Here is a 115343-nt window from a genome sequence, read left to right as displayed (position 1 = left end):
AGACCATCGCATCTTTAATTTGTGAAAACGCTGCGGTTGCCCGCTGGGTAATCGCTTCAACCTTGTTTTTTTCGCCTGGACGATCGGCCCAGTCTTTCAACGACACGAATGCAATACCGGTATTCTGACCGCGCCCTGCAAAACCGAAGCCGTTGACGGCGAATACCGATTCAACGTTGGCTTTCTCTTTGTTCAGATAGTAATCCGTGACCTCATCCAGCACTTTTTGCGTGCGCTCTTGCGTCGCGCCGGCGGGGAGCTGGACCATTGTCAGGAATACGCCCTGGTCTTCATCCGGCAAGAAAGAGCTTGGCAGACGAACGAACAGATAAGCCATACCGACGACAATAATGAGATAGAGCAGCAGGTAACGCCCGGTGCTGCGCAGAATATTGCCTACGCTATCGGTGTAGTGATGCGTGCTCTTATCAAACAGGCGGTTAAACCAGCCGAAAAAGCCTTTTTTCCCTTCGCCATGATCGCCTTTGGCGACGGGTTTGAGCATCGTCGCGCACAGCGCAGGCGTCAGGATCAGCGCGACCAGCACCGACAGCGCCATCGCCGATACGATGGTGATAGAGAACTGACGATAAATTGCCCCGGTTGAGCCGCCAAAGAAGGCCATCGGAATAAATACCGCCGACAGTACCATCGCGATACCCACCAATGCGCCCTGAATCTGGCCCATGGATTTGCGCGTCGCTTCCTTCGGCGGAAGGCCTTCTTCCGTCATAACACGTTCGACGTTCTCGACCACCACGATGGCGTCATCCACCAGCAAGCCGATGGCGAGCACCATCCCGAACATCGTCAGCGTGTTTATCGAGAAACCGAATGCCGCAAGCACGGCAAAGGTTCCCAACAACACCACCGGAACCGCAATAGTCGGAATCAACGTCGCGCGGAAGTTCTGCAGGAACAGGTACATCACCAGGAACACGAGGATAATCGCTTCGACCAGCGTTTTTACCACTTCATGAATAGAGATCTTCACGAACGGCGTGGTGTCATACGGGTAGACGATTTTCATCCCTGGCGGGAAGAACGGTTCCATTTTTTTCAGTTCGGCGCGAATAGCGGTAGCGGTATCCAGCGCGTTGGCGCCGGTAGCCAGTTTGATGCCAAGACCTGACGCTGGCTGACCGTTAAATTTCGCGATGACGTCGTAGTTTTCGCCGCCAAGCTCAATTTTCGCTACATCCCGCAGACGAACCTGAGAGCCATCCTGATTCACCTTCAGCAGGATTTTGCCAAACTCATCCGTTGAGGTCAGACGCGTTTGGGCAATAATCGATGCGTTAAGCTGCTGGCCTTTTACCGGCGGCGTACCACCGAGCTGACCTGCAGCGACCTGGGCGTTCTGTGCTTTGATCGCGTTAATCACGTCGACCGGCGTCAGTTGGTATTTGGTCAGCTCTGTCGGATTCATCCAGATACGCATCGCATACTGCGAACCAAACAGCTGGACGTCGCCCACCCCAGAGGTACGGCTGATCGGATCTTTCATATTGGCGGCAACGTAATCCGAAATATCCTCCTGGGTCATGGTGCCGTCGGTGTTAATGACGCCCACTACCATCAGGAAGCTACTTGAGGACTTCTCAACGCTCACGCCCTGTTGCTGTACTTCCTGGGGAAGTAACGGCATTGCCAATTGCAACTTGTTCTGAACCTGAACCTGCGCGATATCCGCATCGGTGCCGGATTCAAAGGTCAGCGTGATCTGCACGGTCCCCGTGGAGTCACTGTTGGAGGACATATACATCAGGTTATCGATACCGTTCATATTCTGTTCGATAACCTGCGTGACGGTATCCTGTACCGTTTTCGCATCAGCGCCAGGGTAGGTTGCGGAGATCGTCACTGCTGGTGGCGCAATCGTCGGATATTGCGCTACCGGCAATTTGAGGATCGCGAGCCCCCCTGCCAACATGATGATGATGGCGATCACCCACGCAAATATAGGGCGATCGATAAAGAAATTAGGCATGTCTTAACGGCTCCTGTTTAAGTTAAGACCTGGGCTGAGCAGGTTGATCACCGCTTGCGGCTTGCTGTTTGTTATCCGCGGTAATTTCCTGCACTTTAACCTGTGCGCCAGGACGTACTTTTTGCAGCCCGCTGACGACTACGCGGTCGCCCGCTTTCAATCCGTCAGTCACCAGCCACTTATCGCCGATCGCCTGGCTTGCGACGATTTGGCGGGTTTCCACTTTGTTATCAGCGCCAACCACCAGCACCGTGGCATCGCCGCGTGGAGTACGGGTAACGCCCTGTTGTGGAACCAGTAATGCCGTCGGTTTTGTCCCTTCCTGCAGACGTGCGCGAACGAACATTCCTGGCAATAAGGTGTGATCCGGGTTAGGGAAGATGGCGCGCAAAGTAATAGACCCGGTGCTTTGGTCAACGGTAACGTCGGAGAATTCAAGCGTACCGGATTGCGGGAATTTGATACCGTCGCTGGTCACCAGATCGACCTTCGCTTTGCCGTTTTCCTGCTTCAGCGAACCATTTGCCAGCTCCTGCTTCAGGCGCAGGAAATCATTGCTGGACTGGGTCACATCGACATAAATAGGGTCCAGCTGCTGCACTGTCGCCAGCGCCGACGCCTGACCGTTCTGTACCAGCGCGCCTTCCGTTACGGACGACTTACCAATACGACCGCTAATCGGTGAGGTGACTTTGGTATACGCCAGGTTGATACGTGCGGTTTCAACGGCGGCTTTTGCTGCGACAACGGCGGCAGTCGCTTGTTGCGCGTCAGCCAGCGCCTGATCGTATTCCTGCTTACTGATGTACTGCGTACCCAGCAGCTTTTGATAACGCTTCACCGTCAGTTCAGCGATATTCGCGGCGGCCTGCGCTTTTGCCAGATCGCCCTTAGCGCTGTCGTAAGTCGCCTGGTAGGTCGCAGGATCAATCTGATAGAGAGAGACTCCCGCTTCGATATCACTTCCCTCAACGAAATTACGCTTCAGGATAATGCCGCTTACCTGCGGGCGAACTTCGGCGATACGGTAAGCAACGGTACGACCCGGAAGTTCAGTTGTGATTTGCAGTGGTTCCGTTTTTAGTGTGACAACTCCAACTTCTGGCATCTGCTGGCCGCCTTGCTGGTCCTGTTTGTCGTCACATCCTGTTAGCGCTAAGCTGCCTGAGAGCATCAGAACGACCGCCAGAGGCGTTAACCCTCTGTTTTTGTTCATATGTAAACCTCGAGTGTCCGATTTCAAATTGGTCAATGGTCAAAGGTCCTTAAACCCATTGCTGCGTTTATATTATCGTCGTGCTATGGTACATACATCCATAAATGTATGTAAATCTAACGCCTGTAAATTCACCGACATATGGCACGAAAAACCAAACAACAAGCGCTGGAGACACGACAACACATCCTGGATGTGGCCCTGCGTTTGTTCTCGCAGCAAGGCGTATCAGCAACCTCGCTGGCGGAGATTGCGAACGCTGCTGGCGTGACGCGCGGCGCAATCTATTGGCATTTCAAAAATAAGTCGGATTTATTCAGTGAGATCTGGGAGCTATCAGAATCCAATATTGGTGAGCTTGAGATTGAGTATCAGGCAAAATTCCCCGACGATCCACTATCTGTATTAAGAGAAATTTTAGTTCATATTCTTGAAGCTACTGTAACAGAAGAACGACGCCGCTTATTGATGGAGATTATATTCCATAAATGTGAGTTTGTCGGAGAAATGGTTGTGGTTCAACAGGCGCAACGTAGCCTTTGTCTGGAAAGTTACGATCGGATTGAACAAACGTTAAAACATTGTATTAATGCTAAAATGCTGCCTGAAAATCTGCTGACTCGTCGTGCGGCGATACTGATGCGCAGCTTTATTTCAGGGCTCATGGAAAACTGGTTATTTGCTCCGCAATCGTTTGATTTAAAAAAAGAAGCTCGCGCCTACGTCACGATCCTGCTGGAGATGTATCAATTGTGTCCGACGCTGCGCGCGTCGACGGTCAACGGCTCCCCCTGATAATATTCCAGGAAAACTCCTGGACATTTTCTGTGTCGCTATTCTGTTTGTTACAGGCGTGATATTCTTGCGACTCAATTATTTCCGGTCTGCTTGCCGGTTCAGACACTTCATTCTCATGACTATGTTGCAGCTTTATAAACGTTCACAGCATTTTGTTTTTATTACAATTAGCGTCCTTATTATCCTGCTGTCCTGTCAGTCTCTGGCATTTGCCCGGGGGCAAACGAATGGCGACCTGCCGTCAAAAGCGGATGTACAAAACCAGCTGGATACGCTGAATAAGCAAAAAGATCTCTCCGCCCAGGATAAGCTCGTCCAGCAGGACCTTATTGATACGTTAGCTACGCTGGATAAAATCGAGCGGATGAAAGAGGAGACCGTACAGCTACGGCAGAAGGTGGCGCAGGCGCCTGAAAAAATGCGTCAGGCGACGGCTGCGTTGAATGCGCTGAGCGACGTCGATAATGATGATGAAATGCGAAAAACGCTGAGTGCGCTTTCGCTACGTCAGCTTGAGCTGCGCGTGGCGCAGGTACTGGATGATTTGCAAAATTCGCAAAACGATCTTGCCGCTTATAACAGCCAGCTTGTTTCGCTACAGACCCAGCCTGAGCGCGTGCAAAACGCCATGTATACCGCCTCACAGCAAATACAGCAAATCCGTAACCGTCTGGACGGCAATAACGTCGGCGAAGCCGCGCTTCGCCCCAGCCAACAGGTGTTATTACAGGCACAACAGGCGCTGCTTAATGCGCAGATCGACCAGCAACGTAAGAGTCTTGAAGGGAATACCGTTTTGCAGGACACCCTGCAAAAACAGCGGGATTACGTGACGGCCAACAGTAATCGCCTTGAACATCAGCTTCAACTTTTACAGGAGGCGGTCAACAGTAAACGACTTACGCTAACGGAAAAAACGGCCCAAGAGGCCATTTCGCCGGACGAAACGGCGCGTATCCAGGCGAACCCGCTGGTAAAACAGGAACTGGATATTAACCATCAACTCAGCCAGCGTCTGATTGTCGCGACCGAAAACGGCAATATGTTGATGCAGCAAAACATTAAAGTGAAAAACTGGCTCGATCGCGCGCTGCAGTCGGAAAGAAATATCAAAGAACAGATTGCCGTCTTAAAAGGCAGCCTGTTGCTGTCGCGTATTCTTTATCAACAGCAGCAAACCCTGCCCTCCGCCGACGAACTCGAAGATATGACCAACCGCATTGCGGATTTGCGTCTGGAGCAGTTTGAAATCAACCAGCAGCGTGATGCCTTATTCCAAAGCGATGCCTTTGTCGACAAGCTGGAGGAGGGGCATACCAGCGAGGTGAATGATGAAGTTCATGATGCGTTGCTTCAGGTGGTGGAGATGCGCCGTGAGCTATTGGATCAGCTAAATAAACAGTTGGGTAACCAGCTGATGATGGCGATTAACCTGCAAGTTAACCAGCAGCAGTTGATGAGCGTCTCGAAAAATCTGAAAGCCATTCTGACGCAGCAGATTTTTTGGGTGAACAGTAACCGCCCTATGGACTGGGACTGGCTTAAAGCGTTCCCCCAAACGTTAAAAGAGCAATTCAGCGCCATGAAAATCACGGTGAACTGGCAAAAAGCCTGGCCCGCGGTATTTATTGCTTTTTTGGCCGGGTTGCCGCTCTTGCTCATCGCCGGTTTAATCCGCTGGCGTCTGAAATGGTTAAAAGCGTATCAACAGAAGCTGGCCGCCGCCGTGGGATCGTTGCGTAACGATAGTCAACTCAATACGCCAAAAGCTATTCTGATCGATCTGATCCGCGCGCTGCCGGTGTGCCTGATTATCCTCGCGCTTGGACTGATCCTGCTGACCATGCAGCTAAATATCAGCGATCTGCTCTGGGCCTTTAGTAAAAAGCTCGCGATGTTCTGGCTGGTCTTTGGGCTGTGCTGGAAGGTGCTGGAAAAAGAGGGCGTGGCGATACGCCATTTTGGTATGCCGGCGCAGTTGACCAGCCACTGGCGTCGCCAGATTGTACGCATTAGCCTCGCATTGCTGCCGCTGCACTTTTGGTCTGTGGTGGCGGAGTTGTCGCCGCTGAATCTGATGGATGACGTGCTGGGGCAGGCGGTTATTTTCCTCAATCTGCTGGTCATAACATTGCTGGTGTGGCCACTGTGCCGGGAAAGCTGGCGCGATAAAGAATCTCACGGCATTCGACTGGTGACCGTGACGATTCTTTCCATTATTCCGGTGGCGTTAATGGTATTAACGGCGACCGGCTATTTCTATACCACCCTGCGCCTGGCGGGGCGCTGGATTGAAACCGTCTATCTGGTCATTATCTGGAACCTGCTTTATCAAACGGTGCTGCGCGGGTTAAGCGTAGCGGCGCGCCGGATTGCCTGGCGACGCGCGCTGGCTCGTCGTCAGAACCTGGTAAAAGAGGGAGCGGAAGGCGCGGAGCCACAGGAAGAACCCACCATCGCGCTGGAGCAGATTAACCAGCAAACATTACGTATCACGATGCTGCTAATGCTTGCCCTGTTCGGCGTTATGTTCTGGGCGATTTGGTCCGATTTGATCACCGTATTCAGCTATCTTGATAGCATCACGCTGTGGCACTACAACGGCTCCGAAGCTGGCGCTGCGGTGGTGAAAAGCGTGACGATGGGCAGCTTGCTATTCGCCATTATTGCCGCGATGGTGGCCTGGGCGCTCATCCGCAACTTACCCGGCCTGCTGGAAGTGCTGGTGCTTTCACGCCTGAATATGCGCCAGGGGGCTTCGTATGCGATCACCACGATCCTTAACTACGTCATTATCGCTGTTGGCGCGATGACAGTATTCGGATCGCTCGGCGTCTCGTGGGATAAACTCCAGTGGCTGGCGGCGGCGTTGTCGGTGGGTCTCGGTTTTGGGCTACAGGAGATCTTCGGTAACTTTGTCTCGGGTTTAATCATCCTCTTCGAACGTCCGGTACGCATTGGCGATACGGTAACGATCGGCACCTATTCCGGCACGGTCAGTAAGATTCGTATTCGCGCCACCACTATTACCGATTTTGATCGTAAGGAAGTGATCATTCCGAACAAAGCGTTCGTAACGGAGCGGCTGATTAACTGGTCCCTCTCCGATACCACGACACGTCTGGTTATCCGGCTTGGCGTGGCTTATGGCTCGGATCTGGAGAAAGTGAAAAGAGTCCTGCTACAGGCGGCGATGGAGCATCCGAAGGTGATGCACGATCCGGAACCTGCCGTATTCTTCACCACCTTTGGCGCCAGCACTCTGGATCATGAACTGCGTCTGTATGTGCGTGAATTGCGCGATCGTAGCCATACGGTGGATGAACTGAACCGCGCGATCGATCGACTGTGCCGTGAAAATGATATCAATATCGCCTTTAACCAGCTTGAGGTGCATCTGCATAACGCGAAGGGTGACGAAGTCACTGAAGTGAAGCGCGATCTCAACGGCGGCGATCTGGCGCCTACGGCAAGCTAAAAGGCGGTGGGCCGCGCGCTTTATGAGTGCGCGCGGCGCCGCTAATGCGACAGCGTAGAAAGCTCTTCCGGCGTAATGCCGGTGACGCTGGCGATGAGCCCGGGTTCCAGCCCGTTGGCAAGCATTTTGCGGGCAATAGCGCGCGCTTCGGCCTCTCGGCCTTGTGCTAACCCTTGCTCAAGGCCTTTTTGCAACCCTTCCGTTCGGCCTTTTTCTTCCAGCCATTCCGCTATTGTCATCAGTTGTTCCTTATACTGCGGCGCGCCCTGCGCCAGTTGACGAATCAGCGCTCCGGGTTCTGCGGCGTTTCCTGCTTTCAACATATAGTTGATTAGTACACTGAGCTGCGTGTCCGTCAAATGATCCTGCGTTAAAAGCGTGATAAGGGGGTCGAGCAGTTCGCTTAAATCGCGTTGACGAATATGTTTTTGCAGGAGCTCTAACATCGCTATCCGCCGATGCTGCAAAAGCTGATTATCCGGCATTGTCGTCAGGTCGACCAGCGCAAATTCATGACTGTATAAGGCCTTCGCCATATCCGGTTTCACAAACATATTATGCCAGTTAAGGCTATAGGGCCACGGGCTTTCCGGACCGTGATAAAAAAGGATTGGCACCACCAGCGGCAAGGTATCATGACCGGCATCCAGATGACGCTGCATGGCGGCAATGGCGTACCGCATCAGGCGAAAAGCCATCAGCCGGTCTGATTTGCTCTGATGTTCAATGAGCGCGTAAACATACCCGGGGCCGTGTTGGGTATGCAGAGAGTAGAGAATATCTGAATAGCGGCTGCGTAAATTGTCTTCAACAAAACTCCCTGACTCCAGCTTCAGTGAATCCAGATCGCAGATTGCAAGAAAGTCTTCTGGCATGTGGAGAGCCAGAAAGTCGCGGGCGACCTCTTTTTGCATCAGCATTTGTCGAAATACCGCATCGTGCGGCGTGGTGGGTAGACGTTCCATGACCCGTCCCTTGTTGCCTGACTGTGGCGACCACTTTGTCAGCGACAACGAGGACAAACCAGGGGGCAATTACTCTGTTTGCGAGTCGTCTTCCGTACTTTTTAACTTGTTTTCATAATCACGCATAACTATTTCCAGCGCGCGTAGCACCGTTCGTGCCGGTAAGCGATTCTCTTCAAGCAGCACAATTAAATCCACGGCCAGTTTGACTTCATCAGGGGCATTTTCAAGCGACATACTTTCTCCAGGGTTAACGGGTTAAACGCGCCAGTACGTTTTCTATTTTCTCCAGCGCATGTCGGCAGCGCGCCAGCCGTCCTTCATAGATCTCGACTTCCTTTTGCAGTGTTTGTTGTTCGACAAGGCCGGTCGCCTGCGCCAGACGAATTTTGCGCTCCTGTGTCATCGCCAGTAGTCGACGTTCAAACTCCTGATGCTGTATTCGTCTGCGCTGCCAACGGCCAAGCCCTGGCGCGGCGGCGTCCCACTGGCGCAGCGACCAGGCGGCGGTTTCACGCGATATAGCCTCCAGTTGCGAAGCCAGATGTTCCGCCAGCCAGGCGACTTGCGGCAGTTGCTCATGTTTTACCGCCTGACGCAACGCGGCGAGATTGGCGTCAGCCTCTTCCAGATATCCCTGCAACAGAGTACTGCGGGTACGGAAAAGGTGTCGGTCAAAGCGCGCGCTTAACGTCGCATGTTGCGCCAGCGGCGCGCAGCGTTGGCGTAGCGTCGCCAGCCTCTCTTCCAGCGTCTGTAACAGCATAGCGGTTTTCAATTCAACACCCCGATGAAAATAAGACAGGCTGTGCTACAGTAGCCTTCTGTTTGATAACGATTCGCATTATGCAACGTACTATTTTAATCATCATTGGCTGGCTGGCGGTAGTATTAGGGACACTGGGCGTGGTTTTGCCCCTGTTGCCGACTACGCCGTTCATTTTACTGGCGGCCTGGTGTTTCGCCCGCTCGTCGCCTCGTTTCCATGCCTGGTTGTTATACCGCTCATGGTTTGGCGGTTATCTGCGCCACTGGCAGCGCTATCGGGCCATGCCGCCGGGAGCGAAACCGCGAGCGATCGCGTTGATATTGCTGACCTTTGGTATATCGCTGTGGCTGGTGAATATGATGTGGGTGCGGGTGCTGCTGTTGGTTATTTTGGCCTGTCTGCTGATTTTTATGTGGCGGATACCGGTGATTGATGAAAAGCAACAAAAGCGCTGAAGCACACGAATCGCTGTTGCAATTGTCGTTCACAGCCAGTAAATTCGACCGTTTTCGAGCACAGGCGCAGGCGGTCAAAGAGTAACCGAGCGTTACCCCTGACCGAAAAGTATTGCGCCGTGAGTAACACCGTACTTAGCAGGCATATATCCATGACCGCGACTGCACAGCAGCTTGAGTTTCTCAAAAACAGCATCAAAAGCATTCAGGATTACCCGAAACCGGGCATTCTTTTCCGTGATGTCACCAGCTTACTGGAAGACCCGAAAGCCTACGCGCTCAGTATTGAACTGTTGGTTGAGCGTTATAAAAATGCGGGTATCACCAAAGTGGTCGGCACCGAAGCGCGTGGCTTCCTGTTTGGCGCGCCGGTTGCGCTTGGGCTGGGCGTTGGTTTTGTTCCGGTACGTAAACCGCGCAAATTACCGCGTGAAACTATTGCCGAGACCTATGAATTAGAGTACGGCACCGATCAGCTGGAAATCCATGTTGACGCGATTAAACCTGGCGACAACGTGCTGGTCGTGGACGATCTGCTGGCGACTGGCGGCACCATTGAGGCGACCGTGAAGCTGATCCGTCGTCTGGGCGGGAAAGTCACCGATGCGGCGTTCATCATTAATTTGTTCGATCTGGGCGGCGAGCAGCGTCTGGAAAAGCAGGGGATTACCTGTTATAGCCTGGTGCCGTTTCCTGGGCATTGATTCAGGCTATCCGCACTGCTATTTTAGCCAGAGAGACAACCTCGCTGTATCGGCGAGGTTGTGTTAGCATTACCCTTCTATGAATCCACCTTCCAGCGTTTCAGAGCCTGCCAATGAGTTATCAGGTCTTAGCCAGAAAATGGCGCCCACAAACCTTTGCTGACGTCGTCGGCCAGGAACATGTGCTGACCGCACTGGCGAACGGCTTGTCGTTAGGGCGCATTCATCACGCATATCTTTTTTCCGGCACGCGCGGCGTCGGTAAAACCTCTATCGCCCGACTGCTGGCGAAGGGGCTGAACTGCGAAACCGGTATTACCGCGACGCCGTGCGGCGTTTGCGATAACTGTCGGGAAATTGAGCAGGGGCGTTTTGTCGATCTCATTGAGATTGACGCCGCATCGCGTACCAAAGTCGAAGACACCCGCGACCTGCTGGATAACGTCCAGTACGCGCCTGCGCGCGGTCGCTTTAAAGTCTATCTGATCGATGAAGTCCACATGCTGTCGCGGCACAGCTTTAATGCGTTACTTAAAACGCTTGAAGAGCCGCCAGCGCATGTGAAATTTTTACTGGCGACCACCGATCCGCAGAAGCTGCCGGTGACCATTTTGTCGCGCTGCCTACAGTTTCATCTCAAAGCGCTGGATGTTGAACAGATTCGCCATCAGCTTGAGCATATTCTTAATGAGGAACATATCGCTCACGAACCCCGCGCGTTGCAGTTGTTATCACGTGCGGCTGACGGCAGCCTGCGCGATGCATTAAGTCTGACTGACCAGGCGATCGCCAGCGGCGACGGGCAGGTTTCGACGCAGGCGGTAAGCGCCATGCTCGGTACGCTGGACGATGACCAGGCTTTGTCATTAGTCGAGGCGGTGGTTGACGCTAACGGCGAACGCGTCATGTCGCTTATCAACGAGGCGGCGGCGCGCGGTATTGAATGGGAAGCGCTGCTGGTCGAAATGCTTAGCCTGCTGCACCGTATTGCGATGGTGCAACTTTCGCCTGCCGCGTTAGGCAGCGATATGGCGGCTATCGAGCAACGGATGCGCGAACTTGCCCGGACGGTGCCTCCCGGCGATCTTCAGCTCTATTATCAGACGTTGTTGATTGGTCGCAAAGAATTGCCCTGGGCGCCGGACCGGCGGATGGGCGTTGAAATGACGTTACTGCGTGCGCTGGCGTTTCACCCGCGTATGCCCTTGCCGGAGCTTGAAACGCCGCGGCAGTCTTTTGCGCCCGTGGCCCCAACGGCGGTAATGACGCCGCCGCAGGTGCAGCAGCCGTCGGCGCCAGCGCCGCAGACATCGCCAGCGCCGCTGCCGGCATCTACCAGTCAGGTGCTGGCGGCGCGCAATCAGCTACAGCGCGCGCAGGGAGTAACCAAAACAAAAAAGAGTGAACCGGCAGCCGCATCCCGCGCGCGGCCGGTGAATAACTCTGCGCTGGAGCGGCTGGCCTCGGTTTCGGAGCGCGTACAGGCGCGCCCGGCGCCGTCTGCGCTGGAAACGGCGCCAGTAAAGAAAGAGGCTTATCGCTGGAAGGCCACCACGCCGGTAGTGCAAACCAAAGAAGTGGTGGCTACGCCAAAAGCGCTTAAGAAAGCTCTGGAGCATGAAAAAACGCCGGAGCTGGCGGCTAAACTGGCGGCGGAGGCGATTGAGCGCGATCCGTGGGCGGCGCAGGTAAGCCAGCTTTCTTTGCCTAAGCTGGTGGAGCAGGTGGCGCTCAATGCCTGGAAGGAGCAGAACGGCAACGCGGTTTGTCTGCATCTGCGCTCGACGCAGCGGCACCTCAATTCCAGTGGCGCGCAGCAAAAGCTGGCGCAAGCGCTCAGCGATCTGACGGGAACGACGGTTGAACTGACCATCGTTGAAGATGATAATCCCGCGGTGCGTACGCCGCTGGAATGGCGTCAGGCCATTTATGAAGAGAAACTCGCGCAAGCGCGTGAGTCAATTATTGCGGATAATAACATTCAGACGCTGCGTCGATTCTTCGACGCCGAGCTGGATGAAGAGAGTATCCGCCCCATTTGATCGTAAGCCCGGCTTGCGATTGTGAACCATCAAGAGAGAGAGCTTATGTTTGGAAAAGGCGGTCTGGGCAATCTGATGAAACAGGCCCAGCAGATGCAGGAAAAAATGCAGAAAATGCAGGAAGAGATTGCGCAGCTGGAAGTGACCGGCGAATCCGGCGCGGGTCTGGTGAAGGTTACCATCAACGGCGCGCATAACTGCCGCCGCGTGGAAATTGACCCAAGCCTGCTGGAAGATGACAAAGAGATGCTGGAAGATCTGGTCGCTGCGGCCTTCAACGATGCGGCGCGCCGCATTGAAGAGACGCAAAAAGAGAAGATGGCTTCCGTCTCTTCCGGTATGCAACTGCCGCCAGGCTTTAAGATGCCATTCTGATGCAAACCAGTCCGCTGTTAACTCAGCTTATGGAAGCGTTGCGCTGCCTTCCGGGCGTCGGCCCTAAGTCGGCGCAGCGGATGGCGTTTACCCTGTTGCAGCGCGATCGCAGCGGCGGAATGCGCCTGGCGCAGGCGCTGACCCGGGCGATGTCGGAAATCGGCCACTGCGCCGACTGCCGCACCTTTACCGAGCAGGATGTTTGTAATATCTGTTCGAACCCGCGGCGTCAGGAAAACGGCCAGATTTGCGTGGTGGAGAGTCCTGCGGATATCTACGCCATTGAGCAGACCGGGCAATTTTCCGGGCGGTATTTCGTGCTGATGGGCCACCTGTCGCCGCTGGACGGCATCGGGCCGGATGATATCGGTCTCGATCGTCTGGAACAGCGGCTGGCGTCAGAAAAAATCAGTGAGCTGATCCTCGCGACCAACCCGACGGTTGAAGGAGAGGCTACCGCGAACTATATTGCCGAGCTGTGCGCGGAGGCCGGCGTCGAAGCCAGTCGTATCGCCCACGGCGTGCCGGTTGGCGGCGAACTGGAGATGGTCGACGGTACGACGCTGTCCCACTCGCTGGCGGGACGCCATAAGATTATTTTCTGAACAAACGGAGGCGGCATTCGCGGCCTCCGCTTGAAATCACACCCGCTTGTCCCCATCTCACCCTCAACGTATTTTTACCATTAAAAATGGCATTGTTGAGGTCTATCCACATGAAAGGACAAGAAACGCGTGGTTTTCAGTCAGAAGTTAAACAACTTCTGCACCTGATGATCCATTCTCTTTATTCCAATAAAGAAATCTTCCTGCGTGAACTCATCTCTAACGCCTCAGATGCGGCGGACAAGTTGCGTTTCCGCGCTCTGTCAAACCCGGACCTGTATGAAGGAGATGGCGAGCTGCGTGTGCGCGTCTCTTTCGATAAAGATAAGCGTACGTTGACCATTGCCGATAACGGCGTGGGGATGAATCGTGATGAGGTGATTGACCACTTAGGCACCATTGCCAAGTCCGGCACCAAATCTTTCCTCGAATCAATGGGGTCCGATCAGGCGAAAGATAGCCAGCTCATTGGTCAGTTTGGCGTAGGCTTCTACTCCGCGTTTATTGTGGCCGATAAAGTGACCGTACGTACCCGTGCAGCAGGCGACAAGCCGGAAAATGGCGTGTTCTGGGAATCGGCAGGCGAAGGCGAATACACCGTTGCCGATATCACCAAAAATGACCGTGGTACGGAAATCACCTTACACCTGCGTGAAGGCGAAGATGAATTCCTCGATGACTGGCGCGTACGCTCGATTATCAGTAAATATTCCGATCACATCGCATTGCCGGTAGAGATTGAAAAACGGGAAGAAAAAGACGGCGAAACCGTGATCTCCTGGGAGAAAATCAACAAGGCTCAGGCGTTGTGGACCCGCAACAAGTCGGAAATTAAAGACGACGAGTACAACGAGTTTTACAAGCACATCGCGCATGATTTCACCGATCCGCTGACCTGGAGCCACAACCGCGTGGAAGGTAAGCAGGAGTACACCAGCCTGCTGTATATCCCGTCGCAGGCGCCGTGGGATCTGTGGAACCGCGATCACAAACATGGTCTGAAGCTGTACGTACAGCGCGTGTTCATTATGGACGATGCCGAGCAGTTCATGCCGAACTATCTGCGTTTCGTGCGCGGCCTGATTGATTCTAATGACCTGCCGTTGAACGTCTCCCGTGAAATCCTGCAGGACAGCACGGTAACGCGTAATCTGCGCAGCGCCCTAACCAAACGCGTTCTGCAAATGCTGGAAAAACTGGCGAAAGACGACGCGGAAAAATACCAAACCTTCTGGAAACAGTTCGGTCTGGTGCTGAAAGAAGGCCCGGCGGAAGATCACGCCAACCAGGAAGCGATCGCTAAACTGTTGCGCTTTGCCTCCACCCATACCGACTCTTCCGCCCAGACCGTGTCGCTGGAAGATTACGTCTCCCGGATGAAAGAAGGGCAAGAAAAAATCTACTACATCACCGCAGACAGCTATGCGGCGGCGAAAAACAGCCCGCACCTGGAACTGCTGCGTAAGAAAGGCATCGAAGTGCTGCTGCTCTCCGATCGCATCGACGAGTGGATGATGAACTACCTGACCGAGTTTGACGGTAAAGCATTCCAGTCGGTCGCTAAAGCCGATGAGTCCATCGAAAAACTGGCGGATGAAGTCGACGAAAACGCGAAAGAAGCGGAAAAGGCGCTTGAGCCGTTCGTGGAGCGTGTCAAAACCCTGCTGGGCGATCGCGTGAAAGAGGTGCGTCTGACGCACCGTTTAACCGACACGCCGGCGATTGTCACCACCGATGCGGATGAAATGAGCACCCAGATGGCGAAACTGTTCGCCGCGGCCGGTCAGTCCGTGCCGGAAGTGAAATACATCTTTGAGCTCAACCCGGATCATGTGCTGGTCAAACGCACTGCCGATACCGAGGATGAAGCGCAGTTTAAAGAGTGGGTCGAGCTGCTGCTGGATCAGGCGCTGTTCGCTGAACGCGGTACGCTGGAAGATCCGAACCAGTTTATCCGCCGTATGAACCAGTTGCTGGTGTCCTGATAACGCTCATCTGATTGCCGGATAGCGACGCGAAGCATCTTATCCGGCCTACGAGCGAGTACTGTTTGTAGGCCGGATAAGCGCCAGCGCCATCCGGCATTTTTTATAATACCTTCTCTTTTCTGGATTTCTCTTCGTTAACCGTTTCAGCATCAGGCGGCTTCCTTGAGCGAAATGCGTGATGGTGGTATCGTTTAGCGCTTTTTAAAAAATATCGACAACCTTTGAGGGGATTTTCGTAATGCGTATTATTCTGCTTGGCGCTCCGGGCGCGGGTAAAGGAACTCAGGCTCAGTTCATCATGGAGAAATATGGTATTCCGCAAATCTCCACTGGCGATATGCTGCGCGCCGCAGTGAAATCAGGCTCCGAGTTGGGCAAACAGGCGAAAGATATCATGGACGCCGGTAAACTGGTGACCGATGAACTGGTGATTGCGCTGGTTAAAGAGCGTATCGCCCAGGAAGACTGCCGTAACGGTTTTCTGCTGGACGGTTTCCCGCGCACGATCCCGCAGGCTGACGCGATGAAAGAAGCGGGTATTGTGGTGGATTACGTGCTGGAATTCGACGTACCGGACGAACTGATCGTTGACCGTATTGTGGGTCGTCGCGTACACGCCGCCTCTGGCCGCGTTTACCACGTTAAGTTTAATCCGCCGAAAGTGGAAGGCAAAGATGACGTCACCGGCGAAGATCTGACCACCCGTAAAGACGATCAGGAAGAGACCGTTCGCAAACGTCTGGTGGAATATCATCAGATGACCGCGCCGCTGATTGGCTACTACCAGAAAGAAGCGGAAGCGGGCAACACCAAATACGCTAAAGTTGACGGTACGCAGGCCGTTGCCGACGTGCGCGCAGCGCTGGAAAAAATCCTCGGTTAATTTTTTCGCGTAGTGAACCGCTTATCAGGCCTGCCATTATCCCGCAAGCCTGATAAGCGTAGCGCCATCAGGCAATCGGTGCCGGATGGCGGCCTGAACGCCTTATCCGGCCTGCTGGTATCGTTAGCGCCATTCGGCAAATTCTCGTCTTACCTCTCGCAGCAATTAGTTCTTCTTTATCGCTTTTCCGCTACAATTATCAACAATTTGAATAGATAAGAGGCGGCAATGCGTCAGACGAAAACCGGTATCCTGCTGGCTAACCTTGGCACGCCAGATGCCCCAACTCCCGAAGCGGTAAAGCGCTACCTGAAACAATTTTTAAGCGACAGACGCGTGGTGGATACTCCTCGTCTGCTGTGGTGGCCGCTGCTGCGTGGCGTTATTTTACCGCTGCGTTCGCCGCGCGTCGCGAAACTCTATCAATCTATCTGGATGGATGGCGGTTCGCCGCTCATGGTATATAGCCGCGAACAGCAACAGGCGCTGGCCGCGCGGTTGCCAGACACGCCCGTCGCGCTGGGGATGAGCTACGGCTCGCCCTCGCTGGAAAGCGCTGTCGATGAACTGTTAGCAAGCGACGTCGACCATATCGTCGTGCTGCCGTTGTACCCGCAATACTCTTGCTCAACGGTGGGCGCAGTCTGGGACGAACTGGGGCGGATACTGGCGCGTAAACGCCGTATTCCCGGTATCTCATTTATTCGCGATTACGCGGATGACGGCGCTTATATCGATGCACTGGCGAAAAGCGCGCGTGAGTCGTTCGCCAGACACGGCGAGCCGGATGTGCTTCTGCTCTCTTATCACGGCATTCCACAACGTTATGCGGATGAAGGCGATGACTACCCGCAGCGCTGTCGCGATACCACGCGTGAACTGGTTTCCGCATTGGGACTGCCGCCGGAAAAGGTAATGATGACGTTCCAGTCGCGCTTTGGCCGTGAACCGTGGCTGACGCCGTACACCGATGAAACGCTAAAAATGTTGGGTGAAAAGGGGACTGGCCATATTCAGGTCATGTGTCCGGGATTTGCCGCGGATTGTCTGGAGACGCTGGAAGAGATAGCGGAACAGAACCGCGAGATTTTCCTTGAAGCGGGCGGTAAAAAGTATGCGTACATTCCGGCGCTGAACGCGACGCCGGAACATATTGATATGATGCTGAAACTCACGGCGCCGTACCGTTAACGCGGCGTCTTCATCCTCGCCATAAAGAATCGCGCGCCGTCCTGCAAGGCATCGTCGGCGATTGTCATCATTCGCGAATAGTGCAGAAAGGCGTGCAGCGTGCCGGGATACATTTTGTATTCGCAGGGCTGCTGGTGCGCCTGTAATGTCTGGTGCAGCAAGCGGCTGTCATCAATGAGCGGATCAAACTCCGCGCTGGCAATAAAGCAGGGCGGCACATCGCGCGTGAGATCGTTATTAAACAGACAATACCAGGGCGATTCCCGATCTTCTTCGTTACGCAGATAGGCCTTTTCGTACATGTCCAGATCTTCACGCGTCAGGCCGTCCCACGCGCCGCCGAACAGACGGCGGCTTACCGAGTCCTGCAACCCATACAGCCCATACCACAACAGAATCGCGATAACGTTACCGCAGCGAATGTGCTTATCACGTAGCCAGAGCGCGCTGGCAAGCGCCAGCATGGCGCCTGCGGAATCCCCGGCGAAACCGATTTTCTCCACGTTGAGCGAGTATTCATCGGCATGTTGAGAGAAGTAGCTGCATACCGCGACGGTTTCTTCGATGGCCTGCGGATAACGCGCTTGCGGCGACAGCGAATAATCAATACCGATCACGGTGCAGCCGGTATAACGCGCCAGCAGACGCATTATCCGGTCATGCGTATCCAGATTACCGAGGATAAATCCGCCGCCGTGCAGATAGTATAAGGTGGCCTGGCTGGTCGGCTGCGGCGAGTAGAGCCGGGTTGTTACATCGCCATAAGGCGTAGGGACGACGCAGGTGCGGGTGGTCATGGACGGCGCGTCGGCATTCCAGAAACGGCGCTCAAGAAGATAATACTGACGCTGGGTCTCAATATCGCCATCGGCAGGCCAGGGAGGAAGGTCTGGTTGCTGGAAGTTTACGACGGCTGTCATTTCGTCTGACAGTCGGGTGAGTACGGGAATTTTATTTTCCGGCTTCATAAAACGCTCCTTGTGAAAGTGAACCATTGTAAAAAACGCGGCCGGAGAAACTGCGATCTCGTCGTCCGATATTGAAACGCCATCGTCCGTCGCGCGCAGCGGGGGGAATGTGCTACCATGCAGCGCTCCGTTATTCATCCGTAAGCACAATCATGAAATTTCCCGGTAAACGTAAATCCAAACACTATTTTCCCGTCAATGCGCGTGACCCGTTGTTGCAACAAATTCAGCCAGAACAGGAAACCAACGCCTCCTGGGTCGTCGGTATCGACCAGACGTTGGTGGATATTGAGGCGAAAGTGGATGACGATTTTATTACACGCTATGGATTAAGCGCCGGGCATTCTCTGGTGATAGAAGACGAGGTGGCGGAGAAGCTGTATCAGGAACTGACGCGGGAAAATCTGATCACCCATCAGTTTGCTGGCGGCACCATAGGCAATACGATGCATAATTACTCGGTACTGGCGGATGACCGTTCGGTGTTACTGGGCGTGATGTGCAGCAACATTGAGATTGGCAGCTACGCTTATCGTTACCTGTGTAATACTTCCAGCCGTACCGACCTGAATTATCTGCAAGCGGTAGATGGCCCGATTGGCCGCTGTTTCACGCTAATTGGCGAATCCGGCGAGCGTACCTTCGCTATCAGCCCCGGCCATATGAATCAGCTACGGGCGGAAAGTATTCCGGAAGCGGTGATCGCTGGCGCTTCCGCGCTGGTGTTGACTTCATATCTGGTGCGCTGTAAGCCTGGCGAACCGATGCCTGACGCGACGATGAAAGCGATCGAATACGCGAAAAAGCATAACGTGCCGGTTGTCATGACGCTGGGCACCAAATTTGTGATCGCCGATAATCCGCAGTGGTGGCAGGCGTTTCTCAAAGAGAATGTCTCGATTCTGGCAATGAATGAAGAAGAAGCGGAAGCGCTGACCGGCGAAAACGACCCGCTGCTGGCGGCGGATAAGGCGCTGGACTGGGTCGACCTGGTGTTATGCACCGCCGGACCGATAGGGTTATATATGGCAGGCTTCACCGAAGAGGAAGCAAAACGTAAAACCCAGCATCCGCTGCTGCCGGGGGCTATTGCTGAATTTAACCAGTATGAATTTAGCCGGGCAATGCGCCATAAAGATTGTATTAATCCGCTGCGCGTTTATTCGCATATTGCGCCGTATATGGGCGGGCCGGAAAAAATCATGAACACCAACGGCGCGGGCGATGGCGCGCTGGCGGCGCTGCTGCACGATATTACGGCGAACAGTTACCATCGTAGCAACGTACCGAACTCCAGTAAGCACAAATTCACCTGGCTGACCTATTCGTCGCTGGCGCAGGTGTGTAAATATGCTAACCGTGTCAGTTATCAGGTACTGAACCAGCATTCTCCGCGTCTGACACGCGGGCTGCCGGAGCGTGAGGACAGCCTGGAAGAGTCGTACTGGGATCGCTAATCTGGCTTGCCCGATAGCGCTGCGCGCATCGGGCCGTCCGGCAAACCCTTAACTGGCGACGACTTCACCCGCGGGCGGCGTTTCAAGCAGTTCCAACATCGCCCGGGCAATTTCTCGCTCGCCCATCACTACCTGATTGGCTCCCCGCTCGGTAATATATTTCACTTCATCATCATAGTGCGCGCGGGCGATTATCTCGATATCAGGACTTTTTTCCCGCGCTGAGGCGACAATCTCACCGGCTTCGTAACCGTTGGGGATGGTCAATAACAGCCAGCGGGCGCAGTCCAGATGCGCCAGATTCATGATTTCTTCGTTAGCGGCGTTGCCCAGCACGGCGCGAATCCCGCGTTCGCGCAGTTCATCCACGCGGGTACGGGACGTTTCGATAACCACCAGCGGAATCCCCGCCGCCAGTAATTTTTCTCCCAGCAGACTGCCTACGCGGCCAAAACCCACCAGCAGGGCATGATTACAGATATCCACCGGAATTTGCTTCTCTTCTTCGATAGCCTCTTCCAGCGTTTGCTCTTCCAGCGTTTCGGTTTTCGCCAGATACTTCTCCAGCAGGGTAAACAGTACGGGATTAAGCATAATCGACAAAATAGCGCCTGCCAGCACCAGGTTCTGTCCCGCTTGCGGCAGCAGGTTGAGCGCCATGCCGAGTCCGGCGAGAATAAAGGCGAACTCGCCGATTTGCGCCAGGCTGGCGGCAATGGTCAGCGCGGTTCGCGGCGAGTGGCCGAACATACGCACCAGGAAAAACGCAGCGATCGATTTACCAAAGACGATAATGGCAAGCGTCGCCAACACCGCCAGCGGCTGTTGGATCAAGACTAACGGATCGAACAACATGCCGACGGAAACAAAAAACAGGACGGCAAAGGCGTCGCGCAGCGGCAACGTATCGTGCGCCGCCCGGTGACTCAGCTCCGACTCATTAAGCACCATTCCAGCGAAGAACGCGCCCAGCGCAAAAGAGACGTCAAACAGTTCTACCGCGCCAAACGCAATGCCTAACGCCAGCGCCAGTACGGAAAGGGTAAATAATTCGCGCGAGCCAGTGGCGGCGCTGCGGGCCATAATCCACGGCACCAGGCGGCGTCCGACCAGCATCATGATGGCGATAAACGCTACCACTTTACCAATGGTTATCCCCATATCGACCGTCAGCGAGGCTATGCCGACATCGCCTTTTTCCACCATGCCGGCAACGGCGGGCAGCAAGACCAGCGTCAGCACCATCACCAGATCTTCGACAATCAGCCAGCCGATGGCGATTTGTCCGCGCTGGCTATCAAGGAGTTGTCGCTCCTCAAGCGCGCGCAGCAGGACGACGGTACTGGCGGTAGACAGACAAAGCCCAAAAACGATGCCGGTCATTAATGACCATCCCAGCACGGCGGAAAGCGCCATACCCAGCAATGTCGCCACCGCTATCTGAGCGACAGCGCCGGGAATGGCGATAGACTTTACCGCCATCAAATCCTTCAGCGAAAAATGCAGCCCGACGCCGAACATCAATAGAATCACGCCGAGCTCCGCCAGCTCCGGCGCCAGTTTGGTATCCGCAACAAAACCCGGGGTAAAAGGTCCCGCCAGAACGCCCGCTAACAGATATCCCACCAGTGGAGAAATACGCAATTTGTTGGCAATCATGCCGAGAATAAAAGCGAGCACAAGGCCGCCGACAATGGTGGTGATAAGCGGGGTAGCGTGATGCATTCCGTCTCCTTTGGTTGCTGGACTCCAAAACTCCGGGTAATAGTTTATGACAATTTCAATCAGGATGTTTATAAAAAATGGTTGTGTTTTATAAAAAGATACGATCTGAAGGCAAAAAGAGCACGGAACGTAAAAGTGATAAGTATGGGATGGACAAAGCAAGATGGCATCAGGATGTACAGGCGGTTAAAGCGTACCTTTAACCGCCATAAAATCATGCTTTATGTCGATTATCAGGTAAGAATATGGTCAGTATCCCCAGAAGCGGCAGGAAAGCACAGATTTTATAAACTAAATAGATACTGGTATGGTCGGCAATCAGCCCCAGCACCGCTGCGCCCAGGCCTCCCATCCCGAAGGCAAACCCGAAAAACAGGCCGGAAACCATACCGATGCGTCCTGGCAGCAGCTCCTGAGCATACACCAGAATGGCGGAAAACGCCGACGCGAGAATAAAGCCGATAATCACCGTTAAAATCCCCGTCCAGTACAGCGTGGCGTAGGGTAAAACAAGGGTAAACGGCGCGACGCCGAGAATAGAGCCCCAAATCACATATTTTCTGCCGATTTTATCGCCCACAGGCCCGCCGATTACCGTCCCGGCAGCCACCGCAAACAGGAAGGCAAACAGATGGAGCTGCGCGTTTTGTATTGATAATCCGAATTTTTGCATCAGATAAAAGGTGTAATAGCTACTGATGCTCGCCATATAGAAATATTTCGAGAAAATGAGTAGCAATAATACGCTGACCGCCAGCACGACTTTATTGCGCGGCAGCGGGTTAGCGATTATCGCTTTTGGCTTGCCTTTCGCTATCCGGTGCTGGGCTGCATACCAGCGGCTGATCTGCGCCAGCACCACGATCGCCAGCAGCGCGGCCAGCACAAACCAGGCGACATTCCCTTTGCCATAGGGCGCGATAATCACGGCGGCCAGCAGCGGGCCCAATGAACTGCCGAAGTTACCGCCGACCTGGAAGATAGACTGCGCCAGACCATGACGTCCGCCGGAGGCCATGCGCGCCACGCGGGACGATTCCGGGTGAAAAACGGACGAGCCGGTACCCACCAGCGCCGCAGCGAGCAATACGCCGCCAAAATTTCCCGCCATTGCCAGCAGTACCAGCCCGCTCAGGGTAAAACACATGCCGACAGGCAGCGACCACGGCATGGGATATTTATCCGTCCAGTAGCCGACGACCGGTTGCAGTAGCGATGAGGCGAGCTGGAACGTCAGGGTGATCAAACCTATCTGGACGAAAGTCAGCGAAAACTCCGCCTGCAACAGGGGATAAATGGCTAAGATTAGCGACTGGATCATATCGTTCAGCAGATGGGAAAGACTGATCGCGCCCAAAATACCAAACGAAGTACGTGCTTTAGCGGCCGCTGCGGGCGCGCCGGCTAACGGCTGGGTTGGTTCACTCATGGCCATAGAAAGTCACTTAAATTTTATGCGATGTTGGAGATAGTAGGATGTGTAATTATTACTTGCCTAACATACCTGTGAAATGTGTTTGAAGGAAGTCTCAATTCTGAAAACATATTTGTCTATTATTGCAAGGAAAGGTAATTTCTGCGGTTGATATTGAGTCAGGGAGAGAAAGATGAAATTTTTGAAACGGGGTGTGGCGCTGGCGTTACTGGCGGCGTTCGCGCTGACGACTCAGCCTGCACAGGCTTACGAAAAAGATAAAACCTATAAAATTACTATCCTGCATACCAACGATCACCACGGTCACTTCTGGCGCAGCGAATATGGCGAATATGGTCTGGCGGCGCAAAAAACGCTGGTGGACAGTATCCGTAAAGAGGTGGCGCAAGAGGGGGGAAGCGTCCTGTTGTTATCCGGCGGCGACATTAATACCGGGGTGCCGGAATCCGATCTCCAGGATGCGGAGCCCGATTTCCGCGGGATGAATCTGATTGGCTACGACGCTATGGCCGTCGGTAATCATGAATTTGATAATCCGCTCACCGTATTGCGCCAGCAGGAAAAGTGGGCGAAGTTTCCCTTTCTTTCCGCCAATATTTATCAAAAAAGTACCGGCGAGCGTCTGTTTAAGCCGTGGGCTATTTTTACACGCCAGGATATAAAAATCGCGGTAATCGGCTTAACCACCGATGACACGGCGAAAATAGGCAACCCGGAATATTTCACCGATATTGAGTTTCGTAAACCTGCTGAAGAAGCAAAGGTGGTGATTCAGGAACTTAATATGAATGAAAAACCGGACGTGATTATCGCGACCACGCATATGGGACATTATGACAACGGCGATCACGGTTCGAACGCGCCGGGCGACGTTGAGATGGCGCGTAGCCTGCCTGCCGGTTCGCTGGAGATGATTGTGGGCGGTCATTCACAAGACCCGGTATGCATGGCGTCGGAAAATAAAAAACAGGTGAATTACGTACCGGGAACGCCCTGCGCGCCGGATAAGCAAAATGGCATCTGGATCGTGCAGGCGCATGAGTGGGGTAAATATGTGGGCCGCGCGGATTTCGAATTCCGTAACGGCGAGATGAAAATGGTTAACTACCAGCTTATTCCGGTAAATCTCAAGAAAAAAGTGACCTGGGATAACGGGAAAAGCGAGCGTGTACTTTACACGCCGGAAATCGCCGAAAATCCGCAAATGCTCTCGTTATTAACGCCGTTCCAGAATAAAGGTAAAGCGCAACTGGAGGTGAAAATTGGTAGCGTGAATGGCCTTCTTGAAGGCGATCGCAGTAAGGTCAGATTTGTCCAGACCAATATGGGACGGGTGATTCTGGCTGCGCAGATCGCGCGCACCGGCGCCGATTTTGGCGTGATGAGCGGCGGCGGTATTCGCGACTCGATTGAGGCGGGAGATATTACCTATAAAAGCGTGCTCAAGGTACAGCCGTTCGGCAACATTGTGGTGTATGCCGATATGAGCGGCAAAGAGGTAGTTGATTATCTCACCGCCGTAGCACAGATGAAACCGGACTCCGGCGCCTATCCACAGTTCGCCAATGTGAGCTTTGTCGCCAAAGAGGGCAAGCTCACCGATCTGAAAATCAAAGGCGAGCCTGTTGATCCGGCCAAAACCTACCGCATGGCGACGCTGAGTTTCAACGCCACGGGCGGCGATGGTTATCCGCGCATCGATAACAAACCGGGCTACGTGAATACCGGGTTTATTGATGCGGAAGTGCTGAAAGAGTTTATTCAGCAGAATTCACCGCTGGATGCGGCGGCGTTTACGCCAAATGGCGAGGTGAGCTGGCTGTAGCGGTACGGATAGCCATCACTGCCTGATGGCGCGCAGCCTTAAGGCCTACGGATTATGTCTGCTGTAGGCCGGATAAGGCGTTTGCGCCGCTATCCGGCAATGTATTTTACGCAGGCTTAATCCCGACGCGCGATATCAGCGAATTTAGCACCCAGGATGGCGGCCAAATCGTCAGCCGCCAGTTCAATATCCAGCCCGCGTTTACCACCGGAAACATAAATAGTGGCAAACGTGCGGGCTGGCGCGTCAATCAGCGTGGGCAGCCGTTTCTTCTGTCCCAGCGGACTGATCCCGCCGACCAGATATCCCGTGGTGCGTTGCGCCACCATCGGGTCGGCCATATCGACCTTTTTCGCGCCCAGAGCTTTGGCGACTTTTTTCAAATCCAGCTGTCCGGCTACAGGCGTCACGGCGACGGCCAGTTGCTTCATATCGCCATTCACGGCGACCAAAAGCGTTTTATACACCTGATCGGCGTTTAGCCCGAGCTTACGCACCACTTCATCGCCAAAGTTAGTTTCATTCGGATCGTGATCGTAGGTGTGAATGTTAAACGGAATCTTGTTTTTTTCGAGTAACTTAACTGCGGGTGTCATAACGTTCCTTCTTACTACAGACGTGATTTGCCATCAGCATACGCCCGAAAGCGGACTAAAAAATAGTATAATCTTGTGCATTAGGTCTTGGCAGTTGCGGCAACTTTGAGCGACAATCTGAAGATCCGAAGCGAAAGCGTCGGGATAATAATAACGATGAAATTCCTCTTTGACGGGCCAATAGCGATATTGGCCATTTTTTTATTTCAATATTTGCGGTAGGTTGCCTTCGCCGTACAGATGTAGCGCCCCTACGGCTACCACGTAGCGTCCCGGCGGCAGTGCCAGCAGCGCGTCGCGCCAGGCTTCATTGCGTTTCACCATCAGTACATCATACAGCGGCTGGCTAAACGTTCTGGGGAGCGAAGCGCCGACGCTGGTCGGCGGCTGCTCAAGCCACCAGCCGATCATCACCTGCAAAAGCCGTGCGTTGGTGTGCCAGTGCGTCAGCGTGTCGTCGAGCAGCGCCATCCCGCCATCGGGCAGATCGCAGAGTAGTTCGAGCTGGTGTTTCGCCCCTTCCAGCTCTTGCACCGGCAGCGACATTTCGCGGGCAGCCTGTAATAGCTGATAATCAATGCCATAGTCCGGGCGCAATCCCAGCCGTTGCGCCTGCGTGGCCTGTAGCACCATAGCTATCTGCCATAAAGGTTGATTATCAAAATGGATCAGCGGCATACCCAACTCACTGACCCGTTTTTCCAGTGCGCTTAGCTGCCCGGCGCTTAGACGTTCGACCAACGGCGGGCATTTGGGGAGATTGCTGAATGGCGTTTCGTTACCAGAAATATCCGCTTCAACGACCAGCGCGTCGGCCTGGCGTAGCTTTTTCACCAGCTTTGCTGGAAGAGGAGCCATATCGCGCGTCCCCATATGAATACTGCCAACCAGATGCAGATGACGACCGCCGGGCAGGGAGAGATCGATAGCAGGCCAACTATTTGGGGTACCACGCAGCGCGCGCCATAAACGTTTAAGTTGATTTAATAGCTCCATACGCGCTCCCTTTGAAAAAGCTCATGCTAGCGCGTTGGAGAAAAGGGCGCAATGCGCCCTGACGGGACGTCAACGATCGGTCGGGTTATTCGCTGCCGTCGAGATAGGCCGTTCTGGCGATGGTCATTTCAAGCTGGCATTTATAAATACTGATGCGCTTTTCAGCGGGTATGGCCTCGGATTTGGCATCGCTAAGTTTGCCGCACTGCTGCTCTTTTTTGGTCACCCAGACTCGCTGCTCTTGTTTTAATGCCGTTCGGGCAGAGGCGGGTAGCGATTTCCAGACCTGATTAAGCTCGCGATCTCTACTCTCAAATTTCTTTGCTGCGATTTCAATCAGTGAGTTATTTTTTTCTTTATAATGCTATCACCAGATACCGTCATTCTTGCCATTACATAAATAGATCGCGCCAATTTATCGGTTTTTTGCACAGAGGTGACAACAATATCTTTGTTGTTGTCTGCTAGCTGAATATTGTAGTTAATCTGTTTCCAGGTCACCGTATTGTTTATTACCTGTCCATCCCCTTGTGAAATATAGAATAGAGTATTTGGTAAGTCTTTCATTAATTTAAATAATGGCTGAGGAATACCCATGGCGACGGTAGCCGAGCAAGTTCGTAGGTTGGCATTTTCTGCTTGAGGGTTCTGCGTTATTACATCACTGAATTGAACAGGAATAGCCCGGAGTTGTTGCTCGTATTGAGTCTGGGGGATATCGAAGAAAAGCGTGGAGGGCTCTTTAATATAGTCTTGCTGTAAACGACCTAATGCTTCATTGTAAATCCATTCTTTTGCCGCCGTGACTGCATTATCGTTGCCACATTTTAACTCTGGAGTGGAATCAAATAACCCTGCATAACTGACGGCGGGAGAAAGCAGGAAAAGAAGCGTAACTGCTTTTCTAAACATAAATAACACATCCTTATGATTCAAAAAAACATTATAAAATGTTGTTTTTTATTTTTCTACAGGATGTGCGGTTAAATTTTTATATATTGATACGGTAAATTACTGATGGCTTAATAATATATCAGGCAGCTAATGCTGCCTGATAGGACTTTTTACGCTTTCGGTTTAAAGCGCAATAGCCGGTTGGCATTGCTCACGACGGTAATGGAAGACAGCGCCATTGCCGCGCCCGCTACTACCGGGTTTAACAAGGTACCGGTAAACGGCCACAGAATACCGGCGGCCACCGGGATACCAATGCTGTTGTAGATAAATGCGCCAAGCAGGTTTTGCTTCATATTGCGCAACGTCGCGCGCGAAATGGCCAGCGCATCCGCCACGCCCATCAGACTATGGCGCATCAGCGTAATCGCCGCGGTTTCAATCGCCACATCGCTGCCGCCGCCCATCGCGATACCGACGTCCGCCTGCGCCAGCGCGGGCGCATCGTTGATACCATCGCCGACCATCGCAACCTGACGACCCTGGCTTTGCAGGCGTTTAATCGCATCGGCTTTGCCATCCGGCAGAACGCCCGCAATGACTTCGTCAATACCCGCTTCTTTGGCAATCGCGTTAGCCGTCGTTGGGTTATCCCCGGTGAGCATTACCAGACGGTATCCGGCGTTGTGCAGGCGTTCAAGCGCGGCAATACTATCGCTGCGCAATGGATCGCGTACCGCCAGTAACGCCGCCGCTTTACCGTCAATCGCCAGCAGGACCGGAGTCGAGCCTTGCGAGGCCTGCGCGGTGATTTCCGCCGTCATATCATCCGTGGCGACGTGCTGTTCGTTCAGCAACGCCTGGTTCCCCAGAAGCAGTTGATGGCCTTCCGCTTCACCGCTGACGCCCAGTCCGCGCAGCGTTCTGAAACCGTTCACCTGCGGCAGTTTATCGTCGCCGGCTTTTTCCAGAATCGCATGGGCCAGCGGGTGGCTGGAGCCTTGTTCGAGCGCGGCTGCCAGACGTAATGCCTGAGCTTCATCAACGCCGTTAAAGGTTTTTACCGCCACCACTTGCGGCTTGCCTTCCGTCAGCGTCCCGGTTTTATCAAAAACGAGGGTATCCAACGTACTGGCGCGTTGCAGGGCATCGGCGTCGCGTACCAGCACGCCGAATTCGGCAGCGCGGCCTACGCCGGAAATAATCGACATTGGCGTCGCCAGGCCTAATGCGCAAGGGCAGGCGATAATCAGTACGGTGGTGGCGATGACCAGCGTATAAACAATTTGCGGCGCCGGTCCGAAGAAATACCAGATAGCGGCGCTGAACAGCGCAATGGCCACGACGACGGGAACGAATACCGCGGAGATTTTATCGGCCAGTTGGCCAATTTCCGGTTTACTGCTCTGCGCCTGGCGTACCATGCGAATAATGCGTGACAGCGTGGTATGACTGCCCACCGCGCTGGCGCGGAACAGGACGCTGCCGTCCTGGACGACGGTGCCGGCATGAACGCTGTCGCCTTCGCCTTTTTGCTGCGGAATGGGTTCGCCGGTCAGCATGGCTTCATCAAGCCACGCTTCGCCCTGGGTAATTTCGCCATCCACCGGCACGCGATCGCCGGTAGTGAGCCGCAGCAGCATCCCAGGCTGAACGTCCGCCAGCGGGACGCTTTTTTCGCCGTCTTCTGTCACGACGCGTGCGGTGGGCGGGGTGAGATCGAGTAATTTTTCCAGCGCTTTTGAGGAACGCTGACGGGCGCGCGCTTCCAGCATGTGTCCGAGATTAATCAGACCGATAATCATCGCGCTGGCTTCGTAATAGAGGTGCCGCGCTTCCATCGGGAACCACTGCGGCCACAGGTTGACGCTCATGGAGTAGAGCCAGGCGACCCCGGTGCCGAGCGCCACCAGCGTATCCATCGTCGCCGTGCCGTTCAGCAGGCTTTTCCACGCGTTACGGTAAAAGTGACCACCCGCAAAGACCATCACCGCAAGCGTGATCAGGCCAATAGCCAGCCACAGGCTGCGGTTGTCGCCGGTCACCATCATGTTATCGCCGATCATCCCCCAGACCATGACCGGTATACCGACCGCCAGGGCGACGATGGCCTGCCAGCGAAAACGTTTCATGGTGGCGATGGCGGTTTCCTGCTGGCGCTCGCGGCGTTTGATGTCATCTTCAATCGCTTCTGCGCCGTAGCCGGCTTTTTCCACCGCCTGCACTAAATCAGCGGCGGACGCGCTGCCCATCACCAGCGCAGTGCGTTCCGCCAGGTTTACCCGTGCCTGCGTGACGCCCGGTACGCTTTGTAGCGCATGTTGTACGCGGGTGACACAGCTGGCGCAGCTCATGCCGCTTAACAGCAACTGTTGGCTTTCTTCATCGGCCGTCGCTACCGGAAGCTCATGAGGAACCGCTGCCAGTGCTTCCGACGGGATTGATGACTCTGTCAGCGGTTTAGCCTTTGGGTGGCTTAACGTCGCGCCATACCCGGCTTGTTTGATGGTTTCAATTAACGCGTCCGCACTGGCGGTACCGGTAACGTGCGCTTCGGTTACGGTGACGTCCGCCAGCTCAACATCCGGACGTTGTTCAAGACTTTCTTTCACGCGTTTAACGCAATGACCGCAGGACAAACCGTCCAGGGTCAGGTCGATAGTTTGAGACATAGTAAAAACTCCTTTATGATTGGTCATCAATTCATTGACCTTAGTAATCGTAGTGACTCACTGTGATAAAGGTTAAACCTTCCAGCAAGGTTAAGGTCAAGGGGGAAATATGAATATTAGCGATGTGGCGAAAAAAACCGGTTTAACCAGCAAAGCCATTCGGTTTTATGAAGAGAAAGGGCTGGTGACGCCGCCATTACGTAGCGAAAATGGTTATCGCACCTACACGCAGAAGCATTTAAACGAGCTGACGTTGCTGCGACAGGCGAGGCAGGTGGGGTTTAATCTGGAAGAGTGTGGCGAACTGGTCAATCTGTTTAACGATCCGCGACGCCATAGCGCAGATGTGAAAAAGCGGACGCTGGAAAAGGTCGCGGAGATCGAGCGCCATATCAGCGAGCTGCAATCAATGCGCGATCAACTGCTGGCGCTGGCGGAGAGTTGTCCCGGCGATGACAGCGCCGACTGCCCGATTATTGATAATCTTTCCGGCTGCTGTCATCACAAGGCGCAAAAGCCACGTTGATTAAACGGCGCGAATGCGTAGGGTGATGCCTTCCACGGCGATCACTTCGACATGCGTACCTGCGCGCAGGTCTTCGTCAGCGCATACCGGCCACGAGCTGTCGCCGACACGCATATGACCCCGTCCGTTAACTAACGCGGCATCAAGCATAAACCGGCGGCCTACCAGTTGTTGTCCGCGTTGGTTAAGGCGGCTGTCGGTCGGCTTCTGCTCCCGCACGCGACGCGCCAGCCAGCGCCACCAAAGCCAGGCCGCCAGCAACGTTAAGGCCGCAAACAGCACGCCCTGCCATTCCCAGCCGAGCGGTAAGAGCCAGACGGTTAAGCCGGTAATCACTGCCGCCACGCCGCTCCACAGCAAATAGCCGTTACCGCCGAGCATTTCCGCAGCCAACAACAGGCCGCCGAGGCTAAGCCAGAAGATATGCGGATGTACCAGAATCATCGCTATCATGCTTTTTTCCGTTCGCTGGCGCTGTCCTTAACCAGCTCGCTGATCCCGGCGATAGCGCCCATCAGACTGCTGGCATCCAACGGCATCATGACCACTTTGCTGTTATTCGCCGAGCCGATTTGCTGTAACGCTTCGGTGTATTTCTGCGCCACGAAGTAGTTTATCGCCTGAATATCCCCGGCGGCGATGGCTTCAGATACCATCTGCGTAGCGCGGGCTTCCGCTTCGGCGGAACGTTCGCGCGCTTCCGCCTGCAGGAAAGCGGACTGACGTTCGCCTTCGGCTTTCAGAATCTGCGACTGTTTTTCCCCCTCGGCTTTGAGGATTTCCGCCTGACGTACCCCTTCGGCCTCAAGGATATAGGCGCGTTTGGTACGTTCCGCTTTCATCTGGGCGTTCATAGAGGAGATCAATTCCGCGGGCGGGCGGACATCGCGAATTTCGATACGGGTAACTTTAATTCCCCACGGATTGGTGGCTTCATCGACAATATGCAGCAGCCGCGTGTTGATGCTGTCGCGCTGGGAGAGCATTTCATCCAGCTCCATCGAACCGAGCACCGTACGGATATTGGTCATGGTCAGGTTAATGATCGCCAGTTCCAGGTTACTGACTTCATAGGCGGCGCGCGGCGCATCGATAACCTGAATAAAACAGACCGCATCGATAGTGACGTTGGCGTTATCTTTTGAGATCACCTCCTGCGACGGAATATCCAGCACCTGCTCCATCATATTGATCTTGCGGCCAATTCTGTCCATAAACGGTACAACAAGGCTTAATCCCGGCTGCAGGGTTTTGGTGTAACGTCCAAAGCGCTCCACCGTCCACTGGTATCCCTGCGGAACGATTTTGACGCCCGCGCCGACGATCACCAGCGCGACGAAAATGAGAATAGGGATAAGAATGAGCATAGCTAAACCTCCTGTTGCGTTGTCCATAAACCGATTTTGCTGACGAATTAAGCGAATTATACCTGATTCAGTAAAGCATGTTCCCCCCTTATTAATTACAGGGATACACTATCGCTATAAAAATATGAACAACGGATGCGCAATAAATGACAGAACGTAGCATGTTGCTTGAGTTAAAGCAGGTCGGTTACCGGACTGCGACGACAAAAATAGTGAATAACATCAGTTTTACGCTGCAACGCGGCGAATTTAAGTTAATTACCGGTCCTTCTGGCTGCGGAAAAAGTACGTTGTTGAAAATGGTGGCCTCGTTAATAAGCCCTGATATCGGCGTGATTCTTTTTGAGGGGCAGGATATTACTACTCTGAGTCCGGAAGCCTATCGCCAGCAGGTTTCTTATTGCGCTCAGACGCCAGCGCTATTTGGCGATACGGTTTACGATAACCTGATTTTTCCCTGGCAAATTCGCCATCAGCGCCCGCAGCCGACAGCCTTCGCAGACGATCTGGCGCGTTTTGAACTGCCGGAGACGATTCTGCAAAAACCGATTGCCGCGCTTTCCGGCGGGGAAAAACAGCGTATTGCTCTAATTCGTAATCTACAGTTTCTGCCGAAAATACTGTTACTCGACGAAATAACCAGCGCGCTGGATGAACATAACAAACGGAATGTGAATGATATTATTCATCGCTATGTTCGCGATAAGCAGGTCGCTGTCTTGTGGGTAACGCATGATAAAGATGAAATTCAACACGCGGATAAGGTGATAACGTTAACGCCATCTGCCGGAGAGATGCAGGAGGCGCGTTATGAACGAGCATAATATTACCAATACCTCGCTGGCGTTATCGATGCTGCTGGTGGTGGTCGCGATGCTCATCAGTCACAAGGAAAAGCTGGCGCTGGAAAAAGATATTCTGTGGAGCGTATGCCGGGCGGTGATACAGCTCATTATTGTCGGCTATGTACTGAAATACATCTTTGGCGTTAATCATGCCGCCCTGACGCTGCTGATGGTGCTGTTCATCTGTTTTAACGCCGCCTGGAACGCGCAAAAGCGCAGTAAATATATCGATAAGGCATTTCTCTCCTCGTTTATCGCCATCACCGTCGGCGCCGGACTAACGCTGACGGTACTGGTGCTTACCGGTTCGATTGAATTTGCGCCGATGCAGGTGATTCCCATCGCTGGCATGGTCGCCGGTAATGCGATGGTAGCGGTAGGGCTGTGCTACAACCAACTGGGGCTACGTTTTCATAGCGAGCAGCAGCAAATCCAGGAAAAGTTAAGTTTGGGCGCAACGCCGAAAATGGCCTCCGCCGGGCTTATCCGCGATAGTATCCGCGCATCGCTTATCCCGACGATCGACTCGGCAAAGACCGTTGGGCTGGTGAGCCTGCCGGGGATGATGTCCGGGCTGATTTTTGCCGGGATCGATCCGGTAAAAGCGATTAAATATCAAATTATGGTAACGTTTATGCTGTTGTCGACAGCCAGCCTGTCTACCATCATTGCCTGCTATTTAACCTACCGGAAGTTCTATAATTCGCGTCATCAGTTGGTAGTAATGCCGCTCAAGAAATCATGATAGTTGCCGGATGATGGCGCAAGCGCCTTATCCGGCCTGAGGACGACAGGTAGGCCAGATAAGCGCGCCATCAGGCAAGAGAGGATTAATACAGTAGCGCGTACAACTGGCGGCGGTATTTCGACGCCAGCGCGTCGCCGGTGCCGAGTGCGGCAAGGATCTCCTGGAAGGTTTTGCGCGTCTGTCCCTCGGCGGCGGTAAGATCTTTTCTCAGATGGCTGAACAGCAATTCCAGCGCTTCTTCATTACGTCCGACCTGGTGCAACTGCAACGCCAGTTGCGTTGCCAAAGCCGCATCCTGCGGATTCTCCGCGACTTGCTGCTGAAGTTGCTGAATTTCCGGCGTATCCGCCGCCTGTTTAAGCAGTTCGATCTGCGCGACCAGCCCCTGATAACGGGTATCCTGATCCTGTAGCGGGATAGTTTTTAACACCGCTTCGGCCTCTTCAGAGCGGTTCAGCGCAATTTGCGCTTCCGCCAGTAACAGGCCAATCTCACCGTTCTGCGAAGAGAGCTGCCAGGCGTCTTTGAGCAACGGCAGCGCGTCAATGTAGTTGCCCTCCTGCATTAACTGCATCGCTTGTTGCGCTTTTAGCTCTTCTTCACGCGGCAGTACTTTATCCAGCAGAGCGCGGATCGCCTCTTCCGGCTGCGGCCCCTGGAAACCATCGACCGGTTGGCCATTCTGGAACAGATAGACAGTCGGGATGGCGCGCAGACCAAACTGAGCGGCGATCATCTGTTCGGCGTCGCAGTCCAGCTTTGCCAGAATAAACTGACCGTGGTACTGGGCAGCCAGACTTTCCAGCACTGGCGTTAATTGCAGACAGTGTTGGCTGCGTTCAGACCAGAAATAGAACAGTACCGGCGTGGTCATGGACTGCTCTAAGGTCTGCTGCAGGTTGGATTCATTAATATTGACAATGTTCTGTACGGACATGGCGTCGCTCTCTTTTGTCTGTGTCACGTTTACATGGGGGCTGACTGGCGCGCTTCAACTCAGCTTTGTAAAATTTTATCCAGCATCCGGCCCGGCAATAGGCGTTTCAGCGCCATCACCGCCCAGGTGACCAGTGTAACGGGATAGCGCAGCCTGGGTTTATCGCTTGCAAAAGCATGACGCACTTTCGCTACTACCGCGTCAGGATCGCGGGTGAAACGTGCGGCGATGCCGGGATTTTCTACCGGTTTATCACGCTGCGTCTGGTTAACGTTATCCGTAAAACGGGTACGAATCGGCCCCGGTTCTATCAGGCTCACTTTAATGCCTGTGTGCCGTAGCTCCATACGTAGCGCGTCAGACCAGGCTTCGAGCGCATATTTGCTGGCGGCGTAAGCGCCGCGCCCTGGGGTGGAAATCAGCCCCATCACCGATGAGGTCATCACAATGCGTCCTTCGCCATGCGGCAACATGGCGGGAAGTAAGCGCATGGTAAGCTGATGCGCGCCGAAAAAATTACTGGAAAACTGTTGCTCCATCTGCTCACGGCTGATGGTAGAAAGGGGGCCATACACGCCGTAGCCGGCATTGTTAAAGATCCCATACAGACGATTATCGGTCAGGGCGATCACTTCATCGGCGGCACGATCCACGCTTTCAGGGGAGTCGAGATCGATCAACACGCCGGTAAATCCCATACTGTTCATCCGGGCGACATCATCAGGTTTGCGGCAGCCCGCCAGGATTTGAAAGCCCTGGCGTTTAAGCTCAAGCGCGCTGTCCAGACCGATTCCGCTGGAACATCCTGTTATTAAGACCGATTTTTGCATAACTTTACCTGTCAGGATCTCCGTTGATTTAAGAGTCGTGGTTAACTATATCCGTCATACTTCAAGTTGCCTGTGCGTTCGTTTACTCCAGTCACATAGGTATCTATGCTCCTGGAAATTCTCTTACGTGCCGCCTTCATGCAACTCGAATTATTCAGGAGAGAAAAGGGGTCAACTGCTTCGCCATCCAGTCGGCAATAAACGGCTGGGCGTCGCGGTTGGGATGAATGCCGTCATCCTGCATCCACTGCGGTTTCAGATATACCTCTTCCATAAAAAACGGTAACAGAGGAATATCGAACTCTTTGGCGAGCTTAGGATAAATGGCGCTAAAGGATTCATTATAACGGCGACCGTAGTTAGCGGGCAGATGAATTTGCATCAGTAACGGTCGGGCATCGGCGGCTTTCACCGTCTGAATGATTTTACGTAGCGTCTGTTCGGTTTGCGCAGGCGCAAAACCGCGTAGGCCATCGTTGCCGCCAAGTTCCACCACTACCCAGCGCGGGTGATGCTGTTGCAACAGCGCCGGCAAACGCGCCAGTCCCTGCTGCGAGGTATCTCCGCTTATACTGGCATTAACGACCGACGTTTTGTTTTGCCATTTATCATTAAGGAGCGACGGCCATGCCGCGCTGGCGGCCATACGGTAACCGGCGCTGAGGCTATCGCCCAGAATTAATAAGGTGTCTGCGGCGGCGGCACGGAAAGTTAACAGGATCAAAAACAGGAAGGGCAAATGCCAGCGGAAAACAGTGTTGAAGTTCATCGTCTCAGGAAGTCCGTCGGTCAGGGTGAGCATGAGCTTTCCATCCTTACCGGAGTTGAACTGGTTGTCAAACGCGGCGAAACCATTGCGCTGATTGGCGAATCAGGATCGGGAAAATCTACGCTGCTGGCGATTCTCGCCGGACTGGATGACGGCAGTAGCGGAGAGGTTAGTCTGGTGGGGAAACCGCTTCACCAGATGGACGAAGAGGCGCGGGCGCAGCTTCGCGCTCAGCATGTCGGTTTTGTTTTTCAATCCTTCATGCTTATTCCTACGCTTAACGCGCTGGAAAACGTTGAGCTACCGGCCCTGCTACGCGGTGAAAACAGCGGTCAGAGTAAGGCGGGGGCGAAAGCGCTGCTCGAACAACTGGGACTGGGAAAACGGCTTGACCACCTTCCGGCACAGCTTTCCGGCGGCGAACAGCAGCGCGTAGCGCTGGCGCGCGCGTTTAACGGGCGTCCTGATGTGCTGTTTGCCGATGAGCCGACGGGCAACCTTGACCGTCAGACCGGAGATAAAATCGCCGACCTGCTATTTTCGCTTAACCGCGAGCACGGCACCACGCTGATTCTGGTGACGCACGACCCGGCGCTGGCGGCGCGCTGCGACCGGCGGCTGCGGTTGGTCAACGGTCAGTTACAGGAGGAGGCATGATAGCTCGCTGGTTCTGGCGCGAATGGCGCTCGCCGTCGTTGATTATTGTCTGGCTGGCGTTGAGTCTGGCGGTGGCCTGCGTACTGGCGCTCGGCAGTATCAGCGACCGGATGGAAAAAGGGTTAAGTCAGCAAAGCCGCGAGTTTATGGCAGGCGATCGGACGCTGCAAAGTTCGCGGGAGGTACCGAAAGCCTGGCTTGAAGAGGCGCGTAAACGCGGTCTTAACGTGGGCGAGCAGTTAACCTTTGCGACCATGACGTTTGCCGGCGATACGCCGCAACTGGCCAGCGTGAAGGCGGTAGATAGCGTTTATCCGATGTACGGCGAATTGCAAACCCGTCCTGACGGAGTGAAACCGCAGCCGGGTAGCGTACTGCTGGCGCCGCGTCTGATGGCGCTGCTTAATTTGAAAACGGGCGATACCATTGATGTCGGCGACGTGACCTTGCGTATTGCCGGTGAAGTGGTGCAGGAGCCGGATTCCGGATTTAACCCTTTTCAGATGGCGCCGCGTCTGATGATGAATATGGCCGATGTGGCAAAAACCGGTGCGATACAGCCGGGGAGCCGCGTGATGTGGCGGTATAAATTCGGCGGAACGCCGCAACAGCTTGCTGGCTATGAAAGCTGGCTGTTACCGCAGCTTAAACCGGAACATCGCTGGTACGGACTGGAGCAGGATGACGGGGCATTGGGGAAATCGCTCGAACGTTCGCAGCAGTTTTTGCTGCTTTCGGCGTTATTAACGCTACTGCTGGCGGTAGCTGCCGTCGCGGTGGCGATGAGCCATTACTGCCGTAGCCGCTACGATCTGGTGGCGATTTTAAAAACGTTGGGCGCGGGCCGGGCCCAGTTGCGTAAACTTATCATCGGACAGTGGTTGATGGTGCTGGGGCTTTCCGCCGTCACGGGAGGCGCGATTGGGTTACTGTTTGAAAACATATTGCTGGTGCTGCTAAAACCGGTACTGCCCGCCGATTTGCCGCCCGCCAGCCTGTGGCCCTGGCTGTGGGCGCTGGGCGCGATGACGGTCATCTCTCTGCTGGTCGGTTTACGGCCTTATCGATTGTTGCTGGCGACCCAGCCGCTACGGGTGCTGCGCCGCGACGTTGTCGCTCGCGTCTGGCCGTTAAAAATTTATTTGCCTGTCGCCTGCGCCGTCGTGGTGGCGCTGCTCGCCGGATTGATGGGCGGAAGTATGCTGTTGTGGGCGGTTCTGGCGGGCGCCGTGATACTGGCGCTGCTGTGCGGTCTGGTGGGCTGGATGCTGCTTAACGTGCTGCGCGGCATGACGTTGACATCACTACCGCTGCGTCTGGCCGTCAGCCGACTTCTGCGTCAGCCGTGGTCAACGTTGAGTCAGCTTTCGGCGTTTTCGCTTTCGTTTATGCTGCTGGCGCTCTTGCTGGTGCTGCGCGGCGACCTCCTTGATCGCTGGCAACAGCAGCTCCCGCCGGAAAGCCCGAACTATTTCCTTATCAATATTGCTTCAGAACAGGTTGCGCCGCTGAAAGCCTTTTTGGCGGAACATCAGGTGATCCCGCAGACGTTTTATCCGATTGTGCGGGCGCGGTTAACGAAGATAAACGGTAATCCGACGGAAGGTCAGCAGGATGAGTCGCTCAACCGTGAACTGAATTTGACCTGGCAGGATACGCGACCGGCGCATAATCCGCTGGTCGCCGGTCACTGGCCGCCAAAAACGGGCGAAGTCTCCATGGAAGAGGGGCTGGCGAAGCGGCTGAACGTTAAACTCGGCGATAGCGTAACCTTTATGGGCGATACCCAGGCATTTAGCGCTAAAGTCACCAGCCTGCGTCAAGTGGACTGGGAAAGCCTGCGGCCCAACTTTTTCTTCATTTTTCCTTCCGGGGCGCTGGACGGGCAACCGCAAAGCTGGTTGACCAGTTTTCGCTGGGAGAATGGCAACGGCATGTTAACGCAGCTTAACCGCGAGTTTCCTACCGTCAGCCTGTTAGATATCGGGGCGATCCTGAAACAGGTGGGACAGGTGCTGGAGCAGGTCAGTCGGGCGCTGGAGGTGATGGTTGTGCTAGTCACCCTCTGCGGCATGTTGCTATTACTGGCCCAGGTACAGGTCGGGATGCGTCAGCGCCATCAGGAGCTGGTGGTGTGGCGCACGTTAGGAGCCGGAAAGAAACTGTTGCGTACCACACTCTGGTGCGAATTCGCCATGCTGGGGTTAGTTGCCGGGTTGGTCGCCGCGATTGGCGCGGAAACGGCGCTGGCGATCTTACAAATCAACGTTTTTGATTTCCCCTGGGAGCCGGACTGGCGTTTATGGGGCGCACTGCCGTTTTGCGGCGCGCTGCTGCTTTCCGTATGCGGCGGCTGGCTTGGCGTTCGTTTGCTGAAAGGCAAAGCGCTATTCCGACAGTTTAGCGGATGATTCATGATGTGAATAATTTCGCGCCGGTTTTTAAAACGGCGCGTACTTTTTTAGTCGCACAAATTGCTAACTCCTTGATTTTTAGTAGCACAAATCATTAAAAAATACACAACACGTAAGGTTTTATAACAGTTATTATTTGCCTGCTAAATGATTTGGATTGGCTATCTATCAAGGAAAATATAATGACAATTAAAATAACAGCGTTGGCGGCATCGATCGGCGCGGCAGTGGCTTTCATGCCTTTCGCTACTCAGGCGGAAATCACCGTTTTAAAACAAGATCCCCAGGCGGGTAATCCACTCAGCCGACTCAATTTCACCGTTGGCGGGAGTATTCGTCCGCAGTTCCAGAATATGACCGGCAATGACGGCGCGAACGGTTATAAACGTAATGGTTTTGATGGCGGGACGCGTTTCCGCTTCGCCGCGGATTACTATCTGTTTGATGATATCAGTTGGATTAGCTATTACGAGCTGGGCGTCAATATCCCTGCGGTATTTGACTGGGATAACCATTATGCGAAGGGCGCGACTGATACCACTCGCCGTATGCTGTATACCGGCTTCAAGAGCGCGACGTGGGGAACGCTGACCTTCGGTCAACAGAACAGCATTTATTACGATGTGGTGGGCGTAAAAACCGATATCTGGGATTACGACATGATAGGTCAGGCGCCGGGCAACGGGATTAACGGCGACTACGATGGTTCTTATCGCACGCGTAAGTCATTGAAGTATAAGAAAAGCATTGGCAATGTCGATCTCTACGCATCTTATCTGTTCAGCGACGATTATAATGCCAATAACGGCCTGAATTACAAGCGTAAAGGCGGCGGTTCTTTAGGCGCGGATTACCATCTCACCGACGATCTGACCTGGGGGACGGCATGGAACTATACCCGTGCGGAGATGCGCGGCAACGGCAATAAAACTTACGATCAAAATATTGTCGGTACCGCATTAAGCTGGACGCCGGAAAACTGGACTATCGCCGCAGGCGGCGGTTGGTATCAGAACTTTATGACGACCAAAAAAGTGTCTGTGAATGATTACTTTGCCGGCGATGCGTGGGGTCTGGAATATTTTGTCGGTTACGCTTTCCCGATTGGTCAGTATGCCGTAAAAGCTATTCAACCGTACTTTATGGGCGACCGCATTGAATATGTGAATGGCCGCGACTATCTGCGTACCGATAACGGCGTGGGGATCACCTTCCAACTGGATTATGGTTTCCGCGTTGATTATGAACATGTTTTCACCTCCAGCACTGACAATCTGGGCGATATGAACCTGGTGCGTCTGCGTTACGATTTCTAAAGCGTTTTCCTCTGCCGGATGTTGGCGTTAAGACCTCTTATCCGGCATTTCCCTTTACGCCATTCCCGCCTGACACACGCCTGAGCGCCTGCCTCGTACATTTAACGACACACCAGGAAACATCATGAAATAATTTCAAGGACAGCAGGCTGTGATCTGTGTCATGTTAAGAAATAGCCTTTCGTTTGGGCCAAAACAGACGATGCCGCATGAACGGCATCCGGCACAGCATCACACTATTTAAAATGGAGAAATTATGGGATTGCGTCAGAGTTTACGCATTGCGGCCAGCACGCTATTACTGGCCTGCGGATTACAGTTTGCCCATGCCGATGGTTCCCCGCAAACGATCGTATTTGGCGTCGCGCCAGGGCCGTATGGCGACATGGTGAAGCAGGCGATTGCGCCGACATTAAAAGAAAAAGGGTATAAGGTTGTGGTGCGCGAGTTTAGCGACTATGTCCAGCCCAATATGGCGTTAGCTAACGGCAGCATCGACGCCAACCTCTTTCAACATACCCTCTATTTTGACAAATTCACCGCTGACAAAGGGCTGAAGCTCAGCAAACTTATTGTGGTACCGACCGCCGGGATGGGCTTCTATTCACGTAAAATCAACAGTCTGGATGCGCTTAAAAAAGGGGACATTATTACCCTCTCCAACGATCCGACTAACCTGGCGCGCGGCCTTCGCTTCCTGCAATCGTTGGGGCTTATCACGATTAAGGACAATATCGATCCGACCAAAGCCTCTGAACGAGATATCGCCAGCAATCCAAAAGGACTGGTTTTCAAACCGCTGGAAGCCGCACAGTTACCGCGCACGCTGGATGGCGTGACCGGCGCGCTGGTTAACGGGAACTTTGCGGTGGCGGCAGGACTCGATCTCTCCAGCGCGATTAAGCAGGAACACCTGGATGAGAATCTGAAAAATATCATTGCGGTACGCAGTGAAGATGCCGATAAGCCGTTTGCCAAAGATATTGTCGAGGCGGTGAAATCGCCGGCTTATCGCGCGGTCATCGACGATCCAAAGAATATTTATAGCGCCTTCCAGAAACCGGAATGGATGACCGCGACCCCCTGATCGCAGCGGTAGCCATCCCCAATTTCTGAGGTGAATATGATTGAAATAGAAAAAGTCTGCGTCGATTTTACCGCCGGTCGCGGTACCCCCACGCGCGCGGTGGATGATGTGAGCCTGCATATCGCCGCGGGCGAGATTTTTGGCATTGTCGGTACCAGCGGCGCAGGAAAAAGCACTCTGCTGCGTACCCTGAACGCCTTAACGCGTCCCAGCCAGGGGCGCGTCAACGTCAACGGCGTGGAAATTTCGGCGCTGGACGGAAAAGCGTTACGCCAGGCGCGGCAGCGTATTGGTATGATTTTCCAGCATTTTAACTTAATGCATACCCGGACAGTGGCGCAAAACGTTGCGTTTAGCCTGAAAGCGGCTGGCTGGGAACGCAGCAAAATCGCGCCGCGGGTGGCGGAAATTTTAACGCTGGTGGGCCTTGCCGATAAAGCGAACCGTTTTCCGGTACAGCTCAGCGGCGGGCAAAAACAGCGGGTGGGGATAGCCCGCGCCATCGCTAACCATCCGGATGTGTTGCTATGTGACGAACCGACTTCCGCTCTGGATCTGGAAACTTCCGCCACGATTCTGGCCCTGCTCAGACAGATCAATGCACAGCTCGGGATTACTATTGTGCTGATCACCCATGAAATGAACGTGATCAAATCTATTTGCGATCGCGTGGCGGTGATGTCGAGCGGTAAGGTTGTGGAATCGGGCGAGGTGTTTGATGTGTTTGCCCACCCGCAACACGCTTTCACACAGCAACTGGTGTCTCATACCCTTAATTTAACCCTGCCGGAACGTTTACGGGAACACCTGCCCGGGCAGTTGCTGAAAATTTTGTTTATCGGCGATTCGGCGGAGCAGCCGGTACTGTCGGAGGTGGCGATCAAGTTTGGCGTCGCGGTCAATATCCTGCATGGCAAGATTGAATATATCGGCGAACGCGCGTTGGGCATTCTGGTGGTGCAATTAACCGCGCCGCATAATCCAACGGCGGTGGCCGCCGCCGTGGAGCATATCCGTCAACGTACCGCACAGGTGGAGGTGATCCGTGGATGATTTATTGCCGGATTTAACGCTGGCGTTCAATGAAACTTTCCAGATGTTGAGTATTTCAACGGTGCTGGCGATTCTTGGCGGTCTACCGCTCGGTTTTCTGATTTTTGTCACCGATCGTCATCTGTTCTGGCAGAACCGTTTTATTTATCTCGTCGCCTCGGTTCTGGTGAATATTATCCGCTCGGTGCCATTTGTTATTTTACTGGTGCTGTTACTGCCGCTAACGCAGCTTTTGCTGGGTAATACGATTGGCCCGATTGCAGCCTCCGTCCCGCTGTCGGTGGCCGCAATCGCGTTTTATGCACGCCTGGTAGATAGCGCGCTCCGTGAAGTCGATAAAGGGATTATTGAGGCGGCGCTGGCATTCGGCGCTAGTCCGATGCGTATTATCTGTACCGTACTGTTGCCGGAAGCCAGCGCAGGGCTGCTGCGCGGCCTGACGATTACATTGGTAAGCTTAATCGGCTACTCGGCGATGGCCGGGATTGTCGGCGGCGGCGGGGTAGGCGACCTGGCGATTCGCTATGGCTACTACCGTTACGAAACCGAAGTGATGGTTGTTACCGTAGTGGCGCTGATTGTGCTGGTTCAGGTCGTTCAGATGCTGGGCGACTGGCTGGCAAAACGTGCCGACAAGCGCGACAGACACTAAGCCGGCTCAATGTAGCGTCAGCCGGCAATAAAAGTAAGCTATTGCGCTTTTAGCCAGTTGGCAACGTCTTGCCATGGGCCGCGAAAAACGATATTCGCGGCTTTTTTCTCCAGTTGATAGCGATACATCGGGTCGTAATATTCGTTAAGTAGCGGAACCAGCCATGCCATATGGCCGTCGGTGCTGCCGTTGGATAATTGCTCCGCCAGCGCCCTATCCAGCGTGTCCGTCAGTTCGGCAAAGCGTTGCAACCCCAGACGGCGGCGAATAGCGAACAGTCCATGATGAAGATATTCACTATACGCCTGCCAACCGGCTTCATCGCCGTAGGCGTGGGTGAAGTCGTGATGCATACGGATGAAATACTCTTCACGCAGTCGTTCCAGACGAAGCGCAAACGGATCTTCCACTACCGCAATGGGGGCCTGCGCCATTCTTTCGCGTAAACACTCAGGCAGATGGTTGGCGCCGATCGTTCGCCCTTCATCTTCCAGTACCCACCTTTTTAGCGTCTGACGCGCGTTAATTTTCAGCAATTCAACGGCAAGTTTGTTTTCAAAACTGGCCTGGCTGAGCTGGGGGTTCAGCGTGCGGCCAAAAGAGGAGCCGCGATGACGCGCGAGACCTTCCAGATCCACGCCGTTGGGCTGTTGTCGCACCAGTTGCGTTTTGCCGCTGCCCGTACAGCCGCCAATTAAAAGTATCGGTTTTTGCGCCAGTTGCCAGGTCGCCTGAATTGCTGTCTGGCGCAGCGCTTTATAGCCGCCTTCAATAAGCGGGCAGTCAATCCCTGTTTCTTGCAGCCAACGTTGTACGATATGTGACCGCTGACCGCCGCGCGCGCAGCACAGATACCCGTTGGGGAAACGTTGATACGCGGCTTTCCAGGCCTCAAGCCGCTGCTGGCGAATGTCGCCGCAAACCAGCCGATGCCCCAGCGCTAACGCCGCATCCGCGCCCTGACGTTTGTAGCAGGTGCCGACGGCGGCTCGCTCGTCATCCATCATCAATGGCAGGTTGATAGCGCCCGGCATGGCGCCCTGTTCAAACTCAATCGGCGCGCGTACATCAATTAAAGGCGTATCGGCAAGGAGGAGCGCGCGATAGTCCTGTGCTTTTTGTCTGTCTTGCATAACGTAAAACGTAACCTTAAATCATCCTTTGCGCTATTTTACGCGCCAATTCGCAAAGTGGCTTGATTTTTAACAGCGTACCGTGTTGAAAATGGATAAAAAACCGGCTATTTCGGGTTGCCGTTGGGTAAATAATTTCACAATGTCTTCTACCGCTTTGCCTCCGCCAAATTTATGCCAGGCGAGGCTTAACGGTGAGGGCGGACGCATCGTCGGAATGGTACAGCTCACCAGTTCGTTTTTGTCGATCAGCGTTTGACAGAGCGGCTGCGGGACAAAACCGATACCGACGCCTGCCAGATGAGCGGCGATTTTGGTTTCCATATCAGGCACGATAATTTCCTTCTGCCCCGGAAGGCGCCAGGCTACCCGCTTGGTCAGCGTACGCGCGCTGTCTTCGATATTAATTGCCGGGAAACGGCGCAGCTGCGCTTCTGTTAGAGGCCCGCTGACGTGAGCTAAAGGATGATCCGCGGACATCACAAAACGCCATTGTACGGAACCTAAAGGGTCGAGCATAAAGGTATTAGCCAACGGCTCGGTGCCAGTTACGCCAATCGCCAGCGAAAAACCTTCATACAGGAGCGAATCCCAGACGCCCATATAAATTTGCCGGGAAAAGTGAAACTGAGTGAAAGGGTAACGCGCATTAAGCCACGATAAGAGACTGGCGACCGCTTGCGGGCTATAGAGCAGGTTATTAACCACAATATTGACCTGACGCTCTACGCCGTCGTTAACCTGGCGTAGCTCGTCAGGCATACTGTCCAGCCACGCAAGCCAGTCTTTTGCCTGAGAGAGAAGGTGAGAGCCCGCCGCCGTCAACGAGACGCTTCGCGTTGTGCGAAAGAACAGCCCTACGCCGGTATTTTCCTCCAACAGTTTGATGCGGTAGCTAATGGTTGCCGTGGTTTTACACAGGCGCTCCGCCGCTTTGGAGAAACTCCCCGTTTCGGCAACGCTGATAAAGGTACGCAGTGTTTCCGGGTCAAACATCGTCAGACGCCTCCTTACGATCCTGATAAAACCAGAATTGTTTTCCTATGATTTTTAAGTAGTTTTACATAATAGCCATGTTTGATTTGTGGTCTAAATCTACTTTTGGAAAAATATTCCAACTTTTATGTTGATGTTAAATCCCGAAGGTTTTAGATTGCATGGTATTGAAACCGGACAGAGTCCAAACCGCGGTTAAACGGAATCGAGCTACAAGGGAAAAATAATGAAACTTGAGGTATTACCGTTAGATCAGAAGACGTTCAGCGCTTATGGCGATGTTATTGAGACGCAGGAACGTGACTTTTTTCATATAAACAACGGGTTAGTTGAGCGATATCACGACCTGGCGAAGGTTGAAGTTCTGGAGCAGGATCGCACGCTGATCAGTATTAACAGGGCGCAACCGGCCGCGATGCCTATTGTGGTACATGAACTGGAACGTCATCCTTTAGGTACGCAGGCGTTTGTGCCGATGAACGGCGAGGCTTTTGTCGTTATTGTCGCGCTCGGCGATGATAAACCCGATCTCTCCACGCTGCGGGCGTTTATTAGCAATGGACGGCAGGGCGTCAATTATCACCGTAATGTATGGCATCACCCGCTGTTTGCGTGGCAGACGGTTACCGATTTTCTGACGGTGGATCGCGGTGGCAGCGATAACTGTGATGTTGAAAGTATCCCGACACATGAACTCTGTTTTGCGTGACGCTATTGGCCTTCTTGCATAAGATGAACATATTGTTCATTGTTTATGCTCATATTTTGGGCCGGAGTTAACGTAAATATGACGGAAGTAAGACGACGCGGCAGGCCAGGACAGGCAGAGCCGACTGCGCAGAAAGGCGCTCAGGCGCTGGAGAGGGGCATAGCGATATTGCAATATCTCGAAAGAAGCGGCGGCAGTTCATCAGTTAGCGATATTTCCGGCAGCCTGGATTTACCGCTTTCTACGACGTTTCGCCTGTTAAAGGTACTGCAAGCGGCTGATTTTGTGTACCAGGATAGCCAGCTTGGCTGGTGGCATATTGGTTTAGGCGTATTTAATGTGGGCTCTGCGTATATTCATAATCGCGATGTCCTCTCGGTGGCCGGACCCTTTATGCACCGACTTATGCTGCTTTCTGGCGAGACGGTCAACGTAGCGATTCGCAACGGTAATGAAGCGGTGTTAATCGGTCAAAAGGAGTGCAAATCGATGGTCAGAATGTGCGCGCCCTTAGGGAGTCGTCTGCCGTTACATGCTTCCGGCGCCGGAAAAGCGCTGCTTTACCCGCTCACCGAAGAAGAGCTGGTGGGGATCGTCGTCAATACCGGTTTGCGGCGGTTTACGCCGACCACTCTGGTGGATTTACCTATCCTGCTTAAAAATCTGGAGCAGGCGCGTGAACAGGGCTACACCGTTGACCAGGAAGAACATGTTGTCGGGCTGAATTGTATCGCCTCCGCTATCTATGACGATGCGGGCAGCGTGGTCGCCGCTATCTCAATATCGGGACCGGCTTCCCGGCTGACGGAAGATCGCTTTATCAGCCAGGGTGAACTGGTACGGGATACCGCGAAAGACATCAGTACGGCGCTTGGGCTAAAACCCCCTGTAGCCTGAGCCGCATCCCGCTCGCTGGAGCGGGACTTTTTTAAAATTTTTAAAAGTTGGAAACTTTTTCCAATAAAAAGAGGTAGCAATAAAATGGCAAAAATGAGAGCCGTGGATGCGGCAATGTATGTGCTGGAAAAAGAAGGTATCACCACAGCATTCGGCGTTCCTGGGGCTGCAATCAACCCCTTCTATTCTGCAATGCGTAAGCATGGAGGCATTCGCCATATACTGGCGCGTCATGTGGAAGGCGCTTCGCATATGGCTGAGGGCTACACACGTGCGGCGGCAGGTAATATTGGGGTTTGCCTGGGCACTTCCGGCCCGGCGGGAACCGACATGATCACCGCGCTCTATTCCGCTTCTGCCGACTCTATCCCGATTTTATGCATTACCGGTCAGGCGCCACGAGCGCGTCTGCACAAGGAAGATTTCCAGGCAGTCGATATTGAAGCGATTGCAAAACCAGTCAGCAAGATGGCAGTGACGGTTCGTGAGGCGGCGCTGGTGCCGCGCGTATTACAGCAGGCTTTTCATCTGATGCGCTCAGGCCGCCCAGGTCCTGTGCTGGTTGATTTACCGTTTGATGTCCAGGTTGCGGAGATCGAATTCGATCCGGATATCTATGAGCCGTTGCCGGTATATAAGCCAGCCGCCAGCCGCGTACAGATTGAAAAGGCGCTGGAGATGCTGATTCAGTCCGAGCGTCCGGTAATTGTCGCGGGCGGCGGGGTTATTAACGCCGACGCCGCGCCACTGCTGCAGCAGTTTGCCGAACTGACCAGCGTACCGGTGATCCCTACTCTGATGGGCTGGGGCTGTATCCCGGACGATCACCCCTTAATGGCGGGGATGGTCGGCCTGCAAACGGCACACCGCTACGGCAACGCCACTCTGCTGGCATCTGATATGGTTTTTGGCATCGGTAACCGTTTCGCCAACCGTCATACGGGGTCCGTTGAGAAATATACTCAGGGGCGAAAAATCATCCATATCGATATTGAACCAACGCAAATTGGCCGCGTGTTGTGTCCGGATCTGGGCATCGTTTCGGACGCCAAAGCGGCGCTAACGTTGCTGATCGATGTCGCGCAGGAGATGCAAAAAGCGGGGCGTTTGCCATGCCGGAAGACCTGGGTGGACGAATGCCAGCAGCGTAAACGGACTTTGCTGCGTAAAACCCACTTTGACAACGTGCCAGTGAAGCCGCAGCGCGTCTATGAAGAGATGAACAAAGCCTTTGGTCGCGATGTGTGCTATGTCACCACCATTGGATTGTCGCAAATCGCGGCAGCGCAGATGCTGCATGTGTTTAAAGACAGACACTGGATCAACTGCGGCCAGGCGGGGCCTCTTGGCTGGACAATCCCGGCGGCATTAGGAGTTTGTGCTGCCGATCCGCAACGCAATGTGGTGGCGATTTCCGGCGATTTCGACTTCCAGTTCCTGATTGAAGAGTTAGCCGTCGGCGCGCAGTTTAACATTCCGTATATCCATGTGCTGGTTAACAACGCTTATCTTGGTCTGATTCGCCAGTCGCAACGCGCATTTGACATGGACTACTGCGTACAGCTCGCCTTTGAAAATATCAACTCCAGCGAAGTGAATGGCTATGGCGTTGACCATGTAAAAGTGGCGGAAGGGTTAGGCTGTAAAGCCATTCGTGTCTTTAAACCGGAAGATATTGCGCCTGCATTTGAACAAGCCAAAGCGCTAATGGCGCAATATCGCGTTCCGGTGGTGGTGGAAGTCATTCTGGAACGCGTAACCAATATTTCCATGGGCAGCGAACTGGATAACGTAACTGAGTTTGAAGAGGTTGCGGATAGTGCGAAAGATGCGCCAACAGAAACCTGTTTTATGAAATATGAGTAAGGGAGGTAATCGATGTTACGTTTCTCTGCCAATCTTTCTATGCTGTTTACGGAATATGATTTCCTGGAACGCTTTGATAAAGCGGCGTTGTCGGGATTTCGCGGCGTGGAATTCATGTTTCCCTACGATAACGATATCGAAGTGTTAAAACGTAAGCTCAAGGATAATAATCTGGAACATACGTTACATAATTTACCGGCTGGCGACTGGGCGGCTGGCGAACGTGGAATTGCCTGTATTCCTGGGCGCGAAGAAGAGTTTCGCGATGGCATAGCGGCCGCAATCCGCTATGCACGTGCGTTAGGTAATAAGAAAATAAATTGTCTGGTAGGTAAAACGCCGTCAGGATTCTCCGCAACGGAGATCCACGACACGTTGGTCGAAAACCTGCGCTATGCGGCAAATATGCTGGCGAAAGAAGACATTTTATTACTTATCGAACCTATTAATCACTTTGATATGCCGGGATTCCATCTCACCGGCACTCAACAGGCGTTAGCATTAATTAAGGATATCGGCAGCGATAATATCAAAATTCAGTATGATATTTATCACATGCAACGCATGGAAGGGGAATTAACGCAAACCATGACGGCATGGGCCGATAAAATAGGCCATTTACAGATTGCTGATAACCCGCGTCGCGGCGAGCCGGGGACCGGGGAAATTAATTATGACTTTATTTTTAATGTCATTAAACAGTCTGGTTATGATGGCTGGGTTGGCTGTGAATATAAACCACTGACTACCACGGAAGCGGGATTATCGTGGATTAATCAGTACCGTTAAAACGCAGAATAATTCGGGCAGCGCTTTTTTTTCCACTGTGTTGGAAGGGGATTGTATTGCCTGAATCTGGAAACACCGAAAGCAATAAAAGAGGTTGTATATGAAACTGGGATTTATTGGCCTGGGAATTATGGGCTCGCCAATGGCTATCAATTTGGCACGCGCCGGTCATCAATTACACGTTACGACTATTGGTCCGGTCGCGGACGAACTGCTCTCGCTGGGGGCGGTAAATGTTGAGACTGCACGTCAGGTAACTGAATTTGCAGACATCATCTTCATAATGGTGCCGGATACGCCGCAGGTTGAAGACGTGTTATTTGGCGAACACGGTTGCGCTAAAACATCGCTTCAGGGAAAAACCATCGTCGATATGAGTTCTATTTCTCCTATCGAAACCAAACGTTTTGCCCAGCGCGTTAATGAAATGGGCGCTGATTACCTGGATGCCCCGGTTTCCGGGGGAGAAATCGGGGCGCGTGAAGGCACTCTGTCGATTATGGTCGGCGGCGAGCAAAAAGTCTTTGACCGCGTTAAACCGCTCTTTGACATCCTGGGAAAAAATATCACCCTGGTGGGCGGCAATGGGGATGGGCAAACCTGTAAGGTGGCTAACCAAATTATTGTTGCGCTGAATATTGAAGCGGTTTCTGAAGCCTTAGTGTTTGCTTCAAAAGCAGGTGCCGATCCGGTACGCGTGCGCCAGGCGTTAATGGGCGGGTTCGCCTCTTCACGCATTCTGGAAGTTCACGGCGAGCGGATGATCAACCGGACGTTCGAGCCTGGTTTCAAAATCGCGCTTCATCAGAAAGACCTTAATCTTGCATTGCAAAGCGCAAAAGCGCTGGCGCTGAATTTACCGAATACGGCGACCTGCCAGGAATTATTCAATACCTGTGCGGCAAATGGCGGGAGCCAGCTTGATCATTCGGCAATGGTACAGGCGCTGGAATTAATGGCCAATCATAAATTGTCCTAATTATGTGTATCGCTGCGGCTGCAGCGATACCTGTTCACAAGGAACACTCTGTAAAGGTGAAGAACATGAGTGAAACTAAAAAATCCGGAATTGATTACTGGAAACAAATTGTTGTCGTAATGAGTCTGGGCTGGGTAGCGATTTGGATCTATCGCACCGTGCTTACGCCAATTTATCCAGAAATTCAGGCATCTTTAGACAATGTAAGTAATGCTGAAATAGGCGCCATTGCAAGTTTTTACTTTTTTGCTTACTGCAGTATGCAAATCCCTTGCGGAATATTGGTCGATAAATTCGGTCAAAAAATCATGCTGATGGCCGGATTTACGCTTTTTATTATTGGTACACTCTGTATCGCGAAAGCCAATGGCCTGACCATGATCTATATAGGGTCGCTAATGGCAGGTGGCGGATGCGCTTCTTTCTTTAGCTCGGCTTATTCACTCTCTTCGGCAAACGTGCCGCAGGCCCGTCGGGCATTAGCCAACGCGATTATCAACAGCGGGTCGGCTATAGGGATGGGGATTGGCTTAATCGGTTCCAGCGTATTAGTAAAAAACATGAGCATGGCCTGGCAGAATGTACTGTATATCGTGGCCGCGATATTAGTAATCATGCTGTGCGTCTTTACGCTGATCATTCGCGGTAAAGCCAAAAGCGACTCTGCGCAAGCGGAAAAGCAAACCCAAACCGTTACGGAAGATGAGAAACGCGCACCTTTATTCTCTGGTTTATTGTGTAGCGTTTACTTCCTCTATTTCTGTACCTGCTACGGTTACTATTTGATAGTGACCTGGCTGCCCTCTTATCTCCAGACTGAAAGAGGATTTGATGGCGGAGCTATCGGGCTGGCATCAGCGCTGGTGGCGGTGGTTGGCGTACCGGGGGCGTTATTTTTTAGCCATCTGTCAGATAAATTCCGTAACAGTAAAGTTAAGGTTATTCTCGGTCTGGAAATTGTGGCGGCAGCAATGTTGGCGTTTACGGTTTTGTCCCCGAATACCACGATGCTGATGGTCAGCCTGACGCTATACGGCTTGTTGGGGAAAATGGCGGTAGACCCGATCCTGATCTCCTTTGTATCTGAACAGGCTTCGGCAAAAAGTCTGGGAAGAGCTTTCAGCCTTTTTAACTTCTTTGGCATGAGTTCAGCGGTTGTCGCCCCAACGTTGACCGGATTTATTTCGGATGTAACGGGGTCGAAGGAGATCAGTTTTGTGATTTCAGCATGTTTAGTGGTCACCGGAACACTGATCTTTGCTGTCGTCACTTTATATAAAAAGAAAGCAACGCAACGTATTGCTTCAGCTTAAAAATAATTATATCTACTGTTTCTTTATTTTATATTTATTTGTTCCTCATAGCTAAACCCATAACAACGTTATCCGATGCGTGAAAAGAGGGATTTATGGAACATCAAAGAGAGCTATATCAGCAGCGCGGTTATAGCGAAGACTTATTACCTAAAACAGAAACCCAACGAAACTGGAAGGCATTTAACTATTTCACCTTATGGATGGGATCTGTACATAACGTGCCAAATTACGTTATGGTCGGCGGTTTTTTTATACTGGGGCTATCAACATTTAATATCATGTTGGCCATTATTATCAGCGCATTATTTATTGCGGCGGCGATGGTAATGAATGGCGCGGCAGGCAGCAAATATGGCGTTCCTTTTGCTATGATATTGCGAGGTTCTTACGGCGTCCGCGGCGCGCTATTCCCTGGATTATTACGAGGGGGAATCGCAGCAATCATGTGGTTCGGCTTGCAGTGTTACGCGGGATCGCTGGCATTTCTTATTTTGATTGGGAAGATCTGGCCAGGATTTCTGACATTAGGCGGAGATTTCAAGCTGCTGGGTCTTTCACTGCCAGGACTAATTACTTTTCTAATTTTTTGGATTATTAACGTTGGCATCGGTTTTGGCGGTGGTAAAGTATTAAATAAATTTACCGCTATCCTCAATCCATGTATTTACATTGTCTTTGGCGGCATGGCTATTTGGGCAATATCGCTGGTCGGCATTGGCCCGATTCTGGACTATCTGCCTTCAGGCGTGCAAAAAGCAGAGCACAGCGGCTTTCTGTTCCTGGTGGTGATTAACGCCGTAGTCGCCGTCTGGGCTGCGCCAGCGGTGAGCGCGTCCGATTTCACGCAAAACGCGCATTCATTTCGCGCTCAGGCATTGGGACAAACGCTGGGGCTTATCGTAGCGTATATATTATTCGCCGTAGCCAGCGTGTGCATTATTGCCGGAGCCAGTATTCATTATGGTATGGATACCTGGAACGTGCTGGATATTGTGCAGCGCTGGGACAGTCTGTTTGCTTCATTCTTTGCGGTGCTGGTGATTCTGATGACGACAATTTCAACCAACGCTACCGGTAATATTATACCTGCGGGGTATCAAATTGCGGCGCTTGCCCCGACAAAGCTTAACTATAAAAATGGCGTAATGATTGCCAGTATTATCAGTCTACTGATTTGCCCATGGAAATTAATGGAGAATCAGGACAGTATTTATCTGTTCCTCGATATTATCGGCGGTATGCTTGGCCCGGTAATCGGCGTAATGTTAGCTCATTATTTTGTGGTAATGCGTGGAAAAATTAATCTTGATGAGCTGTACACCGCCAGCGGTGATTACAAATATTATGATAATGGATTTAACCTGACTGCATTTTCAGTCACTCTGGTCGCAGTCATTCTGTCATTAGGCGGCAAGTTTATACCATTTATGGAGCCTTTATCCCGCGTGTCCTGGTTTGTAGGCGTAATAGTTGCGTTCGTTGCTTATGCGCTATTGAAGAAACGCACGGGTTTTGAAAATACAGGAGAGCAAAAACTCGCAGGTTAAATATTGAAAAAGCATTAAGCGTATTTAATGAAGTGTGCGCTATTTAAAAACTATCTGTATCCATACAAGGAGTTTGTTATGTCTTTTGATTTAATTATTAAGAACGGTACTGTCATCTTAGAAAACGAAGCGAGAGTTATCGATATCGCCGTCCAGGGCGGAAAAATCGCCGCGATTGGCGAGAACCTGGGGGAAGCGAAAAATGTGCTGGATGCGACGGGATTGATCGTTTCGCCGGGCATGGTTGACGCGCATACCCACATTTCTGAACCGGGCCGTACCCACTGGGAAGGCTATGAAACCGGTACGCGCGCGGCGGCGAAAGGCGGTATTACCACGATGATTGAGATGCCGCTCAATCAGCTGCCGGCGACGGTCGATCGTGAGACGATTGAACTCAAGTTTGACGCGGCAAAAGGTAAATTGACCATCGACGCCGCGCAGTTGGGCGGTTTGGTTTCTTATAACCTGGATCGGCTGCATGAGCTGGACGAAGTGGGCGTTGTCGGCTTCAAGTGCTTTGTTGCCACCTGCGGCGATCGTGGCATCGATAATGATTTTCGCGACGTTAATGACTGGCAGTTTTACAAAGGCGCGCAGAAACTGGGGGAGATGGACCAGACGGTACTGGTACATTGCGAAAATGCTCTGATTTGCGATGAGCTGGGCGAGGAAGCTAAACGCGAAGGTCGCGTAACGGCGCATGATTATGTCGCCTCACGTCCGGTATTTACTGAAGTGGAAGCCATTCGTCGCGTGCTGTATCTGGCGAAAGCGGCAGGTTGCCGTCTGCATGTTTGCCATATCAGCAGCCCGGAGGGGGTAGAGGAAGTAACGCGCGCGCGTCAGGAAGGCCAGGATGTCACCTGTGAATCGTGCCCGCACTATTTTGTCCTCGATACCGATCAGTTCGAAGAGATTGGCACCCTGGCAAAATGTTCTCCGCCAATTCGCGACCAGGAAAACCAGAAAGGGATGTGGGAAAAACTGTTTAACGGCGAAATCGACTGCCTGGTATCCGACCACTCTCCATGTCCTCCGGAAATGAAAGCAGGCAATATCATGCAAGCATGGGGTGGAATTGCCGGACTGCAAAACTGCATGGACGTCATGTTTGATGAAGCGGTGCAAAAACGCGGTATGTCGTTGCCGATGTTTGGCAAATTAATGGCGACCAACGCCGCCGATATTTTTGGTCTGAAACATAAAGGACGTATTGCCCCCGGCAAAGATGCTGACCTGGTCTTTATTCAGCCTGACAGCAGCTATGTTCTGAAAAATGAAGATCTGGAATATCGCCATAAAGTCAGTCCGTATGTTGGCCGTACTATTGGCGCGCGTATTACCAAAACGATTTTGCGCGGCGATGTTATTTATGACATCGAGCATGGCTTCCCTGTGCCGCCAAAAGGTCAGTTTATCCTTAAACATCAGCAGTAATCCGGTGTGATTTAATGCCCGTCGTCACGACGGGCATTCTCTATTTTAAGGTGTGGATATGTTCCCTGTTATTAACCGCGAAAGTGTATTGTCCGGCTTTCAGTGGTTTTTCTTTATTTTCTGTAACACGGTTGTGGTTCCCCCTACCTTGCTGTCCGCTTTTCATCTTCCCGCTGATAACCTGTTAATGCTCACACAATACGCTTTTTTGACCACCGCGTTGGCCTGCCTGGTTCAGGCATTTTGCGGCCATCGCCGCGCCATTATGGAAGGGCCGACAGGGCTGTGGTGGGGGGCTATTCTTACGATTACGCTTGGCGAGGCGTCTCGCGGCACGCCGCTGAACGATATCGCCTCCAGCCTGTCGGTCGGGATCGCGATCTCCGCGATGGTGACGATATTTATCGGCATTAGCGGGTTAGGACACCGTCTGGCTCGCCTGTTTACGCCGGCGGTAATGGTTTTTTTCATGCTGCTTTTGGGCGCGCAGCTGACCTCAATATTTTTTAAAGGCATGCTGGGGCTGCCTTTTGGCATTGCCGATACCAGCGCCAGAATCAAATTGGCCCCCTTTGGGTTGGCGGTCGCGGTGATGTGTTTTATCCTCGCGATGATTATTTTCCTGCAACAGCGTATCTCCCGTTACGCGTTACTGGTAGGGACCGTGGTCGGGTGGGGGCTATGGCGGTTATGCTTTCCTTCATCACACTTACCGCCGGGTGAATTAAGCTGGCGATGGTTTCCGCTGGGCAGCCACGGCACGCTGATGCCGGGTATTATTGTGACGGCGGTGATGACGGGGTTAGTCAACATCAGCAACACTTACGGCGCCATCCGCGGTACCGATATCTTTTATCTGCATCAAGGGTCGGGCAGTTCTCGTTATCGCCGAAGCTTTATGATTTCCGGACTGATGACGTTAGTGACGGTGCCTTTCGCGGTCGTGCCTTTTTCGCCTTTTGTGTCTTCCATTGGTTTATTAACGCAAACCGGCGACAGTTCTCGCAAATCCTTTATCTGTGGTAGCGCGCTGTGTCTGCTGGTTGCCATTATAACGCCGTTAACCCGCTTATTTTGCGCTATTCCACTGGCGATCAGCAGCGCCGTTATGCTGGTCTCTTATTTACCTTTACTTTATTCCGGTTTGGTTTTTAGCCAGCAAATTACGTTTACCGCACGGAATATTTATCGCCTGGCATTACCACTTTTTGTCGGCATTTTTTTGATGGGGCTTCCTCCGGTCTATTTACAGGATCTTCCACTGATGGTTCGTCCTTTGCTTAGCAACGGATTACTGGTGGGAATCTTACTGGCAGTGCTTATGGAAAATCTTATTCCGTGGGAACGCATTAAATAACGTGAGAAAACAAGGAGACATAATGAAGATTGTAATTGCGCCAGATTCATTTAAAGAGAGCTTAAGCGCTGATAAATGCTGTCAGGCTATTAAAGCGGGATTTTCAACCGTATTTCCTGATGCGCGCTATGTCTGTTTACCGATCGCCGATGGCGGAGAAGGAACCGTGGACGCGATGGTGGCAGCGACCGGCGGGAAACGGGTTTCTGTGGACGTTAGCGGGCCGATGGGGGAAAAAGTAAACGGATTTTATGGCCTGACCGGCGACGGCAAAACGGCGATTATTGAAATGGCGGCGGCGAGCGGATTGATGCTGGTGGCGCCCGAGGCGCGTAATCCGCTGCTGGCATCCAGTTTCGGCACCGGCGAATTGATTCGTCACGCCCTGGACGCGGGGATTCGCCATATTATTCTGGGTATCGGCGGCAGCGCCACGGTGGATGGCGGAATGGGAGTAGCGCAGGCGCTCGGTGTGCGTTTTCTGGACGCGCAGGGAACGCCGCTTGGCGCCGGAGGGGCAATTTATCGCGCCTGGCGAGCATTGACCTGCAGGGGTGCGATCCGCGAATTTCAGAGTGTCGTATTGAGGTCGCCTGTGATGTTGATAACCCGTTGGTGGGGCCACGCGGCGCGGCGGCGGTATTCGGTCCGCAGAAAGGGGCGACGCCTGAAATGGTCGAGACGCTGGAAAATGGATTACGTAATTATGCCCGTGTTTTACATGCCCTGACCGGACGCGACATGTCTCAAATACCGGGCGGTGGAGCGGCCGGAGGAATGGGGATTGCCGCTATCGTCTTTCTGGAAGCGGAAATGAAGCCCGGTATTGAGATTGTTATGCAGGCGGTGAAGTTGGAGGAGGCGGTAAAAGAGGCCTCGCTGGTGATTACCGGAGAAGGACGAATCGACTCGCAAACGGCGGGAGGAAAAGCGCCGATAGGCGTTGCGTCAGTGGCGAAACGGCATCACGTCCCGGTTATCGGCATTGCCGGCGTACTGGGCGACGGCGTGGAAGTGGTCCATCGCCACGGTATTGATGCCGTATTCAGTATTTTGCCGCGGCTGGCGCCTTTGCCGGAAGTTCTGGCGAACGGTGAACAAAATCTCTACCACAGCGCCTGTAATATTGCCCGCGTCATCAAACTTGGCCAGGACATCGGGACTCGTTAAGCATAAAAAAAGCCACGGTTCTCACCGTGGCAAAATCCAACATAGCTAAATAAAAATAATCAGGAGGGCTGCCCGCTGTTAAAGCATAACGTCGCGGTTACAGTCTTTGGAGTAGATGTAGCTGAATGCTTCGCCACGACCTACACCGTATCCGGCCTGCAGGGAATAAGCGCCCATGAAGATGTAGTCGCCTTTTTTCACCGGCACCCAGTTGTTGTCGAGGTTATAAACCCCCTGGCCGGAAAGGATATAAGCGCCATGTTCCTGGACGTGGGTTTCAATATAGCCGTGGCTGGCGCCCGGTTCGAACGACAGAATATGCATATTCATATCGAAGCCCAGCTCTTTAGGCAGGAAATCCAGCAGAATAACATCTTCCATGCCTTCATAATGAATACGCTCCAGCTGGCTGGCATTGCCGGAAACCAACCACGGGGCATGCCCCTCGACAGGAGTATAGCGGCGTTTATATAAAAATAGCTGGCTGTCTTCCGTTTGATCGTTGCTAAAGGTCATCATCTCGCCCGGTGGACAATAGAGGTATCCGCCCTGAGTTAAAGAGAATGTTTTTCCTTCTGCTTTAGCTTCAATATTTCCCGTAATGACATAGAGAAAAGTTTCAATCCCCTCGCCGCCAAAGCCCTGCTGGTTGCCGCCATTCTGATGTAAGGTGACCAGATAATCGACGAAAGAAGCACCCAGCTTCGGCGTCGAAAGGATGGTGACGTCACAGTTTTCAAAGCCGGGAATAATATTTTTCACCAGACCGTCCGGCGTTAAGAGCGCATAGTTACCGTGTTTCACAATGGCGCGGTTCGCCAGTAAATCATCGCGGTAACCCGTGACGTTATTCAGATATCCCATTGATGGCTCCTTATTTTTGCCAGGCAAGTTGATGCAGCATTAATGCCAGAGTTTTGACCCCTTCAGCAAGGTCATTAATGTTGGTACGTTCCGCCGGGTTATGGCTGATACCATTAATGCTGGGGACGAAAATCATACAGGTAGGGACGCGCGGCGCGAAAATTTGCGCGTCATGACCTGCGCCGCTATGCATTATGCGATAGTTCAGTTGTTCGGTTTCACACAGCCTGGTGAGGGCCGCGACCAGTTCGGCGTTCATCGGCACCGGCGCTTCGTCCATCCACAAATCGATATCGATGCTGATATCCATTTCATCGCAGATGGCGCGCATATCGTTTTCCAACTGTTCGGTAAATTCGCGAAGTACCGCGGCGTCCGTATGCCGGCAATCGATTGTAAATGTGGTTTTTCCAGGGACAACATTGACCGTATTCGGCTGCGGCTCAACTTTGCCGAACGTTAATACCAGGGGATCGCCATGCTGTTTGGCTTTTTCAATGGACTGACTGCAAATACGACTGAAGGCATGCACCGTATCGCGACGATAGCCCATTGGCGTTGTGCCTGCATGGTTGGACTCGCCGTTGAGCGTCACCGTGTAGCGACGTTGCCCGACGATGGCGTTGACGACGCCAATCGACTGTCCGTTGCTCTCCAGAACGCAGCCTTGCTCAATATGCAATTCAACAAAGGCGCGGATATCGGTTCGCGCAGCGAGCGGCGCGGCGGGAAGGGTAAATCCGCACGCCTGCATAGCGTCGACAAAGCCTGTGCCTTTGGCGTCCTGGATATGGCGTACCTCTTCAGGATTCGCCAGGCCAAAAATGTTCTTGCTGCCCCAAAAAACGTAAGGGAAACGGCTGCCTTCTTCCTCAGCCATTGACACTACCTCGACGGTGCGCAGCGGCGCGCCGTAGGTCGCTTTTAGCCAGTCGATCGCCAGCCAGGCGGCAAGCGCGCCGAATTGCCCGTCCAGATTGCCGCCGTTGACGACCGTATCAATATGCGAACCGCTTAAAATCACCTGCTCCGGAAATTGTGTGCCGCAAAGGCGGCCATATAAATTTCCGACGTCATCAAAGCGTGTCTCCAGACCGCTTTCTGCCATTCGCTTTTTAAACTGCTGCTGTGTTTCCAGCCACTCAGGCGAATAAAGTAAACGCGTCATTCCACCCGTAGGATCGGCTCCAATGGAAGAGAGCCAGGGCAATGTTTCTTCTATCGCGTGGCGAAAATGCTTTATCATAGAAAATTCCTGTTTCAATAATTATTGGGCAAAGGGATTTTTTGTTTCGTATGACTTGAGATAGAGGGCATCGGAAATCAGATATTGATAAATATCATCAACAATATCGATACCATTCATATCGGCATTTTTCTGTTTAATATCCTGATCCTGTCCAGGATAATAAACCTGTTTAAAACCGGGGGCGGGCTTCACGGAATTGAGTTCCTGCATGGTCTGACTAATATGTTTGCGGAATAATTCACAGGAAGAGAAGAACGCCGGATTAATGACCAGATGAAGTTGTCCTAAATTGCGTCCGGCGTGTAAATCTTCATACATCGAACTGACCTGGCGGCCAAACGGCAGCCCCAGCAGAATACCGGACAGAATATCGATCATCATCATCAGGCCGTAACCTTTCGGGCCTGCGGCGGGTAATAACGCATTGACGGCAAAAGGATCATGTGTCGGCGCGCCGTTTTTATCGACGGCCCAACTCTCCGGAATGGACTCATTGCGGGATCGTGCATCGAGGACTTTTCCCCAGGCCTGCACGGTGGTGGCCATATCAAAGGTAATGATGTCATCGCCTTCGCCCGGCGCGGCAAAGGCCAGCGGATTAGTGCCATAGTAAATATCCGCCCCGCCAAACGGCACGACCATAGGATCGGACTGACAGATAGACAGACCGATCAGGCCTTCGCGAGCAGCCTGGCGGACGAAATAAGAGATGGCGCCGCTATGGCCCATTCTGCTAATGCCGACAACCGCGACGCCATTTTTTTTGGCTATTTCAATAGCATGCTCCATTCCCATTTTGGCTGCGACCTGTCCGGCAGCATTATCGGCATGCAGTATCGCCGTACAGGGACCGGTATTCTCAATGCGGAACGTCGGCTCCCGGTTGGTGCCGCCTTTTGAAATTCGTTCGGCATAATATTCAACGCGTACGGCGCCATGTGAGTGAATACCTCTGGCATCTGCATAAACCAGTACGTCGGCGACGATGGCGGCGTGCTCACGTTTTAGTCCGGCTTTATAAAGCTTATTTTCGATAAGCTGATGGAGTGTTTCCCGACTGATTTTCATCTGTCTTCCTTTTTAACGACGGTGTGAAGCATGACTGCGATTAACATACCGGGAAAATAAAATGATTATGTGATCCAGACAGGCAAAAAAATATAATTAGAATTTATTTGATAATCAGGCGGGTTTTATCTTTTTGCTTAAATAAAAAGCTTTTTTAGAAAATCATAACTAATCCTTTAGCCGTTGTTTGAATTCTTTTGTTAATAAATTTGATGTGACGTTAATCACTCTATTTACACTCCCGGATATATACCGTGAAGCGCACATTAACACTGCTCGTGCAATTGCAATGGGTGCAATTATTAAGGAGTTGTTATGATCCACGCCTTTATTAAAAAAGGGTGTTTTCAGGACTCTGTCAGCTTAATGATTATTTCTCGAAAGCTGAGTGAGTCCGAAAATGTTGATGATGTATCGGTAATGATGGGAACGCCTGCGAATAAGTCGCTGCTGGAAACTACCGGTTTCTGGCATGACGATTTTCATGGCGCTACGCCCAATGACATTTGCGTGGCGATTCGTACCGAAGCGGTAGATGACGGCATTACGCAGGTGATTGTGCAACAGCTCGAAGAAGCATTGCAGCAGTTGGCGCAGGGAAGCAGCGGCAGCCAGTCGTTAATCCAGGTCAGACGCTGGGAAAGCGCCTGTCAGAAACTGCCAGAGGCGAATCTGGCGCTGGTATCAGTGGCCGGCGAATATGCGGCGGAACTGGCAGAGCAGGCGCTGGATCGTTCGTTGAACGTGATGATCTTCTCCGATAATGTCACGCTGGACGATGAAATCAGACTAAAACGCCGGGCGCGTGATAAAGGACTGCTGGTCATGGGGCCGGATTGCGGCACCGCTATGATCGCCAATACGCCGCTGGCTTTCGCTAACGTCATGCCAGAGGGCAACATCGGGGTGATTGGCGCTTCCGGCACCGGTATTCAGGAGCTCTGTTCACAGATTGCGCTGGCGGGGGAAGGGATTACCCATGCCATCGGGCTTGGCGGACGCGATTTGAGCGCCGAGGTCGGCGGGATCAGCGCGCTAACGGCACTGGACATACTCAGCGCGGATGAAAAGAGCCAGGTGCTGGCCTTTGTCTCCAAACCGCCTGCCGATGCGGTTCGTCAGCATATTATCGCGGCGATGAAAGCCACCGGCAAACCCGTTGTAGCGCTATTCTTAGGGTTTTCCTCCCCCGTTGCGCGTGAGGAAAACGTCTGGTTTGCCTCGACGCTGGATGAAGCCGCCCGACTGGCATGTTTATTGTCTCGCGTGACGTCGCAGCGTAAAGAAATGGTTTCAACAGGCGGCGTGATTCGTGGTCTCTATACCGGCGGAACGCTGGCGGCGGAAGCGGCGGGGCTGCTGGCCGGCTATCTGGGCGTCGCGACGGATACGGAACATCACCATGGCATGATGCTTGACGCTGACGGCCACCAGATTATCGATCTGGGCGATGACTTTTATACCGTTGGGCGACCACATCCGATGATCGACCCGGCGTTACGTAATCAGCTTATCGCCGGACTTGGCGCACAGCCGCAGGTACGCGTGTTATTAGTGGACGTCGTTATTGGTTTTGGCGCGACCGCCGATCCCGCCGCATCGCTGATTCAGGCCTGGCAGAAGGCATGCGCCGCACGCGCCGGCGACCAGCCGCTGTTCGCCATCGCAACCGTCACCGGAACGGAACGCGATCCTCAGTGCCGCTCGCAACAAATCGCCGCGCTCGAAGATGCCGGCATCACGGTAGTGGATTCTCTTCCCGAAGCCACTCTGTTGGCCGCGGAACTGATTCGACCCACTCTCTCTTCCACTCATCCATCAGCTCCCCGGTTACTGGAAGCGGTAGCGGTGATTAATGCCGGGTTACGTAGCTTCGCGCTGGATTTACAGGCTGCCGGTATGCCCGTGGTGCACTACCAGTGGGCGCCTGTTGCTGGCGGTAATAAAAAACTGGCTCGTCTGTTAGAACGTTTGCAATAAGGGGTTCCCATGTTTACATCAGTGGCGCAAGCCAACGCTGCAGTCATCGAACAAATTCGTCGCGCACGTCCGCACTGGCTGGATGTGAAGCCAGCTTCTTCATTAATTAGCGTGCTCAATCAGGGGAAAACGCTTCTTCATGCCGGCCCGCCGATGCGCTGGCAAGAGATGACCGGCCCGATGAAAGGCGCCTGTATCGGCGCATGCCTGTTTGAAGGATGGGCCAAAGATGAAATGAGCGCGCTCGCGCTGTTAGAGCAGGGAAAGGTCAACTTTATTCCCTGCCATCACGTTAACGCCGTGGGGCCGATGGGCGGTATTACCTCAGCCAGTATGCCGATGCTGGTCGTGGAAAATATCACCGACGGCAATCGCGCGTACTGCAATCTCAACGAAGGGATCGGCAAAGTGATGCGTTTCGGCGCCTATGGCGAGGATGTTCAGCAACGTTTGCGCTGGATGCGCGATGTGCTGATGCCGGTATTAAGCGCGGCGCTGGGACGTCTGGAGCGGGGGCTCGACCTGACCGCAATGATGGCGCAGGGCATTACGATGGGAGATGAATTCCACCAGCGCAATATCGCCTCTTCCGCATTGCTGATGCGCACGTTGGCGCCGCATATCGCCCGTCTGGAACACGATAAGCAGCAGATAGCGGAAGTAATGGATTTTCTGAGCGTCACCGATCAATTCTTCCTTAATCTGGCGATGGCCTACTGTAAAGCCGCCATGGACGCAGGCGCGCAGATTCGCGCCGGCAGCATTGTGACGGCGATGACCCGCAATGGCGATATGTTTGGCATTCGGGTTAGCGGTCTGGGCGACCGTTGGTTCACCGCGCCTGTTAATACGCCGCAGGGGCTATTTTTTACCGGTTTTTCGCAGGATCAGGCCAACCCGGACATGGGCGACAGCGCCATTACTGAAACGTTTGGTATTGGCGGCGCAGCGATGATTGCCGCGCCTGGCGTAACGCGTTTTGTCGGTGCCGGGGGAATGGAAGCGGCGAAATCTGTTTCTGAAGAGATGGCTGAAATTTATCTCGAACGCAACATGCAGCTACAAATCCCCGGCTGGGATTTTCAGGGGGCCTGTCTGGGACTGGATATCCGCCGCGTGGTCGAGACCGGAATTACGCCGCTGATTAACACGGGTATCGCGCATAAAGAGGCGGGGATTGGCCAGATTGGCGCGGGAACCGTCCGTGCGCCGCTGGCCTGTTTCGAGCAGGCGCTGGAAGCGCTGGCGGAAAGCATGGGCGTAAGTTAAGAGAGCGCCTCATGAAACGTATCCATCCTCTTATGGCAAGCCGACAATCGGCGGATTATCGGCAACCCTGGCAGATGTCAGGGGTATGGCGTCGCTCTATTAATTTTGTGGCGAAAAGCGGTGAGTTATTAACGCTTCACCGTCGGGGGAGCGGCTTCAGTCCGGGAGGGTGGATACTGCGCGGCGGCGATTTTGACGCATTGCGCGATGTGCTCACCGATGGCGAAAAACCGCAGTCAACCGCTGCCGGTATTCAGATTGGCGAGTTTCTTTTATGCGAGCCGGAGAGGCGCTGTTCGCTGCGGGTTCCACGCTATCTTGCGTCGCCGCGTCTTAACGCGACGTACATGCAGCGTAGTGAGGAGACGGGACTGTTTGGGCCGTTAACCGTCGCCGCAGCTCAGCCTCTATGTCCGGAACTTCGCCAGTTTTGTCACTGCTTTCAGTCGGCGCTTGCAGGTGCTGCGACTGACTGGCGGCTATGGCTGGGTAAAGGGCCGGGCTTAACGCCCAGTCATGACGACACGCTGACGGGAATGTTGCTGGCGGCCTGGTATTTTGGCGCCATAGATGAACGCGCCGGGCGTAATTTTTTTGCCCAATCCGGCAGCCTTGATCGGGCGACGACGCTCGTGAGCGTTAGCTATTTACGCTATGCGGCTATGGGTTATTTCGCGTCGCCTTTACTCCACTTTATTCATGCGCTGCGACGAGATGTTCGCACAGAAACGGCGATTGACGGACTGCTGGCGCTGGGGCACACCTCTGGCGCGGATACGCTGCTGGGGTTCTGGCTTGGACAACAAATAGTAAAAGGATAGGGAATGAAAACGTTGGTAGTTGCTCTTGGCGGCAACGCATTATTGCAGCGCGGAGAAGCGCTAACGGCAGAGAATCAATATCGCAATATTGCCGACGCGGTGCCTGCGCTGGCGCGACTTGCCCGCTCGTATCGGCTGGCGATAGTACATGGCAACGGCCCCCAGGTCGGCCTGTTGGCTTTACAGAACCTTGCCTGGAAAGCCGTTGAGCCTTATCCGCTGGATGTGCTGGTAGCGGAAAGTCAGGGCATGATCGGCTATATGCTGGCGCAGCGTCTGGCGCTTGAACCCGATATGCCGCCGGTGACTGCGGTATTAACGCGGATAAAGGTATCGGCGGACGATCCTGCTTTTCTTGAACCGGAAAAGTTTATTGGCCCCGTTTATTCGCCAGAAGAGCAAATGGCGCTGGAAGCGACTTATGGCTGGCATATGAAACGTGATGGAAAATATCTGCGCCGTGTCGTCGCTTCCCCGGCGCCGCGTCAGATTATCGAAAGCGCCGCTATTGAGTTATTGCTAAAAGAGGGCCATGTGGTGATTTGCAGCGGCGGTGGCGGGGTACCTGTTGCCGGCGAGGGCGAAGGGGTCGAGGCGGTGATAGATAAAGACCTGGCGGCGGCATTGCTGGCGGAGCAGATAGCGGCCGATGGTCTGATCATTTTGACGGATGCGGATGCGGTGTATGAACATTGGGGAACGCCACAACAGCGCGCTATTCGTCAGGCTTCGCCCGATGAGCTGGCGCCGTTTGCCAAAGCCGATGGCGCGATGGGGCCGAAGGTGACCGCGGTAAGCGGGTATGTGAAGCGGTGCGGAAAGCCGGCATGGATTGGCGCATTGTCGCGTATTGACGATACCCTGGCGGGCAGAGCGGGAACCTGCATCTCTCTGTGATCGCGACGGGCGGCGACAGAGAATGCGCCGCCCACGCTGTTTATTTAAGCTTACTTTGCGCCCAGATAATGCCGCTGGCGTATTCGCCCGGCAGGAGCGGAGAGAGCGCTTCCAGGGTGGCGCTAAGACGTGACGTATCGCTGTCGGTCAGATTCAGATGGCCGACTTTTCGCCCCGGACGTACCGCTTTATCATACCAGTGCAGATGTACCAGCGGCAGCTTCAGCCAGTCGTAATTCAGCTCGCTGCCGATCAGGTTGATCATCACCGACGGGGCGTTAATCACCGGCGCGGGCAACGGCAGGCCGGTAATCGCGCGCAAATGCAATTCAAACTGACTGATGCTGGCGCCATTTTGCGTCCAGTGTCCGCTGTTATGCACGCGCGGCGCCAGTTCATTTATTAGCAGGCCTTCCGGCGTGATAAAACATTCCATCGCCATTACGCCGACGTAGTTCAACGCCTGCATAATTGCTGACAGCATCGATTCCGCCTGCGCCTGCTGTTCGGCGTTCGCCTGTGGGAACGCGACGCTGGTCCGCAAGATGCCGTCCTGATGCAAATTGTGCGTTAGCGGGTAAAACACGGTACTGCCGTCATGAGCGCGCGCGCCGACTAACGACACTTCGCCGGAAAAATGGATACCGCGCTCAACAATACATTCGCCATAGCAGTCATCCGGCAGTTGCCCGGTTTCGTCCGCGCGTAGACGCCACTGCCCGCGACCGTCGTAGCCGCCAACGCGACGCTTAATAATCGCCAGTTCGCCCAGACGGTCAAAGATGCCGGACCACTCGTCGGCGCTGGTCAGCAGCTGCCACGGCGCGGTCGCGAGTCCCAGTTTATCGAAAAGCTGTTTTTGTGTCAGACGGTCGGCGATGATCGGAAATACATCGCGATTGACGAATGCCGGGTGGCGCGCCAGCTCGCGGGTAAGCGCGGTTTCCGGCCAGCGCTCAATCTCTGCGGTAATGACGCTCTGCTGTACCGGCACGGCGGTAGGCTCTGCATCCAGACCAACCGGCCAGACGGCGATACCCAGCGGTTCGCCCGCCTGGCGCAGCATTCGGCCCAGTTGTCCGTTGCCGAGAACGCAAACTTGCTTCATAGCGTCCCCCGCGGATCGGGATTTTCCAGAACTTCATCGGTTTGCGCTTTGCGCCAGTCGGCGATGCGCTGATGCAGTTCCGCGTCGTGTTGCGCCAGAATCTGCGCGGCGAGCAGGGCGGCATTAGCCGCACCGGCTTTACCGATCGCCAGTGTACCCACCGGAATGCCGCGCGGCATCTGCACAATGGAGTAAAGGCTATCCACGCCGCTTAGCGCAGCGCTTTGTACCGGCACGCCGAGTACCGGGACCAGCGTTTTTGCCGCAATCATTCCCGGCAGGTGCGCCGCGCCGCCCGCGCCGGCAATAATCACTTGATATCCGTTCTCTTCCGCCGTTTCGGCGAAGCTGAACAGTTTATCGGGGGTGCGATGGGCGGAAACCACTTCTACATGGTGCGGGACATCCAGAATTTCAAAAATTTCGGCGGCGAATTGCATGGTAGCCCAGTCGCTTTTGGACCCCATCACGATGGCGACACGCGCCGGATTATTGCGGGAAGACATGCGTCTTAAAACTCCTGTGGTGCGGGACACGCTGCTTTTGAGGTGTCAGAGAATAGCATGATAATCAGGCAAGGAAAACGGTTGCGTGTACGCCGTAACGGACGATTCGACGAACATTTACAGGGGGAAGGCGATTAACTCCACGTTATCCGGCGTGACTTTTACCATTGAACCTTCATGATGCCATGCGCCTAACACCACGCGGAACGCGGGCTGGTCGTTGACGGAAAGTTCATGCACTGCCGGGCGGTGGGTGTGACCGTGAACCAGCCACTGTACGCGGTGTTTTTCCATTTCGGCGACGACGGTCTGCGCATTGACGTCCATAATATCCAGCGATTTGCTGCTATTGGCGGCTTTACTGCCGGCGCGCATTCTGGCGGCGATACGGCGGCGGATAAACAGCGGCAGGGTAAGGAACAGCCGTTGAACCCACGGATTATGGACTTTGGCGCGAAACGCCTGATAACCGGCATCATCGGTACAGAGCGTATCGCCGTGCATAATCAACACATGGCGGCCATACAGGTCGAGCACTTTTTCCTGCGGCAGTAGAATCATGCCGCTTTCGCGGGCAAAGCGTTTGCCAATCAGGAAATCACGGTTACCGTGAATAAAGAAGCAGGGGACGCCGGAATCAACCAGCGATTTAATGGCAACGGCCATTTCACGATGTAGCGGGTTGGGGTCGTCGTCGCCAATCCAGGCTTCGAAGAGATCGCCAAGAATATACAGCGCGTCGGCCTGACGGGCTTCTACGGCTAAAAAACGCAGAAAACCGGCGACGATCGCCGGTTCTTCCGTTTGCAGATGCAAGTCTGCAATAAACAGTGTCGCCACGATTACTCGCTGACGGTCACGTTTTCAATGATGACGTCTTCTTTTGGTACGTCCTGGTGCATACCGCTACGGCCAGTGGCGACGCCTTTGATTTTATCTACCACGTCCATACCTTCTACGACTTCCGCAAAGACGCAGTAGCCCCAGCCCTGCAGACTTTCGCCGGAGAAGTTCAGGAAGTCGTTGTCTGCCACGTTGATGAAGAATTGCGCGGTAGCCGAGTGTGGCGCCTGAGTACGCGCCATTGCCAGCGTACCACGGGTATTTTTCAGACCATTGTTGGCTTCGTTTTTGATCGCCTCTTTGGTGGCTTTCTGTTTCATGCCCGGCTCAAAGCCGCCGCCCTGAATCATAAAACCGTTAATCACACGGTGGAAAATGGTGTTGTTGTAAAAACCTTCGCGGCAGTAGTCCAGGAAGTTTTTAACTGTTTCAGGCGCTTTATCATCAAAGGTTTTGATTACGATATCGCCGTGATTAGTGTGGAAAGTAACCATTTTTGCATCCTGTTCCAAGAGAGTGGTGCTTTAGCCCGCAATGGGGCACATATAGGGGCTTGTTATAGCATAACCGTAAGCTGCGATCACCTTGCAAAGTGTGCTGCTTCGATTACGAATAATATGTATCATACGGAGATTATTACCCACACACGTCTATACGGAATCTTCGATGTTAAAAATTTTTAATACACTGACGCGCCAAAAAGAGGAATTCAAACCCATTCATGCCGGGGAAGTCGGCATGTACGTGTGTGGTATCACCGTTTACGATCTCTGCCACATTGGCCACGGACGCACGTTTGTCGCTTTTGACGTTGTCGCGCGCTATTTGCGTTTTCTCGGTTATAAGCTGAAGTATGTGCGTAACATTACCGATATCGACGATAAAATTATTAAACGCGCCAATGAAAATGGCGAAAGTTTTGTCGCGCTGGTCGACAGAATGATTGCGGAAATGCATCAGGACTTCGACGCGCTGAATATTCTGCGTCCGGACAGCGAGCCGCGTGCGACGCACCATATTCAGGAAATTATCGAGCTCACCCGCACCTTAATCGAGAAAGGACACGCCTATGTGGCGGATAACGGCGATGTGATGTTCGATGTACCGACCGATCCGACTTATGGGCAGCTTTCCCGTCAGGATCTTGAGCAGCTTCAGGCGGGCGCGCGCGTAGATGTCGTTGACGTGAAGCGTAACCCGATGGACTTCGTGCTGTGGAAAATGTCGAAAGAGGGCGAGCCGAGCTGGCCGTCGCCGTGGGGCGAAGGGCGTCCGGGCTGGCACATTGAATGTTCGGCGATGAACTGCAAGCAGTTGGGCAACCATTTTGATATTCACGGCGGCGGTTCCGATCTGATGTTCCCGCACCATGAAAACGAGATTGCCCAGTCTACCTGCGCGCATGACGGCGAATACGTCAACTACTGGATGCACTCCGGTATGGTGATGGTGGATCGCGAGAAGATGTCCAAATCGCTGGGCAACTTCTTTACCGTGCGCGACGTGCTGAAATACTACGATGCGGAAACCGTGCGCTACTTCCTGATGTCCGGGCATTACCGTAGCCAACTGAACTACAGCGAAGAGAACCTCAAGCAGGCGCGCGCCTCGCTGGAGCGGCTATACACTGCATTGCGTGGAACGGATAAATCAGCGGCCCCGGCGGGCGGCGAGGCGTTTGAAGCGCGTTTCGTGGAGGCGATGAATGACGATTTCAACACGCCGGAAGCCTACTCCGTCCTGTTTGATATGGCGCGTGAAGTCAACCGTCTGAAGGGCGAGGATATGACCGCCGCGAATGCGATGGCGTCTCATCTGCGGAAGATTTCCGGCGTGCTGGGACTGCTGGAGCAGGAGCCGGATGTTTTCCTGCAAAGCGGCGCGCAGGCGGATGACGGTGAAGTTGCGGAAATTGAAGCCTTGATTCAACAGCGTCTGGATGCCCGTAAAGCGAAAGACTGGGCGGCGGCGGACGCGGCGCGCGATCGTCTCACTGAAATGGGTATTATTCTGGAAGATGGCCCGCAGGGCACCACCTGGCGGCGTAAGTAAGCGCTTTTACAGGCCGCTCTATTTGCATAGAACGGCCTGTTTTTTATTTTTTCGCACCGGGCGAAAGATAAACACACACCGACTCCCCCAGATTCTGATGTTCACACCCGGGTATTGCCCGGCTGTAATGGGCAATAAAGCGGATGACGCTGTCGCCGCTGTTTAGCCCCACATTTCCTTTTCGCAGCAATTCTGCTGGCTGATCGTCGGTGAAAACGTTAGGGGTGAACAGTTTTGCGCCTAATCGTTCAAAAGTGCCAGCACTAACGATAGAGGGTTGATAACCCTGAAGCTGCAACCAGCGGCGGGCATCATTACGTGACCAAACCTGCGCATCGTTTGCTCGCGCAAACACTTCGAGAAGCCAGCCATTCGAATTCTGATAAGGGCCGGAAAAAGGCCACGCAATCAGGTTATAGCGGGGACTGTGGAAGAGATTGAGTTTGATAGCGCTATGTAAGAGCGTTTGTAATGCCGTCGCGATATCTGAACGCGGGCGCAAAACGGCAATGCTCTGATTCACCAGGTCATCAGCCAGAAACTCATACAGACCTTGTATATAGAGCGCTGATTCAGCGGTTCCGCAAGTATTCAGATTATGGTAAACCCGCCAGTCTCCGTTTGGCTGGCGCATGGCATAGCCAGCATGTGACCAGGTTAAATGTCGGCTCGACATATCTTGCCCCTGGCGAACCAGAATGACGACCGGATCGGGTTGACTGTTAAGCTGCTGTTTGAGTTGTAACGCCTGATCCATTGTCGCTGCGATGCTCTCCGGCGTGTTTGCTTTTTGGTGACAGTTAGCACTGTCTGCATAAGCGTTGAGCGAGATTGCGCTGAGCCACAGGGCAAACGCGAACCGCTTCATTTGGCCGGTACCGTCTGGTTGCTGGAAAGTCCTGCGTCGTCCTGATTTACCATATGGGCAAGGACTTTGCCCTCTTTTTTCAAATAAGCGCCGGTGCCTTCCTGCGTTTTTTCCAGAGTGACTTTATCACCTGCTTTGAGGTTGCCTTCTTTGACGACATTTAGCGGAACTTGCATTTTAATGTCTTTGTTATCGGGGGACTTAGTGGTTAACAGCGCGGTTTTTTGCTTTTTATTTTCGACAACAGATCCAATGCTCAGGTTGAGCGGCAGCAGTACGGGGGAGAGTATAATTCCGCTAACCAGTGCGGAACTGCCCACGCTGACAACCGCAGACGATGCCGCATACCATCCAGTGGCAGACATTTCTTCGCTATAGCTGGCGTGGGAAAATGAGAAACAGACGACCGCGGCGGCGAATGTCATTTTATTCATATTGATTCCTTTTAATATGCGTTTTAAGTACCCATAGAAATAACACTAAAATACTTCCCGGCAACCACACCCACAGCAATTCTGAGAGAATGACCTGGTGTCCATACGGCGTGATGTAGCTTGAAAGCGCAAACGGCGCGACTTTAATCACCTGCCAGGGCGCAAAAAAACGTTCATCCGACCACGGCCACAGCCATCCGACGCCTTTACCACCCGTGGTGATCGAATCCAGCAGGCTGTGCGACAACAATGAAACGGTTAAAAACAGCCAGCAGCGCACCTGCCCCGCTCGAAACCATCGTCGTCCCGCGAGTACGCACAACAGGGGGAGGACGAATGCGAAAAGTAAAGAGTGGGTAAATCCGCGATGGCCGAAAACGTTGCCGTAGGCGACGCCAAATTTAAAGGCCAGCACGTCGGCATCGGGGAGCATCGCCAGCACAACACCGGCAAACAGCAGGCGAGGAGGGATAACTTTCAGGCCTAAGCCTGCGCCAAAACACAGGGGAACGGCGGCGTGGGTGATAACGGTAGGCATAGCGATGGTTCACAGGGAAATAGCCATGCTATCAGTTGGAACGCAGAGGATTAAGTGGATGATTATCTGAAAAGACAGCGTAATCAGGCCGGATAAGACGCTTTGCGTCGCTATCCGGCACTCTGTATTAGGCCACGACGTTCACACTTTGGCCTTCAAAGCTAACAGTTTGCCCGGCGACAATTTTGCAGCGTTTACGCGTTTCAACCACGCCATCAACCTTCACCAACCCGTCGGCAATGGCGATTTTCGCCTGCGCGCCGCTTTCGCTCCAGCCTTCCAGCTTGAGCAGATCGCACAGCTCGACGTGCGGGTGCTTGCCTAAAGAGAATGTCGCCATGTTATTTTCCTTGTGGATCGTGATATTCAATGCACGCCTGCAGCGTGTTTTCGATAAGCGTGGCGACCGTCATCGGGCCGACGCCGCCCGGTACTGGCGTGATGTATGACGCGCGCGCCGCGGCTTCGTCAAACACGACGTCGCCAACGACCTTGCCATTTTCCAGACGGTTAATACCGACATCAATCACAATTGCGCCTTCTTTAATCCATTCGCCGGGAATAAAGCCCGGTTTACCTACGGCGACAATGAGCAAATCAGCATGCTCGACATGGTGACGCAGATCTTTGGTAAAGCGGTGCGTAACGGTAGTCGTACAGCCAGCCAGCAGCAGCTCCATGCTCATCGGGCGTCCAACGATATTGGACGCGCCAATGACCACCGCATTCAGGCCGTAGGTATCAATATTGTAACGCTCAAGCAGGGTCACAATACCGCGGGGCGTACAGGGACGCAGGCGTGGCGCACGCTGACACAGACGACCGACATTATAAGGATGGAAACCGTCTACGTCTTTATCTGGCGCGATACGCTCCAGCACTTTAACGTTGTCGATGCCTGCCGGTAAAGGCAACTGCACCAGAATACCGTCAATCGTGTTATCTGCATTCAGAGTATCGATAAGCGCCAGCAGTTCGGCTTCGCTGGTGGTTTCTGGCAGGTCATAGGAGCGGGAGACGAATCCCACTTCGTCGCACGCTTTACGTTTACTTGCGACATAAATCTGTGAGGCCGGATTGCTGCCGACCAACACCACAGCCAGGCCGGGAGCGCGAAGACCTGCTGCGACGCGTGCCTGAACTTTTTGAGCAACCTCAGATCGCACCTGCTGCGCAATCGTTTTACCGTCAATAATCTTTGCTGCCATCAGAGAGAAGATTCCATCTGTTACTTCAAGTCAAAGGGGATAACGCTATTTTGTCAGAAGCGGGCCTCGCTGTCAGTTAACGTTTGTGTTTCCGATGCAAACGCGACGTCTCCCCCGTCTGTTGACGATACTGAGACGTGACCCGTAAGCGCGCCATGATTAACCAAAAAGAAACAATTCATCACCCTGGCTATGGTTACCGTAATCCCTCGTCGTTAATAGCATCGGGCGGCATAATGCGACATTTTATACAAAATAAGATTAGACCCTTCTTATATCCCAATAAGAATTAGCTTAGGTCATTAAAAGAGTTTGCGGCTATTTTTTATTTAGCGAAATGTTTAATTTATTACCGTGACGAAATGTCATATTCGCAAAGATTAATTACTGCGTCTGATACTCAGGGGAGAAACAGAAAACTAATTAATCTGCGATATCTATCTTTACAGGATGCAGAGATAACTTTTCTGACATGCTATGTCGATAATAATTCAAACGGAGCCGACAGGATGCCGAAACCGGGTGTGTGTAATTCAAGGGAAATCCATGAAACATAAATTAATGACCTCTACTATTGCGAGTCTGATGTTTGTCGCTGGCGCAGCGGTTGCGGCTGATCCTACTCCGGTGAGCGTGAGTGGCGGTACTATTCATTTCGAAGGTAAACTGGTTAATGCAGCCTGTGCCGTCAGCACTAAATCCGCCGATCAAACGGTGACGCTGGGCCAATACCGTACCGCCAGCTTTACGGCGATTGATGATACGACCGCGCAGGTGCCTTTCTCCATCGTCCTGAATGACTGCGATCCGAAAGTGGCGGCCACCGCTGCCGTGGCTTTCTCTGGTCAGGCAGATAACACCAACCCTAATTTGCTGGCTGTCTCCTCTGCGGACAATAGCACTACCGCAACCGGCGTCGGGATTGAGATTCTTGATAATACCTCTTCACCGTTGAAACCGGACGGCGCGACCTTCTCGGCGAAGCAGTCGCTGGTTGAAGGCACCAATACGCTGCGTTTTACCGCACGCTATAAGGCAACCGCCACCGCCACGACGCCAGGCCAGGCTAATGCCGACGCCACCTTTATCATGAAATACGAATAATCCCGTCCGGGAACGCCAGGGAAGGGAGGCGCCTCAACGGAAGAGGCTATCGGGGATAAAAGAGAACATAGCAGATGATAAGGAAAGGCGCGGCGCTAGTGGGGCTTGTTTTGATGTCGCCCGTTATTGCGCAGCCGGTAATGGTGGAGAGCGGGCGTATTCACCTGCGCGGACAACTGGTCAATGGCGGCTGCGCTGTCGCCACAGAAAGCCAGGATTTGCGCGTACTGATGGGACAGTACCGCACGAATGCGTTTACCGGTCCTGGCAGCTTCGCTCCCGTCAGCGTTCCATTTTCGTTACGGTTAATCTCCTGTAGCGCGGAGGTCTGGCGTCATGTCGGCATTGCGTTTGCCGGCGTTACGCCTGCGGAAGATCCCCATGTTTTTCTGGCCAGCGGCGAGGGTATCGGTAATGCCGGAATCGGCCTGGCATTATTTGATGACCAGCAGCGGCAAATCATACCTAACACGTTACCGCTTCATTACACGCCCATTTTAACGTCAGAAATGACTTTGCATTTTACCGCCCGCTATCGGGCAATTTCAGAAAATATGACGCCGGGACGAATTCATTCAGAAGTGTGGTTTACGCTGGTTTACCCATGAATTTTCTTGCCGACGTGACTCAATGCAAAAGGTATTTTTTACCATGCTGAATAGTATAAAATTAGGCTTTATTGTTCTTCTCACGTTATTTACTTCGCTGAACGTACAGGCGGCGGGGGGGATTGCATTGGGCGCCACGCGCGTTATTTATCCCTCGGCGGCGAAACAGACTTCTCTGGCAATCAGTAATAGCGATACTCAAGAACGTTACCTCGTCAATTCATGGATCGAAAATAGCGCCGGGCAGAAAGAAAAAACGTTTATCGTTACGCCGCCTTTATTCGTCAGCGAACCCAAAAGCGAAAACACGCTGCGTATTATCTACGCCGGGCAACCGCTACCCGGGGATCGGGAGTCGTTATTCTGGATGAACGTGAAAGCCATCCCGTCGGTCGATAAAAGTCATATTGAAGGAAAAAACGTTCTGCAACTGGCGATTCTGTCGCGCATCAAACTGTTCGTGCGTCCGGCGAATTTGCCGCAGACGCCGGAAGACGCGCCGACCTTGCTGAAATTTTCCCGTGTCGGCAACCATCTCAAGATAACCAACCCATCTGCTTATTACCTCACGCTGGTCAATATCAGCGTGGGCGCGAAAAAGATTGATAACGTGATGATCGCGCCAAAAAGCGACATGCAAATTCCCTTACCGACTGGCGCGCAGGGCAGCGTGACATTTCAGACCGTCAATGATTACGGCGCATTGACGTCGGCGACAACGGCCAGTCTCGGTTAAGCAGATCGCGTGAAGCCACACGAGAACACGATGAAGAAGACAACCTGGTTTGCAGGGCGATTTCCCGGCTATGTATCACCGTTAAGCGGCGTGGCGCTGTCGGTGTTGGCGGCGCTGTGTCCGCTGACGAGCCGCGGCGAAAGTTATTTCAACCCTGCGTTTTTGTCGGCGGATACCGCGTCTGTGGCGGATTTATCTCGCTTTGAAAAAGGTAATCATCAGCCTCCCGGTATTTACCGGGTGGATATCTGGCGTAACGACGAATTCGTAGCGACGCAGGATATCCGTTTTGAGGCGGGCGCCGTGGGCGCCGGCGATAAATCCGGCGGCCTGATGCCTTGTTTTACACCGGAGTGGATTAAACGGCTGGGCGTGAATACCGCGGCGTTCCCTGTCTCAGATAAAGGCGTCGATACCACGTGTATTCACCTTCCTGAGAAAATCCCGGGCGCGGAGGTCGCGTTCGATTTCGCGTTGATGCGCTTAAATATTAGCTTGCCGCAGGCGTCATTGCTCAACAGCGCGCGTGGCTATATCCCGCCGGAAGAGTGGGATGAAGGGATACCCGCCGCACTCATCAATTACAGTTTTACCGGTAGCCGCGGAACAGACAGCGATAGCTATTTTTTGAGTCTGTTGAGTGGTTTGAACTATGGCCCCTGGCGGCTGCGTAATAACGGAGCCTGGAACTATTCGAAAGGGGACGGCTATCATTCGCAACGCTGGAACAACATTGGCACCTGGGTACAGCGCGCCATCATTCCGCTAAAAAGCGAACTGGTCATAGGGGACAGCAATACCGGGAACGATGTTTTCGATAGCGTCGGCTTTCGCGGAGCGCGGCTGTACTCTTCTGACAATATGTATCCCGATAGCCTGCAGGGCTACGCCCCCACGGTTAGAGGAATCGCCCGGACGGCGGCAAAGCTGACGATACGACAGAACGGGTATGTTATCTACCAAAGCTATGTGTCGCCGGGCGCGTTTGCGATTACCGATCTTAATCCTACCTCTTCCAGCGGCGACCTTGAGGTGACGGTAGATGAAAAAGACGGTAGCCAACAACGTTACACGGTGCCTTACTCTACCGTTCCGCTATTGCAGCGTGAGGGCAGGGTGAAGTATGACCTGGTGGCCGGGGATTTTCGCAGCGGCAATAGTCAGCAGTCTTCGCCATTCTTTTTCCAGGGAACGGTGATTGCCGGCCTGCCTGCGGGGCTGACGGCTTACGGCGGTACGCAACTTGCCGATCGTTACCGTGCCGTGGTGGTCGGGGCGGGGCGAAATTTGGGCGACTGGGGAGCCGTGTCGGTCGATGTCACACATGCGCGTAGCCAACTGGCAGATGACAGCACCCATCAGGGGCAATCGTTGCGTTTTCTGTACGCCAAATCGCTGAATAATTACGGGACTAATTTTCAATTGCTGGGTTACCGCTATTCCACACGCGGATTTTACACTCTGGATGATGTGGCATATCGCAGTATGGAAGGGTACGACTACGAATACGATAGCGACGGACGCCGCCATAAAGTGCCGGTGGCGCAGAGCTACCACAATCTCCGTTACAGCAAAAAAGGCCGCTTTCAGGTCAATATTTCGCAAAACCTGGGGGATTACGGGTCACTGTATCTTTCCGGCAGTCAACAAAATTACTGGAATACGGCGGATACCAATACCTGGTATCAACTGGGATACGCCAGTGGATGGCAAGGCATAAGTTATTCGCTGTCATGGTCGTGGAGCGAGTCGGTGGGGATCTCAGGCACCGACCGCATTCTGGCATTCAATATGTCCGTTCCGTTTAGCGTTCTGACCGGACGGCGCTATGCGCGCGACACTCTTCTTGATCGTACTTATGCCACGTTTAACGCCAACCGCAACCGCGACGGCGACAATAGCTGGCAGACCGGCGTGGGCGGCACGCTTCTGGAAGGACGTAATCTGAGCTACAGCGTGACGCAGGGGCGTAGCAGTACCAATGGTTATAGCGGCAGCGCCAGCGCTAGCTGGCAGGCGACGTATGGCACGCTGGGCGTGGGATATAACTACGATCGCGATCAGCATGACTATAACTGGCAACTTTCCGGCGGCGTGGTCGGTCATGCGGATGGTATTACGTTTAGCCAACCGTTGGGCGATACCAATGTCTTGATTAAAGCGCCGGGAGCGAAAGGCGTGCGCATCGAAAACCAGACCGGCGTGAAAACGGACTGGCGGGGCTATGCGGTAATGCCCTACGCCACGGTATATCGCTATAACCGCGTCGCGTTAGATACCAACACGATGGACAACCATACCGATGTCGAAAATAACGTCAGCAGCGTAGTGCCGACAGAGGGCGCGCTGGTGCGGGCCGCTTTTGATACGCGGATAGGCGTAAGGGCCATCATTACCGCGAGGCTTGGCGGACGTCCGTTACCGTTTGGCGCGATAGTACGAGAAACCGCCAGCGGCATTACCAGTATGGTCGGCGATGACGGGCAAATTTATCTGAGCGGCTTGCCGCTAAAAGGTGAACTGTTCATCCAGTGGGGAGAGGGGAAAAACGCGCGTTGTATCGCCCCTTACGCCCTGGCGGAGGATAGTCTGAAGCAGGCGATTACGATAGCCAGCGCGACCTGTATCCGTCCGGCATCATAAAAGGAAAAATAGAGATGAAAATATACTCAGCGCTATTGCTGGCGGGGACCTCGCTCTTTTTCACCCATCCCGCGCTGGCGACGGTTTGCCGCAATTCAAACGGGACGGCGACCGATATCTTTTACGACCTGTCAGATGTTTTCACCAGCGGCAATAATCAGCCGGGACAGGTGGTTACGTTGCCGGAAAAATCAGGTTGGGTCGGCGTAAACGCGACGTGCCCGGCGGGGACAACGGTAAATTATACCTACCGAAGCTATGTATCAGAATTACCGGTACGAAGCACCGAAGGAAATTTTAAATACCTCAAGTTGAATGACTACCTTCTGGGCGCGATGAGCATCACCGATAGTGTCGCTGGCGTATTTTATCCGCCCCGTAACTATATTCGCATGGGCGTCGACTCTAACGTGTCGCAGCAAATGCCGTTTGGCGTGCAGGACTCAAAGCTGGTTTTTAAATTAAAAGTGATACGGCCTTTTATTAATATGGTGACGATCCCTCGCCAGACAATGTTTACCGTCTATGTGACGACCTCTACCGGCGACGCGTTGAGCACGCCGGTATATACCATTAGCTACAGTGGCAAAGTAGAAGTGCCGCAAAACTGCGAAGTGAATGCCGGACAGGTCGTGGAGTTTGATTTCGGCGATATCGGCGCGTCGTTATTTAGTCAGGCGGGAGCGGGTAATCGTCCGCAAGGCGTCACGCCGCAAACGAAAACCATCGCTATCAAATGTACCAACGTCGCGGCGCAGGCCTATTTATCGATGCGGCTTGAAGCCGAAAAGGCCTCAGGGCAGGCGATGGTGTCCGATAATCCGGATTTAGGCTTTGTGGTTGCTAATAGCAACGGTACGCCGCTCACACCCAATAATTTGTCGAGTAAAATTCCGTTTCATCTTGATGATAACGCCGCCGCTCGCGTAGGTATTCGCGCCTGGCCGATCAGCGTGACGGGGAATAAACCGGCGGAAGGGCCGTTTACTGCGCGCGGCTATCTACGAGTCGATTATGATTAAGGAGGCATAATGATCTTTCGGCGCGTTTTCATCGCTATCGGTTGTGTTTTGTTCAGCCCGCTGAGTCAGGCCAACTCATCTCTGGGCGAAGTGAATATTGAACTGCGCGGTAACGTGGTGGATTTTACCTGCGCCGTGGTTGCGGGCGACAGTAACAAGTCGGTTAACCTCGGCACCTGGCCGACAAAACAGCTTCACGCCGTCGGTGACGCCACGCAACCGGTAGCCTTTAGCCTAAAACTTGAAGGTTGCCCGCCGGGGGCGGCGTCTATAACGTTTTCCGGGACGCCAGCGCCCGGCACGGCATTACTGGCGCTTGCTGATACGGCAATGGCGCAAAAACTGGCGATTGAAATTCGCGATGGCGATCAACGTCGATTGCCACTTGAACAGGCCAGCAAGGCCGTCGATATTGACAACAACGGCAATGCTACCCTGAAATTCTATGCGAACTATATCGCCTTAGCAGATGGCGTGCAGCCCGGACTTGCTAACGCGGATGCGACCTTCCTGATCAATTACAATTAGTGTCCGTTATTGTGGCTCCCGAACGATAATTCGCCGGGAGTACCTTTACAATAATTCGTGTGATTTGGCGTAGTCGATAAGCTCAACGATAGAGTGAAGGCCAAGTTTAGAAAATATATTGGCCTTATGCGCGCTGATAGTCTTGTTACTCAATAAAAGTTGCTCGGCAATTTCTTTGTTAGACATTCCATTGGCCAGATAGCGCAGCACGGTAACTTCGCGGTTAGATAGTGGCATATCATGGTGCCCACCTTTGGGGGTACGGGTATTACTGATGAAATTAAGCGTCTCAGATGGGAAAAAAGAATAGCCGGATAAAATCATTTTTACCGCATTATAAATATCATTGAGGTCTTTGCGTTTACTTACAAATCCGTTTGCGCCCGCTCTTATTGCTCTTCCGGCATAAAAAGCCTCTGATTTCGACGATAAAAAAAGTATCCGGGTATGTTCCTGGATAGATTTGATTCGTTTAAGTAAGGTAAAGCCGTCGGTGCCCGGTAATTCAATATCCAGAATGACAAGGTCAACAGGATAAGTGCGCAGATACTCTATCGCTGTTCGGCTATCATCCGTTTTCAGGACAACCTGAATATTGCTATTTTTACCGAGTAAAACTTCGATCGACATTCTTACAATAGGGTGTTCGTCCATAATGATAACAGATGCAGGTTTCATTGTTGTATGCCTCAGACTGTTATGCGTCCTTCGTTTTAGAATAAGCGTCAGACACCTTAAAGATTGTGAAATAGCCAGATCTATACACCACACAGTGGAGCAATAATAAAGAATGAGACCTCCCTGTTGACTGGCTATTTGGCGTAAGAGTAATAAATATGTGGAATATCCATTTCGCACCAACAAAAAAGAAATTTCTGATTAAGTAAAAACAATATGGATTATACCTGGTCTGATTTCTCGGAAAAGTCTTGCGAAATGCGAATTATGGATAGCGGGTAGGATGTTCTGTGGCGTTATAGAAAATTTGTTCGTGGTAGAGTTATTTTCTTTAGAGTTGACATTGAGTGGTTTAAACTGTTGTTTTTAAGTATAAAAATAATATGAAAGACTAATTGTTTAGTATTTGTTATGTAATAACAGAAACATGTTTACGCTGGAGACCTCGAAAAACGAGGAGGAACAGGGGACGGTGTAAGAAAAAAATTTTTATCGCTTACCAGGACGAGTTGTAAATATTAATTTTATGTGAAATATTTACATTTAATGGAAGTAAAAATAAGTAATTTCTTAAAAAATCTTATTCACCAAAACGTTAGTTCGTTAAAAAATGTCGTGGAAAGTAACGTTTAACTGCTGGATTAGCCGAAGAAAGCTTTGCCTGTGGGGAAGGTTAAGGAGGGTGATAAGTTGTTTAAGCCGGTAAACCACACGATGATAAGGTACGCTTTGCTGACGTGCTATTTCTTTTAAAGAGGCGCCTTGTGCTAAAGTTTCAATCATCAACCAGTCAGTACGGCTAAAGCTTTCCGATAAGCGAGGTTTGGCGGCTGATAACAAGGCTTCGCGTACTGAGGCCAGATTTTGTTGTCGTGACAGAACAAAAAAACGCCCAGCCATACGGATAAACTGTGTTATAGCGGGGGTTTTATCTGATACCAGCAGGTAAATCTGGATATCGCTTTGTTGCCAACTGAGCGCGCGTAGCTGGTTAAGCGTCTCAATACAGGAGACAGGTAGCGCCTCCATATCTACAATCAGTTGTCTGAGCGACCCCTTTTCAATCCACAAAGAAATGTCATCTAATGAGCGGAATGCAGCGGTACGTTTTCCGGAAAATAAGTAGTGACTCAATGAATAGCCGAGGTAGTTATCAGTTGTAATTATTGCCTGAGAAATGATACCAACCGGCAAGGCATAATTAAGCTGTTGGTCCAGTAACTCAAGGCGATCAAATATCTGCGGCGTTGGAGAGTGATAACGGCAGGCGCAGTCTTTGGCATTTCTTAAACGGCGGTGTCTTTCCCTGCGTGGTACGCTGCGCATCCTGCTTTTTCCATTGCTCTAATATATATCTGGTAATATGGCTGGCCATAAATAACCTTGTCCCATCGTTGCACCAGCGTAAAAAGCAATGCTTCGTTGCTCTGATGTTTCAATGCCTTCCATCAGCATTAACTGCTGAAAAAAAACTTCGCTATCATGTTTTGACGGAAGTTGCGTCAGGACCTCATAGCCGATTAATTGCGCAGTTGAGAGATTAACGATTGGCTCAGATTTTAACAATCTGCTGTTGAGATATGAATGACGTGTTGGCGAAGACGCCAGGTGTGGGGGATTTATCCTTTCCTTTAATAAAGTACCCTGTGCCACCAAACACTCCTCCAGGCATTTATGATGCAGCCATATATTTTCGACCCCTGAATCTATCAGGATATTATGGGCATCATTGTGGCAGCGTTAAAAAAATGCCTGTAGGTATCGTTACTTAATTATTGGTGAGATATTTCGTAAGCCTTGTAAAAAGTTAAGTGAGTTTACTTACTGAGTAAGAAATGAAGGTTAACTCTAATATACTTTAAAAACTGCTGCTCCGTTTTAACATGTAATTTGCGCATAATGCTCCGGCGGAGTGACTTTGTCTGCTCTTCAGAAAGTGAAAGTAAAGCAGCCGTTTCGCTTAAATGATAACCGCTGGCGATCAGTTTTAACAGGTGACGTTCTGTTACTGAAAAATGACGAGTCGTGCAGTAGTGGCAAATGCCAGAAGGGACGCTATGTCGAAGCGCTCGCTTATGTAAGATCAATATCATTTTCCGGGTAATTTCTTCAACATCATCTTCCCGATAAATATGCGGCAGCATATACAGACATGGTCTGAACATGAGCTTTTCTTTATCGCATTTATTACAAATAATCACCCGTAGCTGATGTTGGGTATGCATAGGTATCTGGTAACAGCCTGCGCTGAACCAATCATCATCCAGGGCCAGGAAAGCGATATCGGCATTATCTATCTCTTCTGGCGGCAGGAAGTCAATTTTCTGCTGCCATTGATTCGCCAGACGCGTCATGATGATTTTCAACCCATGCTCAAAGTGACTGTTTTGTTCCTTAATAGCGATACGCAGCATAAAAAATATCCTACACGGCAGGTGAATCATGGTGAAATATTAAAGAAACTGATTGATTATCTAAATACTGGCGGCCTTAATTCCCACTTTATGCGTGCTGAGATGTGTCCAGGCGATTTCCTGGAACCTGGCATTGCGCCAGAAAAGACGATATTCGTACACTTAGTCAGCAACCAGAACAAAAGCCATTGACTCAGGAGTGCCTGACCGTATAATTCTCGCGTTTCGTCTACACGAAGTCTTCACTTCACAAGGCGCCCTTAGCTCAGTTGGATAGAGCAACGGCCTTCTAAGCCGTGGGTCGCAGGTTCGAATCCTGCAGGGCGCGCCATTGATAAATCAAGCAGTTACATCAAAAAACCTATCATCTAAAATTATCCTGCAGTGTAAGTATCAGGGTAAGTTTTAAATCATCCCTGTATTTTCGCATTATCTTGACCTTCCCCCTGTAAACAGTGCCAGTCTAAACTGAAGTTTCCGGTCTTTCTTCCATCTCACAGAAAGGCGCATTGTCATGAAAAAGACCCGTTATACCGAATGTAAATAGACCCGTTTTAGTTCCATACATTTTTTGAGTTCCCGGCCAAATAATGGTGCTGTCGGTATTCCTCCGGTGTCATATTGTTCAGCGATTCATGCGGGCGTTCACAGTTATATTCTGATAACCATTTTTCCGTGATTTCACGTACTTCATTCAGCGTTCTGAACAGATAAAAATCGAGTATTTCTGTGCGATATGTCCTGTTAAAACGCTCAATGAAAGCATTTTGTGTCGGCTTACCCGGCTGGATAAACACCAGTTTTACGGCATGTTTCTCTGCCCATTCAGTCAGTGCCAGAGAGATAAATTCTGGGTCGTTATCCATGCGAAGCATGGCCGGATAGCCACGGTTTGCCGCGATCCTGTCAAGCACCCGGACCACTCGTGGGGCTGGCAGATTCAGATCTATTTCAATCGACAACGCCTCACGGTTAAAGTCATCAACGACATTGAACGTGCGAAAACGACGCCCACAGACCAGGGCATCATGCATAAAATCAACAGACCAGCTCTGGTTCAGCGCTTCCGGCGTGGCCAGTGGCGAAGGGTTACGCACCGGCAGCCGTTGTTTGCCCTTACGGCGAAAATTCAGCTTCAGCAGACAATAAATACGGTGGATCCTTTTGTGATTCCACATGTATCCCTGCCGCCGCAGAACCTGAAAAAGCTTCGGAAAACCGTATCGTGGATACCGTTCAGCTGCCGCCTGCAGTGCGGTAATAACGGGTTCGTCACGTGTGTTATCCGGACGGTAATGATAAACCGTTCTGCTCAGGTTCAGGCTCCGGCAGGCCTGATGTCAGCGCCAGTGATATAAGACGGTAATTCGCCATTTGGATTGTCCGCTCCACCCAACATGTTGTTTCCTTAAGGTTCTCACACCAGAAAGGACATCAACATGCTGAGCAGAGAGGACTTTTACATGATAAAGCAAATGCGCCAGCAGGGCGCGTACATTGTCGATATTGCGACTCAGATTGGTTGCTCTGAACGGACGGTCAGACGCTACCTCAAATACCCTGAACCGCCAGCCAGAAAGACCCGCCACAAAATGGCTAAGCTGAAACCGTTTATGGATTACATCGACATGCGCCTGGCAGAGAATGTCTGGAATAGCGAGGTTATCTTCGCGGAGATTAAGGCAATGGGTTATACGGGCGGACGTTCCATGCTGCGTTACTACATCCAGCCCAAACGTAAAATGCGTCCGTCAAAAAGAACAGTTCGCTTCGAAACTCAGCCTGGATACCAGCTCCAGCACGACTGGGGCGAAGTTGAGGTGGAGGTTGCCGGGCAACGGTGCAAAGTTAACTTTGCGGTTAATACGCTGGGGTTCTCCCGCCGCTTCCATGTCTTCGCCGCACCAAAACAGGATGCTGAGCATACCTACGAATCACTGGTTCGCGCCTTCCGCTACTTCGGTGGTTGTGTGAAAACGGTGCTGGTTGATAACCAGAAGGCTGCGGTGCTGAAGAATAACAACGGGAAAGTCGTGTTCAACTCCGGATTCCTGTTGCTGGCTGACCACTATAACTTCCTGCCACGGGCATGCCGTCCACGCAGGGCCAGAACAAAAGGTAAGGTTGAGCGGATGGTGAAATACCTCAAGGAGAACTTCTTCGTCCGGTACCGCAGGTTCGACAGCTTCACTCATGTCAATCAACAACTGGAGCAATGGATAGCCGATGTGGCTGACAAACGGGAGCTTCGCCAGTTCAAAGAAACGCCGGAACAGCGCTTCGCGCTGGAGCAGGAACATCTGCAGCCGTTACCGGATACGGACTTTGATACCAGTTACTTCGACATCCGCCATGTGTCCTGGGACAGCTATATCGAGGTTGGTGGTAATCGTTACAGCGTTCCCGAAGCGCTGTGTGGTCAGCCGGTATCGATACGAATATCGCTGGATGACGAGTTGCGGATCTACAGTAATGAGAAACTGGTGGCCTCACATCGCCTCTGTTCAGTATCGTCTGGCTGGCAGACAGTGCCGGAGCATCACGCCCCGCTCTGGCAGCAGGTCAGTCAGGTGGAACATCGACCACTGAGTGCCTATGAGGAGCTGTTGTGATGCATGAACTGGAAGTCCTGCTGAGTCGCCTGAAAATGGAGCATCTGAGTTATCACGTTGAAAGCCTGCTGGAACAGGCAGCTAAAAAAGAGCTGAACTACCGGGAGTTCCTGTGCATGGCGCTACAGCAGGAATGGAACGGCAGGCATCAGCGCGGTATGGAGTCCAGGCTGAAGCAGGCTCGTCTGCCGTGGGTCAAAACGCTGGAGCAGTTCGACTTTACCTTCCAGCCGGGCATCGACCGTAAGGTTGTCCGGGAACTGGCTGGTCTGGCGTTCGTGGAGCGCAGCGAAAACGTGATCCTGCTGGGCCCTCCTGGTGTCGGAAAAACTCATCTGGCCATAGCTCTTGGCGTGAAAGCGGTGGATGCGGGACATCGGGTACTGTTTATGCCACTGGACAGACTGATCGCGACACTGATGAAAGCGAAACAGGAAAACCGGCTGGAGCGTCAGCTACAGCAACTGAGTTATGCCCGGGTGTTGATCCTGGATGAAATAGGCTATCTGCCGATGAACAGAGAGGAAGCCAGTCTGTTCTTCCGGCTACTGAACCGTCGATATGAAAAAGCGAGCATCATACTGACGTCAAACAAAGGGTTCGCAGACTGGGGAGAAATGTTCGGAGATCACGTGCTGGCAACAGCGATCCTGGATCGGCTGCTACATCACTCAACCACGCTGAATATCAAAGGAGAGAGTTACCGGTTAAAAGAGAAACGTAAAGCTGGAGTGCTGACCAAAAACACAACGCCAATCAGTGATGATGAAATGGTGGAAAGCGGACAGCATCAGTAACGAAAGTATTTAGCGGGCATGAAAATGGCAAATAACGGTCAAACATCGTGGCGTTGACACTGACGGATACTGAGTCCGAATGCCGTTATCAGATGAGTGACCAGCTCACGCTTAAAGGCTGGTTTTAAAGCTTTTTTTCGATAACGTCTTTCAGCGCCCGGTTCTCAAGGCTCAGGTCGGCAAACATCTGTTTGAGGCGTCGGTTCTCGTCCTCAAGATCTTTTATCTTTTTAATATCAGAAGGTTCCATGCCGCCGTATCTGGACTTCCAGTTATAGTAGGTGGCCTCAGAGATACCGGCCTCCCGGCAGACATCTTTAACGGTTCGTCCAGCTTCAACCGACTTAATCACAGTGATGATCTGATGCTCAGTAAAACGGGCTTTACGCATAGCGATCTCCTTCGCTGGCAGATTGATTATGCCGGATGATCTCTAAATGTGAATGGCACGATTATGCGGGATACTTACACGAAGAACAGATTGCATTTGCCCTGAAACAGGCTGAAATCGGCACTCGCGTCGGGGAAGTCTGCAGAAAGATGGGAATTTCTGAGGCCACATTTTACAATTGGAAGAAAAAATTTGCCGGGCCGGGCGTGACGGAACTGCGGCGTCTGCGGCAACTGGAGGATGAGAATCAGCAGCTGAAGAAGCTGGTCGCTGAGCTGAGTCTCGACAAGGAGATGCTGCAGGAGGTACTGAAGCAAAAGTTCTGAGGCCGGCTCAGAAGCGCCAGGCGGTGATGCGGGTTGCAGATGCAGAGCAGAACCGTTTACCACTGGCAGAGCCGGCGTGACGATCGGGCGATAACCCTGCGTATTCATATTCAGTTGCGCCGGGAGGGATAGCCTGTTAACCACAAGAAAACCCACCGGATTTATTGTCCGGAAGGCCTGAACCTGCGCAGAAAACGCCCCGCAGACATGTCAGTGCAGCACGCCGTCAGCAGCGCCCGGTCCTGACGCATGTCGATCAGTGCCGGAGTATGGATTTTGTGTCAGATAATCCGTTTAACGGGCGGCGTTTTCGGGCGCTGACTGTAGTGGTTAATTTTAGTCGGGAATGCCTGGCGATCCATGCCGGAAAATTGTTAAAAGGCGAGGATGTGGTCAGAATAATGGAGGCACTGCGGGTGCCGGTACGTATCCAGACGGATAACGGCAGCAGGTTTATCTCAAAAAGTCTGGATAAATGGGTGTATGAACACGGCGTCACAATGGACTTCTCGCGCCCCGGAAAGCCGACAGATAACCCGTTTATTGAATCATTTAACGGCAGTCTGCGGGATGAATACCTGAACAATCACTGGTTCCTGTCACTGGAAGATGCGCAGGAAAAACCCGACAACTGGCGCAGGGAATACAATCATGAGAGAACGCATTCATCATTAAATGACATGACTCCGGCTGAATTTATCCGAAGTCTCCGGAAAGACGAAGGTCTCTGATTTAGCACTGTACTGAATTTGTGCCAGGGTCATTACTACTCCAACAAGTGGAAAGCACTTCTTAAGTTATTAGGGAAACGTTTTCAATACGTTAGGAGGAACGTTGTCAACAACTGATATTGTTACCAAGAGTGGCTAATAATTACAACACTTCCGGCTCGGTGGTGGCGTACCCATAAAGCCTTGTAGATTTCGGCAGGGCGCCCCTGCCGCTAATTATGTTAACTAATCGGGACAGACATCTTCTGGTTCAAATAAATATCAGGCTTAACCTCAATATATATATCATTTTGTATTATGCCATAATTCTTTAATGCCTTCCCTATGAATGGTCCTTCATAAATAGGGAATGGCCAGTTATCGTGATCATCACCTTTAGGGACATAAAGAATCATGTTTGTGCCATTATTCCTGTCGGTTGATATAACCTGATCTATTATATTCTGGCTTACCGCTTTAGCTTGGCTATAGCTTAAGTTAAGATTTATTGACTGCTTAAGAGTAGAGTTAGAAGTCAGCCCTTTATAGACTAAAATAATTGTACAAAAAGCCAGCAATGCATTTATCAGTTTTGTTCTGTCCTTGGCCAGAATGTCAATTGTGATGAAAGACGCCATGCTTACATACAGGAATCCCCCCCACATCACAACAGGTCGAGCAGCATAATAACTTCCTGCTCTGGCGCACAAAAGAACAAGCGCTATTAATGACAGCACTCCTGAAATAAACACAATAAAGAAAACAATGCTTTGGTCTCTATTTTTATTTCTTATTAATGAATACAATGATGATATTATTCCAATTGAAACGAGTGCGGTTGCTGAATATTTAAAAGCTGGTTGGACTTGTTCTATTAGGTAATTTAATACGCTTAATGTGCCATATATATCAAGTGAGCCAGAACCAAGGCTGGCAGCCCTTCCACCGTTGGCCTCATAAATCACAGCAACAACCCAAGCGGTTAGTGTGAATATTTGTAAGGTGCTTTCCTTTATTGTCTGCGTTATTGATAGTTTATTATTAATGAGCGAGAACAGTAGTGTCACTCCGCAAGTTATCGCTAATATAATATTAGCGAACATGCTGGAAAACACTGCAATATATGAAGCAAAAAATATCGACGAAGAATACCAAACACCATTTCTCTTTAAGATGTTAACATCGAAATTTCTATAATTTCTTATTACAAATATTGATAGCGCAGAGTTAATTAAAGCAGGTGCTATATAATGATAAAAACATGTTATGTTTACCTCCCATAGCATGTATAAGTTCTCATGATTGCCCTCTTTCAAGAAAATGAAAAAAATTGAAGCGTAGAAAAAAACAACAAAAATAGATGATCGTAAAAATCCAGCTGAGAGATTAACATTAAATAGCTGGAATAGTTGATGTAAGAACAAAGACAAAAGTATAGTGATGAAAATGGCTGTTATGATTGAAAATGATTCAAGAAATCCAAAACCAAGCGGCATTATAAGCGCAGTGGATAACTTTGCAAATAAAGGGTAGCCTAGCTCTGGCATTACCTTAATTGGGTTAGCGATCCCCCATTGAGGATATAATGCTCTAGTAGATGTCAGGTTTCCCCAATCATCTCCTGATATGATCACTGTTGGATGTGAAACTAAAAAAAAGTAAAGTGAAATTGCAGATATAATTGCAAATAAACCACATGTTAAAATTTTAGATTTATTGAAGGAAATCATAAAATATTCCGTTATTTATTTTGGTTGTTTTTTTACTAAGTACTTTGGGCGGCATTTTGTTTCTATATATATTCTACCTATATACTCTCCAAGCACCCCAATTCCAATCAACTGAACTCCTCCCAGGAAAAGAATTGAAACCAGAATTGATGGATAACCACGGACAGGGTTACCGAATGCCAATGTTTCAAATATCATCCATGCTCCGTAAAGGAACGCCATTCCAGCAACGGTTAATCCGATATAAGTCCACATACGTAGCGGGAACGTAGAGAAACTTGTGATCCCCTCTATAGCCAAATTCCACAATTTCCATCCATTAAACTTTGACACCCCGGCAATTCGTTCAGCACGTGCATATTTAACAACTTCAGTGCGACCCCCAACCCATGATAAAACCCCTTTCATAAACAGGTTGCGCTCAGGCATGAGCTTGATGTTCTCTACAACCTCACGAGACATCAGGCGGAAGTCTCCTACGTTTTCCTCAATCTGCGGGCTGCTTATTCTGTTATGCAGCTTATAAAACCATTCAGCTGTCTTACGCTTCATGCGCCCGTCAGTTGAGCGGTCTGAGCGCTTAGCCAGCACCATATCTGCGCCAGCCTGCCACTTCTCAATGAGATGGGGGATAACTTCTATCGGATCCTGTAAATCGACATCAATAGGAATGACCGCATCCCCGGTTGCATGGTCGAGACCCGCGAAAAGAGCAGGTTCTTTACCGAAGTTTCGCGTAAACGAAAGCGGAATAACGAGCGGATCAGATGCAGCTATTTTGTTAATTATTGATTCAGTCGCATCTTTGCTTCCGTCGTTGATGAAAACAATCTCAACTTCATACGGTTTTAGCTCTTCAAACTCGCGAACCGTTTTATAGAAAATAGGTATCGCATCTTCTTCATTGAAGACCGGAACGACTAACGAGATTTTCATTTCGCATCCCTAAAGACAATGAACTTTGAATAAATGAATCCGCATATCAGGCTGATAGCTGAAAAGGTGACAAGCGTAAGGAGTGGCGGCAGGGAACATTTGTCAGCCGTCCAGCCAACAACAGCGCTCAGTGTTCCCATAAATCCCACGTACATCATGTAGCGAAGTGTGGTAGTGCTGGCGTTAAAGGTGAAGCGCGCATTGGCATAGAAGCTGAACGATACGGCGATAACAAAACCGGAAAAGTTCGCCAGCGCCTGATGCGTATGCATCCCATACACACAAAAAGCAAATACGCCCCAATGAATAAGCGTGTTAAGAACACCGATCGATGTGTACTTAGCGAATAACTTCAACATTATGAAAATCAGCGGATTCGGAAAGGTCTGGAGTGTAGCACTACAAATTGCTTTGATCGATATAAACGATCAATAATGTGATATTTGATAGTTTAAACTTATTGTTATCTTATTAATTGATCGTTGTTACCGATCAATTGGGGCTACTGATTGCTAAGTGGGTTGGGACAAAAACGGGACACACAAAGCTTTGCATCGGCTTGCAAGGCTTTGCATGTTTTTCGAAGATGGGGCGAGTGTGAGTGCCGTAGTAATGGGATAACTTGTTGTTAGCTCAAGTAGTTCCAGAAACATCTAAGCCGTGGGTCGCAGGTTCGAATCCTGCAGGGCGCGCCATTTAACCTCTCAAAATTATGTTAATCCGTAAGCTTCTGCGGCGGCGACGTTGCGCCATCCGCAGTACGTGACGCTAATATGCAAATAACTAATTGCGTTTAATCTGTTTATGGTGCTCCTCAGCCAGGATCTCGTGGGAGAAAGAATGGGCATTATTCATCGATTGATGGATGACCATTGCTTTTTCATGGTCGTCCATTTCAGAAAAGGGTGTCGCATTTTCCACAGTAGTTGGGGCGCTGGGTTTCTGTGTCTGAGCCATTTGCTGATGCGCGAAGGCGTCACCGTTATTCATCATCTCATGCGCCGTGGCGGATAATTGGCGGGATTCCATTTTCTCTGCGGCTTTTACGCCAGCTGAAATAAAAAAACGACAGCTAAAAGGGATGTAATCTTATTTATCTTATTTCTCCGGTGTGGGTTAATAAGAGAAATAATAAAACAGTCGTTGGGTCTGGCGCGTGACGGGATAATGACGATGATGTCAGAGTATTTTGCTGGCTAGTGATAGCGCCTTTCACTATCGCTACAGTTCAACGGAGGTGTTTGGGTAATGTCAAAATAAAACGAGTAGCGCGCGTATCGGAGGTGACAGAAACTTTTCCCTGATGCGCAATGACGATGGATTTTACAATTGCCAGGCCTATACCGCTGCCTTCCCCTTTACGCTGGCGGGAGGGATCAACCCGATAAAAACGATCGAAAAGGCGCGGCAAATGTTCCGGCGCGATTGGCGTACCGGGGTTTTCAACAATAATATGTATCTGGTCGTCCGCTTCTTTTATCCGAAGAGTAATGGTTTTACCCGGCGGCGTATAGCGCATCGTATTAGAGAGTAAATTACTGATCGCTCTGCGCAGCATGATGGGATCGCCGGTGATTCAGCAGGCGCGGCCTTCAAAGCGCAAGCTCCCAACACCTTTTCGGCAGAAAAGCTCGATGAGGCGCTTTATCACGGGGCGGTGCTCCGGGCGCGGCCAAAAGCCATGACGGTAGCGGTGATTATCGCCGGTCTGCTACCTGTTTTATGAGGGACCGGCGCGGGCTCTGAGGTGATGAGCCGTATTACCGCGCCGTTGCTGTCGCTGTTCATCATTCCGGCAGCCTACAAGCTGATGTGGCTGCGCAGGCATCGTCGCCTTGCGGCATAACGTGTGCACCCCGCCTGCGGCGTCAAACTGTAGGCGGGTTCAGTATACGTTTATCGTCCGAGCGCGTTGACCCGTTTGCGGTACTCGCCTGGTGTACAACCGAATTCACGGACAAAAGCTTTGTGAAAAGAAGATTCGCTCGCATAACCTACCGACTCGGCAATCACCATCACCGGCAGCGCTTCACGCGACAGGGTCTGGGCGGCGATTTGCAGGCGCAGCGTTGTTAACACGGCTAAGGGCGTTGTAGCGGACACGTCGCGAAATAGCTGGGCGAAGCTCGCCCGCGACATGTGTACCCGTTGCGCCAGCGTTTCGACCGTCCAGGGATGCGCAGGTGTTTCCAGCATGTGAAGGATCACGCGGCCCAGCCGGGGATGCAGCAATAAATTGAGCACGCTTTTCGCTGTGCCAGCCTGCGATAGCCAGTCGCGAACGGCGAGGGTAAACAGCGTGGCGCACTGCTGACTGTATAAGACATCAGCGCCAGGTAAATGGCGTTCTGACTCCTGCTGTAACAGCAAAATGGCGGCGTTAAGCCAGATACTGGCGGGGCTATGCGGCGGCGGGGCAAGACATAACACTTCCGGCAACGCGGTAAGGAAATAACGTGACGTCGTGTGCAGACGTAGACTACCGCACACGATATGTGTCGGTGCTTCGCCAGACTGGCGCAAACGGTGGGCGGAGTTTTGCGGCAGAATCACCACCTTTCCCGGCGTAAGCGTCATGGCGTCGCCGGTAGGCATTTCCAGTTGCGCTTCGCCCTGCGTAACGGTATGCCAGCGAATTACCGATAGCTCGCCAGCGGCGTGCGGCAACTGCCAGTCGCCGCCTAACGGGCAATTCTTGTCGATTGAGCCCTGAGGGGCGTTAAGCGTCAATAGCCGACTAAGCGCATCCATATAGACTCCAGAACAGATTCTTTTTCAAAAATAGGGATAACCATTTCTGTCTATTGTCACTATATTTCGGACTTGATGTCATTTCTACTCTTGTTTTTGCTAACCGTTAATTTAGACGATAAGACAAAAAATGACGCGTTGCGGATACCCCTGTCTTTTTTGACGTTATTTATACTTGTCCTGACAAACAGATGGTGATTTGGCGGAGAAAGAAGATGACACAGTATCAGGCGCTCATTATTGGTTTTGGCAAGGCAGGAAAAACGTTGGCGGCAACTCTGGCGAAGACGGGATGGCGCGTGGCGATTATCGAACAGTCCGCCAGTATGTTCGGCGGAACCTGCATCAACATTGGCTGTATTCCAACGAAAACGCTGGTGCATGACGCGGAACGTGAGGGCGATTTTTCTGTCGCCATGCAACGCAAAGCGGCGGTCGTAAATTTTTTACGCGACAAAAATTTTCATAATCTTGCCGACCTGGACAATGTCGATGTGATTGAGGGAAGGGCGGAGTTTATTGATAACCATACCTTACGGGTATTTCAGGCGGACGGCGAGCGGGTGTTACGGGGAGAAAAGATCTTCATTAATACTGGCGCAGAGTCGGTGATCCCGGCTATTACGGGCTTAACAACGACGGCAGGGGTGTTCGATAGCACCGGGCTACTCAGCCTGAGCCAGCGTCCGGCGCGGCTGGGGATTTTAGGCGGCGGTTATATTGGCCTTGAATTTGCCTCAATGTTTGCCAACTTCGGTACGAAGGTCACTATCTTTGAAGCAGCGCCGCAATTCCTGCCTCGTGAAGATCGGGATATCGCGCAGGCAATTACCCGTATTTTACAGGAAAAGGGCGTCGAGCTGATTTTAAACGCCAACGTACAGGCCGTATCCTCAAAGGAGGGCGCGGTACAAGTTGAAACGCCGGAAGGCGCGCATCTTGTGGATGCCCTGCTGGTGGCGTCGGGGCGAAAACCGGCGACGGCTGGCTTACAGTTGCAGAACGCCGGCGTGGCGGTGAACGAACGCGGCGGGATCATCGTGGATGATTACCTGCGTACCACGGCGGACAATATCTGGGCGATGGGCGACGTTACCGGTGGGTTGCAGTTTACCTATATTTCACTGGATGATTTTCGTATTGTACGCGACGGGTTATTGGGAGATGGCAAACGCAGTACCCGCGATCGCCAGAACGTTCCATACTCCGTCTTTATGACGCCGCCGCTCTCTCGTGTCGGGCTGACGGAAGAGCAAGCGCGGGCAAGCGGCGCAACGGTGCAGGTGGTGACATTACCGGTGGCGGCGATCCCTCGCGCCCGTGTTATGAACGATACCCGTGGCGTACTAAAAGCGGTAGTGGACGTGAATACGCAGCGTATTGTAGGGGTGTCATTGTTATGCGTCGATTCTCATGAAATGATTAATATCGTTAAAACCGTTATGGATGCAGATTTACCTTATACGGTGTTACGCGACCAGATATTTACCCATCCTACAATGAGTGAGTCTTTAAACGATCTCTTCTCTCTCATTAAGTAAAACATAAATAACATAGCCCTGTTAATCAGGGCTTTTTTTTGCCTGTCAGGCTATAAAAATACGCCAGGACAAATATGCTGGCGTCTGAAAGAAAAGGCTTTAGTCAGGCATAACGTATTATAACACCATTGAAATAACCCACGACTGGAAATCTCGATGTTAAAAATTACCACGCTTATTGCTTCATTATTGGCTGCGCCGCTGGCGTTTTCCGCTTCCGCCCAGCCGCTAACTGACGTTGAATATATCAGCGTTTCTGCGGTGTCAGCAACGCCGTCAATGCTTGAAGACGCTATTGCCAGACTGGCGCAAAGTAAACAGGCGTCGTCATGGAAAATTACGTCCATGCGTATTGATAATACGGGTTACGCCACTGCGATATTATATAAATAAGGAGAGCCTGAGATGGATAAATATCTTCGTCTGTTAAGTCAGGGGGATCGGCTGGGATTAACATTAATTCGCCTGAGTATCGCCATCGTTTTCATCTGGATTGGACTACTAAAATTTGTGCCCTATGAGGCAGACAGTATTACCCCGTTTGTGGCGAACAGCCCGTTTATGTCTTTTTTCTATGAACATCCTGAAGAATATCGTCAGCATCTGACTCATGAGGGTGAACTAAAACCGGAGGAACGCGCCTGGCAAACGGCCAATAATACGTATGCGTTTTCGGATGGTCTGGGCGTGGTGGAATTGATTATCGCGGCGCTGGTACTGGCTAACCCTGTCAGCCGCTGGTTAGGGCTGGCAGGCGGCGTGCTGGCATTCCTGACGCCATTTGTCACGCTGTCGTTTTTAATCACTACGCCGGAGGCCTGGGTTATGCCGCTGGGCGATGCGCATTATGGTTTTCCGTATTTATCGGGCGCCGGGCGGCTGGTATTAAAAGATACGTTAATGCTGGCAGGTGCGGTGATGATCATGGCGGATTCCGCCCGTTCGTTACTTTTACAGCGACAGTAGCGACCCTCTTACCCTCTTTATGCCGCGATTCGTCGGGTGGCGCTTGCGCCATCCGACAATGTGTTGATGAACTACCCTGACAGAAGTTCCTGTTCCACCTGTTGAACCTGCGCCTCCAGCGTATTGCGAATTTCGGTTAGCGCCCGTTCCTGCTCGGAGAAATAGGCTTCCTTATCCGCAACGGAAGAGGCGAGCCGCCAGGCGTTTTCCGTTTCCAGTTGCGTTATCTCTTTCAACAGCGCGTCGATTTGCGTGCGGAGCTGGCGTATTTTATGGCGCAGATGTTCCAGGTTATTTAGCCTGTCGCTTGCCATCATCGGTTCCAGACCGCTTTGCAGCTGCGTCAATAACGCGCGAATTGCCGCCAGATCGGCATTCTGCCGCGCCTGATTAAGCTGTACCATCATCTGGTGCGCTTTTTCTTTCAATTCATCGGCGACCACATCCGGGTGACACAGGCGGCTGGCCTGGCGCCACAAACGTTTTAATTCACTGCGTTCGTCAGCCGACAAACGTTGATCGCGGGTGTAGCGGAATTGCGCTTCCTGCTGCTGCTCCCGGTACTGGTGATAGTCCTGTTCCGCATTTTCCTGCGCCTGGCGGAATGTGCTGTCGTCCTGATGGGAAAAATCCGCTTCCAGCTCGCGAATTTCCGCCAGCAACGCGGTGATTAACTCCGTCTGCTGCTGGATTCGCTGACGGATGCCCACCGCTTCGCGCGAGGCGGCATTCAATCCTGTCCACTGTTGTTTTAGCGTTGCCAGTTGATCCACGGCCTGGGAAATAAATTGCAGGCAGGATTGATAATCCTTTTCCCGGCGTTTTATTTCGGCCTCTTGCTTACGCTGCATACTCACCGCGAGCTGTTTACGCAACTCAAGAATACGGCTCATCAACGGCCCGAGGCGCAGATGATAGAGGTCGTTGAAATCGTCGAGGATTTGAACCCGCGCATTTCGTTTGTCAATCAGATCGCGAAGTTGGGCTTCAAGCGCTTTCAGCTCCAGTTTACTGGCGGCAATAGAGGGATCTTGCCACGTCGAGAGCGCCCGTTGAGCCTGTAGCCAGGCGGCGATCTCTTGCATGGCGTCACTGAATCGACGAGCTTCAATCGCCTGGGCAATCGCGCTGATTACGGCATCCTGCGGCTCATTTTTCAGGTAGATGAGCTGCTGACGGATAATCTCTTCGTCCTCAAGTTCAATGGCGCTTTTGATGATCTCTAAACGTTTGATGATCTTATTCATGACGTTGATGCCTGGCGTGGCTCAAAAACGGATAACAGATACCAAGTCTGATTCACCTTTTTGAAAATACTGAAAAAATACTAAATGTATTCTGTAGGGTGTCGTACTTTTCGTCCAGAGTTATTCACATATTTTATACTCGGCGTCTGTCACCCGTAACGTTCTATATCGGCGCGCACTCTTTTCTTTTTACTCCCCGCGACATCTTTTTTTACACGATAACGTTAACGTCCGGAGTTGAGCCTTGACAAACGATTGCGCCTTGCGGCAGCGAGAGCGAAATGTTAAAAGGTGCCCCTCAATAAAAACGATACAGGGGTAGGACGTGAAAAACGCGTCAACTGCATCCGGCGCCAGCGTGTCGGATGCCGCGTCGAAAAATGAACCGACGCTTCAACGGGGGTTGCAAAACCGCCATATTCAGCTAATCGCGCTGGGCGGCGCCATTGGCACCGGACTGTTTCTGGGCATCGGCCCGGCGATTCAAATGGCGGGGCCGGCTGTTTTGTTGGGCTATGGCGTTGCCGGGATTATCGCTTTTCTCATTATGCGCCAGTTGGGTGAAATGGTCGTGGAAGAGCCGGTTTCCGGATCGTTTGCCCACTTCGCCTGGAAATATTGGGGGCCGTTTGCGGGCTTTTTGTCGGGCTGGAACTATTGGGTCATGTTTGTGCTGGTCGGGATGGCGGAGCTGACCGCGGCAGGCATCTATATGCAGTACTGGCTGCCTGACGTACCAACATGGGTATGGGCGGCGGTGTTTTTTATTATCATTAATGCCGTGAATCTGGTGAACGTTCGTCTGTATGGCGAAACGGAATTCTGGTTCGCGCTGATTAAAGTGCTGGCGATTATCGGCATGATAGGTTTTGGTCTGTGGCTGCTGTTCTCCGGCCACGGCGGCGAACATGCCAGCATTGATAACCTCTGGCGTTATAACGGTTTCTTCGCTACCGGTTGGCATGGTTTGCTTCTGTCGCTGGCGGTGATTATGTTTTCTTTTGGCGGACTGGAGCTGATCGGCATTACTGCGGCGGAAGCGCGCGATCCGCAAAAAAGCATTCCGAAAGCGGTGAATCAGGTGGTATACCGTATTTTGCTGTTCTACATCGGTTCGCTGGTGGTGTTGCTGGCGCTCTATCCGTGGGTAGAGGTGAAATCCAATAGCAGCCCTTTTGTGATGATCTTCCATAACCTGGACAGTAATGTGGTGGCTTCGGCGCTGAATTTCGTTATTCTGGTCGCGTCGCTTTCAGTATATAACAGCGGCGTTTATTCGAATAGCCGAATGCTGTTCGGCCTGTCCGTACAAGGCAATGCGCCGAAATTTTTAACCCGCGTCAGCCATCGCGGCGTGCCGGTGAACTCGCTGATACTTTCCGGAGCGATTACCTCGCTGGTGGTGCTGATCAACTATCTGTTGCCGCAAAAAGCGTTTAGCCTGTTGATGGCGCTGGTTGTCGCGACGCTATTGCTAAACTGGATAATGATTTGTCTCGCGCATTTACGTTTTCGCGCGGCGATGCGTCGTAAAGGGCGCGAGACGCAATTTAAGGCGCTGTTCTATCCCGCCGGAAACTATTTGTGCATTGCGTTTCTGGCGATGATTCTGGTGTTAATGTGTACGATGGACGATATGCGATTGTCGGCGATTTTGCTGCCGGTATGGATTGTGTTCCTGTTTATCGCGTTTACCGTTTTGCGCCGTAAGGCTCATTAACTTTTTTGCCCGATCCCATGCTCATGCGATCGGGCAATCCATTAATGCCGCAATGTCCCTGACAGCGCGCGAATATCGCTGCCGGTCGGCGTCTGATGAATACGCAAGCCAAACTCTTCCACCACGGCAAAAATATGGTCGAAAATATCGGCCTGGATGCTCTCATATTCCAGCCACACGACGGTATTGGTAAAGGCGTAGATCTCTATCGGCAAACCATGATCGTCAGGCGCCAGTTGGCGTACCATCAGCGTCATGTCTTTACGGATGCGCGGATGGTGGCGTAAATATTCGTTCAGATAGGCGCGAAATGTCCCAATATTGGTCATGCGGCGGTGATTTAAGGCTGATTCCGGCGCATCCAGTTGTTTATTCCATTCATCGATTTCCTGATGACGGCTGGTAAGGTACGGCTTTAACAGTTGCGCGGTTAACAGCCGCTGTTTTTCATCATCATCCAGAAAATGGATACTGGTCGCGTCAATATTAATGCTGCGTTTAATCCGGCGTCCGCCGGACGCAGACATGCCGCTCCAGTTTTTGAACGAGTCGGAAACCAGCGACCAGGTGGGAATGGTGGTGATGGTATTATCCCAGTTGCGTACTTTTACCGTGGTTAAGCCAATATCAATGACCGCGCCATCTGCGCCATATTTCGGCATTTCCAGCCAGTCGCCCAGTTTGAGCATATCGTTGGCGGAAAGCTGGATACCGGCAACCAGGCCAAGAATCGGGTCTTTAAAGACCAGCATTAATACCGCGGCCATCGCGCCAAGCCCGCTGATTAAAATTGCTGGTGACTGGCCAATCAGCAGTGAGATCATCAGAATGCCGACGATAATTGCGCCGATGAGCTTAATACCCTGAAATATTCCTTTTAGCGGTAACTGAGAGGCGGCGGGCCATTTTTGCGATAGATTGAAAATCACGTCCAGCAGAGAAAATAACGACAGCAGGGCGTAGGTCATAATCCATAACTGCGCGCAGGTCGTCAGGATATCCGCAGCCTCACTGCCTTTTTGTAGCCAGAGCGCGGCCTGAATATTGACAATGATGCCTTGCAGCGTAAAAGCCAGACGATGGAATAATTTATTCTGGGTAATAATTTGCAGCCACAGGCGGGAACTGGCGTTGGCACGTTTTTCGAAAGCGCGCAGTACTATCCAGTGCAAAATAATATGCACGACAACTGCTGTCAGAAAAATAATACCAAATATCACCACCAGCGACGTGGTGTGATTCATTTCAATTCCCGCTAAATCTTCTACCTGGGATATCAATTCCTGCATAATCTCTCCTTTATAAACAGCAGCCTATGATGACTGCTGAATGGCATTTATGCAAATCAGGACGCCTGCGCTTCAGGCATAATCAGCAACAGACGGGTAAAAGCGCCTCTGGGGTTATCCATACGCTATATTTTATCCAGCGCCCTATAAACGTCGTTATTTTACGCGGTTCCCTCTTTTTGAACAGGCGCCAGTCCGTCAACAATGAATGAAAACTTTTTAACCAGAATGTTTAAAACGATTGCAATATCTCTGTCGGATAATGATTAGCACCGTCGTACCTATCAACAATAACATTAAGGAACATCGGATGACCCAAAAGCGTACCCTGCTAAAATACGGCATACTCTCGCTGGCGCTGGCCGCGCCATTATCTGCCTGTGCGTTTGATTCTCTTACGGTAATTGGCGATAGCCTTAGCGATACCGGGAATAACGGTCGCTGGACCTGGGATAGTGGTCAAAATAAGCTCTACGACGAACAGTTGGCCGAACGATATGGGCTGGAATTAAGCCCTTCCAGCAATGGCGGCTCTAATTATGCCGCCGGCGGCGCGACGGCGACCCCGGAATTAAACCCGCAGGATAATACCGCCGATCAGGTACGGCAGTGGCTTGCCAAAACGGGGGGAAAAGCCGACCACAACGGTTTGTATATTCACTGGGTCGGCGGAAACGATCTGGCGGCGGCCATCGCGCGACCTGCCATGGCACAGCAAATAGCCGGTAATAGCGCCACTAGCGCGGCGGCGCAGGTAGGGCTGTTACTGGATGCCGGCGCCGGGCTGGTCGTGGTGCCAAACGTACCGGATATTAGTGCGACGCCAATGCTTCTGGAGGCGGTAATCACCGCCGGGCTGGGCGCAGCGGCGCCCCCGGCGCTAAAAGCGGCGTTAGAGGCGCTGGCGGAGGGCGCTACGCCCGATTTCGCCAGTCGGCAACAGGCGATCCGCAAGGCGTTGCTGGCGGCGGCTGCAACGGTAAGCAGCAATCCGTTTATTCAGCAACTGCTCGTTGAGCAACTGCTGGCGGGCTATGAAAAGGCGGCAGGGCAGGCGTCAGCTCTGACCGATTATTATAATCAGATGGAAGAGAAGGGGCTGGAGCAACACGGCGGCAATATAGCCCGTGCCGATATCAACGGCCTCTTTAAGGAAATTCTTGCCAACCCACAGGTGTTTGGTCTGACAAATACCGTAGGCATGGCCTGCCCGCCGGGCGTATCCGCTTCGGCGTGCTCCTCGGCAATGCCAGGATTTAATGCGTCGCAGGACTATCTGTTTGCCGATCATTTACATCCCGGTCCGCAGGTCCATACCATTATTGCGCAATATATCCAGTCGATCATTGCCGCGCCGGTACAGGCGACATATCTGAACCAAAGCGTTCAGTCGATGGCGCAAGGTAGTCGTACCACGCTTGACAGCCGTTATCAGCAGCTTCGCCAGGGGGAAAATCCTGTTGGTTCACTGGGCATGTTCGGCGGATACAGCGGGGGATATCAACGTTATGATAATAATGAGGCCGACGGGAACGGTAATCATAATAATCTGACGGTTGGCGTCGATTATCAGCTTAACGAGCAGGTACTGCTGGGAGGGCTGATAGCCGGTTCTCTGGATAAGCAACATCCTGACGATAATTATCGTTATGACGCCCGCGGTTTTCAGGCCGCCGTATTCAGCCATTTACGCGCCGGTCAGGCGTGGCTGGATAGCGATTTACACTACCTGTCCGCTAAATTCAGTAACATTCAGCGCAGTATAACGCTCGGTGCGCTAAGACGGGTGGAAGAGGGCGAAACCAACGGTCGGCTGTGGGGCGCGAGGTTAACCAGTGGTTATGATTTTGTCATGATGCCGTGGTTAACGACCGGACCGATGCTGCAATATGCATGGGATTACAGCCACGTTAATGGTTATAGCGAGAAGCTCAATACCAGTACATCAATGCGTTTTGGCGACCAAAACGCCCATTCGCAGGTGGGGAGCGCGGGTTGGCGTCTGGATCTCCGCCACAGCATCATTCACTCCTGGGCGCAGATTAATTATCGCCGTCAGTTTGGCGATGATACGTATGTGGCGAACGGCGGCCTTAAATCGACCGCGCTGACGTTTAGCCGCGACGGAAAAGCGCAGGATAAAAACTGGGTTGATATCGCGATTGGCGCAGATTTTCCGCTGTCGGCAACGGTGTCCGCTTTCGCCGGGCTGGCGCAAACGGCAGGGTTAAGCGATGGCAATCAAACCCGTTATAACGTTGGGTTTAGCGCCCGATTTTGATGACACGCCAGGGAGGGCCAACCCCGTTCGTTCGTGACACGATGAGCCGAAAGCGCAACGGTAAGTTTTATAAAAAGTAAGTATTTTCAAAAATGTGGGTGAAGCCTGTGACGTCGTTTGTAAATTATCGTATAAGCGGAGTTTACGTTTTTGGCGGGGCGCAGGTATGAATAAAGAGTCCATATTTCGTCAGTTGGAGCTACGGCTGGCCGGATGTTCACTAACAGCCGACGCGTTAAGCGGGTTTAGCGCAATGGCGATTGCCGACAGTCTCAGGCAAAAACGCAGCATTATTAGTCACCATCTTAATAACTTGCATCGTGAGCAGCGGGTGGTCAAAGTGAATAGCCGCCCGGTGCTGTTCCTGCCCGTCGAGGCGCTACGTCGTCACCACCGGCTGGCGGTTCGGCAGGGGGATTACGCGTCCATTCAGGCGCTATGCGCGGAGCGGCAGGACAGTCTGGAGCTGCTCATTGGCGCACAGGGCAGCTTGCAGGAGTCCCTGCGTCAGTGTAAGGCGGCGATCAGTTATCCCGGCGCGGGCTTGCCTTTGCTGCTGCGCGGCCCGACGGGGACAGGAAAAAGTTTTTTGGCGCGTCAGCTTTGGCAGTACGCCATCGAGCAGGGCATTTTGCCCCCGGAGGCGCCCTTTACCGTGTTTAACTGCGCCGAATACGCTAATAACCCGGAATTGCTGACGTCAAAATTATTTGGTCATGCCAAAGGTGCGTTTACCGGCGCAGACAGAGCGGTATCCGGGTTAATTGAGACCAGTAATGGCGGCGTATTGTTTATCGATGAAGTGCACCGTTTGCCGCCGGAAGGGCAGGAAAAACTGTTCCATTTTATGGATAACGGCACCTGGCGTCGCTTAGGCGAAAGCAGCGATGAACGCAGCGCCACCGTACGCCTGATATTCGCCTCTACCGAAGATCTGGAAAAGCACTTTCTGGCGACATTTATTCGCCGGATACCGGTCATTGTCAAAATTCTGCCCATCGCCGAACGCGGACAGTATGAGCGGCTGGCGTTTATTCACCATTTTTTCCGTCGCGAGGCGCAGCGTCTTCATCACGATTTGTCGCTGGATAGTGAAATTATTAGCCAACTGATGCAGGAGACCCTGGAAGGGAATGTCGGCGGCCTGGAAAATCTCATTCGTAATATTTGCGCCAGCGCCTGGACTTTCGGCCAGCGTGACGATGGGGTACTGGAAGTAAAAGCCGGGCAACTGCCGGATCGTCTGCTGATGGAGGTGCCCTTTACCGTTCCGCAGACGGCGGAACGCGTCATGATTTATCGCGAAGGTGGCGTTTTTCCGCGAGTTTCCGGTCAGCATCAGGAATATTTACGGTTGACGGAAAACATTTGCGGCCTGTGCGAAGAGCTGGCGCAGGAGAATATTTCCGCACGGACGTTTGACAAGCTGGTCTATCAAAACCTCACGTTATATCTCGATGCCTTAATGAATAAAGAGAGCCCTCGCGCTCGTCAGGACAAGCGGCTGCGTTTTATCGAAGATGTCGGGAAAGCGATCGCTGCACATTACGATCTCGAACTGAATGCGGAATTCGCTTATCTCACCGGACGTTACCTTACCAGCCTGCCGTTAACGCCGGTGGAGGCGTCGCCATCGGTTCGCCATGTGATGCTGCGCTGGCTGGAGGAGGCGCCGGGGCTGGCGCAGCGTGTGGCGCAAAAACTGCTGGACGTGGTAAATAATAAATATGATTTGTTAATCGACACGCTCGACAGACTGGTCGTGGCGGCCATCGTCAGTAATGCCATTGACGCCACCAGCGGCGGTAAGGTAAAAGCGCTTATCATCGCGCATGGTTATTCGACCGCCAGCAGCATTGCAGGCGTGGCGAACCGTCTGATTGGCGAAAAGATTTATCATGCGATGGATATGCCGATGGAGGTCGCGTTTAGCGATGTCAGCCGGGCCATTGTCGATTATCTCCAGCATACGGATACCCGCGCAGGCGTCATGGTGCTGATCGATATGGGATACACCAAAGAGATCGCCGATGCGCTTTTGAGCGTAATTCATGGCCCGCTGGTGGTGGTCGATAACGTTACGACGCGTCTGGCGCTGAACGTGGCCAGCGAGATCGCGCTGCAAAAAAACATCGAACAGATCGCCGAAGAGATCGTCCCGTTAAATCAGTCGCGCTGGGATGTCTTCTGGCCCGCGCAGAAAAAAGCGCGCGCGCTGCTGGTGACCTGTATTACCGGCATCGGGACGGCGTTTAAATTTAAAAATTTGATGGAAAAAAGTCAGTTGACCGACTTTGATATTAATATTATCGCCTGTGAATATACTCGCCTGAAAAACAGCCGGATGGCGGCCTCGTTGCTGAATCAGTATGAAGTGATTGCGGTTGTCGGCACCATTGACCCGCAGCTGGCGGGCGTTTCCTGGGTGGGGATTGAAGAGCTGCTTGGCGAGCAGGGGTATGCGCATTTAAGTCAGTTATTAAGCGGTTATCTTAACGATAAACAGATTGCGTTAATTAATAAAAATATGGTTCGCGAATTTTCGTTGCATAATGTGGTTAATTCGCTGACCATTCTCAATGCCAATAAGACGATAGGGCATATCGAAACGATTATTGCCGAATGGCAAAATACGCTGGGTTTCAGCTTTAATAATAATTTGATTATTAGTTTATATGTTCATTTGAGCTGTATGATTGAGCGGCTGGTCATGCGCAATGAAATTACCCACTATAAAAACATGACGGAATTTAATGAGCGGCATGGTGAATTTATCGCGATGGTAAATCATTCGTTTCAGCGGTTGAAAATTCTTTATAACGTGGCGCTGCCGGTAGCGGAAATTGGCTATATCCACGATATTTTCGAATTACGGATAGAGGATTTTCACTGGTAGCTGCGGTAGTTCAGGGAAAAAGGGGCGCTAGCGCCCCGCAGAAGAAAGGCCTGATGGCGCTACGCTTATCAGGCCTACAGATCGCTTTGTAGGCTGGATAAAGCGAAGCCGCCATCCGGCATAACTATTAATATTCAACTTTCCACATATACCGGCGGGTGGTCAGTGGGTGATTACGGGCTGTCGCCAGAGCGAGGTTATAAACGTCCAGCACACAGTTGTGCAACAGACCGCAGAAGTATTCGCCAACGTCGGTGGACAGATCCTGAATGCCGAGTTTATCCGCATCGATCAACTGCAGTTTTCCCTGATAGCGTTCAATAAAGCGAATCGCACGATCGTCCAGCGGGCGAGTGCGACCACTGCTTTGCAGCAATATAAACGGCGTGCCCGGCTCGGTGATTTCGAACGGTCCGTGGAAATACTCTCCGCTATGTATGCTGGCGGAGTTGATCCACTGCATTTCCAGCAGAATACAGATAGACTCTTGATGCGCGGCGCCGAAAGAGGGGCCGCTGCCCATCATATAGACCACCTTCTCATCCTTCCATTCGGCGGCGAAACGCTGAGCATCTTCTTGTACCTGCCGTTGGGCGCCGTGAACAACGTCGCTAAAGCGCCCAAACGCGCTGACTAACTCATCGTATTGCGCATAGCCCTCTGTTTGGGCGAGAATTTCCAGCGCCAGCCACAGGCTGTATGCGGCTTTTTGTTGTGTAGGGTCGACCGTTTCCGGATAACGCGCCCACTGATATTCAATGATGTAGTCGCTGTATTCGCACAACGGCGTGTCAGGTTGGTAAACCAGACCGATGGTCGCCGCTCCTTTTTCACGCGCCACGCGGGCGGCTGCGACGGTTTCCGCCGTATTGCCCTGCTGCGAGGCGAGAATAACGACGCTATTTTTTCCTAATGCTTTTGGCGTGGCGTGGACAAATTCATTACTGGTGATATAACCGACAGCCAGTTTTGACGCTTCACAGTCCAGAAAGTATTTCCCTGGCCAGAAACCGGTTAATGAACCGCCGCAGCCGACAAACCAGACACGTTCAATGTTTTGTTTACCTAAAATATCGCTAATAATACGGCGGGCATTTTCATGAGCAACAGACATATTTATCTCCTTAGCGTGTAGCGCGTCCTCCGCAACAGCGCGGATAATAACGAGCATTAATAAAAATTAAATTTCTTGCTTACTTTTCATTTTTTGATGGAATTGCGGATCTTTGGGTATCGCCGGATTAATGCCTTTTTGCGGGGGTAATATCGCGCATAGCATTTGTAGCGGAATGATATATTCAAAGACGGCAAAGTCCTCATCATTGACAAACGGGAAATTCAGATTCAGACCATTATTTTCTACCTGCGGGCCGATGCGGTAAATAGACGGCGTCCACTCACCGAGTATTTGCGCCAGCCGATCCTGACGCGCGTCAGGCTGCGGGTCGAGCATAATGAGTGCGGATTGCGCATTAAAGGCGTTGTAAATACCGTGAATAAACTCCTCGAATTCGTAGCCCGACACCGGGCAGCGCAACGTCTCCAGCATCTTGAGCGCACCTTCCTGCACCGTACCGAACAGCGTTGCCGGGCCGGTCAGACGAATATCTGCGCTATCGCGCAGCGCCAGCGCATTGGTTTGCGCCCACGCCTGCGAGGCGGTAATCAGCGCGGGCAGGTGGTTAAAGGTCTTTTCCATCCGCAGCAGCAGTGACCGGCGCTGTTCGCCGTCCAGCCGCTGTTGCTGCCCGGCGACGGCGAGCGCCAGCAGCATCAAATTGAGAACCGTGCAGTGATAGCCTTTTGTTTTCGCGCCAGCGGTTTCTTCGCCGCAGGGAACGGTAAGGATATAATCCGCCGCCCGGTCGATAGTCGCAGGCGCCACGCCAGCCATTGAGGCGGTGATATGACCAACATTGCGGGCGCGCTCCATCGCCGCCAGCGTTGAGAGACTGCCGCCGCCCTGGGAGATGCCGACAACCAGCGCCTTGCCGCTGCGGGCAAGCGTCTCATCGTCAAGCATAAACGGCCAGCAGACATCCACCGGCAATGCGCACCAGCGCTGCATAAACGCGCGAGCGGTCAACGCGCCGTGGTATGACGTGCCGGAGCCTGTCAGAATAATGCGGGTGACGCCGCGTTCCGTTAGCGCCTGCGCCGCGCGCCAGAGATCTTCCCGCGTCTGCGTCAGCATCTCCAGCAGGCGAAGGGGCGTCTCGTTCATATAGTCTTCTACTTGCATAGTGTTACCTCTCGTCAAAGCAGGCCCAGCGCGCTGGCAAGAAGCCCAAACGCGACGGTGCCTAACAGGATCCAGTTAATGTTCACGCCCTTACGGATAAGTTTGTACATGCCGAGCGTGAAGAGCAGCGGCAGCAGGGAAGGGAGGATTTTGTCAATAAAATCCTGCACTTTCATGGTAGTCTGCCCGGCGGTAAAGCTCAGCGGGGTAGTAATGTCGATCATGCTGGCGGTCATGGCGCCGACGACCATCAACCCGACGATTGACGCGATATAAGTCACCCTGTCCATCAGCCCGCTTTGCCAGAGGCGCATCAGCCAGGTGGTCCCCGCCCGGTAGCCCAGTTTGAGGGCGTACCAGCGGCAGAGGATGTGCGGAATGTTATAGACCAGTAGGGCGAGAATCGGCCCCAGAATGCTGCCCTGCTGGGCAAAGTAGATCCCCATCCCGGCGGCGATAACTTTCAGCGATCCCCAAAAGATGGAATCGCCGATCCCGGCCAGCGGCCCCATCAGGCTGGTTTTAACGGCATTGATCGACTCTTCGTTAAAGTCCGGGTTGCGTTGATTTTCCTCCTCCATCGCAATCGACAGGCCAAAGACAAACGTTGACAGATGCGGCGTGGTATTAAACAGCACCAGATGGCGCTGTAAGGCGCGCCCCAGTTCGGCGGGGTCCTGGTAGATACGCTTTAGCGCTGGCGACATAGCGAAGGCATAGCCCATATGCTGCTGGCGTTCATAGTTCCACGATCCTTGCAACGTAAAGGAGCGCCAGAAAACGCTGCGTAAATCGCGGGCGGTGATGCGGCTTTCGCTTTGCGAATGAGCCTGTGCGTCGTCGATCAGGGTCTGCGTCACTTCACTCATGATTAGCCCTCCTGTTGGGATGTGTTAAGAAACTGGCTGATAATGAAAGCCAGCACCACGGCAAACAGCGCGATGGCGATGATGTCCAGTTTGGTATATGCGGCGATCAGAAAGCCCAGCCCAAGGTAAGGTATTAATTTGCTGCTAAGCATCATGCTGATCAGCAACGCGAAACCCAGCGCCGGCAAAATCTTACTGGCGACAACCAGGCCATTGGTAATAAAGGCGGGAATGGCGTCGAGGAACCAGGTGACGGCGGCAGAACCGAGCAAAATGGCGAAAAAGACCGGCAGAAAACCGCTTAGAAAATAGAGCAGCGTTGGGCCTCCCAGGTGCATAACGGCAACCATCCGGGTATTACCCTGCGCCGCATAACGATCGGCCATGTGGCCAAAGCGGGCGTTAACCACGCGCACCAGGACGCCGAGGGTCTGCGCCAGCATAGAGATAGGAATCGCGATGGTCAGCGCCGCTTCGGGCCCGCGCCCGGACATAATAGAAAACGCGGTCGCCAGTACCGAACCGGTGACGACATCAGGCGGTACCGCGGCGCCGATAGCGACATTACCTAAAAAGATCAGTTCCAGCGTCGCGCCGATCAGAATGCCTTCGTGTAAATTGCCGCAGACCAGACCGGTGAGGGCGCACATCACCAGCGGACGGTCAATCATCGACACGCCGAGTAAACGCCCGTCAAGAATGCCCAGTGCGGCAATCAGGCCGAGCAGCGTTGCGGTGAGCAACATAGTGACCTCCGGGTTCAGAGTTTATCGTTAAGCAATTCGGCGGAATGGGCCGGAACCTGGCGCATTTCCAGACGGATGCCTTTGGCTTTTAGCGCCTGGCTATCGGCAATCTCCTGCTCGGTCAGGTATATGGCCTTGCCGAACTGCTGTGCGCCTTCTTTTTGCGCGATACCGCCGTAGTTGATAACGCTAATCCCTGGCACTTTCTCGGCGAAGGCGAGGGTTTCGGCGGTATTGCCCAGCACCACCATCACTTTTTTGTGATCCAGCTTGCCGCTGGCGAGTTTTTCCGCCGCCTGTTCCACCGTGATAATGTCCAGCGACACGCCAGCGGGTTTTGCCAGACTTAATGACATAGAGACAAACGCGTCGCCGGCGGCGTTGGCGTTAGCGACGATGATATGGTCGATATCCAGCGCCCGGGTCCAGGCGAAGACCACCTGGCCGTGCAGCAGGCGGTAATCAATGCGCACTAATTTGATCATGGGATTCTCCCTGTAGGTCAGCGGATGGTTGTGTTATTAGCGTGTTGATAAAGACAATGGATTCACGCGCCGCATTGGTGGCGTAGGTAATGGCCGCGTCTGTGCTTTCTTCTTCACAGAGTAAAAACTCCAGCAGCAGGGTCATGTTGACGCCAGCCACCACAAAAACGTGACGGTGACGCATCAGCACTTTCGCGGCGCTATTGTTGATGCTGCCGCCGAGCAGATCGGTAAACACCACCACTTCTTCGCCGTTGGCTTGCGCGATCAGATTTTCGAGGGTTTGTTCAAGCTGCTCCGTGGTGACAATATCGCCATCGTAGGCGCAAACCGGTGTCACGCCGTGTTCGTCGCCAATCAGCAGCGATAGACTGTTAATAAGTCCGCGGGCAAAAGGGCCATGGCTGGCTACATAAACATGTCTCACCCGTTTTCTCCTTCATCCAGATAGGGGGTATCCAGATATGGCAAACGGCGTGCCAGTTTTAAATATTATTTATTTTCAATAACTTGAAAGAGAAAGTTAACACTAGCGATGTAAAACCTGGCACTTCGCGCCATTGATCATTGGGGAACCTGGCAGAAAGGTGAAAAAAGCCGGACGGGCGTCCGGCTTAGGCAGGGGATTAGACTTCCGTCAGTGTGGTTTCAAGCGGCAGACGTGATTTCGGCAGCCCGGCGTTGAAATCCTCGACGCTATGATGGCCGACCGGCACCACGACCAGACTGGTATAGCCTTTTTCTTTCAGACCAAATTCAGCGTCGAGCACCTCGGCGTCGAAACCTTCAATGGGGACAGCGTCGAGACCCATCGCGGCGACGCCCAGCAGAAAGTTGCCGACGTTCAGATAAACCTGTTTCGCCATCCACTGGTGGTCATCTTTCAGCGAGACGCGGTGCATATCGGCGAAAAAGCGGCGACCTTTATCATTTGCCGCTTTAGCTTCCGGCGTAGCGAAACGGCCATCGGCTTCTTCCTGATCGACGACGCGCTCAAGCCATGCGTCATCCATCGCGGTTTTCGCGCAGAAGACCACCACATGGGAGGCGTCTAACATTTTACGTTCGTTAAACACATAATTGGCGGCGGCGGATTTTGCTACGCGCGCTTTGCCCTCTTCTGTACTGGCGACAATAAAGTGCCACGGCTGGGAATTGGTGCTGGAAGGGCTGTACTGTAGTAGTGTTTTTATTTTATCCGCTTCTTCGGCGGTCAGTTTTTTGCTGGGATCGAACGCCTTAGTGGAGTAGCGCTGTAAGGCGACAGAAACGATATCCATAAATGCTCCTGGTTGGTTTAGTACCCTTTTGTATCAGCAGGGTACCGGGTTATCGGTAAAAAGATAAGGGAGGAAAATGCGAAAACGGTTATTGCATCAGCGCGGCCGCAGGCGCAGTTGCTCTCTTTTAGGCAGCCCGTCTACGACCAGATTCCATGAGTCATTTATCAAATCGTTGAGTAGCGAGACGGTGATATCCTCGCCCGCATAGACTGAAATCCAGTGTTTCTTATTCATGTGATAGCCAGGCGCAATGCTGGGGTAAATTTGTTGATTTACCAGGGATTTTTGGGGATCCGACTTCAGGTTCACCACTGGGCGACAGTGATGTTCAGTGAACAGCATGAATATTTTGCCGCCGACTTTAAACACATCGTACTGTGGGCCGAAAGGCCAGCAGTGTTCGGTAAAAGGCAGTTCCAGCGCACAGCGTTTTGCACAGGCGTGCAGTGTTTGACCGTCCATTATTGCTCCTCGCGAGTCAGCGCGCGCCACATGGCTTCGAATCCCAGCGCAATATATTCGCCAGCGCGAGCGGGATCGCGCGCGGCGAAATCCATTGTTGTTTCAGCCAGCGCCAGAAAAAGGCCGTCGCCGAAGGCGCGGTACTCATCCGACATAAACACCATCAAAACGGAACGATGACATAAATCGCGCAATTCGGGGAACATATCGTCGGCCCGTTGTTCCGTCTCTTTGGTGAGCTTTTCGCTGACGGCCAGTTGACGGATCGCCCGATGGCGCGCGGGATGGTTCAGACCCCAACTGATGTAACTGTTCCAGATAAAACGGGTCATCATTTTGGCATCGGTAATGGATCGATCCAGTTCCATTATCATTGACTGGCAGAGATCCTGCTTTAAATGCAAATACAACGTGTTAATCAGCTCATCTTTGGTCGCGAAATAGCGAAACAATGTTCCTTCTGCAACACCTGCGTTACGCGCAATCACCGCCGTTGAGGCGGCGATACCGGATTGCGCTATCGCCTGGGTTGCCGCTTCCAGTAATGCTTGTTTTTTGTCTTCACTCTTCGGACGAGCCACTACACGTTACCCTTATGTCTGTAAAAACATGATTGAATCATGCCCGTTGTCGCGTCGCAACGGTGAATGTCAACCTTTGAAAAGTACCTTGACGGCGTATCTTTGCTTTCTATAATGAGTGCTTACTCACTCATAATCAAGGGCTGCCGCATGAAGTGGTAGAAAAGCATATTGCAGGCCATGCGATAAGCCGTCTCACAATTTGTGTGGTTATTACTATGCTTATTGCTGTTGCCGTAAATGTGCGGTGCGGGAGCCGCTGACGAGTTTGATAGAGGGGAGAGCACGATGACCATTTCCGCTCAGGTTATCGACACGATTGTCGAGTGGATTGATGATAATTTGAATCAGCCGTTACGTATTGATGATATTGCCCGTCATGCGGGATATTCCAAGTGGCACCTGCAGCGCCTTTTTATGCAGTACAAAGGGGAGAGTCTGGGGCGCTACGTGCGTGAACGGAAGCTAAAACTGGCGGCGCGCGACCTGCTCGACACCGACCAGAAGGTGTATGATATTTGTCTCAAGTATGGTTTTGATTCGCAGCAAACCTTTACGCGCATTTTTACCCGCACGTTCAACCTGCCGCCAGGCGCTTATCGTAAAGAAAAGCATGGCCGTACGCATTGAAATGTTTAATCGGCCAGCGAAAACCAGCGCCGCCAGATAAAGCGAATAACATAATATTCCAGCGCGCCGAGCAACAGAAACCATAAACAAAACAACAAAGTATAAAGCTGGTTGAGATCCATAAGATGAAAGATCCCGACCAGTTTTTGCGCCAGCGCAAGGCCGAGCGAAGGGGCGGGCAGCAGCAGGCTGGAGAGCAACGCCATCAGCAAAATACCGGCAGCGGTCATCAATGATTCAAGCGGGTGTTTCATGGCTTTGTTAAACGTAAGTTAAAACGCCATTGTCCGGGATATCGCCTGGTAAGGCAAATATGCTGTCTATTGTCCCGCCCAGATTTCACAATGTTTTTGTACCAGACCTATCAGCGATCCGCCGTCGGCAATAAACTCCCGCATATATTGCGCTTCGTTACCGCCTTTTTTCACCTGCAGACGTAGCGCGTCAATGGCGCTGTCTGCGCCCAGCTTGCGCGCAGAGGGGGTAACGTTGTCCAGCAGACGCAGCGTATCATCTGCCAGGCGACGGCGGTCGCCGGTATAGACATCGGTTAGCACGCCCTCCAGACCATAGCGGCAAGCCTGAAAACGGTTGAATTTATATAACAGATAGTCTTGTTCCTGCGGTTTAAAGGGACGCTCGGTCTGCAGCCAGTGCGCGGTCGCCTGAATCAACCCTGCCATATTGATGGCATGATCAAGGGTGAGCGGCGTATCCATCACCCGAACTTCTACCGTGCCAAAGGCCGGGCTGGGGCGGATATCCCAGTGCAAATCTTTGATGCTGTCGATCATCGTGGTGTAAGACAGACGGCGAAATAGTCCGGCAAACTCTTGCCAGTTACTGACCCACGGCATGGGACCGTTATCGGGAAAAGCGGAAAAAATATTCAGGCGCGCGCAGGCAAAACGGGTGTCAGATCCTTGCATATAGGGAGACGCGGCGGAGAGCGCAATAAAGTGCGGCACAAAATGCGACAGCCCGTGTAAAAGATAAATCGCATCGTCGCCGTTCGCGCAGCCGACGTGGACATGCTGACCGAAAACCGTCGCCTGTTGAATTAAGTAGCCGAAATTTTCCAGCGTGCGTTGATAGCGCTCATTATCACAGACCTCCTGACGCTGCCATTTTTGAAAAGGGTGCGTACCGCCGCCGCAAATGCCGAGATGGTGTTCCGACGCCGCCTGTAAAATAACGTGCTGCATGGCAGAAAGTTGGGCCGCCGCCTGGTCAATATCGCGGCAGACGCCCGTGGCCATCTCCAGCATACTTTCGGTGATATCGTGCTTAATTTCTCCCGCAGTAAGTTGGGGCTTAACGGCGTCGATCAGCGTAGAAGAGTCCTGACTTAAATCGTAGCCAGGTGGATTGATCACCTGCATCTCCAGCTCAATACCAAGCGTATAAGGTTCAGAAACGTGAAAATCATTCAGCGCCATAGCGATCTCATTTATCGGGGGATTGCGCTAAGTATAGAAGCGGGAGCGCTCCTGTCGTGGGGAAAGCGCGTTATTGCAGAAACTAGAGTAATAACGCTATTGTCACGTTGAAACCATTCTGTACGGACGGTACGTTCAGCCATCGTGGCGGCAAAGGCTGGCAGCAGATGTAACGAGATGTGCGTGGCGGTAAGCGAGGTAACTTTTGCGCTATTGAATCCCGGGAGCGTGACGCAGTCTGAAAAGGCTTTATAAACGCTCTCTTTGGCGGAGAAAGCCAGCGTCAGGGCAAGCGGAAAAGGGAGCGTGCTCGCCTGGATAATTTGGCGCTCATCGCTATCGATAATGGACGGCGCCAGCTCTGTCGCCGTGTGCTGACTCATGATTTTTTCTATATCAATGCCGACACGTTGTCGGGATATGACGGCCAGCGCCGTTGTCGCACAGTGGCTGATGCTGCCAAATAGGCCGTCCGGCCATAGCGGCTGTCGCTTGTCGCCAATACCGGGCACTGTCCTGATGCCCACCTCGCGTAGCGCATGAACGGCGGCAATGCGGCCTGCCAGATGTTCAGCTTTACGCTTGCGTCCGGCAGACCGGAGCCGATCGTGATGAGGTAGCCATAGCAGGTCGTGTTCGTGAAAGCTGCTCGCATCAAAGTCGACGATATGCAGCCTGCGTCCGGCAAAGGGAAGAGGAAAATGAGATGTCCGCATCGTTTTTTGCTAATTCCCTCCCCGAATGAGGGAGGGAAGGTTGCCATCAGAAATGGGTATTAATGCTCATATACCACGTACGTCCCGGTTCGTTATAGGTGTACGCGCCAGCGCCCGCCATATAAGCGCCAGTTTGAGTATCCCTGACGGTTTGCGCGTTACCTTCACGCCACAGACGTTTGTCAAAGAGGTTATCCACGCCACCGGTCAGGCTGACATTTTTGGTCACGTCCCAGGTCGCGCTCAGGCCAACAATACTGTATGGGCTGACCGCTTGCTTATCTGTTCCGGTAACGGGGTTACCCTGATAATCATATTTCTTCGGCTCTTGTTTGCCGTACCAGGTGAAGGTCGATTGCAGAGAAACGTCCTGACGTACCTGCCAGCTCAGGGTTGAGTTAAGCGTGTACTGTGGAATAATCGACAGGCGTTCGCCGGTCTCTTTGTTTTTGCTCTGCAGCATATACGTAACGTTATTCGTCCAGTTGACGGTGTCGCTAACCGGTACGTTTAACGTGCCTTCCAGACCTTCAACGACCGCTTTCGGCACGTTCTCCCACTGATAAACATCCGTTTTGCCGTTGTTGATACGCTGCAACGGCACCGTACCCGCTTCAATCTTATTGCGGTAATCATTGCGGAACCAGGTGATGCCGGCCAGCCAGCCATCGCGTTTAAATTCCAGACCGATCTCTTTATTGATGCTGGTTTCGGCTTTCAGATCATCGTTACCCATCATATAGCAGCCGATGCCGGTACCCGCGCCAGTCGCGTAGCAACCCTGACCTTTACTGTACAAAATATAGTTTGGGTTAGTCTGGTACAGACTCGG

Annotated in this window: 104 protein-coding genes, 1 tRNA gene, 7 pseudogenes and 1 other annotated feature (2 of these 113 running past the window's edge); of the genes and pseudogenes, 54 read left to right on the top strand and 58 right to left on the bottom strand. The window is 52.4% G+C overall.

Annotated features, from left to right (window positions below; all coding sequences use genetic code 11):
• On the bottom strand, nt 1-1990 hold the 5' portion of the coding sequence (acrB, locus tag K8W53_RS16615; protein WP_001132508.1) for an efflux RND transporter permease AcrB. The gene continues 1160 nt to the left of window position 1, outside the view; 1990 of the gene's 3150 nt are visible here — the first part of the coding sequence; its start codon is at nt 1988-1990; the stop codon falls past the left edge of the window.
• A gap of 22 nt (nt 1991-2012) precedes the next feature.
• A complete protein-coding gene (gene acrA / locus K8W53_RS16610; RefSeq protein ID WP_001039199.1) occupies nt 2013-3206 on the bottom strand; it encodes a multidrug efflux RND transporter periplasmic adaptor subunit AcrA in 1194 nt (397 codons plus the stop codon).
• Nucleotides 3207-3347: 141 nt separating this feature from the next.
• Here acrA and acrR point away from each other — a divergent pair, with 141 nt between their 5' ends.
• Together acrR and mscK are read left to right on the top strand one after the other, a co-directional pair.
• Complete coding sequence (acrR, locus tag K8W53_RS16605; RefSeq protein WP_000101755.1) at nt 3348-4001, top strand: multidrug efflux transporter transcriptional repressor AcrR; 654 nt, start codon at nt 3348-3350, stop codon at nt 3999-4001.
• Between the two features lie 118 nt (nt 4002-4119).
• On the top strand, nt 4120-7482 hold the full coding sequence (mscK, locus tag K8W53_RS16600; RefSeq protein WP_052939315.1) for a mechanosensitive channel MscK: 3363 nt from the start codon (nt 4120-4122) through the stop codon (nt 7480-7482).
• 41 nt (nt 7483-7523) lie between these two features.
• Here mscK and K8W53_RS16595 read toward each other — a convergent pair whose 3' ends face one another.
• From K8W53_RS16595 to priC, 3 genes are all read right to left on the bottom strand, one after another.
• Nucleotides 7524-8447: an Rpn family recombination-promoting nuclease/putative transposase gene (locus K8W53_RS16595; RefSeq protein WP_023224412.1), complete on the bottom strand. Its 924-nt coding sequence runs from the start codon at nt 8445-8447 to the stop codon at nt 7524-7526.
• A 69-nt stretch (nt 8448-8516) separates the two neighbouring features.
• A complete protein-coding gene (rsmS, locus tag K8W53_RS16590) occupies nt 8517-8684 on the bottom strand; it encodes a pleiotropic regulatory protein RsmS (RefSeq protein WP_000051161.1) in 168 nt (55 codons plus the stop codon).
• 13 nt (nt 8685-8697) lie between these two features.
• Entirely contained in the window at nt 8698-9225 is a 528-nt protein-coding gene (priC, locus tag K8W53_RS16585; protein WP_001575715.1) for a primosomal replication protein N'', read from the bottom strand.
• Nucleotides 9226-9293: 68 nt separating this feature from the next.
• On the opposite strand from priC, the gene K8W53_RS16580 reads away from it, so the two are divergent.
• The 8 genes from K8W53_RS16580 to hemH all read left to right on the top strand — a co-directional run bounded on the left by K8W53_RS16580 (nt 9294) and on the right by hemH (nt 17459).
• Complete coding sequence (locus tag K8W53_RS16580; protein ID WP_001189860.1) at nt 9294-9671, top strand: DUF454 family protein; 378 nt, start codon at nt 9294-9296, stop codon at nt 9669-9671.
• 152 nt (nt 9672-9823) lie between these two features.
• Complete coding sequence (gene apt, locus K8W53_RS16575) at nt 9824-10375, top strand: adenine phosphoribosyltransferase (protein WP_000127350.1); 552 nt, start codon at nt 9824-9826, stop codon at nt 10373-10375.
• Between the two features lie 113 nt (nt 10376-10488).
• On the top strand, nt 10489-12417 hold the full coding sequence (gene dnaX, locus K8W53_RS16570) for a DNA polymerase III subunit gamma/tau (protein ID WP_023224413.1): 1929 nt from the start codon (nt 10489-10491) through the stop codon (nt 12415-12417).
• Nucleotides 11750-11814, top strand: a sequence feature (DnaX frameshifting element). (Overlaps the previous gene by 65 nt.)
• Nucleotides 12418-12462: 45 nt before the next feature.
• Nucleotides 12463-12792, top strand: coding sequence for a YbaB/EbfC family nucleoid-associated protein (locus K8W53_RS16565; protein ID WP_000467098.1), 330 nt, complete (start codon nt 12463-12465; stop codon nt 12790-12792).
• The gene (gene recR / locus K8W53_RS16560) at nt 12792-13397 is read left to right on the top strand and encodes a recombination mediator RecR (protein ID WP_001195023.1); all 606 of its coding nucleotides are present in this window, start codon (nt 12792-12794) and stop codon (nt 13395-13397) included. The genes K8W53_RS16565 and recR overlap by 1 nt, the downstream gene beginning before the upstream one ends.
• Nucleotides 13398-13507: 110 nt before the next feature.
• On the top strand, nt 13508-15382 hold the full coding sequence (htpG, locus tag K8W53_RS16555) for a molecular chaperone HtpG (RefSeq protein WP_001523272.1): 1875 nt from the start codon (nt 13508-13510) through the stop codon (nt 15380-15382).
• Nucleotides 15383-15623: 241 nt separating this feature from the next.
• The gene (adk, locus tag K8W53_RS16550; RefSeq protein ID WP_001220237.1) at nt 15624-16268 is read left to right on the top strand and encodes an adenylate kinase; all 645 of its coding nucleotides are present in this window, start codon (nt 15624-15626) and stop codon (nt 16266-16268) included.
• Nucleotides 16269-16496: 228 nt separating this feature from the next.
• Entirely contained in the window at nt 16497-17459 is a 963-nt protein-coding gene (gene hemH / locus K8W53_RS16545; RefSeq protein WP_001250078.1) for a ferrochelatase, read from the top strand.
• Here hemH and aes read toward each other — a convergent pair.
• Nucleotides 17456-18427 (bottom strand): acetyl esterase, encoded by a 972-nt coding sequence (gene aes, locus K8W53_RS16540; RefSeq protein WP_023212903.1) that lies wholly within the window; start codon nt 18425-18427, stop codon nt 17456-17458. The genes hemH and aes overlap by 4 nt on opposite strands.
• A 152-nt stretch (nt 18428-18579) precedes the next feature.
• On the opposite strand from aes, the gene gsk reads away from it, so the two are divergent.
• Nucleotides 18580-19884 carry an inosine/guanosine kinase gene (gene gsk, locus K8W53_RS16535; RefSeq protein ID WP_000671592.1) on the top strand — a complete coding sequence of 435 codons (1305 nt, stop codon included), beginning with the start codon at nt 18580-18582 and terminating at the stop codon, nt 19882-19884.
• A gap of 48 nt (nt 19885-19932) precedes the next feature.
• Here the strand turns inward: gsk and ybaL are convergent, their stop codons facing one another.
• Both ybaL and K8W53_RS16525 read right to left on the bottom strand, forming a co-directional pair.
• Complete coding sequence (gene ybaL / locus K8W53_RS16530; RefSeq protein ID WP_000546209.1) at nt 19933-21609, bottom strand: YbaL family putative K(+) efflux transporter; 1677 nt, start codon at nt 21607-21609, stop codon at nt 19933-19935.
• A gap of 214 nt (nt 21610-21823) precedes the next feature.
• Nucleotides 21824-23044, bottom strand: coding sequence for an MFS transporter (locus K8W53_RS16525; protein WP_052939316.1), 1221 nt, complete (start codon nt 23042-23044; stop codon nt 21824-21826).
• Between the two features lie 172 nt (nt 23045-23216).
• Here K8W53_RS16525 and ushA point away from each other — a divergent pair, with 172 nt between their 5' ends.
• On the top strand, nt 23217-24869 hold the full coding sequence (gene ushA / locus K8W53_RS16520) for a bifunctional UDP-sugar hydrolase/5'-nucleotidase UshA (protein WP_023224414.1): 1653 nt from the start codon (nt 23217-23219) through the stop codon (nt 24867-24869).
• 116 nt (nt 24870-24985) lie between these two features.
• Here ushA and ybaK read toward each other — a convergent pair whose 3' ends face one another.
• The 4 genes and pseudogenes from ybaK to copA all read right to left on the bottom strand — a co-directional run bounded on the left by ybaK (nt 24986) and on the right by copA (nt 30027).
• Nucleotides 24986-25465 (bottom strand): Cys-tRNA(Pro)/Cys-tRNA(Cys) deacylase YbaK, encoded by a 480-nt coding sequence (gene ybaK / locus K8W53_RS16515; RefSeq protein WP_000186618.1) that lies wholly within the window; start codon nt 25463-25465, stop codon nt 24986-24988.
• Between the two features lie 201 nt (nt 25466-25666).
• Nucleotides 25667-26461: a TraB/GumN family protein gene (locus K8W53_RS16510; protein ID WP_000421861.1), complete on the bottom strand. Its 795-nt coding sequence runs from the start codon at nt 26459-26461 to the stop codon at nt 25667-25669.
• An 85-nt stretch (nt 26462-26546) separates the two neighbouring features.
• A pseudogene (locus K8W53_RS16505) lies at nt 26547-27373 on the bottom strand (lysozyme inhibitor LprI family protein).
• Nucleotides 27374-27525: 152 nt separating this feature from the next.
• On the bottom strand, nt 27526-30027 hold the full coding sequence (gene copA / locus K8W53_RS16500; protein ID WP_000083910.1) for a copper-exporting P-type ATPase CopA: 2502 nt from the start codon (nt 30025-30027) through the stop codon (nt 27526-27528).
• 109 nt (nt 30028-30136) lie between these two features.
• On the opposite strand from copA, the gene cueR reads away from it, so the two are divergent.
• Nucleotides 30137-30553, top strand: a complete 417-nt coding sequence (gene cueR, locus K8W53_RS16495; RefSeq protein WP_001026760.1) for a Cu(I)-responsive transcriptional regulator — start codon at nt 30137-30139, stop codon at nt 30551-30553.
• On the opposite strand, the gene K8W53_RS16490 is transcribed toward cueR, so the two are convergent.
• Together K8W53_RS16490 and K8W53_RS16485 are read right to left on the bottom strand one after the other, a co-directional pair.
• Nucleotides 30554-31006, bottom strand: coding sequence for an NfeD family protein (locus K8W53_RS16490; RefSeq protein ID WP_000561177.1), 453 nt, complete (start codon nt 31004-31006; stop codon nt 30554-30556).
• Complete coding sequence (locus K8W53_RS16485; RefSeq protein WP_000906146.1) at nt 31003-31920, bottom strand: SPFH domain-containing protein; 918 nt, start codon at nt 31918-31920, stop codon at nt 31003-31005. Before K8W53_RS16485 ends, K8W53_RS16490 begins: the two co-directional genes overlap by 4 nt.
• A 146-nt stretch (nt 31921-32066) precedes the next feature.
• Between K8W53_RS16485 and fetA the strand changes: the two genes are divergently transcribed.
• Nucleotides 32067-32744 carry an iron efflux ABC transporter ATP-binding subunit FetA gene (gene fetA / locus K8W53_RS16480; RefSeq protein WP_000140192.1) on the top strand — a complete coding sequence of 226 codons (678 nt, stop codon included), beginning with the start codon at nt 32067-32069 and terminating at the stop codon, nt 32742-32744.
• The gene (gene fetB, locus K8W53_RS16475) at nt 32731-33510 is read left to right on the top strand and encodes an iron efflux ABC transporter permease subunit FetB (protein WP_001002130.1); all 780 of its coding nucleotides are present in this window, start codon (nt 32731-32733) and stop codon (nt 33508-33510) included. The genes fetA and fetB overlap by 14 nt, the downstream gene beginning before the upstream one ends.
• Nucleotides 33511-33595: 85 nt before the next feature.
• Here the strand turns inward: fetB and cnoX are convergent, their stop codons facing one another.
• The 3 genes from cnoX to tesA all read right to left on the bottom strand — a co-directional run bounded on the left by cnoX (nt 33596) and on the right by tesA (nt 36049).
• On the bottom strand, nt 33596-34450 hold the full coding sequence (gene cnoX, locus K8W53_RS16470; RefSeq protein ID WP_000116056.1) for a chaperedoxin: 855 nt from the start codon (nt 34448-34450) through the stop codon (nt 33596-33598).
• 59 nt (nt 34451-34509) lie between these two features.
• Nucleotides 34510-35280, bottom strand: coding sequence for an SDR family oxidoreductase (locus tag K8W53_RS16465; RefSeq protein ID WP_001172804.1), 771 nt, complete (start codon nt 35278-35280; stop codon nt 34510-34512).
• Between the two features lie 154 nt (nt 35281-35434).
• Nucleotides 35435-36049, bottom strand: coding sequence for a multifunctional acyl-CoA thioesterase I/protease I/lysophospholipase L1 (gene tesA, locus K8W53_RS16460; protein ID WP_023216303.1), 615 nt, complete (start codon nt 36047-36049; stop codon nt 35435-35437).
• Between tesA and ybbA the strand changes: the two genes are divergently transcribed.
• The 6 genes from ybbA (at nt 36020) to K8W53_RS16430 (ending at nt 43228) form a co-directional block, all read left to right on the top strand.
• Nucleotides 36020-36706, top strand: a complete 687-nt coding sequence (gene ybbA / locus K8W53_RS16455) for a putative ABC transporter ATP-binding protein YbbA (protein WP_001110598.1) — start codon at nt 36020-36022, stop codon at nt 36704-36706. The genes tesA and ybbA overlap by 30 nt on opposite strands.
• The gene (ybbP, locus tag K8W53_RS16450) at nt 36703-39117 is read left to right on the top strand and encodes a putative ABC transporter permease subunit YbbP (protein WP_052939317.1); all 2415 of its coding nucleotides are present in this window, start codon (nt 36703-36705) and stop codon (nt 39115-39117) included. The genes ybbA and ybbP overlap by 4 nt, the downstream gene beginning before the upstream one ends.
• A 185-nt stretch (nt 39118-39302) precedes the next feature.
• Nucleotides 39303-40436 (top strand): porin, encoded by a 1134-nt coding sequence (locus K8W53_RS16445; protein WP_000152869.1) that lies wholly within the window; start codon nt 39303-39305, stop codon nt 40434-40436.
• Between the two features lie 256 nt (nt 40437-40692).
• Nucleotides 40693-41523: a MetQ/NlpA family ABC transporter substrate-binding protein gene (locus K8W53_RS16440; protein ID WP_000524311.1), complete on the top strand. Its 831-nt coding sequence runs from the start codon at nt 40693-40695 to the stop codon at nt 41521-41523.
• 36 nt (nt 41524-41559) lie between these two features.
• Nucleotides 41560-42576: a virulence-associated ABC transporter ATP-binding protein SfbB gene (gene sfbB / locus K8W53_RS16435; protein WP_023224415.1), complete on the top strand. Its 1017-nt coding sequence runs from the start codon at nt 41560-41562 to the stop codon at nt 42574-42576.
• Nucleotides 42569-43228: a methionine ABC transporter permease gene (locus tag K8W53_RS16430; protein ID WP_000342247.1), complete on the top strand. Its 660-nt coding sequence runs from the start codon at nt 42569-42571 to the stop codon at nt 43226-43228. Before sfbB ends, K8W53_RS16430 begins: the two co-directional genes overlap by 8 nt.
• 38 nt (nt 43229-43266) lie before the next feature.
• Here K8W53_RS16430 and mnmH read toward each other — a convergent pair whose 3' ends face one another.
• Nucleotides 43267-44361, bottom strand: a complete 1095-nt coding sequence (gene mnmH, locus K8W53_RS16425) for a tRNA 2-selenouridine(34) synthase MnmH (RefSeq protein WP_023224416.1) — start codon at nt 44359-44361, stop codon at nt 43267-43269.
• 69 nt (nt 44362-44430) lie between these two features.
• Nucleotides 44431-45357 carry an HTH-type transcriptional activator AllS gene (gene allS, locus K8W53_RS16420; RefSeq protein WP_000460169.1) on the bottom strand — a complete coding sequence of 309 codons (927 nt, stop codon included), beginning with the start codon at nt 45355-45357 and terminating at the stop codon, nt 44431-44433.
• A gap of 226 nt (nt 45358-45583) precedes the next feature.
• Here allS and allA point away from each other — a divergent pair, with 226 nt between their 5' ends.
• The 10 genes and pseudogenes from allA to glxK all read left to right on the top strand — a co-directional run bounded on the left by allA (nt 45584) and on the right by glxK (nt 57427).
• Nucleotides 45584-46066, top strand: a complete 483-nt coding sequence (gene allA, locus K8W53_RS16415; protein ID WP_000764659.1) for an ureidoglycolate lyase — start codon at nt 45584-45586, stop codon at nt 46064-46066.
• A 78-nt stretch (nt 46067-46144) separates the two neighbouring features.
• Entirely contained in the window at nt 46145-46963 is an 819-nt protein-coding gene (gene allR / locus K8W53_RS16410) for an HTH-type transcriptional repressor AllR (RefSeq protein WP_000141265.1), read from the top strand.
• Nucleotides 46964-47047: 84 nt separating this feature from the next.
• On the top strand, nt 47048-48829 hold the full coding sequence (gene gcl / locus K8W53_RS16405; RefSeq protein ID WP_023203040.1) for a glyoxylate carboligase: 1782 nt from the start codon (nt 47048-47050) through the stop codon (nt 48827-48829).
• Between the two features lie 12 nt (nt 48830-48841).
• Nucleotides 48842-49618: a hydroxypyruvate isomerase Gip gene (gene gip / locus K8W53_RS16400; RefSeq protein WP_023224419.1), complete on the top strand. Its 777-nt coding sequence runs from the start codon at nt 48842-48844 to the stop codon at nt 49616-49618.
• A 100-nt stretch (nt 49619-49718) separates the two neighbouring features.
• The gene (gene glxR, locus K8W53_RS16395; protein WP_000765810.1) at nt 49719-50597 is read left to right on the top strand and encodes a 2-hydroxy-3-oxopropionate reductase; all 879 of its coding nucleotides are present in this window, start codon (nt 49719-49721) and stop codon (nt 50595-50597) included.
• Between the two features lie 65 nt (nt 50598-50662).
• A complete protein-coding gene (locus tag K8W53_RS16390; RefSeq protein ID WP_000005070.1) occupies nt 50663-51910 on the top strand; it encodes an MFS transporter in 1248 nt (415 codons plus the stop codon).
• Nucleotides 51911-52005: 95 nt separating this feature from the next.
• Nucleotides 52006-53460 carry an allantoin transporter gene (locus K8W53_RS16385; RefSeq protein ID WP_000401064.1) on the top strand — a complete coding sequence of 485 codons (1455 nt, stop codon included), beginning with the start codon at nt 52006-52008 and terminating at the stop codon, nt 53458-53460.
• Between the two features lie 78 nt (nt 53461-53538).
• Nucleotides 53539-54900 (top strand): allantoinase AllB, encoded by a 1362-nt coding sequence (allB, locus tag K8W53_RS16380; protein ID WP_000006865.1) that lies wholly within the window; start codon nt 53539-53541, stop codon nt 54898-54900.
• A 58-nt stretch (nt 54901-54958) separates the two neighbouring features.
• Entirely contained in the window at nt 54959-56257 is a 1299-nt protein-coding gene (locus K8W53_RS16375; RefSeq protein WP_052939318.1) for a uracil/xanthine transporter, read from the top strand.
• A gap of 22 nt (nt 56258-56279) precedes the next feature.
• Nucleotides 56280-57427: pseudogene (glxK, locus tag K8W53_RS24000) on the top strand (glycerate 3-kinase).
• Nucleotides 57428-57505: 78 nt separating this feature from the next.
• On the opposite strand, the gene allE reads toward glxK, so the two are convergent.
• Genes allE through allD form a run of 3 tightly spaced genes read right to left on the bottom strand, consistent with a single transcriptional unit; the run spans nt 57506 to nt 60608 of the window.
• Nucleotides 57506-58291 (bottom strand): (S)-ureidoglycine aminohydrolase, encoded by a 786-nt coding sequence (allE, locus tag K8W53_RS16365; protein WP_052939319.1) that lies wholly within the window; start codon nt 58289-58291, stop codon nt 57506-57508.
• Nucleotides 58292-58301: 10 nt separating this feature from the next.
• Nucleotides 58302-59537 carry an allantoate deiminase gene (allC, locus tag K8W53_RS16360; RefSeq protein ID WP_000589759.1) on the bottom strand — a complete coding sequence of 412 codons (1236 nt, stop codon included), beginning with the start codon at nt 59535-59537 and terminating at the stop codon, nt 58302-58304.
• Between the two features lie 21 nt (nt 59538-59558).
• Nucleotides 59559-60608: an ureidoglycolate dehydrogenase AllD gene (allD, locus tag K8W53_RS16355; protein ID WP_000703936.1), complete on the bottom strand. Its 1050-nt coding sequence runs from the start codon at nt 60606-60608 to the stop codon at nt 59559-59561.
• 315 nt (nt 60609-60923) lie between these two features.
• Here allD and K8W53_RS16350 point away from each other — a divergent pair, with 315 nt between their 5' ends.
• From K8W53_RS16350 to K8W53_RS16335, 4 genes are read left to right on the top strand one after another with little or no spacing between them, the layout of a single operon-like run.
• Nucleotides 60924-62588: an acyl-CoA synthetase FdrA gene (locus K8W53_RS16350; protein WP_023224347.1), complete on the top strand. Its 1665-nt coding sequence runs from the start codon at nt 60924-60926 to the stop codon at nt 62586-62588.
• 9 nt (nt 62589-62597) lie between these two features.
• Nucleotides 62598-63857 (top strand): DUF1116 domain-containing protein, encoded by a 1260-nt coding sequence (locus K8W53_RS16345; RefSeq protein ID WP_000495330.1) that lies wholly within the window; start codon nt 62598-62600, stop codon nt 63855-63857.
• Between the two features lie 11 nt (nt 63858-63868).
• Entirely contained in the window at nt 63869-64678 is an 810-nt protein-coding gene (locus K8W53_RS16340; protein WP_000821192.1) for a DUF2877 domain-containing protein, read from the top strand.
• 3 nt (nt 64679-64681) lie between these two features.
• Nucleotides 64682-65575 carry a carbamate kinase gene (locus tag K8W53_RS16335; protein WP_000855339.1) on the top strand — a complete coding sequence of 298 codons (894 nt, stop codon included), beginning with the start codon at nt 64682-64684 and terminating at the stop codon, nt 65573-65575.
• Nucleotides 65576-65615: 40 nt separating this feature from the next.
• On the opposite strand, the gene purK is transcribed toward K8W53_RS16335, so the two are convergent.
• From purK to ppiB, 4 genes are all read right to left on the bottom strand, one after another.
• Nucleotides 65616-66683 carry a 5-(carboxyamino)imidazole ribonucleotide synthase gene (gene purK / locus K8W53_RS16330; protein WP_000815599.1) on the bottom strand — a complete coding sequence of 356 codons (1068 nt, stop codon included), beginning with the start codon at nt 66681-66683 and terminating at the stop codon, nt 65616-65618.
• Nucleotides 66680-67189: a 5-(carboxyamino)imidazole ribonucleotide mutase gene (gene purE / locus K8W53_RS16325; RefSeq protein WP_000098736.1), complete on the bottom strand. Its 510-nt coding sequence runs from the start codon at nt 67187-67189 to the stop codon at nt 66680-66682. Before purE ends, purK begins: the two co-directional genes overlap by 4 nt.
• Nucleotides 67190-67306: 117 nt before the next feature.
• Nucleotides 67307-68029 (bottom strand): UDP-2,3-diacylglucosamine diphosphatase, encoded by a 723-nt coding sequence (lpxH, locus tag K8W53_RS16320; RefSeq protein ID WP_023225016.1) that lies wholly within the window; start codon nt 68027-68029, stop codon nt 67307-67309.
• A 2-nt stretch (nt 68030-68031) separates the two neighbouring features.
• The gene (gene ppiB, locus K8W53_RS16315) at nt 68032-68526 is read right to left on the bottom strand and encodes a peptidylprolyl isomerase B (protein WP_000255991.1); all 495 of its coding nucleotides are present in this window, start codon (nt 68524-68526) and stop codon (nt 68032-68034) included.
• 172 nt (nt 68527-68698) lie between these two features.
• Here ppiB and cysS point away from each other — a divergent pair, with 172 nt between their 5' ends.
• Entirely contained in the window at nt 68699-70084 is a 1386-nt protein-coding gene (gene cysS, locus K8W53_RS16310) for a cysteine--tRNA ligase (protein WP_000912377.1), read from the top strand.
• A gap of 43 nt (nt 70085-70127) precedes the next feature.
• Here cysS and K8W53_RS16305 read toward each other — a convergent pair whose 3' ends face one another.
• From K8W53_RS16305 to folD, 5 genes are all read right to left on the bottom strand, one after another.
• Nucleotides 70128-70952 carry a DUF2145 domain-containing protein gene (locus K8W53_RS16305; protein WP_000819114.1) on the bottom strand — a complete coding sequence of 275 codons (825 nt, stop codon included), beginning with the start codon at nt 70950-70952 and terminating at the stop codon, nt 70128-70130.
• Nucleotides 70949-71386 (bottom strand): STM0539 family protein, encoded by a 438-nt coding sequence (locus K8W53_RS16300; RefSeq protein WP_001038581.1) that lies wholly within the window; start codon nt 71384-71386, stop codon nt 70949-70951. Before K8W53_RS16300 ends, K8W53_RS16305 begins: the two co-directional genes overlap by 4 nt.
• Nucleotides 71379-71924 carry a metal-dependent hydrolase gene (locus tag K8W53_RS16295; RefSeq protein ID WP_001143507.1) on the bottom strand — a complete coding sequence of 182 codons (546 nt, stop codon included), beginning with the start codon at nt 71922-71924 and terminating at the stop codon, nt 71379-71381. The genes K8W53_RS16300 and K8W53_RS16295 overlap by 8 nt, the downstream gene beginning before the upstream one ends.
• 127 nt (nt 71925-72051) lie before the next feature.
• Nucleotides 72052-72264: a ribosome-associated protein YbcJ gene (ybcJ, locus tag K8W53_RS16290; protein ID WP_000190281.1), complete on the bottom strand. Its 213-nt coding sequence runs from the start codon at nt 72262-72264 to the stop codon at nt 72052-72054.
• A 1-nt stretch (nt 72265) separates the two neighbouring features.
• Complete coding sequence (folD, locus tag K8W53_RS16285; RefSeq protein WP_000729165.1) at nt 72266-73132, bottom strand: bifunctional methylenetetrahydrofolate dehydrogenase/methenyltetrahydrofolate cyclohydrolase FolD; 867 nt, start codon at nt 73130-73132, stop codon at nt 72266-72268.
• Between the two features lie 546 nt (nt 73133-73678).
• On the opposite strand from folD, the gene fimA reads away from it, so the two are divergent.
• The 6 genes from fimA (at nt 73679) to sfmF (ending at nt 79773) form a co-directional block, all read left to right on the top strand.
• Nucleotides 73679-74236, top strand: a complete 558-nt coding sequence (gene fimA / locus K8W53_RS16280) for a type 1 fimbrial protein subunit FimA (RefSeq protein WP_023225017.1) — start codon at nt 73679-73681, stop codon at nt 74234-74236.
• Between the two features lie 74 nt (nt 74237-74310).
• Nucleotides 74311-74844: a type 1 fimbrial protein subunit FimI gene (fimI, locus tag K8W53_RS16275; protein WP_000619614.1), complete on the top strand. Its 534-nt coding sequence runs from the start codon at nt 74311-74313 to the stop codon at nt 74842-74844.
• Between the two features lie 43 nt (nt 74845-74887).
• A complete protein-coding gene (gene fimC, locus K8W53_RS16270; RefSeq protein WP_001519112.1) occupies nt 74888-75580 on the top strand; it encodes a type 1 fimbria chaperone FimC in 693 nt (230 codons plus the stop codon).
• A 30-nt stretch (nt 75581-75610) separates the two neighbouring features.
• The gene (locus K8W53_RS16265) at nt 75611-78223 is read left to right on the top strand and encodes a fimbrial biogenesis usher protein (RefSeq protein ID WP_023225018.1); all 2613 of its coding nucleotides are present in this window, start codon (nt 75611-75613) and stop codon (nt 78221-78223) included.
• A gap of 14 nt (nt 78224-78237) precedes the next feature.
• The gene (gene fimH / locus K8W53_RS16260; protein WP_023225019.1) at nt 78238-79245 is read left to right on the top strand and encodes a type 1 fimbria D-mannose specific adhesin FimH; all 1008 of its coding nucleotides are present in this window, start codon (nt 78238-78240) and stop codon (nt 79243-79245) included.
• A 9-nt stretch (nt 79246-79254) separates the two neighbouring features.
• Nucleotides 79255-79773, top strand: a complete 519-nt coding sequence (gene sfmF, locus K8W53_RS16255; protein ID WP_023225020.1) for a fimbria assembly protein — start codon at nt 79255-79257, stop codon at nt 79771-79773.
• Between the two features lie 45 nt (nt 79774-79818).
• Here the strand turns inward: sfmF and fimZ are convergent, their stop codons facing one another.
• From fimZ to fimW, 4 genes are all read right to left on the bottom strand, one after another.
• A complete protein-coding gene (fimZ, locus tag K8W53_RS16250) occupies nt 79819-80451 on the bottom strand; it encodes a fimbria biosynthesis transcriptional regulator FimZ (protein WP_000801273.1) in 633 nt (210 codons plus the stop codon).
• Between the two features lie 603 nt (nt 80452-81054).
• On the bottom strand, nt 81055-81777 hold the full coding sequence (gene fimY, locus K8W53_RS16245) for a fimbria biosynthesis regulator FimY (protein ID WP_023225021.1): 723 nt from the start codon (nt 81775-81777) through the stop codon (nt 81055-81057).
• Nucleotides 81778-81795: 18 nt separating this feature from the next.
• Nucleotides 81796-82107: a hypothetical protein gene (locus K8W53_RS16240; protein WP_023203049.1), complete on the bottom strand. Its 312-nt coding sequence runs from the start codon at nt 82105-82107 to the stop codon at nt 81796-81798.
• A gap of 161 nt (nt 82108-82268) precedes the next feature.
• The gene (gene fimW / locus K8W53_RS16235) at nt 82269-82865 is read right to left on the bottom strand and encodes a fimbria biosynthesis transcriptional regulator FimW (protein ID WP_001523348.1); all 597 of its coding nucleotides are present in this window, start codon (nt 82863-82865) and stop codon (nt 82269-82271) included.
• Nucleotides 82866-83119: 254 nt separating this feature from the next.
• On the opposite strand from fimW, the gene K8W53_RS16230 reads away from it, so the two are divergent.
• Nucleotides 83120-83196: transfer RNA gene (locus K8W53_RS16230), tRNA-Arg, on the top strand.
• A gap of 223 nt (nt 83197-83419) precedes the next feature.
• Here the strand turns inward: K8W53_RS16230 and K8W53_RS16225 are convergent.
• Nucleotides 83420-84202: pseudogene (locus K8W53_RS16225) on the bottom strand (IS3-like element IS1351 family transposase); the annotation flags it as partial.
• A 102-nt stretch (nt 84203-84304) separates the two neighbouring features.
• Here K8W53_RS16225 and istA point away from each other — a divergent pair.
• Both istA and istB read left to right on the top strand, forming a co-directional pair.
• A complete protein-coding gene (gene istA, locus K8W53_RS16220) occupies nt 84305-85477 on the top strand; it encodes an IS21-like element IS21 family transposase (RefSeq protein WP_000952349.1) in 1173 nt (390 codons plus the stop codon).
• Nucleotides 85477-86274: an IS21-like element IS21 family helper ATPase IstB gene (gene istB, locus K8W53_RS16215; protein WP_000544828.1), complete on the top strand. Its 798-nt coding sequence runs from the start codon at nt 85477-85479 to the stop codon at nt 86272-86274. The genes istA and istB overlap by 1 nt, the downstream gene beginning before the upstream one ends.
• Nucleotides 86275-86333: 59 nt before the next feature.
• Here the strand turns inward: istB and K8W53_RS16210 are convergent.
• A pseudogene (locus tag K8W53_RS16210) lies at nt 86334-86665 on the bottom strand (transposase); the annotation flags it as partial.
• A 35-nt stretch (nt 86666-86700) separates the two neighbouring features.
• On the opposite strand from K8W53_RS16210, the pseudogene K8W53_RS16205 reads away from it, so the two are divergent.
• Nucleotides 86701-87722: pseudogene (locus tag K8W53_RS16205) on the top strand (IS3 family transposase).
• Between the two features lie 221 nt (nt 87723-87943).
• Here K8W53_RS16205 and K8W53_RS16200 read toward each other — a convergent pair.
• The 5 genes and pseudogenes from K8W53_RS16200 to K8W53_RS16180 form a co-directional block, all read right to left on the bottom strand.
• Entirely contained in the window at nt 87944-89431 is a 1488-nt protein-coding gene (locus tag K8W53_RS16200) for a hypothetical protein (RefSeq protein WP_052939226.1), read from the bottom strand.
• A gap of 15 nt (nt 89432-89446) precedes the next feature.
• Nucleotides 89447-90367: a glycosyltransferase family 2 protein gene (locus K8W53_RS16195; protein WP_000703627.1), complete on the bottom strand. Its 921-nt coding sequence runs from the start codon at nt 90365-90367 to the stop codon at nt 89447-89449.
• Entirely contained in the window at nt 90364-90726 is a 363-nt protein-coding gene (locus K8W53_RS16190; protein WP_000915527.1) for a GtrA family protein, read from the bottom strand. The genes K8W53_RS16195 and K8W53_RS16190 overlap by 4 nt, the downstream gene beginning before the upstream one ends.
• Nucleotides 90727-91150: 424 nt before the next feature.
• Entirely contained in the window at nt 91151-91396 is a 246-nt protein-coding gene (locus K8W53_RS16185; RefSeq protein ID WP_001662200.1) for a hypothetical protein, read from the bottom strand.
• Nucleotides 91397-91595: 199 nt separating this feature from the next.
• A pseudogene (locus tag K8W53_RS16180) lies at nt 91596-91970 on the bottom strand (ATP-binding protein); the annotation flags it as partial.
• 3 nt (nt 91971-91973) lie between these two features.
• On the opposite strand from K8W53_RS16180, the pseudogene K8W53_RS16175 reads away from it, so the two are divergent.
• Nucleotides 91974-92213: pseudogene (locus K8W53_RS16175) on the top strand (efflux RND transporter permease subunit); the annotation flags it as partial.
• Nucleotides 92214-92263: 50 nt separating this feature from the next.
• Here the strand turns inward: K8W53_RS16175 and rclR are convergent.
• On the bottom strand, nt 92264-93118 hold the full coding sequence (gene rclR / locus K8W53_RS16170; RefSeq protein WP_000339624.1) for a reactive chlorine-specific transcriptional regulator RclR: 855 nt from the start codon (nt 93116-93118) through the stop codon (nt 92264-92266).
• 215 nt (nt 93119-93333) lie between these two features.
• Here rclR and rclA point away from each other — a divergent pair, with 215 nt between their 5' ends.
• The 3 genes from rclA (at nt 93334) to rclC (ending at nt 95625) form a co-directional block, all read left to right on the top strand.
• Nucleotides 93334-94659: a reactive chlorine resistance oxidoreductase RclA gene (gene rclA / locus K8W53_RS16165; RefSeq protein ID WP_000195929.1), complete on the top strand. Its 1326-nt coding sequence runs from the start codon at nt 93334-93336 to the stop codon at nt 94657-94659.
• 156 nt (nt 94660-94815) lie between these two features.
• Nucleotides 94816-95052, top strand: a complete 237-nt coding sequence (gene rclB / locus K8W53_RS16160; RefSeq protein ID WP_000913122.1) for a reactive chlorine resistance periplasmic protein RclB — start codon at nt 94816-94818, stop codon at nt 95050-95052.
• 12 nt (nt 95053-95064) lie between these two features.
• Nucleotides 95065-95625, top strand: a complete 561-nt coding sequence (gene rclC, locus K8W53_RS16155; protein WP_000362177.1) for a reactive chlorine resistance membrane protein RclC — start codon at nt 95065-95067, stop codon at nt 95623-95625.
• A 71-nt stretch (nt 95626-95696) separates the two neighbouring features.
• On the opposite strand, the gene K8W53_RS16150 is transcribed toward rclC, so the two are convergent.
• Entirely contained in the window at nt 95697-96872 is a 1176-nt protein-coding gene (locus K8W53_RS16150) for a DnaJ family molecular chaperone (RefSeq protein WP_023224077.1), read from the bottom strand.
• 325 nt (nt 96873-97197) lie between these two features.
• On the opposite strand from K8W53_RS16150, the gene pheP reads away from it, so the two are divergent.
• The gene (gene pheP / locus K8W53_RS16145) at nt 97198-98592 is read left to right on the top strand and encodes a phenylalanine transporter (RefSeq protein WP_023224076.1); all 1395 of its coding nucleotides are present in this window, start codon (nt 97198-97200) and stop codon (nt 98590-98592) included.
• A gap of 41 nt (nt 98593-98633) precedes the next feature.
• Here the strand turns inward: pheP and K8W53_RS16140 are convergent, their stop codons facing one another.
• On the bottom strand, nt 98634-99881 hold the full coding sequence (locus K8W53_RS16140; RefSeq protein WP_001156965.1) for a mechanosensitive ion channel family protein: 1248 nt from the start codon (nt 99879-99881) through the stop codon (nt 98634-98636).
• A 310-nt stretch (nt 99882-100191) separates the two neighbouring features.
• On the opposite strand from K8W53_RS16140, the gene K8W53_RS16135 reads away from it, so the two are divergent.
• Both K8W53_RS16135 and K8W53_RS16130 read left to right on the top strand, forming a co-directional pair.
• A complete protein-coding gene (locus tag K8W53_RS16135) occupies nt 100192-102162 on the top strand; it encodes an autotransporter domain-containing esterase (protein ID WP_052939227.1) in 1971 nt (656 codons plus the stop codon).
• A 166-nt stretch (nt 102163-102328) separates the two neighbouring features.
• A complete protein-coding gene (locus K8W53_RS16130) occupies nt 102329-105058 on the top strand; it encodes a sigma 54-interacting transcriptional regulator (protein ID WP_052939228.1) in 2730 nt (909 codons plus the stop codon).
• Between the two features lie 127 nt (nt 105059-105185).
• On the opposite strand, the gene K8W53_RS16125 is transcribed toward K8W53_RS16130, so the two are convergent.
• The 9 genes from K8W53_RS16125 to K8W53_RS16085 form a co-directional block, all read right to left on the bottom strand.
• Entirely contained in the window at nt 105186-106172 is a 987-nt protein-coding gene (locus K8W53_RS16125; RefSeq protein ID WP_023224074.1) for an SIS domain-containing protein, read from the bottom strand.
• A 66-nt stretch (nt 106173-106238) separates the two neighbouring features.
• On the bottom strand, nt 106239-107282 hold the full coding sequence (locus K8W53_RS16120) for a glutamine--fructose-6-phosphate aminotransferase (protein WP_023139453.1): 1044 nt from the start codon (nt 107280-107282) through the stop codon (nt 106239-106241).
• A 32-nt stretch (nt 107283-107314) separates the two neighbouring features.
• A complete protein-coding gene (locus K8W53_RS16115) occupies nt 107315-108169 on the bottom strand; it encodes a PTS system mannose/fructose/sorbose family transporter subunit IID (protein WP_000005802.1) in 855 nt (284 codons plus the stop codon).
• A 2-nt stretch (nt 108170-108171) separates the two neighbouring features.
• Nucleotides 108172-108915, bottom strand: a complete 744-nt coding sequence (locus K8W53_RS16110; RefSeq protein ID WP_000927522.1) for a PTS mannose/fructose/sorbose/N-acetylgalactosamine transporter subunit IIC — start codon at nt 108913-108915, stop codon at nt 108172-108174.
• 14 nt (nt 108916-108929) lie between these two features.
• On the bottom strand, nt 108930-109400 hold the full coding sequence (locus tag K8W53_RS16105; RefSeq protein ID WP_000594175.1) for a PTS sugar transporter subunit IIB: 471 nt from the start codon (nt 109398-109400) through the stop codon (nt 108930-108932).
• Nucleotides 109378-109827, bottom strand: a complete 450-nt coding sequence (locus K8W53_RS16100) for a PTS sugar transporter subunit IIA (RefSeq protein WP_001216659.1) — start codon at nt 109825-109827, stop codon at nt 109378-109380. Before K8W53_RS16100 ends, K8W53_RS16105 begins: the two co-directional genes overlap by 23 nt.
• 199 nt (nt 109828-110026) lie before the next feature.
• Nucleotides 110027-110680, bottom strand: coding sequence for an oxygen-insensitive NAD(P)H nitroreductase (nfsB, locus tag K8W53_RS16095; RefSeq protein WP_000355878.1), 654 nt, complete (start codon nt 110678-110680; stop codon nt 110027-110029).
• A gap of 96 nt (nt 110681-110776) precedes the next feature.
• Complete coding sequence (locus K8W53_RS16090) at nt 110777-111145, bottom strand: MmcQ/YjbR family DNA-binding protein (protein WP_023182275.1); 369 nt, start codon at nt 111143-111145, stop codon at nt 110777-110779.
• On the bottom strand, nt 111145-111726 hold the full coding sequence (locus K8W53_RS16085; RefSeq protein ID WP_000113609.1) for a TetR/AcrR family transcriptional regulator: 582 nt from the start codon (nt 111724-111726) through the stop codon (nt 111145-111147). The genes K8W53_RS16090 and K8W53_RS16085 overlap by 1 nt, the downstream gene beginning before the upstream one ends.
• A 288-nt stretch (nt 111727-112014) precedes the next feature.
• Here K8W53_RS16085 and K8W53_RS16080 point away from each other — a divergent pair, with 288 nt between their 5' ends.
• Entirely contained in the window at nt 112015-112356 is a 342-nt protein-coding gene (locus K8W53_RS16080) for a RamA family antibiotic efflux transcriptional regulator (protein ID WP_000155631.1), read from the top strand.
• Between the two features lie 5 nt (nt 112357-112361).
• On the opposite strand, the gene K8W53_RS16075 is transcribed toward K8W53_RS16080, so the two are convergent.
• From K8W53_RS16075 to K8W53_RS16060, 4 genes are all read right to left on the bottom strand, one after another.
• Nucleotides 112362-112610, bottom strand: a complete 249-nt coding sequence (locus K8W53_RS16075) for a DUF1158 family protein (RefSeq protein ID WP_000682497.1) — start codon at nt 112608-112610, stop codon at nt 112362-112364.
• Nucleotides 112611-112676: 66 nt separating this feature from the next.
• Nucleotides 112677-113795, bottom strand: coding sequence for a YbdK family carboxylate-amine ligase (locus K8W53_RS16070; protein WP_052939229.1), 1119 nt, complete (start codon nt 113793-113795; stop codon nt 112677-112679).
• 11 nt (nt 113796-113806) lie between these two features.
• Nucleotides 113807-114511: an enterobactin synthase subunit EntD gene (entD, locus tag K8W53_RS16065; RefSeq protein ID WP_023224070.1), complete on the bottom strand. Its 705-nt coding sequence runs from the start codon at nt 114509-114511 to the stop codon at nt 113807-113809.
• Nucleotides 114512-114557: 46 nt separating this feature from the next.
• Nucleotides 114558-115343: the final stretch of a TonB-dependent siderophore receptor gene (locus K8W53_RS16060; protein ID WP_001034964.1), read on the bottom strand. Its footprint extends 1470 nt past the window's final position; 786 of the gene's 2256 nt are visible here — the last part of the coding sequence; the start codon falls outside the window, past its right edge — the gene reads right to left on this strand; it ends in the stop codon at nt 114558-114560.

Source organism: Salmonella sp. A29-2 (assembly GCF_020150755.1).
GTDB classification, from domain to species: Bacteria; Pseudomonadota; Gammaproteobacteria; order Enterobacterales; family Enterobacteriaceae; genus Salmonella; species Salmonella enterica.
Note: the sequence above shows the minus strand (reverse complement) of the source record. Positions and strands in the feature narration are given on the sequence as shown.

Excerpts from the sequence above, each read along its gene's own strand:
- acrA (WP_001039199.1), bottom strand. The coding sequence starts at position 3,206 with ATGAACAAAAACAGAGGGTTAACGCCTCTGGCGGTCGTTCTGATGCTC.
- acrR (WP_000101755.1), top strand. The coding sequence starts at position 3,348 with ATGGCACGAAAAACCAAACAACAAGCGCTGGAGACACGACAACACATC.
- mscK (WP_052939315.1), top strand. The coding sequence starts at position 4,120 with ATGACTATGTTGCAGCTTTATAAACGTTCACAGCATTTTGTTTTTATT.
- K8W53_RS16595 (WP_023224412.1), bottom strand. The coding sequence starts at position 8,447 with ATGGAACGTCTACCCACCACGCCGCACGATGCGGTATTTCGACAAATG.
- rsmS (WP_000051161.1), bottom strand. The coding sequence starts at position 8,684 with ATGTCGCTTGAAAATGCCCCTGATGAAGTCAAACTGGCCGTGGATTTA.
- K8W53_RS16580 (WP_001189860.1), top strand. The coding sequence starts at position 9,294 with ATGCAACGTACTATTTTAATCATCATTGGCTGGCTGGCGGTAGTATTA.
- apt (WP_000127350.1), top strand. The coding sequence starts at position 9,824 with ATGACCGCGACTGCACAGCAGCTTGAGTTTCTCAAAAACAGCATCAAA.
- dnaX (WP_023224413.1), top strand. The coding sequence starts at position 10,489 with ATGAGTTATCAGGTCTTAGCCAGAAAATGGCGCCCACAAACCTTTGCT.
- K8W53_RS16565 (WP_000467098.1), top strand. The coding sequence starts at position 12,463 with ATGTTTGGAAAAGGCGGTCTGGGCAATCTGATGAAACAGGCCCAGCAG.
- recR (WP_001195023.1), top strand. The coding sequence starts at position 12,792 with ATGCAAACCAGTCCGCTGTTAACTCAGCTTATGGAAGCGTTGCGCTGC.
- htpG (WP_001523272.1), top strand. The coding sequence starts at position 13,508 with ATGAAAGGACAAGAAACGCGTGGTTTTCAGTCAGAAGTTAAACAACTT.
- adk (WP_001220237.1), top strand. The coding sequence starts at position 15,624 with ATGCGTATTATTCTGCTTGGCGCTCCGGGCGCGGGTAAAGGAACTCAG.
- hemH (WP_001250078.1), top strand. The coding sequence starts at position 16,497 with ATGCGTCAGACGAAAACCGGTATCCTGCTGGCTAACCTTGGCACGCCA.
- aes (WP_023212903.1), bottom strand. The coding sequence starts at position 18,427 with ATGAAGCCGGAAAATAAAATTCCCGTACTCACCCGACTGTCAGACGAA.
- gsk (WP_000671592.1), top strand. The coding sequence starts at position 18,580 with ATGAAATTTCCCGGTAAACGTAAATCCAAACACTATTTTCCCGTCAAT.
- ybaL (WP_000546209.1), bottom strand. The coding sequence starts at position 21,609 with ATGCATCACGCTACCCCGCTTATCACCACCATTGTCGGCGGCCTTGTG.
- K8W53_RS16525 (WP_052939316.1), bottom strand. The coding sequence starts at position 23,044 with ATGGCCATGAGTGAACCAACCCAGCCGTTAGCCGGCGCGCCCGCAGCG.
- ushA (WP_023224414.1), top strand. The coding sequence starts at position 23,217 with ATGAAATTTTTGAAACGGGGTGTGGCGCTGGCGTTACTGGCGGCGTTC.
- ybaK (WP_000186618.1), bottom strand. The coding sequence starts at position 25,465 with ATGACACCCGCAGTTAAGTTACTCGAAAAAAACAAGATTCCGTTTAAC.
- K8W53_RS16510 (WP_000421861.1), bottom strand. The coding sequence starts at position 26,461 with ATGGAGCTATTAAATCAACTTAAACGTTTATGGCGCGCGCTGCGTGGT.
- copA (WP_000083910.1), bottom strand. The coding sequence starts at position 30,027 with ATGTCTCAAACTATCGACCTGACCCTGGACGGTTTGTCCTGCGGTCAT.
- cueR (WP_001026760.1), top strand. The coding sequence starts at position 30,137 with ATGAATATTAGCGATGTGGCGAAAAAAACCGGTTTAACCAGCAAAGCC.
- K8W53_RS16490 (WP_000561177.1), bottom strand. The coding sequence starts at position 31,006 with ATGATAGCGATGATTCTGGTACATCCGCATATCTTCTGGCTTAGCCTC.
- K8W53_RS16485 (WP_000906146.1), bottom strand. The coding sequence starts at position 31,920 with ATGCTCATTCTTATCCCTATTCTCATTTTCGTCGCGCTGGTGATCGTC.
- fetA (WP_000140192.1), top strand. The coding sequence starts at position 32,067 with ATGACAGAACGTAGCATGTTGCTTGAGTTAAAGCAGGTCGGTTACCGG.
- fetB (WP_001002130.1), top strand. The coding sequence starts at position 32,731 with ATGAACGAGCATAATATTACCAATACCTCGCTGGCGTTATCGATGCTG.
- cnoX (WP_000116056.1), bottom strand. The coding sequence starts at position 34,450 with ATGTCCGTACAGAACATTGTCAATATTAATGAATCCAACCTGCAGCAG.
- K8W53_RS16465 (WP_001172804.1), bottom strand. The coding sequence starts at position 35,280 with ATGCAAAAATCGGTCTTAATAACAGGATGTTCCAGCGGAATCGGTCTG.
- ybbA (WP_001110598.1), top strand. The coding sequence starts at position 36,020 with ATGCCAGCGGAAAACAGTGTTGAAGTTCATCGTCTCAGGAAGTCCGTC.
- tesA (WP_023216303.1), bottom strand. The coding sequence starts at position 36,049 with ATGAACTTCAACACTGTTTTCCGCTGGCATTTGCCCTTCCTGTTTTTG.
- ybbP (WP_052939317.1), top strand. The coding sequence starts at position 36,703 with ATGATAGCTCGCTGGTTCTGGCGCGAATGGCGCTCGCCGTCGTTGATT.
- K8W53_RS16445 (WP_000152869.1), top strand. The coding sequence starts at position 39,303 with ATGACAATTAAAATAACAGCGTTGGCGGCATCGATCGGCGCGGCAGTG.
- K8W53_RS16440 (WP_000524311.1), top strand. The coding sequence starts at position 40,693 with ATGGGATTGCGTCAGAGTTTACGCATTGCGGCCAGCACGCTATTACTG.
- sfbB (WP_023224415.1), top strand. The coding sequence starts at position 41,560 with ATGATTGAAATAGAAAAAGTCTGCGTCGATTTTACCGCCGGTCGCGGT.
- mnmH (WP_023224416.1), bottom strand. The coding sequence starts at position 44,361 with ATGCAAGACAGACAAAAAGCACAGGACTATCGCGCGCTCCTCCTTGCC.
- allS (WP_000460169.1), bottom strand. The coding sequence starts at position 45,357 with ATGTTTGACCCGGAAACACTGCGTACCTTTATCAGCGTTGCCGAAACG.
- allA (WP_000764659.1), top strand. The coding sequence starts at position 45,584 with ATGAAACTTGAGGTATTACCGTTAGATCAGAAGACGTTCAGCGCTTAT.
- allR (WP_000141265.1), top strand. The coding sequence starts at position 46,145 with ATGACGGAAGTAAGACGACGCGGCAGGCCAGGACAGGCAGAGCCGACT.
- gcl (WP_023203040.1), top strand. The coding sequence starts at position 47,048 with ATGGCAAAAATGAGAGCCGTGGATGCGGCAATGTATGTGCTGGAAAAA.
- gip (WP_023224419.1), top strand. The coding sequence starts at position 48,842 with ATGTTACGTTTCTCTGCCAATCTTTCTATGCTGTTTACGGAATATGAT.
- glxR (WP_000765810.1), top strand. The coding sequence starts at position 49,719 with ATGAAACTGGGATTTATTGGCCTGGGAATTATGGGCTCGCCAATGGCT.
- K8W53_RS16390 (WP_000005070.1), top strand. The coding sequence starts at position 50,663 with ATGAGTGAAACTAAAAAATCCGGAATTGATTACTGGAAACAAATTGTT.
- K8W53_RS16385 (WP_000401064.1), top strand. The coding sequence starts at position 52,006 with ATGGAACATCAAAGAGAGCTATATCAGCAGCGCGGTTATAGCGAAGAC.
- allB (WP_000006865.1), top strand. The coding sequence starts at position 53,539 with ATGTCTTTTGATTTAATTATTAAGAACGGTACTGTCATCTTAGAAAAC.
- K8W53_RS16375 (WP_052939318.1), top strand. The coding sequence starts at position 54,959 with ATGTTCCCTGTTATTAACCGCGAAAGTGTATTGTCCGGCTTTCAGTGG.
- allE (WP_052939319.1), bottom strand. The coding sequence starts at position 58,291 with ATGGGATATCTGAATAACGTCACGGGTTACCGCGATGATTTACTGGCG.
- allC (WP_000589759.1), bottom strand. The coding sequence starts at position 59,537 with ATGATAAAGCATTTTCGCCACGCGATAGAAGAAACATTGCCCTGGCTC.
- allD (WP_000703936.1), bottom strand. The coding sequence starts at position 60,608 with ATGAAAATCAGTCGGGAAACACTCCATCAGCTTATCGAAAATAAGCTT.
- K8W53_RS16350 (WP_023224347.1), top strand. The coding sequence starts at position 60,924 with ATGATCCACGCCTTTATTAAAAAAGGGTGTTTTCAGGACTCTGTCAGC.
- K8W53_RS16345 (WP_000495330.1), top strand. The coding sequence starts at position 62,598 with ATGTTTACATCAGTGGCGCAAGCCAACGCTGCAGTCATCGAACAAATT.
- K8W53_RS16340 (WP_000821192.1), top strand. The coding sequence starts at position 63,869 with ATGAAACGTATCCATCCTCTTATGGCAAGCCGACAATCGGCGGATTAT.
- K8W53_RS16335 (WP_000855339.1), top strand. The coding sequence starts at position 64,682 with ATGAAAACGTTGGTAGTTGCTCTTGGCGGCAACGCATTATTGCAGCGC.
- purK (WP_000815599.1), bottom strand. The coding sequence starts at position 66,683 with ATGAAGCAAGTTTGCGTTCTCGGCAACGGACAACTGGGCCGAATGCTG.
- purE (WP_000098736.1), bottom strand. The coding sequence starts at position 67,189 with ATGTCTTCCCGCAATAATCCGGCGCGTGTCGCCATCGTGATGGGGTCC.
- ppiB (WP_000255991.1), bottom strand. The coding sequence starts at position 68,526 with ATGGTTACTTTCCACACTAATCACGGCGATATCGTAATCAAAACCTTT.
- cysS (WP_000912377.1), top strand. The coding sequence starts at position 68,699 with ATGTTAAAAATTTTTAATACACTGACGCGCCAAAAAGAGGAATTCAAA.
- K8W53_RS16305 (WP_000819114.1), bottom strand. The coding sequence starts at position 70,952 with ATGAAGCGGTTCGCGTTTGCCCTGTGGCTCAGCGCAATCTCGCTCAAC.
- K8W53_RS16300 (WP_001038581.1), bottom strand. The coding sequence starts at position 71,386 with ATGAATAAAATGACATTCGCCGCCGCGGTCGTCTGTTTCTCATTTTCC.
- K8W53_RS16295 (WP_001143507.1), bottom strand. The coding sequence starts at position 71,924 with ATGCCTACCGTTATCACCCACGCCGCCGTTCCCCTGTGTTTTGGCGCA.
- ybcJ (WP_000190281.1), bottom strand. The coding sequence starts at position 72,264 with ATGGCGACATTCTCTTTAGGCAAGCACCCGCACGTCGAGCTGTGCGAT.
- folD (WP_000729165.1), bottom strand. The coding sequence starts at position 73,132 with ATGGCAGCAAAGATTATTGACGGTAAAACGATTGCGCAGCAGGTGCGA.
- fimA (WP_023225017.1), top strand. The coding sequence starts at position 73,679 with ATGAAACATAAATTAATGACCTCTACTATTGCGAGTCTGATGTTTGTC.
- fimI (WP_000619614.1), top strand. The coding sequence starts at position 74,311 with ATGATAAGGAAAGGCGCGGCGCTAGTGGGGCTTGTTTTGATGTCGCCC.
- fimC (WP_001519112.1), top strand. The coding sequence starts at position 74,888 with ATGCTGAATAGTATAAAATTAGGCTTTATTGTTCTTCTCACGTTATTT.
- K8W53_RS16265 (WP_023225018.1), top strand. The coding sequence starts at position 75,611 with ATGAAGAAGACAACCTGGTTTGCAGGGCGATTTCCCGGCTATGTATCA.
- fimH (WP_023225019.1), top strand. The coding sequence starts at position 78,238 with ATGAAAATATACTCAGCGCTATTGCTGGCGGGGACCTCGCTCTTTTTC.
- sfmF (WP_023225020.1), top strand. The coding sequence starts at position 79,255 with ATGATCTTTCGGCGCGTTTTCATCGCTATCGGTTGTGTTTTGTTCAGC.
- fimZ (WP_000801273.1), bottom strand. The coding sequence starts at position 80,451 with ATGAAACCTGCATCTGTTATCATTATGGACGAACACCCTATTGTAAGA.
- fimY (WP_023225021.1), bottom strand. The coding sequence starts at position 81,777 with ATGCGCAGCGTACCACGCAGGGAAAGACACCGCCGTTTAAGAAATGCC.
- fimW (WP_001523348.1), bottom strand. The coding sequence starts at position 82,865 with ATGCTGCGTATCGCTATTAAGGAACAAAACAGTCACTTTGAGCATGGG.
- istA (WP_000952349.1), top strand. The coding sequence starts at position 84,305 with ATGCTGAGCAGAGAGGACTTTTACATGATAAAGCAAATGCGCCAGCAG.
- istB (WP_000544828.1), top strand. The coding sequence starts at position 85,477 with ATGCATGAACTGGAAGTCCTGCTGAGTCGCCTGAAAATGGAGCATCTG.
- K8W53_RS16200 (WP_052939226.1), bottom strand. The coding sequence starts at position 89,431 with ATGATTTCCTTCAATAAATCTAAAATTTTAACATGTGGTTTATTTGCA.
- K8W53_RS16195 (WP_000703627.1), bottom strand. The coding sequence starts at position 90,367 with ATGAAAATCTCGTTAGTCGTTCCGGTCTTCAATGAAGAAGATGCGATA.
- K8W53_RS16190 (WP_000915527.1), bottom strand. The coding sequence starts at position 90,726 with ATGTTGAAGTTATTCGCTAAGTACACATCGATCGGTGTTCTTAACACG.
- K8W53_RS16185 (WP_001662200.1), bottom strand. The coding sequence starts at position 91,396 with ATGGAATCCCGCCAATTATCCGCCACGGCGCATGAGATGATGAATAAC.
- rclR (WP_000339624.1), bottom strand. The coding sequence starts at position 93,118 with ATGGATGCGCTTAGTCGGCTATTGACGCTTAACGCCCCTCAGGGCTCA.
- rclA (WP_000195929.1), top strand. The coding sequence starts at position 93,334 with ATGACACAGTATCAGGCGCTCATTATTGGTTTTGGCAAGGCAGGAAAA.
- rclB (WP_000913122.1), top strand. The coding sequence starts at position 94,816 with ATGTTAAAAATTACCACGCTTATTGCTTCATTATTGGCTGCGCCGCTG.
- rclC (WP_000362177.1), top strand. The coding sequence starts at position 95,065 with ATGGATAAATATCTTCGTCTGTTAAGTCAGGGGGATCGGCTGGGATTA.
- K8W53_RS16150 (WP_023224077.1), bottom strand. The coding sequence starts at position 96,872 with ATGAATAAGATCATCAAACGTTTAGAGATCATCAAAAGCGCCATTGAA.
- K8W53_RS16140 (WP_001156965.1), bottom strand. The coding sequence starts at position 99,881 with ATGCAGGAATTGATATCCCAGGTAGAAGATTTAGCGGGAATTGAAATG.
- K8W53_RS16135 (WP_052939227.1), top strand. The coding sequence starts at position 100,192 with ATGACCCAAAAGCGTACCCTGCTAAAATACGGCATACTCTCGCTGGCG.
- K8W53_RS16130 (WP_052939228.1), top strand. The coding sequence starts at position 102,329 with ATGAATAAAGAGTCCATATTTCGTCAGTTGGAGCTACGGCTGGCCGGA.
- K8W53_RS16125 (WP_023224074.1), bottom strand. The coding sequence starts at position 106,172 with ATGTCTGTTGCTCATGAAAATGCCCGCCGTATTATTAGCGATATTTTA.
- K8W53_RS16120 (WP_023139453.1), bottom strand. The coding sequence starts at position 107,282 with ATGAACGAGACGCCCCTTCGCCTGCTGGAGATGCTGACGCAGACGCGG.
- K8W53_RS16115 (WP_000005802.1), bottom strand. The coding sequence starts at position 108,169 with ATGAGTGAAGTGACGCAGACCCTGATCGACGACGCACAGGCTCATTCG.
- K8W53_RS16110 (WP_000927522.1), bottom strand. The coding sequence starts at position 108,915 with ATGTTGCTCACCGCAACGCTGCTCGGCCTGATTGCCGCACTGGGCATT.
- K8W53_RS16105 (WP_000594175.1), bottom strand. The coding sequence starts at position 109,400 with ATGATCAAATTAGTGCGCATTGATTACCGCCTGCTGCACGGCCAGGTG.
- nfsB (WP_000355878.1), bottom strand. The coding sequence starts at position 110,680 with ATGGATATCGTTTCTGTCGCCTTACAGCGCTACTCCACTAAGGCGTTC.
- K8W53_RS16090 (WP_023182275.1), bottom strand. The coding sequence starts at position 111,145 with ATGGACGGTCAAACACTGCACGCCTGTGCAAAACGCTGTGCGCTGGAA.
- K8W53_RS16080 (WP_000155631.1), top strand. The coding sequence starts at position 112,015 with ATGACCATTTCCGCTCAGGTTATCGACACGATTGTCGAGTGGATTGAT.
- K8W53_RS16075 (WP_000682497.1), bottom strand. The coding sequence starts at position 112,610 with ATGAAACACCCGCTTGAATCATTGATGACCGCTGCCGGTATTTTGCTG.
- K8W53_RS16070 (WP_052939229.1), bottom strand. The coding sequence starts at position 113,795 with ATGGCGCTGAATGATTTTCACGTTTCTGAACCTTATACGCTTGGTATT.
- entD (WP_023224070.1), bottom strand. The coding sequence starts at position 114,511 with ATGCGGACATCTCATTTTCCTCTTCCCTTTGCCGGACGCAGGCTGCAT.